Source organism: Methylobacterium sp. UNC300MFChir4.1 (assembly GCF_900110155.1).
GTDB lineage: Bacteria > Pseudomonadota > Alphaproteobacteria > Rhizobiales > Beijerinckiaceae > Methylobacterium.
The window spans coordinates 57,672-167,837 of sequence record NZ_FOCS01000012.1; the positions used below are offsets into that span (position 1 = coordinate 57,672).

At 71.9% G+C, this 110,166-nt stretch carries 107 protein-coding genes (1 of these 107 cut by a window edge); 48 read left to right on the forward strand and 59 right to left on the reverse strand.

Annotated features, from left to right (window positions below):
* The first annotated feature begins 271 nt into the window (after positions 1–271).
* The 6 genes from pstS to phoB all read left to right on the forward strand — a co-directional run bounded on the left by pstS (position 272) and on the right by phoB (position 5,774).
* Positions 272–1,312, forward strand: coding sequence for a phosphate ABC transporter substrate-binding protein PstS (gene pstS, locus BMY19_RS17140; RefSeq protein WP_020094138.1), 1,041 nt, complete (start codon positions 272–274; stop codon positions 1,310–1,312).
* A gap of 85 nt (positions 1,313–1,397) precedes the next feature.
* On the forward strand, positions 1,398–2,375 hold the full coding sequence (gene pstC / locus BMY19_RS17145) for a phosphate ABC transporter permease subunit PstC (protein WP_026605081.1): 978 nt from the start codon (positions 1,398–1,400) through the stop codon (positions 2,373–2,375).
* Between the two features lie 12 nt (positions 2,376–2,387).
* Complete coding sequence (pstA, locus tag BMY19_RS17150) at positions 2,388–3,278, forward strand: phosphate ABC transporter permease PstA (RefSeq protein WP_100252396.1); 891 nt, start codon at positions 2,388–2,390, stop codon at positions 3,276–3,278.
* Positions 3,279–3,300: 22 nt separating this feature from the next.
* Entirely contained in the window at positions 3,301–4,116 is an 816-nt protein-coding gene (gene pstB / locus BMY19_RS17155; protein WP_020094141.1) for a phosphate ABC transporter ATP-binding protein PstB, read from the forward strand.
* Between the two features lie 120 nt (positions 4,117–4,236).
* Positions 4,237–4,956, forward strand: coding sequence for a phosphate signaling complex protein PhoU (phoU, locus tag BMY19_RS17160; RefSeq protein ID WP_020094142.1), 720 nt, complete (start codon positions 4,237–4,239; stop codon positions 4,954–4,956).
* 122 nt (positions 4,957–5,078) lie between these two features.
* Positions 5,079–5,774 carry a phosphate regulon transcriptional regulator PhoB gene (phoB, locus tag BMY19_RS17165; protein ID WP_042671704.1) on the forward strand — a complete coding sequence of 232 codons (696 nt, stop codon included), beginning with the start codon at positions 5,079–5,081 and terminating at the stop codon, positions 5,772–5,774.
* A 179-nt stretch (positions 5,775–5,953) separates the two neighbouring features.
* Here the strand turns inward: phoB and BMY19_RS17170 are convergent, their stop codons facing one another.
* Positions 5,954–8,122, reverse strand: coding sequence for a protein-disulfide reductase DsbD family protein (locus BMY19_RS17170; protein WP_170862985.1), 2,169 nt, complete (start codon positions 8,120–8,122; stop codon positions 5,954–5,956).
* Between the two features lie 137 nt (positions 8,123–8,259).
* Positions 8,260–10,098 carry an aminopeptidase P family protein gene (locus BMY19_RS17175; protein WP_100252397.1) on the reverse strand — a complete coding sequence of 613 codons (1,839 nt, stop codon included), beginning with the start codon at positions 10,096–10,098 and terminating at the stop codon, positions 8,260–8,262.
* Between the two features lie 138 nt (positions 10,099–10,236).
* On the opposite strand from BMY19_RS17175, the gene BMY19_RS17180 reads away from it, so the two are divergent.
* On the forward strand, positions 10,237–10,491 hold the full coding sequence (locus tag BMY19_RS17180; RefSeq protein WP_056534027.1) for a hypothetical protein: 255 nt from the start codon (positions 10,237–10,239) through the stop codon (positions 10,489–10,491).
* Here the strand turns inward: BMY19_RS17180 and BMY19_RS17185 are convergent, their stop codons facing one another.
* Positions 10,492–10,680, reverse strand: coding sequence for a ribosome modulation factor (locus BMY19_RS17185; RefSeq protein ID WP_091979170.1), 189 nt, complete (start codon positions 10,678–10,680; stop codon positions 10,492–10,494). It lies immediately after the preceding gene.
* 50 nt (positions 10,681–10,730) lie between these two features.
* Positions 10,731–11,651 carry a 50S ribosomal protein L11 methyltransferase gene (locus tag BMY19_RS17190; protein ID WP_091681114.1) on the reverse strand — a complete coding sequence of 307 codons (921 nt, stop codon included), beginning with the start codon at positions 11,649–11,651 and terminating at the stop codon, positions 10,731–10,733.
* Between the two features lie 291 nt (positions 11,652–11,942).
* Here BMY19_RS17190 and BMY19_RS30930 point away from each other — a divergent pair, with 291 nt between their 5' ends.
* The 4 genes from BMY19_RS30930 (at position 11,943) to modB (ending at position 14,072) form a co-directional block, all read left to right on the forward strand.
* On the forward strand, positions 11,943–12,086 hold the full coding sequence (locus BMY19_RS30930) for a hypothetical protein (RefSeq protein WP_170862986.1): 144 nt from the start codon (positions 11,943–11,945) through the stop codon (positions 12,084–12,086).
* Between the two features lie 213 nt (positions 12,087–12,299).
* Positions 12,300–12,440 (forward strand): hypothetical protein, encoded by a 141-nt coding sequence (locus tag BMY19_RS17195; protein ID WP_234082796.1) that lies wholly within the window; start codon positions 12,300–12,302, stop codon positions 12,438–12,440.
* Positions 12,441–12,548: 108 nt separating this feature from the next.
* Positions 12,549–13,364, forward strand: a complete 816-nt coding sequence (gene modA, locus BMY19_RS17200; protein ID WP_100252398.1) for a molybdate ABC transporter substrate-binding protein — start codon at positions 12,549–12,551, stop codon at positions 13,362–13,364.
* Positions 13,365–13,379: 15 nt separating this feature from the next.
* Entirely contained in the window at positions 13,380–14,072 is a 693-nt protein-coding gene (modB, locus tag BMY19_RS17205) for a molybdate ABC transporter permease subunit (protein WP_100252399.1), read from the forward strand.
* A gap of 30 nt (positions 14,073–14,102) precedes the next feature.
* Here modB and BMY19_RS17210 read toward each other — a convergent pair whose 3' ends face one another.
* Positions 14,103–14,759, reverse strand: coding sequence for a glutathione S-transferase (locus BMY19_RS17210; RefSeq protein WP_100252400.1), 657 nt, complete (start codon positions 14,757–14,759; stop codon positions 14,103–14,105).
* A gap of 62 nt (positions 14,760–14,821) precedes the next feature.
* Here BMY19_RS17210 and modC point away from each other — a divergent pair, with 62 nt between their 5' ends.
* The 3 genes from modC (at position 14,822) to BMY19_RS17225 (ending at position 18,178) form a co-directional block, all read left to right on the forward strand.
* On the forward strand, positions 14,822–15,925 hold the full coding sequence (modC, locus tag BMY19_RS17215) for a molybdenum ABC transporter ATP-binding protein (RefSeq protein ID WP_100252401.1): 1,104 nt from the start codon (positions 14,822–14,824) through the stop codon (positions 15,923–15,925).
* 178 nt (positions 15,926–16,103) lie between these two features.
* On the forward strand, positions 16,104–16,544 hold the full coding sequence (locus BMY19_RS17220) for a TadE family protein (protein ID WP_234082799.1): 441 nt from the start codon (positions 16,104–16,106) through the stop codon (positions 16,542–16,544).
* Positions 16,541–18,178, forward strand: coding sequence for a TadG family pilus assembly protein (locus BMY19_RS17225; RefSeq protein WP_100252402.1), 1,638 nt, complete (start codon positions 16,541–16,543; stop codon positions 18,176–18,178). The genes BMY19_RS17220 and BMY19_RS17225 overlap by 4 nt, the downstream gene beginning before the upstream one ends.
* 49 nt (positions 18,179–18,227) lie before the next feature.
* On the opposite strand, the gene BMY19_RS17230 is transcribed toward BMY19_RS17225, so the two are convergent.
* From BMY19_RS17230 to BMY19_RS17255, 6 genes are all read right to left on the reverse strand, one after another.
* Positions 18,228–18,818, reverse strand: coding sequence for a PAS domain-containing protein (locus tag BMY19_RS17230; RefSeq protein WP_100252403.1), 591 nt, complete (start codon positions 18,816–18,818; stop codon positions 18,228–18,230).
* Between the two features lie 470 nt (positions 18,819–19,288).
* Positions 19,289–20,449, reverse strand: a complete 1,161-nt coding sequence (locus BMY19_RS17235) for a M20 aminoacylase family protein (protein WP_100252404.1) — start codon at positions 20,447–20,449, stop codon at positions 19,289–19,291.
* Positions 20,446–21,726 (reverse strand): GNAT family N-acetyltransferase, encoded by a 1,281-nt coding sequence (locus BMY19_RS17240; RefSeq protein ID WP_100252405.1) that lies wholly within the window; start codon positions 21,724–21,726, stop codon positions 20,446–20,448. Before BMY19_RS17240 ends, BMY19_RS17235 begins: the two co-directional genes overlap by 4 nt.
* 177 nt (positions 21,727–21,903) lie before the next feature.
* Positions 21,904–22,338, reverse strand: a complete 435-nt coding sequence (locus tag BMY19_RS17245; protein ID WP_100252406.1) for a lysozyme inhibitor LprI family protein — start codon at positions 22,336–22,338, stop codon at positions 21,904–21,906.
* A 42-nt stretch (positions 22,339–22,380) separates the two neighbouring features.
* On the reverse strand, positions 22,381–23,130 hold the full coding sequence (locus tag BMY19_RS17250; RefSeq protein ID WP_100252407.1) for a glycerophosphodiester phosphodiesterase family protein: 750 nt from the start codon (positions 23,128–23,130) through the stop codon (positions 22,381–22,383).
* Between the two features lie 2 nt (positions 23,131–23,132).
* A complete protein-coding gene (locus tag BMY19_RS17255) occupies positions 23,133–23,606 on the reverse strand; it encodes a RidA family protein (protein WP_020094162.1) in 474 nt (157 codons plus the stop codon).
* Between the two features lie 327 nt (positions 23,607–23,933).
* On the opposite strand from BMY19_RS17255, the gene BMY19_RS17260 reads away from it, so the two are divergent.
* The 4 genes from BMY19_RS17260 (at position 23,934) to BMY19_RS17275 (ending at position 29,014) form a co-directional block, all read left to right on the forward strand.
* On the forward strand, positions 23,934–25,124 hold the full coding sequence (locus tag BMY19_RS17260) for an aspartate aminotransferase family protein (protein ID WP_100252455.1): 1,191 nt from the start codon (positions 23,934–23,936) through the stop codon (positions 25,122–25,124).
* Between the two features lie 168 nt (positions 25,125–25,292).
* Complete coding sequence (gene argF / locus BMY19_RS17265) at positions 25,293–26,273, forward strand: ornithine carbamoyltransferase (RefSeq protein WP_100252408.1); 981 nt, start codon at positions 25,293–25,295, stop codon at positions 26,271–26,273.
* 277 nt (positions 26,274–26,550) lie between these two features.
* A complete protein-coding gene (locus BMY19_RS17270; RefSeq protein ID WP_100252409.1) occupies positions 26,551–27,588 on the forward strand; it encodes an Hsp33 family molecular chaperone in 1,038 nt (345 codons plus the stop codon).
* A gap of 169 nt (positions 27,589–27,757) precedes the next feature.
* Positions 27,758–29,014 carry a hypothetical protein gene (locus BMY19_RS17275; RefSeq protein ID WP_100252410.1) on the forward strand — a complete coding sequence of 419 codons (1,257 nt, stop codon included), beginning with the start codon at positions 27,758–27,760 and terminating at the stop codon, positions 29,012–29,014.
* Between the two features lie 91 nt (positions 29,015–29,105).
* On the opposite strand, the gene speG is transcribed toward BMY19_RS17275, so the two are convergent.
* The 3 genes from speG to apaG are packed head-to-tail and all read right to left on the reverse strand — an operon-like array spanning position 29,106 to position 31,267.
* A complete protein-coding gene (gene speG, locus BMY19_RS17280; protein ID WP_026605087.1) occupies positions 29,106–29,657 on the reverse strand; it encodes a spermidine N1-acetyltransferase in 552 nt (183 codons plus the stop codon).
* Between the two features lie 14 nt (positions 29,658–29,671).
* Entirely contained in the window at positions 29,672–30,841 is a 1,170-nt protein-coding gene (argE, locus tag BMY19_RS17285) for an acetylornithine deacetylase (protein ID WP_100252411.1), read from the reverse strand.
* Between the two features lie 33 nt (positions 30,842–30,874).
* Positions 30,875–31,267 (reverse strand): Co2+/Mg2+ efflux protein ApaG, encoded by a 393-nt coding sequence (gene apaG, locus BMY19_RS17290; protein WP_012319280.1) that lies wholly within the window; start codon positions 31,265–31,267, stop codon positions 30,875–30,877.
* A gap of 256 nt (positions 31,268–31,523) precedes the next feature.
* Between apaG and BMY19_RS17295 the strand changes: the two genes are divergently transcribed.
* The gene (locus BMY19_RS17295) at positions 31,524–32,648 is read left to right on the forward strand and encodes a 2'-deoxycytidine 5'-triphosphate deaminase (RefSeq protein ID WP_100252412.1); all 1,125 of its coding nucleotides are present in this window, start codon (positions 31,524–31,526) and stop codon (positions 32,646–32,648) included.
* A gap of 35 nt (positions 32,649–32,683) precedes the next feature.
* Positions 32,684–33,145: an Lrp/AsnC family transcriptional regulator gene (locus BMY19_RS17300; protein ID WP_012319278.1), complete on the forward strand. Its 462-nt coding sequence runs from the start codon at positions 32,684–32,686 to the stop codon at positions 33,143–33,145.
* 22 nt (positions 33,146–33,167) lie between these two features.
* Here BMY19_RS17300 and BMY19_RS17305 read toward each other — a convergent pair whose 3' ends face one another.
* The 7 genes from BMY19_RS17305 to BMY19_RS17335 form a co-directional block, all read right to left on the reverse strand.
* Entirely contained in the window at positions 33,168–33,689 is a 522-nt protein-coding gene (locus tag BMY19_RS17305; RefSeq protein WP_100252413.1) for a cysteine dioxygenase family protein, read from the reverse strand.
* Positions 33,690–33,877: 188 nt separating this feature from the next.
* Positions 33,878–34,603, reverse strand: a complete 726-nt coding sequence (gene pgl / locus BMY19_RS17310) for a 6-phosphogluconolactonase (protein WP_100252414.1) — start codon at positions 34,601–34,603, stop codon at positions 33,878–33,880.
* Between the two features lie 55 nt (positions 34,604–34,658).
* Entirely contained in the window at positions 34,659–35,636 is a 978-nt protein-coding gene (gene gnd / locus BMY19_RS17315) for a phosphogluconate dehydrogenase (NAD(+)-dependent, decarboxylating) (protein ID WP_100252415.1), read from the reverse strand.
* A 131-nt stretch (positions 35,637–35,767) separates the two neighbouring features.
* Positions 35,768–38,617: a bifunctional transaldolase/phosoglucose isomerase gene (locus BMY19_RS17320; protein ID WP_100252416.1), complete on the reverse strand. Its 2,850-nt coding sequence runs from the start codon at positions 38,615–38,617 to the stop codon at positions 35,768–35,770.
* A gap of 83 nt (positions 38,618–38,700) precedes the next feature.
* Positions 38,701–40,776 (reverse strand): transketolase, encoded by a 2,076-nt coding sequence (tkt, locus tag BMY19_RS17325; protein WP_091681140.1) that lies wholly within the window; start codon positions 40,774–40,776, stop codon positions 38,701–38,703.
* Positions 40,773–42,662 (reverse strand): glycoside hydrolase family 15 protein, encoded by a 1,890-nt coding sequence (locus BMY19_RS17330; RefSeq protein WP_100252417.1) that lies wholly within the window; start codon positions 42,660–42,662, stop codon positions 40,773–40,775. The genes tkt and BMY19_RS17330 overlap by 4 nt, the downstream gene beginning before the upstream one ends.
* A 108-nt stretch (positions 42,663–42,770) precedes the next feature.
* The gene (locus BMY19_RS17335) at positions 42,771–43,370 is read right to left on the reverse strand and encodes a hypothetical protein (protein WP_091681144.1); all 600 of its coding nucleotides are present in this window, start codon (positions 43,368–43,370) and stop codon (positions 42,771–42,773) included.
* Positions 43,371–43,591: 221 nt separating this feature from the next.
* On the opposite strand from BMY19_RS17335, the gene BMY19_RS17340 reads away from it, so the two are divergent.
* The 8 genes from BMY19_RS17340 (at position 43,592) to cysG (ending at position 55,311) form a co-directional block, all read left to right on the forward strand.
* Complete coding sequence (locus BMY19_RS17340) at positions 43,592–44,179, forward strand: ANTAR domain-containing response regulator (RefSeq protein WP_026605088.1); 588 nt, start codon at positions 43,592–43,594, stop codon at positions 44,177–44,179.
* Positions 44,176–45,174, forward strand: a complete 999-nt coding sequence (locus tag BMY19_RS17345) for a CmpA/NrtA family ABC transporter substrate-binding protein (protein WP_100252418.1) — start codon at positions 44,176–44,178, stop codon at positions 45,172–45,174. The genes BMY19_RS17340 and BMY19_RS17345 overlap by 4 nt, the downstream gene beginning before the upstream one ends.
* A 127-nt stretch (positions 45,175–45,301) precedes the next feature.
* A complete protein-coding gene (locus BMY19_RS17350) occupies positions 45,302–45,481 on the forward strand; it encodes a hypothetical protein (protein ID WP_020094181.1) in 180 nt (59 codons plus the stop codon).
* Positions 45,482–46,047: 566 nt separating this feature from the next.
* Positions 46,048–47,301, forward strand: a complete 1,254-nt coding sequence (locus BMY19_RS17355) for an NAD(P)/FAD-dependent oxidoreductase (RefSeq protein WP_244534941.1) — start codon at positions 46,048–46,050, stop codon at positions 47,299–47,301.
* 10 nt (positions 47,302–47,311) lie between these two features.
* Positions 47,312–49,129: a NirA family protein gene (locus BMY19_RS17360; RefSeq protein WP_100252420.1), complete on the forward strand. Its 1,818-nt coding sequence runs from the start codon at positions 47,312–47,314 to the stop codon at positions 49,127–49,129.
* Positions 49,126–50,730: a sulfite reductase subunit alpha gene (locus tag BMY19_RS17365; RefSeq protein WP_020094184.1), complete on the forward strand. Its 1,605-nt coding sequence runs from the start codon at positions 49,126–49,128 to the stop codon at positions 50,728–50,730. Before BMY19_RS17360 ends, BMY19_RS17365 begins: the two co-directional genes overlap by 4 nt.
* A gap of 210 nt (positions 50,731–50,940) precedes the next feature.
* Entirely contained in the window at positions 50,941–53,637 is a 2,697-nt protein-coding gene (locus BMY19_RS17370) for a nitrate reductase (RefSeq protein WP_100252421.1), read from the forward strand.
* Between the two features lie 201 nt (positions 53,638–53,838).
* A complete protein-coding gene (cysG, locus tag BMY19_RS17375) occupies positions 53,839–55,311 on the forward strand; it encodes a siroheme synthase CysG (protein ID WP_091681147.1) in 1,473 nt (490 codons plus the stop codon).
* Positions 55,312–55,378: 67 nt separating this feature from the next.
* On the opposite strand, the gene nudC is transcribed toward cysG, so the two are convergent.
* From nudC to BMY19_RS17400, 5 genes are all read right to left on the reverse strand, one after another.
* Positions 55,379–56,281 carry an NAD(+) diphosphatase gene (gene nudC, locus BMY19_RS17380; RefSeq protein ID WP_100252422.1) on the reverse strand — a complete coding sequence of 301 codons (903 nt, stop codon included), beginning with the start codon at positions 56,279–56,281 and terminating at the stop codon, positions 55,379–55,381.
* 7 nt (positions 56,282–56,288) lie between these two features.
* The gene (locus BMY19_RS17385; protein WP_020094188.1) at positions 56,289–56,708 is read right to left on the reverse strand and encodes an HIT domain-containing protein; all 420 of its coding nucleotides are present in this window, start codon (positions 56,706–56,708) and stop codon (positions 56,289–56,291) included.
* A 77-nt stretch (positions 56,709–56,785) separates the two neighbouring features.
* Positions 56,786–57,391 carry a hypothetical protein gene (locus tag BMY19_RS17390; RefSeq protein ID WP_020094189.1) on the reverse strand — a complete coding sequence of 202 codons (606 nt, stop codon included), beginning with the start codon at positions 57,389–57,391 and terminating at the stop codon, positions 56,786–56,788.
* A 133-nt stretch (positions 57,392–57,524) separates the two neighbouring features.
* On the reverse strand, positions 57,525–58,388 hold the full coding sequence (locus tag BMY19_RS17395; protein ID WP_020094190.1) for a universal stress protein: 864 nt from the start codon (positions 58,386–58,388) through the stop codon (positions 57,525–57,527).
* Between the two features lie 27 nt (positions 58,389–58,415).
* Positions 58,416–59,564, reverse strand: a complete 1,149-nt coding sequence (locus BMY19_RS17400; protein WP_100252456.1) for an acyltransferase family protein — start codon at positions 59,562–59,564, stop codon at positions 58,416–58,418.
* 322 nt (positions 59,565–59,886) lie between these two features.
* On the opposite strand from BMY19_RS17400, the gene BMY19_RS17405 reads away from it, so the two are divergent.
* A complete protein-coding gene (locus tag BMY19_RS17405; RefSeq protein WP_020094192.1) occupies positions 59,887–60,588 on the forward strand; it encodes a DUF4142 domain-containing protein in 702 nt (233 codons plus the stop codon).
* A 219-nt stretch (positions 60,589–60,807) separates the two neighbouring features.
* Here BMY19_RS17405 and BMY19_RS17410 read toward each other — a convergent pair whose 3' ends face one another.
* The 3 genes from BMY19_RS17410 to BMY19_RS17420 all read right to left on the reverse strand — a co-directional run bounded on the left by BMY19_RS17410 (position 60,808) and on the right by BMY19_RS17420 (position 62,889).
* Positions 60,808–61,473, reverse strand: a complete 666-nt coding sequence (locus BMY19_RS17410; RefSeq protein WP_020094193.1) for a carbonic anhydrase — start codon at positions 61,471–61,473, stop codon at positions 60,808–60,810.
* 44 nt (positions 61,474–61,517) lie between these two features.
* Positions 61,518–62,033: an NUDIX hydrolase gene (locus BMY19_RS17415; RefSeq protein WP_020094194.1), complete on the reverse strand. Its 516-nt coding sequence runs from the start codon at positions 62,031–62,033 to the stop codon at positions 61,518–61,520.
* Positions 62,034–62,145: 112 nt separating this feature from the next.
* On the reverse strand, positions 62,146–62,889 hold the full coding sequence (locus BMY19_RS17420; RefSeq protein ID WP_100252423.1) for a DUF429 domain-containing protein: 744 nt from the start codon (positions 62,887–62,889) through the stop codon (positions 62,146–62,148).
* A 113-nt stretch (positions 62,890–63,002) separates the two neighbouring features.
* On the opposite strand from BMY19_RS17420, the gene BMY19_RS17425 reads away from it, so the two are divergent.
* Positions 63,003–63,884 carry an HpcH/HpaI aldolase/citrate lyase family protein gene (locus BMY19_RS17425; protein ID WP_100252424.1) on the forward strand — a complete coding sequence of 294 codons (882 nt, stop codon included), beginning with the start codon at positions 63,003–63,005 and terminating at the stop codon, positions 63,882–63,884.
* Positions 63,881–64,351 (forward strand): dUTP diphosphatase, encoded by a 471-nt coding sequence (gene dut / locus BMY19_RS17430; protein ID WP_091927060.1) that lies wholly within the window; start codon positions 63,881–63,883, stop codon positions 64,349–64,351. The genes BMY19_RS17425 and dut overlap by 4 nt, the downstream gene beginning before the upstream one ends.
* 157 nt (positions 64,352–64,508) lie before the next feature.
* On the opposite strand, the gene BMY19_RS17435 is transcribed toward dut, so the two are convergent.
* On the reverse strand, positions 64,509–65,384 hold the full coding sequence (locus BMY19_RS17435) for an ATP-binding protein (RefSeq protein ID WP_100252425.1): 876 nt from the start codon (positions 65,382–65,384) through the stop codon (positions 64,509–64,511).
* A gap of 167 nt (positions 65,385–65,551) precedes the next feature.
* On the opposite strand from BMY19_RS17435, the gene BMY19_RS17440 reads away from it, so the two are divergent.
* The 5 genes from BMY19_RS17440 (at position 65,552) to BMY19_RS17460 (ending at position 69,313) form a co-directional block, all read left to right on the forward strand.
* Positions 65,552–65,995 carry an OsmC family protein gene (locus BMY19_RS17440; protein WP_056533937.1) on the forward strand — a complete coding sequence of 148 codons (444 nt, stop codon included), beginning with the start codon at positions 65,552–65,554 and terminating at the stop codon, positions 65,993–65,995.
* A 97-nt stretch (positions 65,996–66,092) separates the two neighbouring features.
* Positions 66,093–66,458, forward strand: coding sequence for a YybH family protein (locus tag BMY19_RS17445; protein WP_100252426.1), 366 nt, complete (start codon positions 66,093–66,095; stop codon positions 66,456–66,458).
* Positions 66,459–66,558: 100 nt separating this feature from the next.
* Positions 66,559–67,905 (forward strand): serine--tRNA ligase, encoded by a 1,347-nt coding sequence (gene serS / locus BMY19_RS17450; protein ID WP_100252457.1) that lies wholly within the window; start codon positions 66,559–66,561, stop codon positions 67,903–67,905.
* On the forward strand, positions 67,905–68,669 hold the full coding sequence (gene surE, locus BMY19_RS17455) for a 5'/3'-nucleotidase SurE (protein WP_100252427.1): 765 nt from the start codon (positions 67,905–67,907) through the stop codon (positions 68,667–68,669). Before serS ends, surE begins: the two co-directional genes overlap by 1 nt.
* Entirely contained in the window at positions 68,666–69,313 is a 648-nt protein-coding gene (locus BMY19_RS17460) for a protein-L-isoaspartate O-methyltransferase family protein (RefSeq protein WP_100252428.1), read from the forward strand. The genes surE and BMY19_RS17460 overlap by 4 nt, the downstream gene beginning before the upstream one ends.
* 104 nt (positions 69,314–69,417) lie before the next feature.
* On the opposite strand, the gene BMY19_RS17465 is transcribed toward BMY19_RS17460, so the two are convergent.
* The 6 genes from BMY19_RS17465 to BMY19_RS17490 form a co-directional block, all read right to left on the reverse strand.
* Positions 69,418–70,296 (reverse strand): phytoene/squalene synthase family protein, encoded by an 879-nt coding sequence (locus BMY19_RS17465; protein WP_100252429.1) that lies wholly within the window; start codon positions 70,294–70,296, stop codon positions 69,418–69,420.
* On the reverse strand, positions 70,296–70,694 hold the full coding sequence (locus BMY19_RS17470; RefSeq protein WP_100252430.1) for an Mth938-like domain-containing protein: 399 nt from the start codon (positions 70,692–70,694) through the stop codon (positions 70,296–70,298). Before BMY19_RS17470 ends, BMY19_RS17465 begins: the two co-directional genes overlap by 1 nt.
* 13 nt (positions 70,695–70,707) lie before the next feature.
* On the reverse strand, positions 70,708–71,649 hold the full coding sequence (gene secF, locus BMY19_RS17475; protein ID WP_012319245.1) for a protein translocase subunit SecF: 942 nt from the start codon (positions 71,647–71,649) through the stop codon (positions 70,708–70,710).
* Between the two features lie 122 nt (positions 71,650–71,771).
* On the reverse strand, positions 71,772–73,376 hold the full coding sequence (gene secD / locus BMY19_RS17480) for a protein translocase subunit SecD (protein WP_091927054.1): 1,605 nt from the start codon (positions 73,374–73,376) through the stop codon (positions 71,772–71,774).
* Positions 73,377–73,432: 56 nt separating this feature from the next.
* The gene (gene yajC / locus BMY19_RS17485; protein ID WP_020094208.1) at positions 73,433–73,765 is read right to left on the reverse strand and encodes a preprotein translocase subunit YajC; all 333 of its coding nucleotides are present in this window, start codon (positions 73,763–73,765) and stop codon (positions 73,433–73,435) included.
* A 131-nt stretch (positions 73,766–73,896) separates the two neighbouring features.
* Positions 73,897–74,778: an alpha/beta fold hydrolase gene (locus BMY19_RS17490; protein ID WP_100252431.1), complete on the reverse strand. Its 882-nt coding sequence runs from the start codon at positions 74,776–74,778 to the stop codon at positions 73,897–73,899.
* Positions 74,779–74,904: 126 nt separating this feature from the next.
* Here BMY19_RS17490 and BMY19_RS17495 point away from each other — a divergent pair, with 126 nt between their 5' ends.
* Positions 74,905–75,297 (forward strand): YidB family protein, encoded by a 393-nt coding sequence (locus BMY19_RS17495; RefSeq protein WP_056533926.1) that lies wholly within the window; start codon positions 74,905–74,907, stop codon positions 75,295–75,297.
* A gap of 439 nt (positions 75,298–75,736) precedes the next feature.
* On the opposite strand, the gene BMY19_RS17505 is transcribed toward BMY19_RS17495, so the two are convergent.
* Positions 75,737–76,494 (reverse strand): IS5 family transposase gene (locus BMY19_RS17505; RefSeq protein WP_210186924.1). Its coding sequence is split into 2 segments (ribosomal slippage): positions 75,737–76,170 and positions 76,170–76,494, totalling 759 coding nucleotides; the frame shifts between segments, so codons are not numbered across the junction.
* A gap of 106 nt (positions 76,495–76,600) precedes the next feature.
* Here BMY19_RS17505 and BMY19_RS17510 point away from each other — a divergent pair.
* Positions 76,601–76,942 (forward strand): YidB family protein, encoded by a 342-nt coding sequence (locus tag BMY19_RS17510; protein WP_020094212.1) that lies wholly within the window; start codon positions 76,601–76,603, stop codon positions 76,940–76,942.
* 140 nt (positions 76,943–77,082) lie between these two features.
* On the opposite strand, the gene BMY19_RS17515 is transcribed toward BMY19_RS17510, so the two are convergent.
* On the reverse strand, positions 77,083–78,576 hold the full coding sequence (locus tag BMY19_RS17515; RefSeq protein WP_100252432.1) for a peptidoglycan DD-metalloendopeptidase family protein: 1,494 nt from the start codon (positions 78,574–78,576) through the stop codon (positions 77,083–77,085).
* A 191-nt stretch (positions 78,577–78,767) separates the two neighbouring features.
* Here BMY19_RS17515 and BMY19_RS17520 point away from each other — a divergent pair, with 191 nt between their 5' ends.
* The gene (locus BMY19_RS17520; protein ID WP_100252433.1) at positions 78,768–79,307 is read left to right on the forward strand and encodes a GNAT family N-acetyltransferase; all 540 of its coding nucleotides are present in this window, start codon (positions 78,768–78,770) and stop codon (positions 79,305–79,307) included.
* A 111-nt stretch (positions 79,308–79,418) separates the two neighbouring features.
* Here the strand turns inward: BMY19_RS17520 and BMY19_RS17525 are convergent, their stop codons facing one another.
* From BMY19_RS17525 to BMY19_RS17545, 5 genes are all read right to left on the reverse strand, one after another.
* On the reverse strand, positions 79,419–80,696 hold the full coding sequence (locus BMY19_RS17525; protein WP_020094215.1) for a porin: 1,278 nt from the start codon (positions 80,694–80,696) through the stop codon (positions 79,419–79,421).
* A gap of 223 nt (positions 80,697–80,919) precedes the next feature.
* The gene (rlmJ, locus tag BMY19_RS17530; protein ID WP_100252434.1) at positions 80,920–81,768 is read right to left on the reverse strand and encodes a 23S rRNA (adenine(2030)-N(6))-methyltransferase RlmJ; all 849 of its coding nucleotides are present in this window, start codon (positions 81,766–81,768) and stop codon (positions 80,920–80,922) included.
* A gap of 66 nt (positions 81,769–81,834) precedes the next feature.
* On the reverse strand, positions 81,835–82,509 hold the full coding sequence (locus tag BMY19_RS17535) for a ribonuclease T2 family protein (RefSeq protein WP_100252435.1): 675 nt from the start codon (positions 82,507–82,509) through the stop codon (positions 81,835–81,837).
* A gap of 2 nt (positions 82,510–82,511) precedes the next feature.
* Positions 82,512–82,973 (reverse strand): hypothetical protein, encoded by a 462-nt coding sequence (locus tag BMY19_RS17540; RefSeq protein WP_020094218.1) that lies wholly within the window; start codon positions 82,971–82,973, stop codon positions 82,512–82,514.
* A 203-nt stretch (positions 82,974–83,176) separates the two neighbouring features.
* Positions 83,177–84,172 carry an extensin-like domain-containing protein gene (locus tag BMY19_RS17545; RefSeq protein WP_100252459.1) on the reverse strand — a complete coding sequence of 332 codons (996 nt, stop codon included), beginning with the start codon at positions 84,170–84,172 and terminating at the stop codon, positions 83,177–83,179.
* Positions 84,173–84,283: 111 nt separating this feature from the next.
* Here BMY19_RS17545 and BMY19_RS17550 point away from each other — a divergent pair, with 111 nt between their 5' ends.
* Entirely contained in the window at positions 84,284–85,516 is a 1,233-nt protein-coding gene (locus BMY19_RS17550) for an amidase (protein ID WP_091979102.1), read from the forward strand.
* Positions 85,517–85,558: 42 nt separating this feature from the next.
* On the opposite strand, the gene BMY19_RS17555 is transcribed toward BMY19_RS17550, so the two are convergent.
* Together BMY19_RS17555 and BMY19_RS17565 are read right to left on the reverse strand one after the other, a co-directional pair.
* Positions 85,559–86,704: an AI-2E family transporter gene (locus BMY19_RS17555; protein ID WP_020094221.1), complete on the reverse strand. Its 1,146-nt coding sequence runs from the start codon at positions 86,702–86,704 to the stop codon at positions 85,559–85,561.
* Between the two features lie 348 nt (positions 86,705–87,052).
* Entirely contained in the window at positions 87,053–87,520 is a 468-nt protein-coding gene (locus tag BMY19_RS17565) for a molybdenum cofactor biosynthesis protein MoaE (protein ID WP_020094223.1), read from the reverse strand.
* 167 nt (positions 87,521–87,687) lie between these two features.
* On the opposite strand from BMY19_RS17565, the gene BMY19_RS17570 reads away from it, so the two are divergent.
* A complete protein-coding gene (locus tag BMY19_RS17570) occupies positions 87,688–88,707 on the forward strand; it encodes a gamma carbonic anhydrase family protein (protein ID WP_100252437.1) in 1,020 nt (339 codons plus the stop codon).
* Positions 88,708–88,717: 10 nt separating this feature from the next.
* On the opposite strand, the gene BMY19_RS17575 is transcribed toward BMY19_RS17570, so the two are convergent.
* The 10 genes from BMY19_RS17575 to BMY19_RS17620 form a co-directional block, all read right to left on the reverse strand.
* On the reverse strand, positions 88,718–89,446 hold the full coding sequence (locus BMY19_RS17575; RefSeq protein ID WP_100252460.1) for an amino acid ABC transporter ATP-binding protein: 729 nt from the start codon (positions 89,444–89,446) through the stop codon (positions 88,718–88,720).
* Positions 89,447–89,598: 152 nt separating this feature from the next.
* On the reverse strand, positions 89,599–90,291 hold the full coding sequence (locus tag BMY19_RS17580; RefSeq protein WP_100252438.1) for an amino acid ABC transporter permease: 693 nt from the start codon (positions 90,289–90,291) through the stop codon (positions 89,599–89,601).
* A 56-nt stretch (positions 90,292–90,347) separates the two neighbouring features.
* Positions 90,348–91,070 (reverse strand): amino acid ABC transporter permease, encoded by a 723-nt coding sequence (locus BMY19_RS17585; RefSeq protein ID WP_100252439.1) that lies wholly within the window; start codon positions 91,068–91,070, stop codon positions 90,348–90,350.
* A gap of 89 nt (positions 91,071–91,159) precedes the next feature.
* The gene (locus BMY19_RS17590; RefSeq protein WP_100252440.1) at positions 91,160–92,083 is read right to left on the reverse strand and encodes an amino acid ABC transporter substrate-binding protein; all 924 of its coding nucleotides are present in this window, start codon (positions 92,081–92,083) and stop codon (positions 91,160–91,162) included.
* A gap of 391 nt (positions 92,084–92,474) precedes the next feature.
* Positions 92,475–93,596 (reverse strand): branched-chain amino acid ABC transporter substrate-binding protein, encoded by a 1,122-nt coding sequence (locus BMY19_RS17595; protein ID WP_020094229.1) that lies wholly within the window; start codon positions 93,594–93,596, stop codon positions 92,475–92,477.
* 49 nt (positions 93,597–93,645) lie between these two features.
* Entirely contained in the window at positions 93,646–94,014 is a 369-nt protein-coding gene (locus BMY19_RS17600) for a DUF6867 family protein (RefSeq protein ID WP_026605095.1), read from the reverse strand.
* A 172-nt stretch (positions 94,015–94,186) separates the two neighbouring features.
* A complete protein-coding gene (locus tag BMY19_RS17605; RefSeq protein WP_100252441.1) occupies positions 94,187–94,984 on the reverse strand; it encodes an ABC transporter ATP-binding protein in 798 nt (265 codons plus the stop codon).
* Positions 94,981–95,871 carry an ABC transporter ATP-binding protein gene (locus tag BMY19_RS17610; RefSeq protein WP_100252442.1) on the reverse strand — a complete coding sequence of 297 codons (891 nt, stop codon included), beginning with the start codon at positions 95,869–95,871 and terminating at the stop codon, positions 94,981–94,983. The genes BMY19_RS17605 and BMY19_RS17610 overlap by 4 nt, the downstream gene beginning before the upstream one ends.
* Positions 95,871–97,265 carry a high-affinity branched-chain amino acid ABC transporter permease LivM gene (livM, locus tag BMY19_RS17615; protein ID WP_020094233.1) on the reverse strand — a complete coding sequence of 465 codons (1,395 nt, stop codon included), beginning with the start codon at positions 97,263–97,265 and terminating at the stop codon, positions 95,871–95,873. Before livM ends, BMY19_RS17610 begins: the two co-directional genes overlap by 1 nt.
* A complete protein-coding gene (locus BMY19_RS17620; RefSeq protein WP_100252443.1) occupies positions 97,265–98,182 on the reverse strand; it encodes a branched-chain amino acid ABC transporter permease in 918 nt (305 codons plus the stop codon). Before BMY19_RS17620 ends, livM begins: the two co-directional genes overlap by 1 nt.
* A gap of 242 nt (positions 98,183–98,424) precedes the next feature.
* Between BMY19_RS17620 and BMY19_RS17625 the strand changes: the two genes are divergently transcribed.
* From BMY19_RS17625 to BMY19_RS17645, 5 genes are all read left to right on the forward strand, one after another.
* Positions 98,425–99,705: a dicarboxylate/amino acid:cation symporter gene (locus BMY19_RS17625; RefSeq protein WP_100252444.1), complete on the forward strand. Its 1,281-nt coding sequence runs from the start codon at positions 98,425–98,427 to the stop codon at positions 99,703–99,705.
* Positions 99,706–99,829: 124 nt separating this feature from the next.
* Positions 99,830–100,735 (forward strand): amino acid ABC transporter substrate-binding protein, encoded by a 906-nt coding sequence (locus tag BMY19_RS17630; RefSeq protein WP_100252445.1) that lies wholly within the window; start codon positions 99,830–99,832, stop codon positions 100,733–100,735.
* A 111-nt stretch (positions 100,736–100,846) separates the two neighbouring features.
* Positions 100,847–101,521: a DUF1007 family protein gene (locus tag BMY19_RS17635; RefSeq protein ID WP_100252446.1), complete on the forward strand. Its 675-nt coding sequence runs from the start codon at positions 100,847–100,849 to the stop codon at positions 101,519–101,521.
* On the forward strand, positions 101,512–102,504 hold the full coding sequence (locus BMY19_RS17640) for a nickel/cobalt transporter (protein ID WP_100252447.1): 993 nt from the start codon (positions 101,512–101,514) through the stop codon (positions 102,502–102,504). The genes BMY19_RS17635 and BMY19_RS17640 overlap by 10 nt, the downstream gene beginning before the upstream one ends.
* A 61-nt stretch (positions 102,505–102,565) precedes the next feature.
* Positions 102,566–103,282, forward strand: coding sequence for a hypothetical protein (locus BMY19_RS17645; RefSeq protein ID WP_100252448.1), 717 nt, complete (start codon positions 102,566–102,568; stop codon positions 103,280–103,282).
* On the opposite strand, the gene BMY19_RS17650 is transcribed toward BMY19_RS17645, so the two are convergent.
* Both BMY19_RS17650 and BMY19_RS17655 read right to left on the reverse strand, forming a co-directional pair.
* Positions 103,283–103,870, reverse strand: coding sequence for a histidine phosphatase family protein (locus tag BMY19_RS17650; RefSeq protein WP_020094240.1), 588 nt, complete (start codon positions 103,868–103,870; stop codon positions 103,283–103,285).
* A 44-nt stretch (positions 103,871–103,914) separates the two neighbouring features.
* On the reverse strand, positions 103,915–104,310 hold the full coding sequence (locus BMY19_RS17655) for a VOC family protein (RefSeq protein ID WP_020094241.1): 396 nt from the start codon (positions 104,308–104,310) through the stop codon (positions 103,915–103,917).
* A gap of 398 nt (positions 104,311–104,708) precedes the next feature.
* Between BMY19_RS17655 and BMY19_RS17660 the strand changes: the two genes are divergently transcribed.
* Positions 104,709–106,400 (forward strand): methyl-accepting chemotaxis protein, encoded by a 1,692-nt coding sequence (locus tag BMY19_RS17660; RefSeq protein ID WP_100252449.1) that lies wholly within the window; start codon positions 104,709–104,711, stop codon positions 106,398–106,400.
* A gap of 6 nt (positions 106,401–106,406) precedes the next feature.
* On the opposite strand, the gene recF is transcribed toward BMY19_RS17660, so the two are convergent.
* The gene (gene recF / locus BMY19_RS17665; protein WP_091681201.1) at positions 106,407–107,561 is read right to left on the reverse strand and encodes a DNA replication/repair protein RecF; all 1,155 of its coding nucleotides are present in this window, start codon (positions 107,559–107,561) and stop codon (positions 106,407–106,409) included.
* 221 nt (positions 107,562–107,782) lie between these two features.
* A complete protein-coding gene (dnaN, locus tag BMY19_RS17670) occupies positions 107,783–108,904 on the reverse strand; it encodes a DNA polymerase III subunit beta (protein WP_100252450.1) in 1,122 nt (373 codons plus the stop codon).
* A gap of 218 nt (positions 108,905–109,122) precedes the next feature.
* On the opposite strand from dnaN, the gene BMY19_RS17675 reads away from it, so the two are divergent.
* Positions 109,123–110,166, forward strand: partial view of an MFS transporter gene (locus BMY19_RS17675; protein WP_100252451.1) — the 5' portion only. It continues 291 nt past the right edge of the window; only the first 1,044 of its 1,335 coding nucleotides appear in the window; it begins with the start codon at positions 109,123–109,125; its stop codon lies off the right edge, out of view.

Consider the following 110,166-nt stretch of genomic DNA (forward strand, 5'->3'; position numbering starts at 1 on the left):
CGTCCTTCTGCTGCCGGCTGCCGCTCCTGGCGGAGAGGAACGCGCGAGAGGCCGGAACCGTGCCGCGCCCGGCCGACGTGCGGTGTCGTCCCCCGTGTCGTCCCCCCGTCATCCCCCGTGTCATCCCGGTGTCATCTACTTGTCGTAACCGCCCGGCCATCGGGCGGCCGGCGCTGGGTCTCTTCGGAAGATCGGCCGCAGGGCTCTGCCGCGGGCACGGGCCCGCCGGCGGGGCAGCGCAGGCTCTAGCCCGACGGCAACGGAGATTCCTTTGAGACCCTTCGCTTACGCGCTCGCCGTCGGCCTCGCGACGGTTCAGCTGGCGTCCGCGGCGCTCGCCGCCGATATCACCGGCGCCGGCGCCACCTTCCCGTTCCCGGTCTACTCGAAGTGGGCCGAGGCCTATCGCAAGGAGACCGGCTCGGGCCTCAACTACCAGTCGATCGGCTCCGGCGGCGGCATCAAGCAGATCCAGGCCAAGACGGTCGATTTCGGCGCCACCGACGCGCCCCTGAAGCCCGAGCAGCTGGCCAAGGACGGCCTCGTCCAGTTCCCGACCGTGATGGGCGGCGTCGTGCCGGTGGTGAACATCCCCGGGATCGAGCCCGGCAAGCTGAAGCTCACCGGCGACGTGCTGGCCGACATCTACGCCGGCAAGATCGCGAAGTGGAGCGATCCGCGCATCGCCAAGCTCAATGACGGGCTGAAGCTGCCCGACGCCAACATCACCCCGGTCTACCGCTCCGACGCGTCGGGCACGACCAACATCTTCACCACCTACCTGTCCCAGGTCTCCGAGCCCTGGAAGAAGGAGTACGGCGCGGCCACGACGATCTCCTGGCCGGTCGGTCAGGGCGGCAAGGGCAACGAGGGCGTGACCGCCACCGTCAAGCAGGTTCCGAACGCCATCGGCTACGTCGAGTCGGCCTACGCCAAGCAGAACAAGCTCTCCTACGCCCTGCTGCAGAACAAGGCCGGCCAGTACCCGCAGCCCGACGACAAGGCGTTCCAGGCCGCGGCGGCGAGCGCCGACTGGAAGGCGACCCCGGGCTTCGGCATCTCGCTGACCAACCAGCCGGGCGAGGCGGCGTGGCCGATCACGGCGGCGACCTTCATCCTGGTCCACAAGGACGCCGCCGACCCGGCCAAGTCCGCCGCCGTGCTCAAGTTCTTCGACTGGGCCTACAAGAACGGCGACACGCTCGCCACCGACCTCGACTACGTCCCGCTGCCGGACAACGTCGTCGAACTGATCCACCAGGAGTGGAAGGACGTGAAGGGCAAGGACGGCAAGCCTGTCCTCAACATGTGAGCGTGACGGGGAGGGGGTGAGAACCTCCTCCCTCGCTTCCGGGAACGCACCGCGCTACCACGCCCCCCTTCGCAGAGAACCGCGGATGCCCGCTTTGACCGAATCGATCGCCCTCGGCCGAACCCGTTCCGCGACCGCGCGGAAGGCGCCGAGCCGGAGCCTCGACACGCTGTTCCGGACCTGCTCGTACGGCGCGGCCCTGCTGGTGCTGCTCGTGCTCGCCGGCATCCTCGGCTCGATCCTGTACGGCGGCTGGCCCGCCTTCCGCGAGTTCGGCTTCGGCTTCCTGACCTCCAGCGCCTGGAACGTCGGGACCGAGCAGTACGGCGCCCTGGTCGCGGTGATCGGGACCGTCGCCTCCGCCTTCCTGGCCCTGCTGATCGGCGTGCCCGTCTCGCTGGGCATCGCGGTCTACCTCACCCAGCTCTGCCCGGGCTGGGCCCGCAAGCCGGTCGCCATGACGATCGAGCTGCTCGCGGCCGTGCCGAGCATCATCTACGGCATGTGGGGCCTGTTCGTGTTCGCGCCGCTCCTGGCGCGCTACGTCCAGATCCCGGTCTCGAACCTCGTGGAGGGCATGCCGATCGTCGGCACGCTGTTCTACGCCCGGGTGCCGTCGGGCGTCGGCGTCTTCACCGCCGGGATCATCCTGGCGATCATGATCGTGCCGTTCATCGCCTCGATCGCCCGGGACATGCTCGACCAGATCCCGACCGTGCTGCGCGAGAGCGCCTACGGCATCGGCTGCACCACCTGGGAGGTCGTGCGCCACGTGCTGGTGCCGCAGGCGGCCGTCTCGATCATCGGCGCGATCATGCTGGGCCTCGGACGGGCGCTCGGCGAGACGATGGCGGTGACCTTCGTGGTCGGCAACGCCAACCGGCTCTCGGCCTCGATCTTCGACCCCAGCTCGACCATCGCGTCGCGCATCGCCAACGAGTTCAACGAGGCGGACGGCCTCCAGCTGAACGCGCTGATGGCTCTGGGCTGCATCCTGTTCGTGATCACCTTCGTGGTGCTCATCATCGCCCGGCTGCTGACGCGCCGCGTCCAGGCCGCCTGAGGAGCACGCGCGATGGTTTCCTCCAGCACGATCGCCGCCGCTGCCCAGCGCCGCCCTGGCCGCGTCCGCCAGGGACGCCGCGTCGCCGACCGGACCCTGCGCGTCGCCTGCACCGCCGCCACCGTGGTGGGTGCCCTGGTCCTCGGCTCGATCCTGGTGATGCTGATCGTCCAGGGCGTGCGCGGCTTCACGCCGACCCTGTTCACCAACCCGACCCCGGGCCCCGGCTCCGAGGGCGGCGGCATCGCCAACGCCATCCTGGGCAGCGTCGTGCTGACCGGGATCGGCATCCTGATCGCCACGCCGGTCGGCGTCATGGCCGGGACCTTCCTGGCCGAGTACGGGCGCGGCTCGAAGCTGGCCGCCCTGATCCGCTTCCTCAACGACGTCCTGCTCTCGGCGCCGTCGATCCTGATCGGCCTGTTCGTCTACACGCTGATGGTCCGGCCGATGGGCACCTACTCGGGCTGGGCCGGCGGCGTGGCGCTGGCGATCATCGCCGTGCCGGTGATCGTGCGCACCACCGAGGACATGCTGCGCCTCGTGCCCGGCACCCTGCGGGAGGCCGGCGCGGCGCTCGGCGCGCCGCCCTCGACGGTGATCATGAGCGTGACCTGGCGGGCGGCCTCGGCCGGCATCGTCACCGGCATCATCCTGGCTCTCGCCCGCATCGCCGGCGAGACCGCGCCGCTGCTGTTCACCGCGCTCAACAACAATTCCTGGTTCTCGGCCAACCTGATGGGCGGCGTCGCGAACCTGCCGGTGATGATCTACCAGTTCGCCCTCTCGCCCTACCCGAACTGGCAGGGCCTGGCCTGGGCGGGCGCGCTCCTGATCACCACCACCATCCTGGCGCTGTCGATCATCGCGCGCCTCGTGATCAAGCCGCAGGCCTCGCGCTGAGCCCCCTTTCGAGGACACGACGATGAACGCCGCCTCCGCGATCCCCACGGTCGAGCTGAACCGCAACCGCGCCGAAGAGGGCGGCCCCGTGCGGATCGCCGTCAAGGACCTGAACTTCTACTACGGCAGCTTCCACGGGCTGAAGGACGTCAACCTCAACTTCCACGACCGGCAGGTGACGGCGCTGATCGGCCCTTCCGGCTGCGGCAAGTCCACCCTGCTGCGCTGCTTCAACCGGATCTACAGCCTCTACCCGGAGCAGCGCGCGGAGGGCGAGATCCTGCTCGACGGCGAGAACATCCTCAGCCCCTCCGTCGACCTGAACGAGCTGCGCTCGCGCATCGGCATGGTGTTCCAGAAGCCGACGCCGTTCCCGATGTCGATCTACGACAACGTGGCCTTCGGCCTGCGCCTCTACGAGAAGCTGCCGAAATCCGAGCTCGACGGCCGGATCGAGGAATCCCTGCGCAAGGCCGCCCTCTGGGACGAGGTGAAGGACAAGCTCCGGCAGCCCGGGACCGGCCTGTCGGGCGGCCAGCAGCAGCGCCTGTGCATCGCCCGGACGGTGGCGCAGAAGCCGGAGGTGATCCTGTTCGACGAGCCGACCTCGGCGCTCGACCCGATCTCGACCGGCCGCATCGAGGAGCTGATCGAGCAGCTGCGCGACGAGTTCACCATCGTGATCGTCACCCACAACATGCAGCAGGCGGCGCGCATCTCGCAGTTCACCGCCTTCATGTATCTGGGGCAGCTCGTCGAGTTCGGTCCGACCAACCGGATGTTCATGAACCCGACGGAACGCCGCACGCAGGACTACATTACCGGCCGCTTCGGCTAGTCTGCGGCTAGTCTGCCGGGCCGCTCCGGTCCCGGGACCGCCGCTCGCGTCTCCGGCGCGCCGGCGGGTCCCGCAAGCCTCCCGGAGGGCCGTCCCCGGGACCCCATCGAAGGATCCGCCATGCCCGGCCATATCGTCACCTCCTACGACACCGACCTGGAGAACCTGCGTCGCTCGATCTCGGAGATGGGCGGCGTCGCCGAGAAGATGACCGCGGAGGCGACCGACGCCCTCGTGCGCCGGGACGACACGCTCGCCCAGGCGGTGATCCTCGCCGACAAGCGCCTCGACGCGCTGCAGCGGGACATCGAGGAGCGCGCCGTGCTGCTGATCGCCCGGCGCCAGCCCCTGGCGATCGACCTGCGCGAGACCATCTCGGCGATCCGCGTCTCCGGCGATCTGGAGCGGATCGGCGACCTCGCCAAGAACGTCGCCAAGCGCGTGGTGGCGATTTCCGACCAGGCGCCGGCCCAGAAGATCGTGCTCGGCGTGCGCCACATGAGCGACCTCGCCGAGGGTCAGCTGAAGGACGTGCTCGACGCCTACGGGAGCCGCGACGTCCAGGCGGCCCACGACGTCTGGGAGCGCGACGGCGAGATCGACGCCCTGTACAATTCCCTGTTCCGCGAGCTCCTGACCTACATGATGGAGGATCCGCGCAACATCTCGTTCTGCACGCATCTCCTGTTCTGCGCGAAGAACGTCGAGCGCATCGGCGACCACACCACCAACATCGCCGAGACGATCCACTACCTCGCCACGGGCGAGACGCTGGCGGGTGACCGGCCGAAGAACGACGCGTCGAACTACGCGACCGTGGACGGCGTGCAGGCGCCGTGAGGCGCCGACCCCGGCGCCTTCCTGTGGGCGCGGCCGGGGTCACTCTCCGTGCGGGTTGAGGCGGGGCGGCGCCTCCTGCACCATCCGGGGACCGCCCGCAGAACGAGTCTTCGAACGTGAGCATGCAAGTCCTGATCGTCGAGGACGAGGAGGCCCTGAGCACGCTGCTGCGCTACAACCTGGAGGCCGAGGGCTTCCTGGTGGATTCGGCGGCGCGCGGCGACGACGCCGAGCTGCTCCTCGCGGAGCGGATCCCGGACCTCGTCCTGCTCGACTGGATGCTGCCCGGCCTCTCGGGGATCGAGCTGTGCCGCCGGATCCGGGCGCGCCGGGAGACCGAGCGCCTGCCGGTGATCATGCTCACCGCCCGCGGCGAGGAGGGCGACCGCGTCCGCGGGCTCGGCACGGGCGCCGACGACTACATCGTCAAGCCATTCTCGGTCCCGGAGCTGCTCGCCCGGATCCGCGCGCTCCTGCGCCGGGCCAAGCCCGCCCACGTCTCGGACCGGCTGGCGGCCGGCGACCTGGAACTCGACCGCACCGGCCACCGCGTCCGCCGCGGCGGCGAGGAGCTGCATCTGGGCCCCACGGAGTTCCGGCTCCTGGAATTCCTGATGCTGGCGCCGGGCCGGGTCTTCTCCCGCGAGCAGCTCCTCGACGGGGTGTGGGGCCACGACGTCTACATCGACGAGCGCACCGTCGACGTCCATGTCGGGCGGCTGCGCAAGGCGCTGAACGGCCCGCGCCAGACCGACCCGATCCGCACGGTCCGGGGCTCGGGCTACGCCTTCGACGAGACCTTCTCGCTGGAGGCCTGAGGCGGCCTCACGGGCCGTCCGGATAGGACTTCGCTCCGGCGCACCGTCATCGCGAGCGCAGCGAAGCGACCCAGGGCGGCGGGACGCCTGTGAGCGCGGCGCTGCTGGGTTGCTTCGCTCCGCTCGCAAAGACGGTGGGACGGGCCCGCGAAGATTCGCGCGTCCCGGTCTCCAGGGACTCAGCGCGCCAGCGCCGCGCTCCGGCCCGAGGCGGCCGGCACCGCCTCCAGCGCCGCCAGGACCGTCCCCTCGGTGAGGATCTGCGGCAGCACCTGGGGCTCTCCCGTCCCGGTATAGAGCAGGTAGAGCGGGACGCCGCTGCGCCCGTGCTTCTCCAGGAGGCGGGTGATCTCGGGGTTCTGGTTGGTCCAGTCGCCCTTCATGTAGGTCACGCCGCGCTCGGCCATCGCGGCCCGCACGGCCTTGGTGTTGAGCGAGGTCGCCTCGTTGACCGCGCAGGTGATGCACCACGCGGCGGTCATGTCCACGAAGACGGGGCGGTGCGCGTCGACCAGGGCGTCGAGGCGCGCCTGCGTGAACGGCTCGATCCCGTCGGCGGCGGCCTGCGCGGCCGGCGCGGCGCGGTCCCGGGGCAGGGTGACGGCGAGGGCCCCGACGGCGATCAGCGCCAGCGCCGCGGCGGCCTGCGCGACCCGGCCGGCCCGCGGCGGGGCGGCGCGGCCGTGCTCCCAGGCCCAGGCGGCGAAGCCCACGAGGACGAGGCCGATCAGCGCCGCCAGCAGCCCGCGCGGGTCGACCTGCTGCGCCAGCACCCAGATCAGCCACGCAACGGTGGCGTAGACCGGGAAGGCCAGCACCTGCTTGAGGGTCTCCATCCAGGCGCCCGGCCGCGGCAGCGCCCGCAGGGCCGGCGGCCAGAGGGTCAGGAGCAGGAAGGGCAGGGCGAGGCCGAGGCCGAGGCTCGCGAAGACGGCGAGCGCCACGCCGGCGCTCTGGGTCAGCGCGAAGCCCACCGCCGAGCCCATGAACGGCGCCGTGCAGGGCGTCGCCACCAGGGTCGCGAGCACGCCGGTGAAGAACGAGCCGCTCAGGCCGCCGCGCCGGGTGAGGCCGTCGCCGAGGCCGGCGAGCCGGCCGCCGACATGGACCGCGCCCGAGAGGCTCAGGCCCATCGCGAACAGCAGGTAGGCGAGCCCCGCCACGATGGCGGGCGACTGGAGCTGGAACCCCCAGCCGATCGCGGCCCCGCCGCTCTTCAGGCCGATCAACGCGGCGGCGAGCGCCAGGAAGCTCGCCAGGACGCCGGCCGTGTAGGCGAGGCCGTGGAGCCGCAGCCGGGCCGGCCCCTCGCCCGCGTGCCGCACGAGGCCGAGCACCTTGATCGACAGGACCGGGAAGACGCAGGGCATCAGGTTGAGGATCAGGCCGCCGAGGAAGGCGAAGGCCGCGGCGGTCGCCAGCGTCAGCGCGTCGAAGTCGGCGGCGGCCGGCGCGGTCGCGGGCGGCGCGGTCGCGGCCGGCGCCGCGGCGGCCGGGAGCACCGGCTCGTCGCCGTACGCGAAGGCGAGCCGGCGGGTCCCGGCGGCGTCGACCGCCTCGACCGTCAGGACGCCGGGCAGCGCGGCGGGCACCGGGTCGGTCGGGCTGCTCCGGGCGAGGGTCAGGTGCAGGCCGGTCCCGTCGACGCTCATCACCTGCGCGGCGGCGTTGTCGATCGCCGTCTCGGCGTAGGGGAAGTACGCGGCGTTCCGGACCGCCTCGGGCTTGAGGCCGGCCGCGGCGAAATCGAGGCGCAGGGTGTCGCCCTGGCTCGACAGGCTCAGGGGCCAGAGCGCCGGCACGGGGAGCGCAGCGCGGGCGCGCGCGAACAGCGCGGCGTTGGCCGGGTCCGGCTCGGCGTTGCCGACCGGCAGGGTCAGGGCGAGATCGGCCGAGCCGGGCACGCACTCGGTCTCGCAGACGAGGTAAGTCAGCTTGGCCTGGATCCGCACCGGGTCGGCCGGGTCGAGGCTCGGCGGCGGCGTCACCGGGACGAGGAGCGTGACCTCGCCCTCGTAGCCGTAGTTCATGAGGGTCGCGATCGGGATGCGCTCCGGCGCCGGCCACCGGATCGCGCCGGCGTTGAAGCCGGCCGGCAGGGTCCAGGTCACCTCCGGGGGCAGGCCGGAATCGCCCGGGTTGCGCCAGTAGACGTGCCAGCCGGGCTTGACCTGCATCCGCACCGCCAGCGTGAAGGGCTGCGCGCCGGCGACCGCGGCGGGCTCGGCCACGAGGCTCGCGCGCACGAGATCCGCGGGCGTGCGGAAGCCCTGCGGGAACCCCTGCGCCGCGGCGGCCGAGAAACTCGCGGCGACGGCCAGGATCAGGAGGGCGAGGCGGCGGATCATGCTGTCCCTTCGCGCGCGGGGCGGTCGCGGTTTCACGCGCGGCGTGTCGGGCTCGGCGCGGGCGTTTCCATGGCGTCCGGTCTTACCATGGCGTCGGGTCTTACCACGGACCGCGTTCGGGATCCCCTGCGGCCGGCTCACCCCTCGAGCGGCGCCGTCGCCCGCTCGAGCCAGTCGCGCGTCGCGGTGTCGAGCCCGGGCGCCAGGGTCTCGCGGACCCTCGCATGATAGGCGTCGATCCAGGCCCGCTCCCCGGGTTCGAGCAGGTCCGGCCGGATCAGCCGGCGGTCGTAGGGAGCGAGCGTCAGCGTCTCGAAGCCGAGCATCGGGCGCTCCCCGCCCGCGATCGCGCGGGCCTCGACCAGGACGAGGTTCTCGATCCGGATGCCGTAGGCGCCGCGGGCGTAGTAGCCCGGCTCGTTCGACAGGATCATGCCGGGCTCGAGCGCCACCGTGCCGGTCTTGGCGATCCGCTGCGGCCCCTCGTGCACCGACAGGAAGGCGCCGACGCCGTGACCGGTGCCGTGGTCGAAGTCGAGGCCCGCCTGCCAGAGCGGTGCCCGCGCGAAGGCGTCGATCTGGGCGCCGGTCGTGCCGACCGGGAACACCGCCCGGGCGATGGCGACGTGCCCCTTCAGCACCCGCGTGAACCGGTCGCGCATCTCCGGGCTCGGCGCACCGACCGCGACCGTCCGGGTGATGTCGGTGGTGCCGTCCGGGTACTGCGCTCCCGAATCGATCAGGAACAGCTCGCCCGACTGGACCGCCCGGTCCGTGGCGCGGCTCACCCGGTAGTGGACGATCGCGCCGTTCGGTCCGGAACCCGAGATCGTGGGGAACGAGACCTCGCGCAGGTCGCCGCCGGCGGCCCGGAAATCCTCCAGGGCCTCGACGGCGGCGATCTCGGTGAGGCCGCCGGCCACGGCCGCACCGTCGAGCCAGGCGAGGAAGCGCGCGACACTCGCCCCGTCCCGGACATGGGCGGCGCGGGCGCCCGCGATCTCGGCGGCGTTCTTGACCGCCTTCATGCCGGTGATCGGGTCCTTGCCGACATCGGCCGTGCCGCCGGCAGCCTCGATCTTCTCCTTCAGGGCGACGGCGCCGGTCGCGGCGTCGAGGCGGACGCGCGCGCCCGCCAGGGATGCCAGCCCGTCGTCCAGGTCCGCCCGCGGCAGGATCTCGGCGATCGGCGCGAGTTCCGCCCGCAGGGCCGGATCGACGTTCGGAGAGACGAGGTACAGCCGGGCCCGTCCCTCGCGCGGCAGGATGGCGTAACCCAGCGCCAGGGGCGTGTGGGCGACGTCGGACCCGCGCAGGTTGAAGGCCCAGGCCAGGTTGTGCGGGTCGGAGATCACCAGGGCATCGCAGCCGCCCTCGGCGAGCGCCGCCCGGATCCGGGCGAGCTTGTCGGCGGCCCCCTCGCCGCACAGCGCGTCGGGATGGACCACCACCGGACCGGCCGGCGGCCGCGGCCGACCGGCCCAGACCGCGTCGACGAGGTTCGGCACCGCCCGCACGGTCCCGCCGGCGCGGGTCACGGCCCGCTCCAGGCGCGCCAGACCGTCCGGGGTGTGCAGCCAGGGATCGTAGCCGAGCACCTGATCCCGCCGCAGGTTGGCCCCGACCCAGGCCTCCGGCGTCGATTCGGCGAGCGGCACCACCGTGACGAGGCCGGTATCGACCTGCTCGGGCGCCTGCAGGGTGTAGCGCCCGTCGACGACCAGCGCCGCGGACTCCATCAGGATCACGGCCGTGCCGGCCGAGCCGGTGAAGCCCGTGAGCCAGGCCAGCCGCTCGGCGTCGGCGGGAACGTATTCCGACTGGTGCTCGTCGGCCCGCGGCACGACGAAGCCGTCGAGTCCGGTCTCACGCAGCGCCGCCCGGAGGGCCTCGATCCGCTCGGCGCCCTTCCGGTGGCTCGGGTCGTCGAAGCTCTGGAAGCGCTGGCGCTGTCGGGACGGACGGGTCTCGGTCATGTGGCGAGCCTAGCGCCCGCCGCTCCCGCGTCGCAACACCCTGTTGTCATGAGAAAGAGGTTGGTCGGAGGTCGGTTGCGGTGCTTAAAGATCGTTAGCAATCTTATCACGCCGCGGATTCTCGCTTATTACTCAGACATGCCACGCCGCGTTTACTACCGGATCAGCGACAGACCCGACGGCCGCTTCGACGCCGTCGTGACGATCGAGCCCGACACGGTCGTCCGCCGCGACGGCTTCGATTCGCTCGCCGAACTCGAAGAGTGGATCGACGGCCTGCGCGCGCTGATGGCGGCGCTCGGCGCGCCGGTGTCGCAGGCGGACGCACCGGGGTCGCCGGCCGAGACCGCGGGCGCGCCTGACCGGCCGGGCCGGCTGCGCACCGCGCGCTGATCAGCCGTTCGTGATCGGCAGGTCCGGCGCCCGGTCCGCGGGTGCCCCATCGTAGCCCTCGATCCAAGCCCGGCGCGCGGGCGAGTCGGCCGGATAGGGGCAGGCATCCTTGGGCCGCCCCTGCGCCCGGGCGCGAGCGCCCTCGGCGATGGGGTCAGCGGGCGGATCGTGGAGCGACGTCTGGCTCATGGCCGGACAACACGCCGGCGCGCGTGGAGTTCGGGGCGATGCCGCGCGGGTCAGCGCCGCGGACGCTGCGCCGCGCCGCCGCGCGTCAGGACCAGGGCGACCCACCCCTCGATCACGCCGCGCCGCACGAGGGAGAAGCCCTGGAGACGGTAGGCGGAGAGCACGCCCGGCACGTCGCGCTCGATCAGGCCGGACAGGACCAACACACCCTCGGTGGCGACGACCCGCGCCAGGGTCGGCGCCAGGAGCCTGAGTGGCCGGGCCAGGATGTTGGCGAAGACGAGATCGAAATGGCGCGGCCGGTCGGCGAGGCGGTGGCGGACCCCGGGCCCCTCGTAGAGCTTGAGATAGGGGCCGAGCCCGTTGGCGCGGGCGTTCTCGCGGGCCGTGCGTACGGCCTCCGCGTCGAGGTCGCCGGCCACCACAGGCTGCCGCAGGGCCTTGGCGGCCGCGAAGGCGAGGATCCCGGTTCCCGTGCCGACATCGAGGACGTGGACCGGGCGCCGGCGCTTGAGTTCCGAGACCAGGGCGCGGAGGCAGCCCAGCGTCGTTCCGTGATGCCCGGTCCCGAAGGCAAGGGCGGCCTCGATCTCGATGGCCAGATCGTTGCCCCGGACCGAGTCGCGGTCGTGCGAGCCGTGCACGAGGAAGCGGCCGGCCCGGACCGGCTTCAGGCCCTCCAGCGACGCGCGCACCCAGTCCTGCTGGTCGATCGTGCGGAACTCCGCCGCGTCGGCCGCGTCGCCGATGACCGGGCGGATCAGCTCGCGGACGTACTCCTCGTCGGGCGCGTCCGCGAAGTAGGCCTCAAGCCGCCACGTGCGCCCGTCCTCGTCCTCGAAGGCCGCCACCGCGGTCTCCGTGGGATCGAACATCTCGCCGAGGAGGTCGGTCATCGCGCGGGCCGAGCGTTCGTCGGTCAGCAGACGCAGGACGTGGGACGGGCGATGGGGCGGCAGGCCTTCGAGCATGGTGCCCGGCTGTAACGCCGGGGCGCGCCGCAGCCCAGGGGCTGGCGCGAAAAAATCCGGGCCCGGCAAGGGTGAGGCCGCGGGGCAGGGCGGCGGAGCGGACCGGCGACTCCGCCCGTTGTTGCCGGACGGTCACAAGCGCCAATACTTATCTTCTGCGCGACTCAAACCAGTGTCCACAGCCATCACGTGTGCTTAAACAATCTCGGCTTACCCAAGGCCGGACCCTCAACTCGGGCGCGCCGCACTTCCCGGAGCGGCGCGCCTGTTTTGACAGACGATCGTGCTGCCATGACCGCGCCTCTCCTCATCAGCATCGCCTTCGCGGCCGTGACCGCGGGCACCGCCACGCTCTGGGCCTTGCTGGTCGCGAACGGCATGAACGGCATGCCGGAGGCGCGCCCGACCGAGCGGCACGACATCCGGACCTGGTGACGGCGCGACACCGATTCGCGCGAGCGGGCGCCCAGGAATGAGGCAGGCTGTTCGCGCGTTAACCAAATGATGTACGGCAGCTGCGGAACTGGCCGACTTGCGCGGCGTTTTTGCCGGCTTTTTACGTGAATCACGATTGAGCAGGGTGCGTACAGCGTGACCAAGTCCCGGCGTTCCGGCCCCCGCGGGCCCGTGGTCGTCAACGGTGCGGCCGTGCCTGCCCGACCACGCGAGCGGATCTTCGGCGGTCCCGCACCGGACGGGCCGCTCCCGGGCCATCTCCTCGTCCTGCTGAGCCGCCTCCACCGGGCCGAAGCCGAGCCCAAGGACCGGCCGGAGGCCAAGCTCGGCTGACGCGCGGTCACCCGGGTCGGCCGGGCCTTGGCCGACCGCCCGCGCGCGCCTATGATCCCCGTCGTTCCCCGCCGTATATAGCGGGTCGCGACCGGAGAGATCTGCGTGATGCCCCTGCCTCGACGGATCCTGGTCGCCTGCGCGCTCGCGGCGCTGGTTCTCGCGCCGACCGACAGGGCCGCGCGGGCGGACGAGCCGGTCGTCGTGTTCGCGGCCGCGAGCCTCAAGAACGCCCTCGACGACGCCGCGGCAGCCTGGACGAAGGCGACCGGCAAGACCGCGCGGATCTCCTACGCCGGCTCGAACGCCCTCGCGAAGCAGATCGAGGCGGGGGCGCCGGCGGACCTGTTCATCTCGGCCGACCTCGCGTGGATGGATTACGTCGACCGGGCCGGGCTGCTGAAGGCCGGCTCGCGGATCGACTTCCTGCGCAACGCCCTGGTGCTGATCGCCCCGGGGCCGAAGGACAGCGCCGCGGATCCGCAGGTGGCCCTGGCGCCGAACCTCGGCACCACGCTGACGCGGATCCTCGGCGGCGGGCGGCTGGCGATGGCGACGATCGACGCCGTTCCCGCCGGCAAGTACGGCAAGGCCGCCCTGGAGAAGCTCGGCGCCTGGGACGCCGTGAAGGGGCAGGTCGCCCAGGCCGAGAACGTGCGCGCCGCCCTCCTGCTGGTCGCCCGGGGCGAGGCGCCGCTCGGCATCGTCTACGCCACCGACGCGGCCGCGGACCCGAGCGTCCACGTTGTGGCGACCTTCCCGGCCGACAGCCACCCGCCGATCGTCTATCCGGCGGCGGTGACCCGGGAGTCGCGCAACCCGGATGCCGGGACGCTGCTCGGCTACCTGCGCGGCCCGGAGGCCCGGGGCTCCTTCGAGCGCCAGGGCTTCACGGTGGTCGCGCAGCCCGGCGCCAGCCAGTAGCGGCGCGCCGCCCCCTTGCTCGGGCTCACGCCGGACGAGTGGACCGCCGTCGGCCTGAGCCTGCGGGTGGCGACGATGGCGACGCTCGCGAGCCTCGTGCCCGGCCTCGCCGTGGCGTGGCTGCTGGCGCGGCGCCGGTTTCCCGGCCGCGCCCTGCTGGACGGGCTGGTCCACCTGCCGCTGATCCTGCCCCCGGTCGTGACCGGCTACCTGCTGCTGCTGGCCTTCGGCCGGCGCGGCCCGCTCGGCGCGCCCCTCGCCGAGATCGGCGTGGTCTTCTCCTTCCGCTGGACCGGGGCAGCGCTGGCCTGCGCGGTGATGGGCTTCCCGCTCATGGTGCGGGCGATGCGGCTGTCGATCGAGGCCGTGGACCGGCGCCTGGAGCAGGCGGCCGGGACGCTGGGCGCGAACCCCTTCGCGGTGTTCCTGACGATCACGCTGCCCCTCAGCCTGCCCGGGTGCCTCGCGGGCGCCGTGCTGGCCTTCGCCAAGGCGATGGGGGAGTTCGGCGCGACCATCACGTTCGTCTCGAACATCCCGGGCGAGACCCAGACCCTGCCGTCGGCGATCTACACGCTGACGCAGGTTCCGGGCGGGGAGGGGCCGGCCCTGCGCCTCACCCTGATCTCGATCGCGCTGTCGGTCGCGGCGCTGCTGGTGTCGGAATTCCTGGCGCGGCGGGCCGGTCGGCGCCTGGGGGCGGGCTGAATGGCGACCGATCCGGGGCGGGACGCCCGCTCAGGCATACGCGTAGGGCCCGCCCTGCTGCAGCGCCCTCTGGTAGGCCGGACGGGCATGGATGCGCGCGAGCCAGTCCGCGACGCGCGGGCCCGCGCCCGTGCCGCGCGCCGCGAAGGCCTCCAGCGGGAAGCTCATCAGGATGTCGGCCGCGGTGAAATCGGCGCCGCAGAAATACGGGCGGCCGGCGAGTTCCGTCTCCCAGAAGGCCGCGTGCCGGCGCAGGTCCGGATCGACGAAGCCCCGCAGCACCGTGTCGGCGATCCGCCGGACGAGGGGCCGCAGCGGCCAGGGACTGCCCGGCGCCAGCCGCCCGAAGACCAGCTTCAGCAGCAGCGGCGGCATCGCCGAACCCTCGGCGTAGTGCGACCAGTAGACGTAGCGCCGCCGCTCCTCCGTCCCGGGCCCGGGCACCAGCCGCGCGCCGGCCAGATCCGTCACGTAGGCGACGATCGCGCCGGTCTCGGCGACCACCGTCCCGCCGTCGGTGATCACCGGCGCCTTGCCCAGCGGGTGGACGGCCAGGAGTTCGGCGGGCGCGCGCAGGGTCCGCGGATCGCGGGCGTGGCGGATCACGCGGTAGGGCAGCTCCAGTTCCTCCAGCAGCCAGAGCACGCGCTGCGAGCGGCTGTTCTCGAGGTGGTGGACCGTGATCATCGCGGGCAAGTCCGGGCCGGCGCCGGGACGCGCCGGGGCTCCTGTTACGCGAGTCTGTCCGCGTGAGCATCCAGGTCGACGTCCAGCTCCGGCGCGGCACCTTCGCGCTCGCGGCCGCCTTCGAGGCCGGGCCGGGGCTGACCGCCCTGTTCGGGCGCTCGGGCTCGGGGAAGACCACGCTGATCGACCTGATCGCCGGCCTCGCGCGGCCGGACCGGGGCCGGATCGTCGTCGGCGGCACCCCGTGGGTCGACACCGCGTCCGGCCTGGTGCTGCCGTCGCACCGGCGCCAGGTCGGCGTGGTGTTCCAGGACGCGCGGCTGTTCCCGCATCTCAGCGTCCGGACCAATCTCGGCTACGGCCGGGTCTTCGCGCGGCGCCGCGCCGACCCGGCGGCCTTCGCGGCCGTGACCGACCTGCTCGGCATCGACCATCTCCTCGACCGGCGGCCCGCCGGTCTCTCGGGCGGCGAGCGCCAGCGGGTGGCGATCGGCCGAGCGCTGCTGGCGAGGCCGCGCCTCCTGCTGATGGACGAGCCCCTCGCGGCCCTGGACGAGGCCCGCAAGGCCGAGATCCTTCCCTACATCGAGCGCCTGCGCGACGAGGCCGGCGTGCCGATCCTCTACGTCAGCCACGCCGTCTCCGAGGTGGCCCGGCTCGCCAACACGGTGATCGTGCTGGAGGCCGGGCGGGTGGCCGCCGCCGGCCCCGCGGAGACGATCCTGCGCCGCGCCGATCTCGTGCCGATCCACGAGGCCGAGGCCGGCGCGCTCCTCGACATGGTCGTCGAGGCCCTCGACGCCGCCACCGGGCTCACGCGCCTGACGGGCGCCGCCGGGAGCCTGCTGGTGCCGGGCCTGTCGCGCCCGGCCGGGACGCGGCTGCGGGTGCGCATCCCCGCCCGCGACGTGCTCGTCGCCACCGAGCCTCCCCGCGGCCTCAGCGCCCGCAACGTGCTGGCCGGCCGGATCTGCGGCTTGACGGCCGCGGGCGCCGAGACGGCGGTGGAGATCGACTGCAACGGCGCCCGTCTCGTGGCGCGCGTGACCGGCGCGGCCGTCCGCGAACTCGGCCTCGCCCCGGGGCGCGAGGTCCACGCCATCGTCAAGAGCGCGTCCTTCGATCCGGCGGGGATCGGCCTGCTGCGGCCGCCGCGGGAAATCTGAGACCGCGACACGGCTCGGCGCGACGAGCCGGTCGAGCCCGGGAGGCGCACCCGGGGCGCGAACCACTCGCTTTGGTTGTAAAATTGAGCATTAAAACAACCATTAGTTAGAACATCGCCGCCACGATGGATCGTGCAGTGGTCGTGCTGCGCGAGTCGCGGAGGGCGATGCGATGGGCATGCGGCGCTTGCGCCGGCGGAGCGCGCCGAACGGGTGGACCTGCCGGCGCGGCAGTTCCGCGGTGGAGTTCGCCCTCGTGGCACCCGTGCTGTTCCTGCTCTTCGCCGGGATCGCGGTGTTCGGGATCTGCCTCGGCGCCGCACACAATCTCCGCCAGATCGCCGCCGAGGCGGCCCGCGCCTCCGTGGCCGGCGTCACGGATGCCGAGCGCGCGAACCTCGCCCAGTCCATGGTGAACCGGAGCCTGAGCGCCGGCGCGATGTTCCGGCCGGGCAGCATCGTCGTGCAGGTCGGGCCGGATCCCAGCGACGCGACGGTGTACACGGTCACCGTCACCCTCGACGCCAACACGCTCGGCATCAACGCCTTCGCGCGCCTGCTGCCGATGCTCCCGACCGTGCTGCGCAGCACCGTCAGCGTCCGGAAGGGCGGCCTGTGATCGGCCGGGGCGGGCGCCTGCATCGCTTCAGGGCCGCACGCGGCGGCAACGTCGCGATTCTGGTGGCGCTCGGCAGCGCGATGCTGATGGGGGCGGGCGCGGTCGGGATCGATCTCGGCCTGGTCTTCCAGGCGCGGCGCAAGGCGCAGGGGGCGGTGGACATCGCCGCCATGCTGGCGGCCGTCGATCCGAGCCAGGCCGACACGGTCGCCCGCCGCTCCCTCGGCGACAACGGCTACGGCGCGGCGACCGCCACGGTCGCGCCCGGCAGCTACGACGCGAGCACCAAGGGCGTCGCCCCGGGCGGCCGGTTCAGCGCCGGCGGCAGCCCGGCGAACGCGGTGCGGGTCGGCCTCGCGACCTCGGTCCCGGTGACCTTCGGCCGGGCGATCGGCCTGCCCGCCGCGGTGCCGCTGCGGGTGACCGGCACCGCCGCGAGCGCGCAATTCGCCGCCTTCACGATCGGGTCCGGCACGCTGAAGCTCGACGGCGGCATCGCCAACGCCCTGCTCGGCGCGCTGCTCGGCGCCAAGCTGTCGCTCAGCGTCAGCGACTACGATGCCCTGGCCAGCGCCCGCGTCGACGGGCTGCGCGTCCTCGACGCCCTCGGGGCGAGCCTCAACATGCAGGCCGCGAACTACACCGACATCGTTCAGGCGAATGCCAGCGTCGGTCAGATGCTGATGGCGCTCCGGGTCGCCGCGGCGGACAACGGCAGCGCGGTGTCGGCCCTGTCGGGGATCCTCAACGCCCTGCCGAATGCCGGAAACCTCGTCGCGATCGGCCAAGTGGACGGGCTCGGCGACGCCGCCGCGCTGGCGCCGCCGCGGGGCTTCGCCGGCCCCTCGCTCAACGTGCTGAACCTGCTGGGCGCGGCCGCCTCCCTGGCGAACGGCCAGAATCAGGTGGCGATCGATCTCGGAGCCACGGTGCCCGGCCTGCTCTCGACCCGCCTGACCCTGGCGATCGGAGAGCGCAAGCGCAGCTCCGGCTGGGTCCGGCCGGGCAGCCGGAACGCCACCGTGCAGACGGCGCAGACCCGGCTGCTGATCGAGACCACCGTCACGGCGCTCGGGCTCGGAACCATCACCCTGCCGGTCTACGCGGAGGTGGCACCGGCGCAGGCGACCCTGCGGTCGCTCAGCTGCGCCGGGTCCGGCGGACGCAAGGTCACCCTCGACGCGCAGACGGGACTGGCGACGCTGGCGATCGCGCAGGTGCCGCGCACCGCGATCAACGGGGGCAGCGCGAGCCCCGACCTGTCGCAGCCCGCGCCCCTGGTCACGGTGCTCGGGATCACCGTCTCCGGGCGCGCCCTGGCGACGCTCGGCACCGGGTCGCAGACCCTCGTGTTCTCGGACGCGGACATCGCCAACCACACGGTGCGCACGGTCGCCTCGGGCAACCTGACCCAGTCGCTCACCGGCAGCCTGCTGCGCAATCTCGTGCTGAGCGTCGGCGACGTCGGCGTGCCGCCGCTGATCCAGTCGACCCTGACGACCGCCCTGGGCACCGTGACGCCGGGTGTCGACCTCGTGCTCGACACCGTCCTGCGCAGCCTCGGCCTGCGTCTGGGCTACGCCGACCTCGAGGTCGACGGCACCCTCTGCAACCAGGCCGTGCTGGTGCAGTGAGCCGGGCCGGACGGCCCGGCAGAGCCCCGACAGGACGCGGCAGCCCCGCTCAGTGGCCGCCGCGGCGCGCACCAGTCGTGGAGGCCTTGGCGATGCGCCGTCCGAGGTGCAGCAGCAGCATGTCGATCAGGAGTTGAAGCTCGGAATCCGCCACCCCCTCCAGGGCGTCGCGGCATTCGAGAGCGCGGTCGACCGCCTGGGTGAGCGCGTCCGCGGGCTCGGGCATCGCGCGCGTCGCCGACGGCTCGTCGGTCACGTCGATGATGACACCGTGCCCGAGGCGCCGGCTCGAGGCGCCCGGCGGGATCCGGCCGCGATCGAGGATCCGGCGGACCTGCCCCGAGGGCGACAGCGTCCGGTACTCGGCCACGAACAGGCCGCCGCGCTCGCGCAGAGCCTTGAACTGCCGCACCACGGCCGGCCGATCCTCGGGATGGACGCAGGCCTTGGCGACCGAGAGCGGGAGGGGGCGCCCGGCGAGCCCGGCATCCCCCGCCAGCACCTCGGCGGCGCCGGCATCGAGGACGCACCGCTCGGCGCGCGGCGACCACGACCACGCGCCGATGATCCCGGAGGCGTCGAGGGCGGACGAGAGGTCGACCGGCCGAGGGCGGGGGCCCTGGATTGCGTCGGCCATCATGGGCGAACTCCGGTTCCAGCGCGCACCGTGCCCGCCTTCGTCGGAGACATACAACCGCTGATGGAATTAATGAGCAGTTAACTCAACTCGATAGCCCGTGAAGCATCAACGGCATTCCCCTGCGCGGACGGCGGAATCCCGATCGTCGGGCCGCCGGGCCGCGCCGATCGGGGCCGGGATCGACCCGCTCAGGTTGCAATCGCGGTCGCGCCTCAGCCGAGCTGCGTGAGCAGCGTGAAGGCGCCGAAAATCAGGACCGCCCCCACCGAGGCGGCGAGCAGGATGAGCGCCGCGCGCGATTCCCGCATCTCCGGTGACATGGCGCCCTCCCTTCGCGGCCCGCGTTGGCTCGCGGGCGAGTTCCGTCAGGATTCGCACCGGCCGGCCGCGCTGTCGACGGCCGGACGGGCTCGCGCGGCGACATCGCCCGCCATCCGGAAAGTCCCGGAGGGCGGGGACGGCGCCCGGCGTCATGCCGCGGTGCGGCGCTCGACCATCCGCGCCAGGAAGGCGCTGCCGATCGGGATGATCGAGTCGTCGAAGTTGTAGCCGGCATTGTGCAGGCCGGGCCCCGGATTGGCGCCGAGCCAGACATAGGCGCCGGGGACCGCCATGGTCATGTCGGCGAAGTCCTCGCTGCCCATCTTGGGCACGACGTTCGACTCGACCTTGTCGGCGCCCAGGAGCTCGGTGGCGACCTCCGTGGCGGCGGCCGCCTGCGCGGGGGCGTTCTCCAGGACGGAGAACACGTCCTGCAGGTCGACCGTGACCTCGGCGCCGTAGGCCGCGCCGAAGCCGGCCGCCAGCTCGCGCATGCGGGTTCCGGCGAGCGCCCGGATCTCCTTGTCGAAGGTGCGGATCGTGCCGGCGAGATGGGCCGTCTCGGGGATCACGTTGTAGGCGGAGCCCGCCTCGATCCGGGTGATCGACAGGACGATGGACTTCAGCGGGTCGGCGTTGCGCGACACGATCGACTGGAGCGCCTGGGCGAGGCCGGTGGCGATGATGATCGGGTCGACGCCCCGGTGCGGCTGGGCGGCGTGGATGCCCTTGCCGCGGATGTGGATGTCGAAGAAGTCCGCCGCCGCCATGATCGGCCCCGGCCGAAGCTTGATCATGCCGTGGCCGCCGCCGGGCTGGTTGTGCAGGCCGTAGATCTCGTCGCAGGGGAAGCGCTCGAACAGGCCGTCCTTCAGCATGGCCCGGGCGCCGCCGCGGCCCTCCTCGGCCGGCTGGAACACGAACACCGCGGTGCCGTCGAAATCGCGGGTCTCGGCGAGGTAGCGCGCCGCGCCGACCAGCATGGTCGTGTGCCCGTCATGGCCGCAGGCGTGCATCTTGCCCGCGTAGGTCGAGCGATAGGGAAGGTTGGTCTCCTCCTCGATGGGCAGCGCGTCCATGTCGGCGCGCAGCCCGATGCGCTTGCCGTTGTCGGTGCGGCCCTTGAGCAGGCCCACCACCCCGGTGCCGCCGACGCCGCGATGCACCTCGCAGCCGAACGTCTCGAGGAGGTCGGCCACGATGCCGGCAGTGCGCACCTCCTCGAAGCCGAGCTCCGGATGGGCGTGCAGGTCGCGGCGCAGGGCCGTCAGCTCGTCGGCGTAGGTCTGGATGCGGTCGATCGGGCTCATGACTCGGCACTCTCGGGGGGGGACGTGTTGGGAGAGGGTTCGGACGGCGGCGCGCCGTCGCGGGCGTCGCCCGCGTCCGCGCGCCGGAACGGCGTCAGCGTGTCGAGAACGTCGACCGCCTCGGCGACGTGGGCGCGCTCCCGCTGCAAGTAATCGGCCACCGCGCGGCGCAGCGCCGGGTCGGCGATGTCGTGGGCCGAGTGCATCAGGACCGGCCGGTAGCCGCGGGCGAGCTTGTGCTCGCCCTGGGCACCCGCCTCGACCCGCTTCAGGCCCCGGGCGATCGCGAAGTCGATCGCCTGATAGTAGCAGATCTCGAAATGCAGGAAGGGGTGGTCCTCGATGCAGCCCCAGTTGCGCCCGTAGAGCGCGGTATCGCCGATGAGGTTGATCGCCCCCGCGATGTAGGCGTCCCCGCGCTTCGCCATCACGAGGAGCACCCGGTCGGCCATGCGCTCGGACAGGAGCGAGAAGAACCGGCGGTTGAGGTAGGGCCGCCCCCACTTCCGCGAGCCCGTGTCCATGTAGAAGGCGTAGAACGCGTCCCAGTGGGCCTCGGTGATGGCCGCGCCGGTCAGGTGCTCCACGGTGATGCCCGGCGCCAGGGCGTCGCGGCGCTCCTTGCGGATGGTCTTGCGCTTGCGGGAGGCGAGGGCGGACAGGAAGTCGTCGAAGGTCGCGTAGCCGTCGTTCTGCCAGTGGAACTGCTGGTCGGTGCGCTGCAGGAAGCCGGCCGCGCCGGCCCGCTCCCACTCCGGCTCGCGCATGAAGGTGACGTGGATCGAGGAGGCCTTGGTCTCGCCCCGCAGGGCCCGCAGGCCCGCGACGAGGCCGGCCGTGGCCTCATCGGGATCGGCCCCCGGGGCGATCAGGAAGCGCGGCCCGGTCACCGGCGTGAACGGCACGCTGACCTGGAGCTTGGGGTAGTAGGCGCCGCCGGCCCGCTCGTAGGCGTCGGCCCAGCCGTGGTCGAAGACGTACTCGCCCTGGCTGTGCGATTTCAGGTAGCAGGGCGCGACGCCGAGGCGGACGCCGTCGCGCTCGACCGAGACGTGGAGCGGCAGCCAGCCGGTCCTGCGCGAGACGCAGCCCGAATCCTCCAGCGCCGACAGGAAAGCGTGCGACAGGAAGGGGTTGTGGGTCTCGTCGCCCGCCGCCAGGGTCTCGGGCGAGAAGGCGCAGGCATCCCATTCCGCCGCGCCGATCTCCTTCAATCCGGGAAGCGCCCGCACGGTCAGTGCGGCGGTCTCCGGCGTCGGCCCGGGTGCTTGCTTCATGGGCCGGACTCTAGCCCCTGACCGGCCGGGGGCAAGCGGGCGGATGCGCGCGGCGACCATGGCAGCGTTGTCAGACGGCCGCCGACGTCACCCGCCCCGCGCTTTCGCGCGGCCTCCAGGACGGCGCGCGGCGACGCGCGCGCGCTCCGAACCGGACGGCGCCGTCGTGGCCCGCGCTCACTCGCCGAGGCGGCCGACGCACGACACGTCGTCCGCCTTGCAGTCGAGGTATCCCTTCAGGACCTTGATCCGCGCGTCGGTCAGCCCCTTCAGGCAGCCGTTGTACTCCATCGCGTAGGCCGAGCCCCCGTCGAGGCCCATGGTCTCGAGGAAGCAGGTCGCGTCCCGGTACGACAGCCAGGCCTTCTGGGCGCCCCGCAGGGCGTCCTTCGTCTTCGGGCCGATCTTCTTCATCAGCTGCCCGTAGACGGCGTTCAGCGCCGTGTCGGCGGCCCGGTAATCGGCAGCCGCGCAGGCGTTGAGATCCGCCTGGGTCGTGCCCGCGCACGGGTCGGCCGCCGGAGCGGGCGCCGGGCAGAGCAGGGTCGCGGCGAGGGCGAGGCCCCCGCAGAGCCGCGCGAAGCGGGCGCGCGCGTCACTCGAAGCGGTCATGGCGATCTTGGTCGGACAGAATCGGACAGGGCGTAGGAAAATTTACGGGACGAAGCCCTCGAACACCATCTGGTCCGCGTGCGCGGCCGCGCGGGCGCGCTGCTCCGCATTCCGGACCGTCCAGGTCATGACGGGGACCTGACCGAGCAGCCGGCAGAGGTAGGTCGGCGCGCAGGGCAGGTCGTCCACCCGCCAGGACAGGAAGTCGGGCCGCGTCTCGGCGAGGTGCAGCAGGTCGGAGAGGGACCGGCGGAGCGAGGGGGTCAGCGCCGCGTAGACCGGGTCGTCCTGCGTCGTCTCCGCCACGATGCCCCGCGGGATCGCGGCGGGGCAGAGGTCGCGCAGGGCCGCGACCACCTGCGGGTCGAAGGATTTCAGCGCCACCGGCCCGTCATAGGCGGCGGCCACTTCGGCGGCGCGGGTCGCGAGCCGCAGGTCGCCGTCGTAGCGGGACTTCACCTCGATCACCACCGGCACCGCCCCGGCCACCGCCGCCAGGAAGGCCGGCAGCGTCGGGATCGTCTCCGCGGACCCGGCGACGGCGAGCGTCCCGAGTTCGGCGGCCGACCGGTCGGCCAGAGCCGCGCTCGCCCCGGTCAGGCGCCCGAGCGCGGCGTCGTGGAAGACCATCGCCTCGCCGTCGGCGCTGAGCTGGACATCGCACTCGATGGCGAAGCCGCCCGCGACGGCCGCCCGGGCCGCCGCCAGCGTGTTCTCCGGCCGGCCCGCCGCGCGGTCGTGCAGGCCGCGATGGGCGATCGGCCGCGCGGTGAGCCAGTCGGGGGCGGCCACAGTCAGCGGACCTCGAACATCGCCTCGACCTCGACGGCGGCGTCGAGGGGCAGCTCGGCCACGCCGACGGTGGAGCGCGCGTGGCGCCCGCGGTCGGCGAGGAGCTCGACCATCAGGTCGGAAGCACCGTTCATCACCCCAGCCACGGCCGAGAAGCCCGGCGCCGCGTTGATGAAGCCGCCGAGCCGCACGCACTGGACCACCGCGCGGTCGAGGTCGCCCACCGCGGCCTCGAGCTGGGCGAGCACGTTGAGGGCGCAGAGGCGCGCGGCCGCCTTGCCGGCCTCGGCCGAGACGTTGCCGCCGACCTTGCCCTTGTGCTCGGCCGCGATGGCGCCGTCCGCGCCGAAGCAGACCTGGCCGGAGATCACCACGAGGTTGCCGGCGCGCACGAACGGCACGTAATTGGCGACCGGCGCCGCCGCCTTCGGCAGCGTCAGGCCCAGCGCCGCCAGGCGTTCCTTGATCGAGCTCATCGGGTTCTCCCAGGTTCCTGCGAATCCGCGGGAGCAGGAGCACGGCCGCCCCCCGCGGCGCAAGGGCCGCCGCCGCGAAGGCCGGGATCGCGGCCCCGCGATTCTCCGGTGATCCGGGACGGGCCCGCCGCAGATTCGCCGTCAGGATCGGCTCTATCGGTGCCGCGCGCAGGGCTGCCCGTCGGGCCCGCCGGGCACTGAAACGTTGACAGGCGCCGGCTCTTTCATAGTAATCGCGCGCGTGCCGCCCAGGACTGAGGCGGCACTTTCATTTGGAGCCGGCTCAACGCTCGCTCCGGGATCCTGCGTGAAACGGAGATGGGACCCGTGACGTCAGCCCTTCTGCCGACCTACGTCCGCGCGCCGCTCGCTTTCGAGCGCGGCGAGGGCGCCTGGCTCGTGACGGAGGGTGGGGAGCGATATCTCGACTTCGGCGCCGGCATCGCGGTGAACGGCCTCGGCCACGCGCACCCGCACCTCGTCGGCGCGCTGACCGAGCAGGCGGGCAAGATCTGGCACACCTCGAACCTGTTCCAGATCCCGGGCGGCGAGCGCCTCGGGCAGCGCCTCGTCGACGCGACCTTCGCGGACGTGGTGTTCTTCTGCAACTCGGGCGCCGAGGCGAACGAGGCGGCGATCAAGATCGCCCGCAAGTACCACGCGGCCGGCGGGCAGCCGGAGCGCTACCGGATCGTCACCTTCGCGGGCGCCTTCCACGGGCGGACGCTGGCGACGCTCGCGGCTGGCGGCCAGCAGAAGTACATCGAGGGCTTCGGGCCGAAGGTCGAGGGCTTCGACCAGGTCCCGGCCGGCGACTGGGCGGCGCTGGAGGCGGTGATCGGGCCGGAGACGGCGGCGCTGATGATCGAGCCGATCCAGGGCGAGTGCGGCGTGCGGGAGATCCCCCACGCGGACCTGCGCCGGCTGCGCGAGATCTGCGACGCCAACGGCCTCCTGCTGATCATGGACGAGGTCCAGACCGGCGTCGGCCGCACCGGGCGGCTGTTCGCGCACGAATGGTCCGGCATCACCCCGGACATCATGAGCGTGGCCAAGGGCATCGGCGGCGGCTTCCCGCTGGGCGCCTGCCTCGCGACCCGCGAGGCCGCGCGCGGCATGACGGCCGGCACGCACGGCACCACCTTCGGCGGCAACCCGCTCGCCATGGCGGTGGGCAACGCCGTGCTGGACGTCGTGCTGGAGGAGGGCTTCCTCGCGCGCGTCGCCCGCTCCGGCCTGCTGCTCAAGCAGAAGCTCGCGGCCCTGCGCGACCGCCACCCGCACGTCATCCAGGAGATCCGCGGCGAGGGGCTGATGCTCGGCCTCAAGCTCGGCGTGCCGAACACCGACTTCGCCGCCGCCGCGCGGGACGCGCACCTGCTGGTGATCCCGGCGGGCGACAACATCGTCCGCCTGCTGCCGCCGCTGACCATCGGCGAGGCCGAGATCGACGAGGCGGTCCGCCGCCTGGACGCGGCGGCGTCCGGCTTCGAGGCCGTGCGCGGCGCGGCCGAGTAGGATCGATCCGCGCGATTGAGAACACCGCCCCCCGGACCCCGGAGGGCGGCCCGAAGCATTTCCGGGCGCGGTCGATCCCGCCGCGCGTGACGGAGATGCCCCTGCCAGGAGGTAGAGTGCGGTTCATGATCAGGTGATCGGTGAGCAGACTCTAGTGATTGTGACGCGATGAAAGCCCAATTTGACGGCCGGGCACAGGCCCCGGCCAGGCACCTGAACGGTGCCGGCCCTCGTCATTTCCTCGACCTCAAGGATTTCTCCGGTGCGGAGCTGCGCCGGGTCCTCGATGCCAGCGCCGCCATCAAGGCGCGCCGCCGCAAGGGCGAGCTGGCGGCCGAACGCCCGCTCACCGGCAAGACCCTCGCCATGGTGTTCGACCGGCCCTCGACCCGCACCCGTGTCTCCTTCGACGTGGCGATGCGCGAGCTCGGCGGCGAGACCCTGATGCTCACCGGCTCCGAGATGCAGCTCGGCCGCGGCGAGACCATCGGCGACACCGCGCAGGTGCTCTCGCGCTTCGTCGACGCGATCATGATCCGTATCCTCGACCACGGTCAGATGCTGGAGCTGGCCGAGTACGCCACCGTCCCGGTGATCAACGCCCTGACCAAGGTCTCCCACCCGTGCCAGATCATGGCCGACGTGCTGACCTTCGAGGAGCATCGCGGGCCGATCCGCGGCCGCAAGGTCGCGTGGTCGGGCGACGCGAACAACGTGCTGGCGAGCTGGGTCCACGCCGCCGCCCGGTTCGACTTCACGCTCAACGTCGCGAGCCCGCCGGAGCTCGCGCCGCCGCCGGCGCTCCTCGCCTGGGCGCAGCAGGAGGGCGCCGACGTCCACGTCACCACCGACGCCTTCGCGGCCGTCGACGGCGTCGATGCCGTGGTCACCGATTGCTGGGTGTCGATGGGCGACGACGACGAGGCGCACCGCCACAACCTGCTCAGCCCCTATCAGGTCAACGACAAGCTGATGGCGGCGGCGAATCCGGGCGCGATCTTCATGCACTGCCTCCCGGCCCACCGCGGCGAGGAGGTGACGGCCGAGGTGATGGACGGCCCGCGCTCCGTGGTGTTCGACGAGGCCGAGAACCGCCTGCACGCGCAGAAGGGCATCCTGGCCTGGTGCCTCGGCGCCAGCGGGCTCTGATCCCGCACTCATACTGTCCGGCCTCGCGCTCGCGGGGTCGGCGCACCATATAGGCGTGAGCGGGCGGCCCGTGCTGCCCGTCTCCCCATCACGGCCGCCGGAAGGCGGCATCCCGGCGACGAACGGAGCGCGCTGCGCCGCCGCTCCCGCTCCGGGCTGGACGGGGTGAGGGATCCGATCGCTCCGCCAAGGTCATCGCCTCACGCCGCCCGGCCCCCGGGAGGACGGATCCCCGCTTTGCCGGCACGCGCCGCCGGACGCATCGATCGGAGAGGGCATGACCTCAGGAACGCAGTCGCACCCCCAGTCGCCATCCCAGCCCCAGAATGCCGGCAACGGCCATGCCGGCGCGGACGACGCCGTCCTGCCCTTCGCCGTCGAGGCGCTGGACGTCCGCGGCCGAGTCGTCCGGCTCGGCCCGGCCGTCGACACGATCCTGCGCCGTCACGGCTACCCGGACCCGGTGGCGCGCCTCCTCGGCGAGGCCGCGGCGCTGACGGTGCTGCTCGGCTCCTCCCTCAAGTTCGAGGGCCGGTTCCAGCTCCAGACCAAGACCGACGGTCCGGTCGCGATGATCGTGGTCGATTTCGAGGCCCCGGACCGGCTGCGCGCCACCGCGCGGTTCGAGCCGGAGCGGGTCGCGGCCCTCGGGACCGGCCCGCTCAAGGATGCCGAGCTGATCGGCACCGGGCATCTCGCCATGACCATCGACCAGGGCACCGCCGCGAGCCGCTACCAGGGCGTCGTCGCCCTCGAGGGCCAGAGCCTGGAGGAGGCCGCGCACCAGTATTTCCGCCAGTCGGAGCAGATCCCCACGCAGGTGCGCCTCGCCGTGGCCGAGGCCGTGGAGGAGGGGGCCGGGCGCTGGCGGGCCGGAGGGCTGCTCGTGCAGTTCCTGCCCCAGTCGGTCGACCGGGCGCGCCTCGCCGACCTGCCCCCGGGCGATATCCCGGAGGGCCACGCGCACCTCTCGGGGGACGCGCCGGAGGACGATGCCTGGGTCGAGGCCCGCTCGCTGGTCGCGACCATAGAGGACCACGAGCTGGTCGATCCGAACGTGTCGAGCGAGCGGCTGCTCTACCGGCTGTTCCACGAGAGCGGGGTGCGGGTGTTCGACCGCCAGCCCGTCCAGGAGACCTGCCGCTGCTCGCGGGAGCGGGTGATGGGCATGATCCGCTCGTTCACGCCGCAGGAGCGGCACGAGATGGTGGCGGATGACGGGCGCATCGTCATCACCTGCGAGTTCTGCTCCCGGCGCTACGACCTCGATCCCCAGGAGGTCGAGGCCGAGATCGCCGGACAGCCCGGCCAGTAGAGCGCAGGACAGCGGGCCTGCGGACCAGCATGCCCGCGTCTACGGCCAAGCTTTTCCGCGCGAAACGCACGAAGATCGGTATTCGTTGCGTAAATTTTTGGGCCCTCCAGGCTGAACCGTTTCGCGACCTTTGACGTTGCGTCGCAGATTCAACATTGGAGGGTACGCCATGCGGAAATTATCGATCGGATTGGCCGCGCTGCTGATCAGCACCTCGGCCTACGCCCAGCAGGGTGGCGCCGATCGCGGCGCCGGGATGGGCGGTCGCGGCGGTCAGGGTGGCGCCGAGTCCGGCATGAAGGCCGGTGGCGGCGAGCGCGGCGGCATGCAGGGCGGCGCCCAGGGTGACATGAAGGGCGGCCGCCAGGCGGCGTCCGAGCGCTCCGGTGCCGAGGCAGGCCGGTCCGCGCAGGGCCGCGAGGCCGGCGGCGAGGGCCGCACGGGCCAGGATCGCATGGCTCAGGACAAGGACCGGGCCGGCGCCGAGCAGGGCGACCGTCGCGGTGATCGCGCCGACCGCGACGAGCGCGGGGTTCGCGACGGCGCGCGTGCCGATCGCGGTGACCGCCGCGGTGACCGCCGCGCCGACCGGACCGATTTCCGCGGCCGGACCGACGTGAGCCGGACGGATGTCCGGTCCGAGCGGGTCGAGGGCGGCTTCCGCCGCGAGGGCCGCTACGTGTTCATCGGCGGCCGCCGGGTCGTGTACGGCTCGCCGGAGTATCGCCGCCTGATCGTCACCGAGAACCGCGGCCCGCGCGCGCGCTACGTCGTGATCCGCGGCCAGCGCGTGCTCTACGGTTCGCCCGAGTACCGCCGTCTGGTCAGCGTCCGCGAGACCGGCCCGCGCGAGCGCTACGTCGTCATTCGCGGCCAGCGCGTGGTGTACGGCTCCCCCGAGTACCGCCGCCTCGTCTCCGTCCAGGAGGACCGCTTCGTGACGATCCGCGGCCAGCGGGTGCGCTACGGCTCCGCCGAGTACCGGCGCCTGAGCGGCGGCGGTGCGGTCAGCGCGAGCTTCCGCTCCGAGCAGCGCGCCGGCGCGCGCTTCGACAACCGCGGCGAGCGCGACGGCATCCGCAACGCGTCGCGGAACGAGGGCCGCAACGCAGGCCGGATGGACCGGAACGACCGCGGCCAGGATCGCGGGATGGACAAGGCCTCCCGTCAGCAGGAAGGCAAGAACGACGGCATGCGCAACAGCGACATGCGCGGCGGCCAGCAGGACGGCATCCGCAACGCGTCCGATCGCGGCGGCCAGCAGGGCGGCATGAAGGCCGGCGCCGAGGGCGGCCGGACGGGCGGCGCGGAGCGCGGCGGCATGAGCGGCAATGCGGGCGGCAACGCGGGCGGCAACGGCGCCATGGGCGGCGCCCAGGGTGCCGGCCGGGCCGGCGGCCAGACGGGCGGTGCCGGCCGCAACTGAGCGGCGTGAGCGCGGGGGCGGGGCCGACGGGCTCCGCCCCCGCGTCGTTTCGAGCTCGTCCGTCGCCCGTCGGCGGCGGGCGAGACCCGGTTCACACCTTCAGGACGGGCTCGGCGATGTCGCCGCCTCCGCCGCGGGCTCTCAGGTAGTCCGGCTGGAACAGGCACATCCGCACGGCGTCGCGGTAGCGCCCGTTGACGAAGAACTCGTCCTTCAGCACGCCCTCGGGGTGGAAGCCGCAGCGCTCGTAGATCCGCACGGCCCGGGCGTTGTCCCGGTCGACGTGCAGGTAGAGCTTGTGGATGTTGAGCACGCTGAACGCGTAATCCATGGCGATCCGGGTGGCCTGCCACGCGTAGCCGCGGCCCTGGAAGCTCGGGTGGATCGCGATCTGGAACTCGCAGCGCCGGTGCAGGTGGTTGATCTCGACGAGCTCGATCAGCCCGGCCGGCTCGCCGCTCGGATCGGCCACGATGAAGCGCCGCTCGGTCTGGTTGTGGATGTTGCGCTCGTAGAGCTGCTGCAGCTCGGCGAAGGACTCGTAGGCCTCCTCGAACCAGTAGCGCATGATGCTGTCGTTGTTGTTGAGCTGGTGGACGAAGCGCAGGTCCTCCCGCTCCAGCGGACGCAGCTTGATGGTGATACCGGTCACCGCATTCATGACGCACTGGCCTCGATCAGCTCGCGCAGGAAGTGCTCACCCTGGCCCAGGGCGTCGAGGGTGATGAACTCGTCGGGCTGGTGCGCCTGGGCGATGTCGCCGGGGCCGCAGACCACCGTCGGGAGACCCGCCGCCTGGAAGCGCCCGGCCTCGGTGGCGTAGGGGACCGCGACGGTGTGGTTGCGTCCGGCGAGGCGCAGGCAGAGGCGCTCGGCCGCCGAGCCCGGCTCCGGGGCGAGGCCGGGGATGTCGACCTCCTCCAGCGTCTCGATCCGCCCGAACGCGCCGTAGCGGTTGAGGCGCTCGCGGGTGACCCACTCGACCTCGGCCGCGAAGAGCCGCGGGATCTCGGCCGGGTCGAGATCCGGCAGGCCGCGATACTCCCAGAGGAAGCGGCACTCCTTGGCGAGGATGTTGCGGGCGGTGCCACCCTGGATCGTCCCGACATGGACCGTGGTCGAGGCCGGGTCGAACCGCCCGGACGGGTCGCCGCGCTCGATCATCAGGTCGGCGATCCGGTTGAGGCCGGCGACGAGGTCGCAGGCGGCCGACACGGCGTTCGCGCCGAGGGCGGGGCGGGCGGAATGGGCCTCGTGGCCGTGGACCGTGGTGAGGCAGGTGACGATGCTCTTGTGGGCGTCCGCCACCTCCATCCCGGTGGGCTCGCCGACGATCACCGCGGCCGGCCGCGGCAGGCCGTCGCCGAACCGCGCGATCCCGTCCATCGAGCCGAGGCAGGTCGTCTCCTCGTCGTAGGAGAGCAGGATGTGGATCGGCCGCTTCAGGCCGGCGGCGAGCATGTCGGGCACGAGCGCCAGGGCCAGCGCGTCGAAGCCCTTCATGTCGACCGCGCCCCGTCCGTAGGCACGGCCGTCGGCGACGCGCAGGGTGAACGGGTCGCCGGTCCAGGCTTGGCCCACCACCGGCACCACGTCGGTGTGTCCGGACAGGACGGTGCCGCCGTCGACCATCGGGCCGACCGTGGCGAGGATCGCGGCCTTGTCGCCCGCCGCGTTCGGGAGGCGCAGGTACGGGACGTCCCAGCCGTCGAGATAGGCGCAGACGGCGTCGATCAGGGCGAGGTTGGACTTGTCGCTCTCCGTGTCGAAGGACACGAGGCGGGCGAGCATGTCGAGCGGGCTCAGCCGCTCGCCGGTCGCGGACATGGATTCCTCCGGGGCGAGGCCCCGGCCGGGACCTCAGTGCAGGCTGCGGCGGACGTGCGGGCTGTCGAGGGAGAAGGCGGGGATCTCGGCCTCGAAGCTCTCGCCGGCCACCGTCGCCATGGTGTAGCTGCCGGCCATCAACCCGTCGGGCGTGTTGAGCGGACAGCCGCTGGTGTAGCAGAAGGACTCGCCCGGCTCCAGCACCGGCTGCTTACCGACCACGCCGGTGCCGCGCACTTCCTGGCAGGCCCCGTGCCCGTCGATGATCCGCCAGTGGCGCGAGCGCAGCTGGACCTGCTCGCTGCCGTTGTTCACGATCTCGACCGTGTAGGCGAAGAAGTACCGGCTCTCGGTCGGCGAGGACTCCTCCTCGACGAAACGAGACTGGACCGTCACACTTATTCCCCGCGTCTCGGCCTTGTACATCGCCCTAATTGGCCCTTCTTCGGACGGTACGACTCGCGGAAGCCGAATGGAACGCGCTTCCCGGCCGGTGGTAGTGGGCGGCGGAATCGCCGTCAATTGCGGCGGACTACCTCGCGCGGCGCGGCGGGCCGCCGGTCGCGGCGCCGGCCTCACGAGGCCTCCGGACGCGGTTAAGCCCGCGTTAGCGGGTCCAGGCGGACAACGCTGCTCGGCGTGACGCGGACCGGCCGGGGCGCGCGAGGGAGTCAGGGGCGCGATGAACGCGGGCGCAGCGACGGGAGCCGCCGAGACGAGCGCGGACGGCCGATCCGGCATCCTGCCGGCCCAGGCGATCGCCGCCCTCGCGCAGGCGGGCGGCATCCGGAATGCGAGCCCCTTCGCGGCCGATCAGATCCAGCCCGCGAGCCTCGACCTGCGCCTGGGCGCCAGGGCCTACCGGGTGCGGACGAGCTTCCTGCCCGGCTCGGGACGGACGGTCCAGGCCTGCGTCGACCGGCTGTCGCTGCACGCCGTGGATCTGCGCCCGGGCGCCGTCCTGGAGACGGGCTGCGTCTACATCGCGGAGCTCCAGGAGAGCCTCGCCCTGCCGGCCGATCTCGCGGCGGCCGCGAACCCGAAGAGCTCGACCGGGCGCATCGACGTCTTCACCCGCGTGATCACCGACCGGGGCGAGGCCTTCGATCAGGTCGAGCCCGGCTACGACGGGCCGCTCTACGCGGAGATCTCGCCGCGGACCTTCCCGGTCCTCGTGCGCAGCGGCTCGCGGCTGTCGCAGATCCGCTTCCGCCGCGGGGCGCCGCGGCTGACCGAGGCCGAGCTCGGCCTGCTGCACGCCCGCTCGGCCCTGGTCGACGCCGGCAGCCCGTCCTTCCAGGGCGGCGTCGCGGTCTCGGTCGACCTCGCCGGCTTCGACGGCCTCGTCGGCTACCGGGCCAAGCGCCACACCGGCCTCGTCGACGTCGACGCCCCCGGCCGCCACCGGGCCGCGGATTTCTGGGAACCCCTCGCCGCCGACGGATCGGGCAGCCTGATCCTCGATCCCGGCCAGTTCTACATCCTGGCCTCCAAGGAGGCCGTGCAGGTCCCGCCGGACCACGCCGCCGAGATGGTGCCGTTCGATCCCCTCGTGGGCGAGTTCCGCGTCCACTACGCGGGCTTCTTCGACCCGGGCTTCGGCTATGCCGGGGCCGGCGGGGCGGGCGCGCGGGCCGTGCTGGAGGTCCGCTCCCGCGACGTGCCCTTCCTTCTGGAGGACGGGCAGATCGTCGGCCGCCTCGTCTACGAGCGGATGCTCGACCTGCCGGAGACGCTCTACGGGGCGGGGGCCGGCTCGAACTACCAGGCCCAGGGGCTCAAGCTCTCGAAGCACTTCGCCCTGTAGTCCGGCCCGGACGCGCCGACGGGAGCATCGATCGCATGGACGCCGTGGACCGGAAGATCCTCGATCTCCTCCAGCAGGACGCGACGCTCCCGGTGGCCGAACTCGCCGAGCAGGTCGGCATCAGCGCGGCGCCGTGCTGGCGGCGGGTGAAGAAGCTGGAGGCCTCCGGGGTGATCCGCCGCCGGGTCGCCCTGGTGGACCGCCGCAAGGTCAACGTCCCCACCACGGTGTTCGTGGCCGTGAAGGCGCCGCGCCACGCCGCAGACTGGTCGGACGCGTTCCGGCGGGTGGTCGCCGGCTTCCCGGAGATCGTCGAGGCGTGGCGCCTGACCGGCGAGATCGACTACCTGCTGCGGATCGTGGTGCCCGATATCGAGGCCTACGACGCGGTCTACCAGCGCCTCATCGCCAAGCTCGACTTCTCGAACCTGTCCTCCTCCATCGCCATGGAGGAGATGAAGTACACGACCGCCGTCCCGACGATCTACGTGGCGTGACCCGACCGCGCCGCGGCGGGGCTCAGCCCGCCGCCACCGCGTAGGTGCGGTGGATCGACGAGTCCTGCGCCCGGTGATCGTAGCCGTAGACGTGGATCGAGACGGCCGCCTCCGGCCCGTCATTGGCGATCCGGTGCAGGTTCGGCCCCGTGGGCATCATGCAGGCGACGAAGCCGGGCTCGCGGACGGCGTCCATGGTCGCCACCGCGTGGGTCTCGCTGATCGGGCGATACCACGTCTCCCGGAGGCTGCCGCGCAGCAGGCCGAAGCAGCACGAGCAGTGGTGGTCATGGACCGGCGTGACCGTGCCGGGCGCCCAGACCATCGCCCAGACGCTGATCGCCTCGGTGCCGAACAGGAGGTTCCGGCTCAGGCCGGGCCCCCGGCCGACCAGCCGCGACGGGTCGAGCAGATCCGGCTGGGCCAGCAGGCGCACCAGGGTCGCCCGGGCCGAGGCCAGATAGGCCTCCGGCGAGCGGCTCGCGGAGCGCGCGAGGTTCGCCAGCATCGCCTCGACGTCGGTCGGGGTGGTGGTCTGCGGCATCGGCGGGTCTCCTTCGGTGCCCTTTCACGAGGCTGCACGAAGGATACCCAGAGGCTGGCGATGACGGGTTGCGTTCTCGAGCGTCATCACGTGCGACGTGGCAATGCCATTGCTCGGGGACGCCCGAGTAAGAAATGGTGTTGCGCGCGCCCGATCATTCCCGCGCGGCTGACGCCGGCGCGGCGGGTTCAGCCGGCCGCGGCCTCGTCGAGCAGCCACGCCACGGCGCCCGCGCTGGTCACGCGGCCGGCCGGCAGGGTCTGGCCGGCGGCCAGCCGGGCCAGCGGGGCCCGCTTGCCGGCCCCGGTGACGAGGAACAGCACGTGCCGGGACGACGCCAGCGCCGGCAGCGTCAGGCTGATCCGCGGAACGAACGGCTCCAGGCCGGCCTCGGGCACGGCGACGACGAGCCGCCGGGTCTCGTCGACGGCGGGCTTGCCGGGAAACAGCGAGGCGGTGTGCCCGTCCTCGCCGAGGCCGAGCAGCACGAGGTCGAACAGCGGGCGGGCCGGATCGAGGCGCTCGGCCCCGTAGAAGTCGAGGAGCGTCCGCTCGTAGGCGCGGGCGCCCGCCTCCGGGCCCGCGTCCGACGGGATGAAGTGGAGATGCGTCGGCGGGATCCGGGACCCGTGCCCGAACGCCTCCCGGACCATCCGGACATTGCTGCGCGGATCGTCCCACGGCACGGCGCGGTCATCGCCGAAGAACCAGTGGATCCGCTCCCACGGCACCCGGGCCGCGTAGTCCGGCCCGGCGAGCAGGCCGTACAGCACCTTGGGCGTCGAGCCGCCCGAGAGGCAGAGCGCGATCCGGTCGGACCGGCTCTCGCCGCAGGCCACGATGATCCGCTCGGCCGCCTCGCGGGCGACCGCCTCCGGATCCTTCAGGACGTGGGTTCCGACGGGAAGACTCATGGGTTCGGGCCCTGCGGCTTCGGGGGTCGGACAGGTCGGCCGGCGGGCGTCCCGCTCAGCCCTTCGGCTCCTGGTGGCCGCCGAAGCCCTTGCGCATCGCCGAGAGCAGCTTGTCGGCGTAGCTCGCGTGCTCGCGGGAGCGGAAGCGGCGGTAGAGCGCGGCGGAGAGCACCGTCGCCGGGACGCCCTCCTCGACGGCGGCGTTGATGGTCCAGCGGCCCTCGCCCGAATCCTCGACGTAGCCGGAGAAGTCGGTGAGCTGCTCGTCGCCCGCGAGTGCCTGGGCGGTCAGGTCGAGCAGCCAGGACGAGACGACGCTGCCGCGGCGCCAGACCTCGGCGATGTCGCCCATGTTGAGATCGAAGCGGCGCTCGGCCGGCAGGTCGGACGCGTTGGCGTGGCGGAGGATGTCGAAGCCCTCCGCGTAGGCCTGCATCAGGCCGTACTCGATGCCGTTATGGACCATCTTGACGAAGTGGCCGGCGCCGGTCGGGCCCGCGTGAATGTAGCCCTGCTCGGCGCGGGGGTCGCGCCCCTCGCGGTTCGGCGTCTTCGGGATGTCGCCGATGCCGGGCGCCAGGGTCTTGAAGATCGGGTCGAGGCGGTCGACGGCTTCCTTGTCCCCGCCGATCATCATGCAGTAGCCGCGCTCCAGGCCCCAGACGCCGCCCGAAGTGCCGACATCCACGTAGTGCAGGCCCTTCTCCTTCAGGACGGCCCCGCGGCGGACATCGTCGCCGTAGAAGGAGTTGCCGCCGTCGATGATGCAGTCGTCCGCCTGCATCAGCCCCGAGAGCGCCTGGACGGTCTGCTCGGTGATCGCCCCGGCCGGCAGCATCACCCAGGCCGCGCGCGGCACCTCGAGCTTCAAGACCAGGTCCTCCAGGCTCGACGCGCCGACCGCGCCGGCCTCGACCAGGGCGGCGACGGCCGCCGGGTTCTGGTCGAACACCACGGCTGTGTGCCCGTCGCGCAGGAGACGCCGGACGATGTTGCCGCCCATCCGGCCGAGGCCGATCATGCCGAGTTGCATTGCTGCCCTTCCTTACCGATTGCCCCCGCGCGGCGAGGGTCAGGCCCCTACGGCTTCACCGTCGTCACAGGCGATCCGCCGCGGCGGACCGGCGGCGGGCCGGGAAGCCCCCCGCCGGCGGTCCGGGACGGCTAGACGACCGCCATCTTCAGGGCCGCCGCGACCCGGACGAGGCCGGCCTTCGTGTCGCCGCCCTTGAGGTGGACGCGCAGCGCCCGCCGGCCGCGCTCGGCGAGGACGGCGAAGTCGCCCCGCGCCTGCGCCGCGACGACGGTGCTGAACCCGAGCTTCCGGCCCGGGATCGGCAGGTCCTCGGCAGCGTCCGCGGTGATCTGCAGGAACACGCCGGTGTCCGGGCCGCCCTTGTAGGCCTGGCCGGTCGAGTGGAGGAACCGCGGCCCGAACTCCAGGCAGGTCGCGACCTTGCGGGCGTCGCGCACGGCGATCCGCGGCTCCTGCAGGATCGCGGCGGACTCGGCGTCGCGCGGGACGTAGGCCAGGAGCCCCAGGTAATCGCCGTCCTTCAGGCGGCCGATCTGCGCCTTGATCGCGGCCTCGAGCCCCTCGGCGGCCGGCTTGAGGGCGTCGGCGTTCCGCGGATCGGCGTAGAGCGCGACCCAGTCGTCCTCGTAGAGCGGCGTCTCGGCGGGGAGGGCGCCCTTCGCCTCGGCCTCGGCGAACAGCTTCTTCGTCTCGACCTTGCTGGCCTCGACGTCGGGCTGGTCGAACGGGTTGATCCCGATCACCGCGCCGGCCACCGCGGTCGCCATCTCCAGGCGGTAGAATTCCTGCGGCAGCTGCTCGATCGAGTCGAGGGTGATGCGGGCGATCGGGTGGCCGTCCCGCTCCAGGGCGCGCAGGGCCTCGTCCTGCGCGGCCTCGGCGTTGCCGTCGAGGCGCAGGTAGACGAAGAACCGGTCGTGGCCGTAGACGGCCGGGACGCCGACCGGCTCGCCGTCCACCGGCACGAGGCCCTTGCCCTGCTTGCCGGTCGATTCCGCGATCAGCTGCTCGGCCCAGGCGCCGAAGCTCGCGATCGCCGGCGAGGCGACGATCGTCACCTTGTCGCGGCCGGCGAGCGCCACGGCGCCGATGGCCGTGCCCAGCAGGACGCCCGGGTTCACGGCCGGCGGCACGGCCGGGCCGCAGGAGCGGACCATGATGCGGGCGGTCTCGAGGAGCGCCTTCACGTCGAGGCCCATGGCGGCGGCCGGCACGAGGCCGAAGGCCGAGAGCACCGAGTAGCGCCCGCCGATCTGCTTCACGCCGTAGAAGATCTTTTTGAACCCATCCGCCTTGGCGGCGCGCTCCATGTCGGAGCCCGGATCGGTCACGGCCACGAAGTGGTCGCCGGCCTTCTCGCCGAGCACGTCCTTCGCGCGGGCCAGGAAGTAGTCGCGGAAGACGTTCGGCTCCAGGGTCGAGCCGGACTTGGACGCGACGATGAACAGCGTCCGGGCCAGGTCGATGCTCGCCTCCAGGGCGCGCACCTGATCCGGGTGGGTCGAGTCGAGGATCTGGAGCTTCGGGAACCCCTCGCGCTGGCCGTAGGTCAGGCTCAGGACCTCCGGGCCGAGGCTCGACCCGCCCATGCCCAGCACCACGGCGTCGGTGAAGCCCTGCGCCTTCACCCAGTCGGAGAAGGCGGCGTAGTCGGCGGCCTTCTCGAGCTCCTCCTCGACGATGTGCAGCCAGCCGAGCCAGTTCGCCTCGTCGTGGCCGGACCAGACCGAGGCGTCGCCCGCCCAGAGCCGGCGGATCGACCCGCTGGCGCGCCAGGATTCGACGGCCTTCTTGGCCTCGGCCGCCAGGGTGTCGTCCATGGCGAGGCTCTGCCCGTCCAGACGGTGCCCCAGCAGCGCGACGCGCTTGCCGGCGACGGCGCCCAGCAGGTTGTCGGCGGCGTCGATGAAGAGCTGCACGCCCTCCTTCACCAGCTGCTCGGCGACCGCCTCGATGTCGATCCCGGCCCGGGCGAGGCGGTTCATCACCGCCTCGGCGCCGGGCACGTCCTCCTCGATCGTGGCCCGCACGACGCCGTGGTCGCGGAACGCGTCCATGGTGGCCGGCGGCATCGTGTTGACGGTGTTCGGCCCGATCAGCTCCTCGACGTAGAGGACGTCGGAATAGGCCTTGTTCTTCACGCCCGTGGAGGCCCAGAGCAGCCGCTGCGCCTTGGCGCCCTTCTCGGCCAGGGCGGTCCACTTGGATTCGGCGAAGATCGTCTTGTAGCGCTGGTAGGCGAGCTTGGCGTTGGCGATCGCCACCTTGCCCTTCAGCTGCTCCAGGGCGAACTTCTCGTCCGGGTCGTTGGCCTGCGCGATCTTCTCGTCGAGGAGCTTGTCGACCAGGACGTCGATGCGGCTGATGAAGAAGCTCGCCACGCTGGCGATCCGCGAGACGTCGTGGCCGGCCTTCGCGCGCGCGTCGAGACCGTCGATGAAGGCGCGCGCCACGGCCTCGTAGGCCTCCTGCGAGAACAGCAGGGTGACGTTGATCGAGATGCCCTCGCTCGTCAGCTGCTGGATCGCCGGGATCCCCTCCGGGGTGGCCGGCACCTTGACCATCAGGTTGTCGCGGGAGACCGCCTTGTGCAGGCGGCGCGCCTCGGCCAGCGTCGCCTCGGTGTCGAGGGCGAGGTAGGGCGAGACCTCCAGGCTGACGTAGCCGTCGGCGCCGTCGCTCGCCTCGTAGACCGGGCGGAGCACGTCGGCGGCCGCCTGGATGTCGGCGATGGCGAGCCCCTCGTAGAGGTCGATGACGCGGCTGTCGCCGGTCGCCTGCACGGCCTTCAGGCTGTCGTCGTACTCGTCCGAGTGGCCGATCGCCTTCTCGAAGATCGACGGGTTGGAGGTGACGCCCCGCAGGCCGTCGCGCTCCACGAGCTGCTTCAGCTCGCCCTTCTCGATGAATCCGCGGGCCACGAAGTCGAGCCAGACCGCTTGATCCTGTTCGTCGTGCAGGGCCTTGAGCGCGTTCATGTCGGTTCCTCGCCTCGCGTACCGCGTACTCTCGCCCGAACGCACCCTCCCGCCCGGACCGGGCGGGAGAGCAGGCCCCCGGGCTACTTCCTGTGCTTGGCCACCTGCGCCTTCGCGGCGTCCAGGACCTTCTCGGGGGTAAAACCGAACTTGGTCTGGAGATCCTTGATCGGCGCCGAGGCGCCGAAGGTGTGCATGCCGATGATCGCGCCCTCGGAACCGGCGTAGCGGTCCCAGCCGATGACGCTGCCCTGCTCGACGGCCACCCGGGCCTTGACGGCGGGGGGCAGCACCGAGTCGCGGTAGGCCTCGTCCTGGCGCTCGAACAGGTCCCAGGACGGCATCGACACGACCCGGGCCTTCACCCCCTCGGCCTTCAGGGCCTCGTAGGCACCGACGCAGAGCTGCACCTCGGAGCCCGAGGCGAGCAGGATCACGTCGGGCGTGCCCTCGCTGTCGGCCAGCACGTAGCCGCCCTTGGCGGTGCCGGAGGCGGCCCCGTACTTCGCGCGGTCGAGGGTCGGCAGCGGCTGGCGCGAGAGGGCGAGAACCGCCGGCTGGTTCTTCAGCGTGAAGATCACCCGGTAGGCCTCGGCGACCTCGTTGGCGTCGGCCGGGCGCAGGGTCACGAGGCCCGGGATGCAGCGCAGCGACAGGAGCTGCTCCACCGGCTGGTGGGTCGGCCCGTCCTCGCCCACGCCGATCGAGTCGTGGGTGAAGATGTGGAAGACCGGCAGCTCCATGAGCGAGGCGAGCCGGATCGGCGGGCGCATGTAGTCGGCGAAGACCAGGAAGGTCGCGCCGTAGGCCCGCAGCCCGGAGAGGCCGAGCCCGTTCACGATCGAGCCCATGGCGTGCTCGCGGACGCCGAAATGCAGGTTGCGGCCGCCCGGCGAGAACGGGCCGAACGAGCCCGCGCCCTCGAAGGTCAGGTTGGACTTGTTGGACGGCGCCAGATCGGCCGAGCCGCCGAGAAGGAACGGCACGTGCTGGGCGATGGCGTTCAGCACCTTGCCGGAGGATTCGCGGGTGGCGAGGCCCTTGGCGTCCGGCTCGAAGACCGGGATGTCCTTGTCCCAGCCCTCCGGCAGGCGGCCTTCCAGGAAGGCGTTCAGGTCCTCGGCGTGGGCGGCGTCCGCCTCCTTCGCCTTGGCGAGCAGGCCCTGCCACGAATCGTAGAGGCCGGCGCCGCGCTTGCCGATGCCGTTGCGGAAGTTCTCCTGCACGCCGTCCGGCACGAGGAACTGCGCGTCCTCCGGCCAGCCGTAGGCGCGCTTGGCGCCCTTCACCTCGTCCTCGCCGAGCGCGTCGGAGTGGGCCTTGGAGGTGCCCTGCTTCTTCGGGGCGCCGTAGCCGATCACCGACTTGACGATGATGAGCGTCGGGCGGTCGTTGGTGGCCAGGAAGGTCTCGATCGAGCCCGCCAGCGCGTGCACGTCGTTGGCGTCGGCGACGCGCAGCACCTGCCAGCCGTAGGCCAGGAAGCGGGTCGCGACCTCCTCGCCGAAGGCCAGCTCCGTGTGGCCCTCGATGGTGACGGTGTTGTCGTCGTAGATCCAGCAGAGGTTGGCGAGCCGCAGGTGGCCGGCGAGCGAGGCGGCCTCCGAGGCGACGCCCTCCATCAGGTCGCCGTCCGAGCAGACGGCGTAGACGTTGTAGTCGAACAGCGGCAGGTTCGGCCGGTTCAGGTGCTGGCCGAGGAAGCGGCTGCCCATGGCCATGCCGACCGAGTTGGCGACGCCCTGGCCGAGCGGGCCCGTGGTGGTCTCGACGCCGGTGGTGAAGTGGTATTCCGGGTGGCCCGGGGTCCGGCTGTCGAGCTGCCGGAACTTCTTGATGTCCTCCAGCGACACCGCCGGGGCATTGCCGCCGTCGCTCTCGGCGACGCCCGCGAGGTGCAGCAGCCCGTAGAGCAGCATCGAGGCGTGGCCGCAGGACAGCACGAACCGGTCGCGGTTCGGCCAGTGCGGGTGCGCCGGGTCGTAGCGCAGGTAGCGGTTCCACAGCGTGTAGGCGACCGGCGCCAGCGCCATGGGCGCGCCGGCATGGCCCGAATTGGCCTTCTGCACCGCGTCGATGGCGAGCGTCCGGATCGTGTTGATGCTGAGCGTATCGATCTCAGCGAGGGCCGCCTTGGCGGGAGTGTCAGCACCGCTCATGATGTCGCGTCTTCCAGTTCGCCTCGCGCGGTCCGCTTCGCGGCTTCGCGCTGCCGTAGGACGGCGGGAGGAGCTCCGTTGGCCTTACCACCCTGCCGATCCGCCGGCCCTTCGCCGCGCGTATAGCTGAGGAGCGTGTTGACGAGGGCGACGTGGGTGAACGCCTGAGGGAAGTTACCCACAAGACGCTTGGCTTGCACGTCGTATTCCTCGCTGACGAGGCCGAGATCGGTGCAGATGCCGATCAGGCGCTCGATCAGTGCCCCGGCCTCGTCGCGCCGCCCCAGGCCGATGAGGTTGTCCACGTACCAGAAGGTGCAGGGCAGGAAAGCCCCCTCGGAGCCGGTCAGCCCGTCGGTGGTCTGCCCCTCGGTCTCGTAGCGGAGGATGAAGCCGTCCCGCATCAGCCCCTTGCCGATCGCCTCCACGGTGCCGACCACCCGGGGATCGTGCTGCGGCAGGAAGCCGGTATGGGCGATGAGCAGGAGGCTCGCGTCCAGGGCCTTCGCGCCGTAGGACTGGACGAAGCTGTTGAGGGCAGGGTCGAAGCCCTTCTCGCAGACCTCGGCGTGGATCTCGTCCTTGACGGCGCGCCAGCGCTCGGCCTGCTCCTGCGTGGCGCCGTTCTCGTGCATCTCGTGCATGCGCAGCGCCCGGTCGAACGCCACCCAGGCCATGACCTTCGAGTGCGTGAAGTGGCGACGCCCGCCGCGCACCTCCCAGATCCCCTCGTCGGGCTCGCGCCACGCGGTCTCCAGGTGGTTCAGGATCGCGAGGCCGACCCGCAGGCCGTCCTTGCTCACCGGCAGGCCGCGGGCATGGGCCTGGTAGAGCGCGTCGAACAGCTCGCCGTAGACGTCGAGCTGGAACTGGCTGGCGGCGGCGTTGCCGATGCGGACGGGCCGCGAGTTCTCGTAGCCCGGCAGCCAGTCCAGCTCGATCTCGGGCAGCAGCCGCTCGCCGGCGATGCCGTAGAGGATGTGCGCCTGCTCGGGATTGCCCGCCACGGCCCGCAGCAGCCAGCCCAGCCAGTCGCGCGCCTCGTCGATGTAGCCCCCGTCCATCAGGGCGATCAGCGTCAGCGTCGAGTCGCGCAGCCAGCAGAACCGGTAATCCCAGTTGCGGATCCCGCCGAGCCCCTCCGGCAGGGAGGCCGTGGGCGCCGCCACGATGCCGCCGGTGGGCTCGTAGATCAGCGCCTTGAGGGTCAGGAGGGAGCGCTGGAGCATCCGGTCCCAGCCCGTGCCGCCGGCGCAGCGCGACGACCATTCGCGCCAGTGCTGGTCGGTGGCCTCGAGGACCTTGCGCGGCTCGATCGGGGGCGGGTCCTCCTCGTGGGAGGGACCGTAGCTCAGGACGAACCGGTGCTTGTCACCGGCATGGACGGTGAACTCGGACACCGTCGTCTGCGCGTCCGATCCCTTGAGATGGACGTCGGTGCGCAGCACGACCTTGTGCGGGCCCGAGACGGCGCGCAGGTCGCCCAGCTCCGAGCGGGACACCCAGGGCACGGCCGAGCCGTAATCGAACCGGACCGCCATCTCCATCCGCATGGCGACGCGCCCGTGCACGCCCTCGACGAGCCGCACCAGATGGGACCCGTCGCCGACCGGCATGAAATCCGTGACCAGGACCTCGCCCTGCCGCGTGGTGTGGCGGGTCTCCAGCACGAGGCTGCCCGGCCGATAGGACCAGCGCGTCTCGACGTGCTCGGCCTCGGGGAAGATCTTCCAGAAGCCGTGCGCCTCGGTTCCCAGTAGGCTGGTGAACAGGGCGGCCGCGTCGAAGCGCGGCCAGCACAACCAGTCGACGCTGCCCTGACGGCTGATCAACGCCGCGCTCCGGCAATCCCCGACGAGCGCGTAATCCTCGATGCGTGCAGCCATCCGGCCCCGGCCCCGGTCCGCGGCCGGCAGTCCGGGCCGTCCGCTGCGACGCACCTAGGACGTCCGGTCACGAGATCCAGAGGTCGGGGTACCCGCTGCCCGACGCGGTCAGCGCAGGCAGTCGGCCACCGCCAGGGCCACCGTGCCCTGGACCACCCTCGCGCTGCTGCGCACGAGATTCGCCGCGTCGCCGACGGCCCGCGCGGCCGGAACCAGGGTCTCCACCACCGAGGCCGCGAAGGGCATGGCCTGCGACGGGAGCAGGGCGTCCTCGGCCTCATCGGCCGCCCCGCGGGCGGGCGCCATGGGATCGGTGTTGCTGCGGGGCGTCTCGGGGCAGCGCCGGCCGGGGCAGGCGCGCCGGCCCGCGGCCGCGACGTGGGCGTTCGCCCGTGCGGCCACGGCCGGACGGGCGGGCAGGGACCCCGTCCGCGCGATCACGGCGTCGAGCGGGTACTGCTCGGCGAACGCGATCACGGCGGGCGGGCGGCCCGGCGCCGCGACGGCGGCGATCGGCGCGAAATCCGTGGGTCCGGGCGCGGCGGACACGCCCGCTTCGACCCGGGCGCCGGGCTGCCCCGGCTTCGAGGTCGGGCAGTAGAGCGAGGCCACGCCCAGGATTGCCACGACGGCCAGCGTCGGCAGGAAGGGCATGGACACGCGGCCGTGGGCGGCGGCCGTCAGGGCGGGCTGATCTGGCCTGCGCATCCGAATCACCGATCTCCTTGACCGCCGCGAGGCCTGTACAGTGCGGCCAGCATTGCGGCGGAAGCTGGACCGTTTCTTTGCGCAGCGGTTACTGGTGCCGCAAGGTGGGATTCCGCGGAAACGGGCGCCGCGGGCCCAGCACGGGCACGGGCCTTGCTTAGCTCGCGGCGGCCCGCGCCGGGCCGGCCTCGAGAAGAAGACCCGCCCCGTACCGGGCCACGATGACTGAAACCAATCTCACCGTCGCCGTGATCGACCCGAGCCGCGCCCGCGCGGCCATCCTGGAAGAGGGCCTGCGCGCCGCCGGGATCGGGCGCGTGGTCGTGATTCCCGACACCGCCGACCTCATGGAGCGCGTCGCCGCGCTCAAGCCCGACGTGGTGGTGATCCATCTGGAGAGCCCGAGCCGGGACATCCTGGAGCAGATGTCGGGTGTCTCCCGGCAGGTCGAGCGGCCCGTGGCGATGTTCGTCGACCGCTCGGACTCGACCATGATGCAGGCCGCCGTCGATGCCGGGATCTCCGCCTACGTGGTGGACGGGCTGCGGGCGGAACGGATCAAGTCGATCCTCGACATCGCGATCCTGCGCTTCAACGCCTTCGCGCGCCTCCAGCGCGAGCTGACGGAGGCGCGGGGCGAACTCGCCGATCGCAAGCTGATCGAGCGGGCGAAGGGCATCCTGATGACCATGAAGGGTCTCTCCGAGGACGAGGCGTACAAGCAGCTGCGCCGCAAGGCCATGAACGAGAAGCGCAAGATCGCCGACATCGCCCGGGCGATCGTCACCACCGCGGACCTGCTCGGATGAGGCTCCAGCTCGGCTACGTTCCGCTCTGCGACGCGGCGCCCCTGATCGCGGCCCACGAACTCGGCTTCGCCCGGGCCGAGGGGCTCGACCTCGACCTCACCGCCGAGCCCTCGTGGGCGACGCTGCGCGACCGGCTGGCGCTGGGCCATCTCGACGGCGCGCACATGCTGGCGCCGCTGGCGCTGGCGAGCCGGCTCGCCCTGTCGGGGCCGCCCTCCGACCTGATCGTGCCGCTCCAGCTCAGCACCGACGGCAACGCCGTCACGCTGTCCAACACGCTCTGGGGCGCGATGGACCCGGCCAGCGAGGCCCTGGCGGATGTCGCCCGCGCCTTCGCGGGCGTGGCGGAGGCCCGGCACCGCGCCGGCACCCCGCTGACCCTCGGCACGGTGCATCCCTTCTCGTGCCACAGTTACCAAGTGCGGCTGTTCGCCGAGGCCGGCGGCCTCGACGCGGCGGCGTTCCGCACCGTCGTGGTCCCGCCGCAGCACTGCGTGGAGGCGCTGGCGCGCGGTCTGGTCGACGGGTTCTGCGCGGGCGCGCCCTGGAACGACGTGGCGGTCGCGGCCGGCCACGGGCGTGTGGCCGTCCACGGCAGCGCCCTTGCGCCGAACGCGACCGAGAAGGTGCTGGCCGTCTCCGCGCGGCTCGACGGCGCGATCCTGCCGCTGGTGCGGGCGGTCGCCCGGGCCGGACGCTGGTGCGCGGATCCGGAGAACCGGACCGAACTGATCCATCGCCTCGCCCGCCGGACCTATCTCGACCTCGATCCCGCCCTGGTCGGCCGGGCCTTCGGCGATCCGGACCCGTCCGCCGGGCCCGGCACGCGCATCCGCTTCGGCGCGGCGGTCGAGGAGCCGCGCGCCGCGCAGGCCCGGTGGCTGCTGGAGCAGATGCGGGCGTCGCAGCAGGTGCCCGCGCAGTTCGACATCGCGGCGGCGATCGCGACCGTCTACAGGGCGGATCTGTACCGGGCGGCGATCGCGGATCTCTGACGACGGCGACACTTCGCGCGGTTCGTCACCGGCCCGCGGAATCGCGGCGAACAGCGGCGGAACGCGGGGCACGCTCGCCCGTTGTGCTTGAGCCATGCCCGGATGCCGCAAACTCGAAACTGGATCGTTGATCTCGCATCCGCGCGGGCGGGTCGAGCTTCGACGCTACGTCACGCGGGGCGGCCGCGTGCCCCGCGCCTGCAACGACAACCGTCGGGCGGGATCGCACCACGCCTGGTACTGGGTCCTGGCCGCCGGCGCGATGCCGACGCTGGGGCTCCTGGCGATGCTGTCGACACTCCTGTGACGGACCGCGACATCGATGCGGGCGCGTTCCAGGCGCCGGCATTGCGCGCCTGCGATTCTACAAGTCGAAAATCGGTGCGACTCGCGGCGATATAGTCGCGAGAACTGACGTAATATGTTCATCATAATCCGAAGCTGCGCGTTGCCGGTCAGCCCATCGGGGCCGACGCGGCGATCGCGTGCGCGCGGTAGCCCCCCGTCGACGCGCCTCCGGAAATTTCCCGACCTTCCTGTCGCTGCCGGAAAGCCCGGTCCGCCCGTGATCGCTTTTGCGACGGGTCGCACAGTTTTTGTGCAGTGCCGAAGCCGCCGAATCGTCCCGGCCGCCCCAACGATCCTGCGGGTCCGCGCGGCGCTCGCGGACCGCGCGGTGTCTGGCACGGAACCTGCAAACCTCCCCCTGTCCGTCAACGGCGACGGACAGCGCCGTCAGCGAGGCCGCTGATCCGGTTCTCCCTGGGGCTGAAGCCTGCCGGGAGACGACCGGCAGCGGCTTTTTCGTGGGCGGTCCGCCAACGACCCTGCACTCGAGGTTCCAGACGCGATCGAGCGATGGCGACATCCCCCATGGACACACGCGGACACGACGCGGGCGCCGGGAACGGCCCGCCGCGCGAGAGGCTGGTCGTCGTCGGCAACGGCATGGCCTCGCTGCGCTTCCTGGAGCGGCTCACCGAGGCCGCGCCCGGCCGCTACGACATCACCTGCATCGGGGCCGAGCCCACGGCCGCCTACAACCGGGTCCTGCTCTCCTCGCTGCTCGGCGGCGAGGTCGACGAGGCGGCCTGCGCCTTCCGGGGCCTCGACTGGTACGCGGATCACGGCATCCGCCTGATCACCGGCGCGCCGGCGACGCGGATCGACCGCGAGAACGGGCTCGTCATCGTGGGCGAGACCCACGTCGTGCCCTTCGACAGGCTGGTCCTCGCGGTCGGCTCCCTGCCGATCCGCCTGCCGAAGCCCGGCATGGACCTCCCGGGCGTCATCACCTTCCGCGACCTCGCCGACGTGGCGGCGATCCGCCGTGCAGCCGTGCAGCACGCGAAGGCGATCGTCATCGGCGGCGGCCTCCTGGGCCTCGAGGCGGCGGTCGGGCTCGCGCGGCTCGGCGTCGAGACCACGCTGCTCCACGTCATGGACCGGCTGATGGAGCGCCAGCTCGATCACCACGCCGCCGGGCTGGTGAAGCGCGCCATGGAGGCGCGGGGCGTGCGCGTCATCCTCAAGGCCGACACCGCCCGGATCGAGGGCGCGTCCCGGGTCGAGCGCCTCGTGCTGGCGGACGGCACCGCGCTCCCGGCCGACCTCGTGGTGATGTCGGTGGGCGTGCGCCCCTCGGTGGCGCTGGCGCAGGAAGCGGGGCTGGCGATCGGCCGGGGCATCACGGTCGACGACCGGATGACCACCTCGGACCCGCGGATCTTCGCGCTCGGCGAGTGCGCCGAGCACCGCGGCCAGATCTACGGTTTGGTCGAGCCCGCCTACGAGCACGCCGACACGCTCGCCCGCCACCTCTCGGGCGAGCCGGCCGAGTACCGGGGCACGGCCCTGTCCACGAGCCTGAAGGTTTCGGGCCTGCCGGTCTTCTCGGCCGGGATCGTGGACACGCCCGACGACGCGGAGGCGATCGTGCTCTCCGACCCTGGCGCCGGCCTCTACCGCAAGCTGCTGGTGCGCGGCGGCCGGCTGATCGGCGCGGTGTTCGTCGGCGACATCGCCGAGCAGGGCGCCTGCAAGGGGCTGATCCGCTCCGGCGACCCGATCGAGAACGTGGACGACTTGATGTTCGGGCGCCCCGCGCCCGAGCCCCTGGCTGCTTGAGGAGGCGCGGATGTCCGAGACCACCACCCAGACCGCCGCGGGCGCGTTCGAGGCCGAGCAGAAGCGCTACCTCGAGGGCTTCGCCTCCGGCATCGCCGCCGTCCGCCTGACCGGCGGCCTCGCCGCGGGCGGGGCGGGGGCGGCCGCGCCGCCGGCCGAGCCGACGGGCCCGGACGCGATCCACATCAAGGCGCAGGACCGGACCGTCAAGGACGGCGGCAAGCTCTGCGACCAGGAGAAATGGAAGCGCGCCGAGAACCCGTTCGACGGCCACAACCGCCTCATCCGGGAAGCCGCCGCCGGCAAGCAGCCGAAGCCCGAGGACAATTTCCGCTGGCGCTACCACGGGATGTTCTGGGTGGCGCCGAACCAGGTCTCGTACATGTGCCGGCTGCGGATCCCGAACGGGATCCTGCACCACTGGCAGTTCGCGGGCGTCGCCGACCTCGCCGACCAGCACGGCGGCGGCTACGTCCACGTGACCACCCGGGCGAACCTGCAGGTGCGGGAGATCGATCCCGAGCACGCCCAGCCCTTCCTCGACGGGCTCACCGATATCGGTCTCACGGCCCGGGGGGCGGGCGCCGACAACATCCGCAACGTCACCGGCTCCTCGACCGCCGGCATCGACGTCCAGGAGCTTCTGGACACGCGCCCGCTCGCCAAGTCCTGGCACAACTGGATCCTGAACGACCGCTCGCTCTACGGCCTGCCGCGCAAGTTCAACGTCGCCTTCGACGGCAGCGGCGTGATGCCGACGCTCGAGGAGACCAACGACATCGGCTTCCAGGCCGTGGAAGTGCTGGACGGCGCCGCCGTGCCGCCCGGCATCTACATGCGCCTCGTGCTCGGCGGCATCTCGGGCCACCGGGACCTCGCCCGCGACACCGGCATCGTGCTGAAGCCGGAGGACTGCAACGCCGTCGCCGACGCGATCATCCGGGTGTTCATCGAGAACGGCGACCGGACGAACCGCAACAAGAGCCGGATGAAGTACGTCCTCGACGCCTGGGGCTTCGACAAGTACCTCGCGGCCGTCGAGGACAAGCTCGGCCGCAAGCTCGACCGGGTCGCCCCGGAGCACGTCGCGCCGCGGAAGGCCACCGACCGGTTCGCCCATGTCGGCGTCCACGCCCAGAAGCAGCCCGGCCTCAACTGGATCGGCGTGGTCCTGCCGGTCGGCAAGATGACCAGCGATCAGGTCCGGGCGCTCGCCAAGATCGCCGCCGAGTGCGGCGACGGCCAGATCCGCCTCACCGTCTGGCAGAACTTCATCTTCTCCGGGGTTCCGGACGCGAAGGTCGCCGAGGTTGAGCAGCGGGTGCTCGATCTCGGCCTCACCACCAAGGCGGCGGGCATCCGCTCCGGTCTCGTGGCCTGCACGGGGGCGAAGGGCTGCAAGTTCGCGGCCTCCGACACCAAGGGCCACGCGCTGATCATCGCCGACCACGTCGAGACGGCCCTGCCGAACCTCGACGTGCCGGTGAACGTCCACCTCACCGGCTGCCATCACAGCTGCGCCCAGCACTACATCGGCGATATCGGGCTGATCGGCGCCAAGGTCCTCGTCTCGGAGGAGGGCGACACCGTCGAGGGCTACGACGTCGTGGTCGGCGGCGGTTTCGCCGAGAACCCGAAGATCGGCACCGAGATCTGGAAGGCCGTGAAGGCCGAGGATGCGCCCGCCCGCGTCGAGGCGCTGCTGCGCGCCTACCTCGCCCTCCGCCAGGGCCCCGAGGAGAGCTTCCAGGCCTTCACCAGCCGCACCGGCGCGGAGGCGCTCCGCGACGCCGCCGAGGACCAGCCCGCCCTGAAGGCCGCCGCATGACCCAGCACGTCTCGCCCCCCCTCGTCCTGATCCCCGAGACCGCGCCCTTCAACGAGGACCAGCGCGCCTGGCTCTCGGGCTACTTCGCGGCCCTGCTCGGCCCCGCCGTCGCGGGCGCGACGGCGCTCGCGCCCGGCGAGGGCCCCGCCACGGGCCCCAAACTCGCCGACAACGACGACGCCCCCTGGCACGACCCGTCCGTGCCGATCGCCGACCGGATGGCGATGGCCAAGGACCGGCCCGAACCGCAGAAGCTGATGGCCGCCATGGCCCAGCAGGATTGCGGCCAGTGCGGCTACAACTGCGCCGACTACGCCAACGCCATCTTCCTCAAGAACGAGGCGCGCCTGAACCTTTGCCAGCCCGGAGGCAAAGAGACCCTGCGCATGCTCAAGAAGCTGGACGAGGAGTTCGGCGCCGCAGGCGGCGTCCCCGCGGCGCCGAAGGCGGAGGACGACGTCCCGAAGGCGGCGGCCGATCTCGGCCCGCTCGGCTACTGCCGCGAGAACCCGGTCGAGGCGCTGTTCCTGTCCCGTCGACGCCTCAACGATCCGGGCGGCGAGAAGGAGACGTGGCACATCGAGATCGGGCTCGACGGCACGCCGATCCAGTACGAGGTCGGCGACTCGCTGGGCCTGTTCCCCGCCAACGCCCCGGCACTGGTGGATGCCGTGATCGCGGAACTCGGCGCCCGGCCCGAGCGGGTGATCGGGGAAAGGACCCTGCGCGAGCACCTGCTGATCAACTACGCGCTCGGCGCGGCGCCCGACAATCTGTACCAGCTCCTGTCGCTGCTCACCTCGGGCGCAGCGCGCAAGAAGGCGCAGGCGCTCGCCTCCGGCGAGGATCCGGACGGCGACGCCGCCTATCTCGACGTGCTCGGCGCACTCCACAAGTTCCCGGGCGCGCGGCCCGACGCCGAGGTCTTCCTGGAGGCCTTGGACGAGTTGCAGCCGCGGCTCTACTCGATCTCGTCCTCGCCCAAGATGGATGTCGGCCGCGTGTCGCTGACCGTGGACGCGGTGCGCTACAACCACCGCTCGCGGCTGCGGCTGGGCGTGGCCTCGACGCACCTCGGTGAGCGCCTTCCGGAGCAGACCAGGGTGAAGGTCTACCTCCAGAAGGCGCACGGCTTCGGCCTGCCGGCCGACCTGTCGAAGGACGTGATCATGTGCGGCCCCGGCACCGGCATCGCGCCGTTCCGGGCCTTCCTGCGCGAGCGCGCCGCCACGCGGGCGCCGGGCCGCAACTGGCTGTTCTACGGCCACCAGCGGCAGGCCTCGGACTTCTTCTACAAGGACGAGCTGAACAGCCTGAAGGACGACAAGGTGCTCACCCGCCTGTCCCTGGCTTGGTCGCGGGACGGGACGGAGAAGACCTACGTCCAGGACCGGATGCGCGAGAACGGCGCCGAGCTGTGGAAGTGGCTCGAGGGCGGCGCGCATTTCTACGTCTGCGGCGACGCCAAGCGCATGGCCAAGGACGTCGAGCGGGCGATCATCGACGTGGCGGCGCAGTTCGGCGGCAAGAGCCCCGAGGACGCGGTGGCCTATCTCGCCGCGCTCAAGAAGGCCGGGCGGTATCAGGCCGACGTGTACTGAACCGCAACTTGCTCTCCTCCCCTGGCGACCCCGGGCTTGCCCGGGATCGCTCGAGCTTGTGGGGAGGAGCCGGAGGTGGGGGTGGCGCAGGACGGGGCTCGGGCGGTGCCTTCTGCACCACCCCCACCCCTAACTCCTCCCCACAGGGGGGGAGGGGAACGGCGGCGCGAAGCTTGCTCCCGCCCAGGACGACCCTGCGAGGATTCAGCCATGACCCAGCCAGTGGCGGCGCCGACGGTGCGGACCACCTGCCCCTATTGCGGGGTCGGGTGCGGCGTGCTCGCGACCCCGGACGGGCAGGGCGGCGCCACCATCGCGGGCGATTCCGAGCACCCGGCCAATTTCGGCCGCCTGTGCTCGAAGGGCTCGGCGCTGGGCGAGACCCTGTCGCTCGAGAACCGCCTGCTCCACCCGCAGGTCGACGGCGCCCAAGTCTCGTGGGATGCCGCGCTCGACACGGTCGCGGGCAAGCTCCGCGCGGTGGCGGACGAGCACGGGCCGGACGCGATCGCCTTCTACCTCTCGGGCCAGCTCCTCACCGAGGATTACTACGTCGCCAACAAGCTCGCGAAGGGCTTCATCGGCACGCCGCACGTGGACACCAACTCGCGCCTCTGCATGTCGAGCGCGGTCGCGGCCCACCGCCGGGCCTTCGGCTCCGACACGGTCCCGGGCTGCTACGAGGATCTCGACGAGGCCGACCTGATCGTGCTGGTCGGCTCCAACACCGCGTGGTGCCACCCGGTCCTGTTCCGCCGCATGGCCGACGCCAAGGAGCGCCGCGGCACCAAGTTCGTGGTCATCGACCCGCGCCGGACCCAGACCGCGCAGGAATGCGACCTGTTCCTCGGCATCCGGCCGGGCACCGACACCGCCCTGTTCTCGGGCCTGCTGGTCTACCTGTCGGACAACGGTTTCCGCGACCGCGCCTTCATCGATTCCCACACCGCCGGCCTCGACGGCGCCCTCGACCGCGCCCGCCAGATCGCGCCGGACCTCGCGGCTGTCGCCGCCGTCACCGGCGTGACCGAGGCCGACATCGCGGCCTTCTACGCCCTGTTCGCCGGCACCCGCCGGGTGGTCACGGCCTTCTCGCAGGGGGTGAACCAGTCGGCGCAGGGGACCGACAAGGGCAACAGCATCATCAACTGCCACCTCGTCACCGGCCGGATCGGCGAGACCGGGATGGGGCCGTTCTCGCTGACCGGCCAGCCGAACGCCATGGGCGGGCGCGAGGTCGGGGGGCTCGCCAACATGCTGGCCGCCCACATGCACTTCACCCCCGAGGAGGTGGACCGGGTGCGCCGCTACTGGGGCGCCCCGCGGATCATCACCGGCGAGGGGATGAAGGCGGTGGCCCTGTTCGAGGCGATCGGCCGGGGCAAGATCAAGGCGCTGTGGGTGATGGGCACCAACCCGCTGGTCTCGATGCCGCGGGCCGACGCGATCCGAGACTCGCTCGCCGGCCTCGACCTCTACGTGGTGTCCGAGGCGGTGGCGGATTCCGACACCGCGCGGGGGCGGGCCAAGACCACCGTGCTTCTCCCCGCCCAGGCCTGGGGCGAGAAGGACGGCACGGTCACCAATTCCGAGCGCCGGATCTCGCGCCAGCGCCGCTTCCTCGCGAGCCCCGGCGAGGCCAGGCCGGACTGGGCGGCGCTGGCGGATGTCGGGCGCCGCCTCGGCCACGGCCGGGCCTTCGCGTTCGATTCCGCCGCCGCGATCTTCCGCGAGCATGCCGGGCTCTCGGCCTACGAGAACAACGGCACCCGCGATTTCGACCTCGGCGCGCTCGCGGACATCGGCGACGCCGCCTACGAGGCGGCCCTGCCGGTGCAGTGGCCGATCCCGAAGCGCTCCGGCTTCCGGGGCGCCCAACAGGGGAAGGCGAGGCTGTTCGGCGACGGCCGGTTCTACACCTTCGACCGGCGCGCCCGCTTCGTCGCGGTGCAGCCGCCGGCCCTCGCGCTCGCGGCCTCGGCGGCGTTCCCGCTCATGCTCAACACCGGCAGGGTCCGCGACCACTGGCACACGATGACGCGCACCGGGAAGAGCCAGCGGCTCTCCGCGCACCGGGCCGTGCCGTTCGTCGAGGTCCATCCGGACGACGCGGCGGTCCACGGCCTCGCGGAGGGCGACATCGCCCGGCTCACGACCGCGCACGGCGCGGCCGAGCTGGAGGTGACGGTCACCGACACGGTGGTGCCGGGCAGCCTGTTCATGCCGATGCACTGGGGCGGCGCCTTCGCGTCGCGGGCCCGGGTCGGCGCGCTGGTGCGGGGCATGACCGACCCGGTGTCGGGTCAGCCCGAGCTCAAGGCGACCCCCGCGGCGGTCGAGTCCGTCGGCTACCGCGCCCGCGGCTTCCTGCTGACGCGCCGACAGGTGGCGCTGCCCGAGGGCTGGTGGTGGGCGCGCGCCGCGATCACCGGCGGCTGGGGCGCGCAGTTCGCCACCGCCGACAGCTCCCGCGCCGTGGCGCTGATGGTGCGCGGGCTGATCCAGAGCGAGGCGCTGCCGGGCGGCGAGCTGGCGGAATACGCCGACCACGCCCGCGACCGCTACCGCTGCGCGGTCTACGACGGCGACCGCCTCGTCGCCTGCCTCGCCTACGCCCCCGCCGCCGAGCGGCCGGACTGGGAGGCCGCCAAGGTCCTGTTCGCCGCCGAGGCGCCCGACGCCGCCGAGCGGCGGGCGCTGCTCTCGGGCCGCGCGGCGACCGCCTCGGCGGGTCCGGTGGTCTGCGCCTGTCACGGCGTCGGCGCGGACATTATCGCCGCGACCATCGCCGGAGGCGCCGGCTCCGTGGAGGCGGTGGGTGCCGCCTGCAAGGCCGGGACGAATTGCGGCTCGTGCATACCGGAGATCCGCAAGATGCTGGCCGGGCAGACCGCATGCGCCGCGTGATTTTCTGATACACTCGCCGGCGAGGATGGATCGGCTTCTCCTGTCAGATCACCTCATCCTGAGGTGCCCGCATCGGCGGTCCTCGAAGAAGAGCTCCAGGGATCGCGGCCGACTGGAGCCTCCTTCGAGGCCTCCGCTCCGGCACCCGAGGATGAGGGGGCAGTCGGGACCGGCCGGATCAGGACGATTCAGGACAGGCCCGTGACCGAGACCCCCCTGCGCGCAGCCCGCGCCCCCCGCGAGACCAAGGCTGCCGGCCTGGAGCCGCTGGCGGTGCTGCCCGTCTTCGTCCCCCTGCGCGGCAAGCGGGTGGTGCTCGCCGGCTCGTCCGGCGGCGCCCCCTGGAAGGTGAAGGTGCTGGCCGCCGCCGGCGCCCATGTCGACGTCTACGCGCCCGAGCCCGGCGAGGAGCTGCGCGCCGTGCCGGGCGAGATCGTCGACGGGCAGGTGGTCCTGCACGAACGCCCCTGGAGCCCGGACGATCTCTGGGGCGCGGCCTTCTGCATCGGCGCGATGGAGGACGAGGCCGAGTGCGTCGCCTTCGTGGCGGCCGCCCGCGGCGCCGGCGCCATCGTCAACGCGGTGGACCGGCCACACCTCTGCGACGTGAAGTTCGGCGCCATCGTCAACCGCTCGCCGCTCGTGGTCGGCATCTCGACCGAGGGCGCGGCCCCGGTCTTCGGGCAGACCGTGCGCGCCCGGATCGAGGCGATGCTGCCCCGCGGGTTCAGTCGCTGGGTCGCGGCCGCCCGCGACTGGCGCGACGGCGTCACGGCCCGCTTCCACGGCTTCGCCGACCGGCGGTTCTTCTGGGAGCGCTTCACCGACCGGGCCTTCGCGGAGCCCGACCGGGCGCCGTCGGACCGGGATCTCGCCGAGCTGCTCGGCGAGACCGAGACCGCCCCGAAGGGCGGCGCCGTGACGCTGGTCGGGGCCGGCCCCGGCGACGCGGAGCTGCTCACGCTCAAGGCGCTGCGGGCGCTGCGCAACGCCGACGTCATCCTCTACGACGACCTCGTCGCGCCCGAGATCCTGGACTACGCCCGCCGCGAGGCCCGCACCATGCTGGTGGGCAAGACCGGCCACGGCCCGTCCTGCCGCCAGGACGACATCAACGCGCTGATGGTGCAGCTTGCCCGCTCCGGCAAGCAGGTGGTGCGGTTGAAATCCGGCGACCCGCTGGTCTTCGGCCGGGCCGGCGAGGAGATCGAGGCCTGCCGGGCCGCCGGCATCCCGGTGACCGTGGTGCCGGGCGTCTCGGCCGCGCAGGGTGCGGCGGCGTCCCTCGGCCTGTCCCTGACCCATCGCGACGCCGCGCGCCGGCTCCAGTTCGTCACCGGCCACGACCGCCGCGGGGCGCTGCCGGACGACCTGAACTGGGGCGCTCTCGCCGATCCGAGCGTCACCACGGTCGTCTACATGCCGAAGCGGACCCTGCGGGCCTTGCTGGCGCGCGCCGTGGAGGAGGGGCTGGCGCCCACGACGCCGGCGCTGCTGGTGTTCAACGCCACCCGCCCGAACCAGCAGGCCCTGCGCGGCACGGCCGCCGACCTCGCCGACCGGGTCGAGGCGGCGGGCCTCGACGGGCCGGCGCTGCTGATGGTGGGCGAGGCCTTCTCGGAGATGCGTGGCGCGCTGCCGGCCCAGGCGGAGCAGGCCCGCGTGGCGGTCTGAGGCCGATGACGCGGGCGCGGCGGGGGAGCTGCAGATCAGCGGCTCCGGCGCGTCCGGCTGATCCGGATCAGGTCTCGCCGGCCACGAAGGCGCGCATCAGGTAGTTGGCAATCGCCATGGGCGGCGGCGCCAGGATCCCCTCGGGATGCGTTCCCGCCAGCATGGCCGCGACGTCGGCCCGGCTGAACCAGCGCGCATCCTCCAGCTCGCTGGGATCGGTCACGATAACCTCGTCGAGCGCCTCGGCGGCGCAGCCCATCATCAGCGACGACGGGAACGGCCAGGGCTGCGACGTCCGGTAGGTGACAGCGCCGACGCGGATCTGCGTCTCCTCGAACACCTCGCGGCGCACCGCGTCCTCGATCGTCTCGCCGGGCTCCAGGAAGCCCGCGAGGCAGGAATACATGTGCGGGCGGAAATGCGGACCCCGGCCGAGCAGGCAGGTGTCTCCCCGGCGCACCAGCATGATCACCACCGGATCGACCCGGGGGAAATGGTGGGCGCTGCAACTCGGGCATTCCCGGCGGAAGCCGCCGGCCTTCGAGACTGTGGCGGTGCCGCAATTGGCGCAGAAGCCGTGGCGGGCGTGCCAGTCGAGCATGGACTTGGCCACGGCGAGCAGGCCGAGCTCCTCGGCCTCCACGGCGGAGTCGGTGGCGATCGACCTCAGGTCGAGGGTACGGGTCGGCCCCTCGGAGAAGCGCTCCGCGGCCTCGGCCGGCGCGGCGGCGGCGAAGACGGGCTGCCCGTCCCGGTGCCCGAGGAAGATGCGCATCTCGCCGGCGAGGTCCGCCGCCTCCGCGACCGCGATCAGCGCGGTCTCCCCGCGCAGCACGATCCGGTCGCCGCAGATCAGCACGAGGCGAGCTTCGGGCGTGTCGAAGGCGGGCACCGCCTCCTCGGGCTGCTCGGCCGAGTGCCGGTCGAGGCGGTTTCGGACGAAGCCGAGGGTGTCGCGGGGATCGGTCATGCGAGGGTCAGGCCGCGGAGAAGAGGGCGCCGGCGCGCTCGAGGAGCTGGGCGCGGGCGTGGGGCGGGTAGGGCTTGCGGGTCTCGAACCCCCAGACCGGCCCCGGCCAGGCGGGATCCGACCGGAAGCGGCCGACCACGTGGACGTGGAGCTGCGACACCACGTTGCCCAGGGCGCCGACATTCACCTTGTCGGGCTTGGACAGGGCCTGCATCACCCCCGTGGTGAGGCGGATCTCCTTCCAGAGCGCCGCGGCATCGGTCTCGGAGAGGTCGGTGATCTCGGTGAGGTTCGGGCGGCGCGGCACTAGGATCAGCCACGGGAACCGGGCATCGTCCATCAGCAGCACGCGGCACAGGGCGAGGTCGCCCACTTCTGCGGTGTCAGCCGACAGGCGCGGGTCGAGGGTGAAGGCGGGCTCGGTCATCGCCGACCGGTGTAGCGCAGCTTCCGCGTCGGCGCGCGGGTTTGCTGCGCCGTTGGTGACGCAGCGGCCCGATCGGCTCAGAGACCCGGCACGACGCCCTGGCGGCCCACCGCGATCGTCCCCGCCATCAGCCCGCCGTCCTCGTCCGGGCGCGCGAAGATCGTCACGGCGGCGCCCCGCTGGAGCATCGCCTTCTCACCAGGCGAGAACTGCGTCACCGGCGTGTCGTCGGGGATCGCGAAGGACGATTGGCCGCCGTTATAGGCGAGGGTCAGACGCATTGGCGCGCCCCGCTGCACGTCGGCCACCCAGCCGGCGGTGAGGCGCGCGCCCTGCGCGGTGTCCCAGGTCTGGCTGCCGGCCTCGAACCCGCGCTCGGACGGAGAGTACAGGGTCACGGCGGTCGCCTGCCGCGGCTCGGAATCGGACGCACCGAGGACGCTGACGTAGCTCTCCGGCTTGATCGCCCGCAGGCTGGCGCCGTTCACCGCGTAGATGCGGGTCCGGGGGCCCATCCGCACGGCCAGGGTGCTGCCGCTGGTGCGGCGGATCTCCACGCGCTCCGAATCGGCCTGGACCACGGTGCCGCGGAACCGGACGGTCGCCGGCTCAGCGCGTGCGGCGGGGATGGTCGCGATCGCCAGAAGGCCGGCGAGGAAGAGACGTCTGACGGGGCTCTTCACGGGGCTCCTTTCCGAGCGTGTGGACAATGGGCGTGCCGTCCGGCCGCGGGACCTGAACGCCGGTCACCGGGCAGGGTTCCCGGCGCCGAAGGACATGCGGTGCCGCAATCCGTCGGCCGGGCTCGCGGAGCGCTCAATGCGCCATCAGCACCGGCATGTCGGCGTGGGCGAGAACGTGGCTGGTGACGCCGCCGAAGATCATCTGGCGCAGGCGGCTCTGGGTATATGCGCCCTTGATGAGAAGATCGCAGCCGAACGCCTTCGCCTCCGCCAGAAAGGTCTCGCCGGGCACGCGCCGGCCGGCCGGCAGGGCCCGGTGCGACGCGTCCACACCCTCGCAGGCCAGGGCCTGGGCGAGGTCCTGCGCGGTCGGGCCCGGCACCATGCCACCCTCGACGCTGAGCACGAGCACCCGCTCGGCCCGCCGCAGGAACGGCATCGCGAAAGCCACCGCCCGGGCGGTTTCGGTCGACCCGTTCCAGGCGATGACCACGGCGTCACCGAGGCTGGCCGGTGCCGTAGGCGGCGCCAGCAGGATCGGGCGGCCGCTCTCGAACAGGGCCGTCTCGAACGTGGTCATGCGCGGGGCGTTGTCGGTGGTGCCGGGACGCCCGACCACCGTTGCCGAGAACAGCCGCGCGTACTGCCCGAGGAACGCGTCGCCGGTGGGGACGTCCTGTCGCCAGCGGTAGCGCGGTCCGGCATCCGGCACCCGGTCCGGTATGCAGAGCCCGTCGCGGGCGTGCCGCGGGATGCCGGCGCCGTCCATGAAGGCCACGAAGCGGCCGCCCGCCTCCTCGGCCTCGGCCCGGTCGGCCTCCTCGTCGCGCAGCCACGTCATGCCGCCGACCATGTCGACCGGCACGTACTCGGCCAGCGCCGGGCGCAGGGACACGCCCTCGATCAGACTGCCGAAGCGCGTGGCCGCCAGCCGGGTCGTCTCGAAGACGGAGGGCAGGGCGTCGTGCATCGCGACGGGAACGAGCAGGGTCTTCATGCTGGCCTTCTCCTCGGGCAGGCGAGGCTAATCCTCCCGGCCGCGCGGTGGAACCGGGGCCGGCACGGCGCGCACACGGTTTTGCGGCGCGCCCGGATCGAGCCGCCTCCGGAGGGCCCGGGTCAGGGGCCGCTCGACGAGGCGGTGGACCACGAGCGCGGCCGCGGCGCTGCCCGCGAGCATCAGCGCCATGCTGGCCAAGGGATGCAGGGCGGGGGCAAGGCCGAGCCGGAGCAGCGCCTCGCGCACGAGGCGCAGCGCGAACGGGTGCACGAGGTAGAGGGCGTAGGATGCGTCGCCGAGCGCGACGAGCCCGCGCACGGGGGACGGCAGCCGCGCGACCGCGGCCGCGTCGCGGGGTGGCCCGAGGGCGGCCGCCACCAGCAGGACGGCCGGCCCGCCGACGAGGAGCGGGCGCAGGAACCCGTCGGCCTCGCCGAGACCCGCGAGCACCCGCGCGGCCAGGATCAGCCCCAGCACGCCCAGCACCGCGAGCCCGACCCGCAGGGGGAGGGCCGGCCGGAACCCCGCGCCCCAGGCGAAGGCGAGACCGGCGCCGGCGGCGAATTCGAGTACGATCGGATCCGACCAGAAGCGCAGCGGCACCGGCAGGCCCGGCACGAGGGCGCCGACCGCCACGAGGACGGCCAAGCTCCCGCACAGCCACGCGACGGCGCCGCGCCGCCCGAAGCCGAGACCGGCGGCGAAGAGTGCGTAGAAGGCCGCCTCGTAGTTCAGGGTCCAGCCGAGGCCGTAGAGCGGCTGGACGGTGCCGTCGGGGCGGGCCGCCGGCCAGAACAGGAAGCTCGCCGCGAGGGCGACCGGGTCGCGCACCAGCGCGGCGGCCTCGCCCAGGAGGTCCGGCCGCGCGAGCGCCAGGACGAGGTAGAGCAGGCTCACCAGCCAGTAGAGGGGCACCACCCGGGCGACCCGGTGGGCGAGGAAGCGGGCGCGGCCGCCCGACCGGCCCGCGAGCCGGCCGCCGGCATGGACGATGACGAAGCCGGAGATCACGAAGAACAGGTCGACCCCGCCCCACCAGGGCAGCAGCGTCGCGGGATCGAGCGCCGGGCCGGCGCCCCGGTCAGCGAGGAGGCCCGCCTCGTGCCGCGCGTGGTGCCATGCCACCATGAGGGCGGCGGCGGCGCGGAGGATCTGGACGGCGACGACGATCACGGGCTGCCCGCGCGCGTCGCGCTTCGAGCCCTGCCCGGAGGTGCGGCCGGAAGGACCCACCCGCCGAGGCCACCGTCCCGGACGAGCGCGATCGGCATCCTGCGGGATCCACCGAGAGGGCACGCGCGCCGGATTAGATCCGCTCGGGAACCGTATTGTCCGATGCGAAAACGGCAGGAACCATAAGCCGATAGCCTCGTTGACGGACCAATTCGCGAACCCGCCGGCTCCGAGTTGCCTGCGACGTCGTCTGCCGAGGCGTCCGTGCTGCACATGCGGCGTCCTTCCGCGGTTCGCGTGCCCATCTCGAACAGAGGTCCCGATGCTGAAGAACTACGCTGCCGCGTCCGCGCTCGTCCTGGCGCTGTCGACCCCGGCCATGGCCCAGAGCGCCAACGACTTCCGCATGCAGTCGATGCAGGCGAACGCCTTCGAGATCCAGTCCTCGCAGATCGCCCTGTCCAAGTCGCGCAACCCGCGCATCCGCTCCTACGCCCAGGAGGTGCTCCGTGACCACCGCGCCGCCAACGTCGCCCTGGCCGGCGGCCAGATGAACGGCGTCGCCGGCGATCCGGGCCTCGGTGGCCTGGTCACCGCCCCGATCGCGGTGGCGGGCAGCGCCGTGGGCGCCGGCGTCGGCGCGGCGACCGGCGTGGTCGGCGGCACCCTGGCGGGCGGCCCGGTCGGCGGCCTCGAGGGCGCGGGTGCTGGCGCGGCGCGCGGCGCCGCCGCGGGTGGCCAGATCGGCCGCGGCGACGTGATGGCGACCGGCGCCTCGACGATCGTCCCGCCGAACCCGGAGCAGCAGGCGATGCTGGCCCAGCTCTCGGCCGCCCCGGCCGGCGCCCGCTTCGACCGCCTGTACGCGTCGCAGCAGATCCAGGCCCATCAGATGACCATCGCGATGACCCAGGCCTACGCTCAGGGCGGCCCGAACCCGGCCCTGCGCAACTACGCCCAGCAGGCCCTGCCGGCCCTGCAGATGCACCTGCAGCAGGCCGAGCGTCTCCCGGGCGCCATGTAAGCGGCACAGACTTCGGCGGCCCGGCCTCGGCCGGGCCGAACGAGAAGGCGGCGGGCGCGAGCCCGCCGCCTTTCTCATGTCGATGGCTGTTCGAGCCAGGATGATCGCCGGCCGACCGCGGCGAACGACCTTCGCGGACGCGCCGCGCCGGCGCGTCCCAGCATCATCGGATCCGGGACCGGCCGACCGGTCCCGAATCTCAGCGCCCGCGCCGTTCGCTCACTCGCACGCGATGGCGGCGACGGAACGGACCGACTGGCCGGTCGTGTCGATCGGCGGCTTGAACTCGCCGGACTGCGGATCGCGCACCAGCAGGGAGCCGCTGGCCACGCCGAAATGCGCGCCGTGGATTTCGAGGCGGCCGTCGTCGACCCGCTCCTTCACGAACGGGAAGGTCAGCAGGTTCTCCATGCTCTGGACGACCACGGCATGTTCCAGCTTGGTCAGGTAGTTCGGCGCGGCGGGATCGCCGGCCTTGTCCTCGGCCTGACCCACGAGCGAGACCCACTTGCCGATGAAGTCGCCGGGCGAGAGCGGCTTCGCCTTGTTGGCCCAGGCCTTGATGCCGCCGCAGGTGGCATGCCCGAGGACGACGATGTGCTTCACCTCCAGGGCCTGGACGGCGAATTCCAGGGCCGCCGAGGTGCCGTGATACTGGCCGTCCGGCTGGTAGACCGGCACGAGGTTGGCGACGTTGCGGATCGTGAACAGCTCGCCCGGGCCGGCATTGAAGATCGCGCTGGGCGAGACCCGGCTGTCGCAGCAGCTGATGACCAGGATCTCCGGATTCTGCGTCGAGGCGAGCTGCGCGAAGCGCCGACGCTCGGTCGGGAAGCGGTCGAGGAGGAAGGACCGGTAGCCTTCGGTCAGGTAGACGGGGAACATAAAGTCGTCTCCAGTTAGACAAATCCGCGACAGCGGGAGTGAAATCAAAGTCCTCGCCAAGCAAGAACGCGCGGCTGGGCCGGAATAGTCCCGCGCGCGAGGTCCGACGCCAGATCCGCGAGACCGGCCGGCTCGACGTGCTCACCGCTAGCGCGCAACTCGTCGAGCGGCCACCAGCGCGTCCCGATCAGCGGGTTGTCCTCGGTCTCGGCGAGCCGGCTCGTGTCGACCCGGTCGTCGGGCAGGCGGACGAGGAAGTAGCGCTCCCGGGCGTCCCGTGCCTGACGGAATAGGTGGAACGGGCCGTCGCAGGCCGCGACCTGCGGGCCGATCGCGGCGTCGCCCCGGCCGATCTCCTCCTCGAGTTCCCGCCGGCAGGCGGTGACGTGGTCCTCGCCGGGCTCAAGGCCGCCGCCGGGCATGAACCAGAACCGGAGCGGCGCCCCGTCCGGCCCCCTCGCGTGGACCGACGTGTAGGCGATGAGCAGGATCCGGTCCCGCGGATCGAGGACGATCGCGCGGGCGATGTGTCGGACGGGCAGGGGGTTCGCGGCGCTCATGCAGCCAGAGCTAGAGCGCGCGCCGGGGACGGACACCGGCCGCGCGCGCGCCTGCGTGCAAAACAGCACGTTGCGGTCGCCGACGCGCCCGGCGGAGGTGCGGGGCGCCGGTTCAGGACGGCGGGCGGGGCGCCGGTGCCCAGATCACGACGGGGAGCCCGAAGGCGTCGCGCTCGGGCGGATCCGGCAGCGGCACGGCCTGTCCGAGGCTTATGTCGCGGGCCACCACGAGGGCGGCCAGCGCGTCGAGATGGTCGTCCTCCGGAACGCCCTTGACCCGGGACCCGATCAGCGCGTCCGGCAGGCCCGCCGCTGCGAGGAGCGCCCGCCGGAGGTCCAGCCCCTCGCGGGCGCGCCTGCCCTTCTTGGGCAGGCCGAGCGGCCGGCCGCCGTTGAGGGCGTGGAAGGCCACCTCGGGATGCACCTCGTAGACCCGCGCGCGCGCCTCCGGGCGCTCCCGCAGGAGCGTGTCGACCGCGCGGACGTAGCGGAAGATGTTGTAGCCCTGGATCGACGGCGCGAAGGGCGGGTCGCTCGCGGCCCGCGAGGCGGCCTTCGCGGCGGCGTAGTCGGGGGCGTAGACCGCGCTCCGCGGCGGCATCGGGAACACCGAGGCCCGCGCCGGCCCGAGCCGGGCGCGCGCGGCCCGGTCGGCGCCGCGGCCGCCGCCGGTGATCCGGTCGGGCAGCCCGATCGGCACGTCGATCCCGACGATGCCGGGCCGCTCCGGCGCGTCGAGGAGCGCGGCGACGTCCGGGAACAGGGCGCAGCGGTGCCGGTCGGGGTCGTCCAGGTCGAGGAGCGCGCCCGCCCAGGCGCCGCGGCAGCCGTCCAGTCCCGCGATCCAGCGCGCCATGCCATTCCCCCGCCGCGGTGCGTGCGGCCGCCGTTCCGACCCGCGTTCTTGCCGGGATGCGCGCGGAAAGCTATCCGCGTCGCCGAGGGCGCCGCCGGCCCGGGAGAAGCGTGATGAGCGAGATCCGTCCCCGTCGCAGCGTGCTGGCGATGCCGGGCTCCAACGCCCGAGCGCTGGAGAAGGCGCGGTCGCTCCCCGCCGACGTGATCCTGATCGACCTCGAGGACGGCACCGCCCCCGCCGCGAAGGCGGCGGCCCGCGCCCAGGTCGCCACCGCGGTCGCCGCGCGGGGCTTCGGCCCGCGCGAGGTCGTGGTCCGCATCAACCCGCCGGAGACCGAGGACGGCGAGGCCGACCTCGTGGCGCTCGCGCCGGCCGCCCCGGACGCGATCCTAGTGCCGAAGGTCCGGACCTCCGACGCGCTGATCGCCGTGGGCTCCCGCCTGCGCCGCCTCGGCGCGCCCCTGGCGACGCGGGTCTGGGCGATGATCGAGACGCCGATGGCGGTGGTGAACGCCGCCGAGATCGCGGGCGCGGCCCGGGACGTGGACGGCCGGCTCGGCGCCCTGGTGATCGGCCCGAACGACTTGCTGAAGGCGTCGCGGATCCGGCCGCCGGGGCGGGCCGCCCTGCTGCCCTGGCTGATGAACGTCCTGGCCGCCGCCCGGGCCTACGAGATCGAGGCGATCGACGGCGTGTTCACCGACCTCAAGGACGCGACCGGGTTCGAGGCCGAGTGCGCGCAGGGCCGCGACCTCGGCTTCGACGGCAAGATGCTGATCCACCCGAGCCAGATCGGCCCGGCCAACGCCGCCTTCGGGCCGGATGCCGAGGAGATCGCGCAGGCCCGCCGGCTGATGGACGTGTTCGACGCGCCGGAGAACCGCGAGCGCGGGGTCATCGCGGTAGACGGCAAGATGGTCGAGCGCCTCCACGTCGAGGCCGCCCGGCGGACGCTCGCCATGGCCGAGGCGATCGCGCGGATGACCGCGTGAGCGACCTGCCGGAGGTCGGGCTGCGGCTGCTCGACCCGCGCCTGCCGGGCTGGGGCTTCCCGCGCTGGGGTTCGTCGGCCGCGGCCGGCCTCGACCTGCACGCCTGCCTCGACGCGCCCCTGGACCTACAGCCTCGGGGGAAGGCGGTCCTGATCCCGGCGGGGTTCAGCGTGCTGATCCGCGATCCCGCCTGGTGCGGGCTGATCTTCCCGCGCTCGGGCCGCGGACACCGGGACGGTCTGGTGCTCGGCAACGGCACCGGCGTGATCGACGCGGATTACGAGGGTCCGCTGCTGGTCTCCGCCTGGAATCGCGACGCATCCGAGCCCGTGCGGATCGAGCCGGGCGAGCGGATCGCGCAGCTCGTCTTCACGCGGATCACGCGGCCGGCGCTGACTGTGCTGGAGGGCGCGCCCGGCCCCGGCTCGGAGCGGGGCGCGGGCGGGTTCGGGTCGAGCGGGCGCTAGCGCGCCCTCCGTCATCACGAGCGGAGCGAAGCGACCCAGGGCAGCGCGACATTGCCAGGCGTGGCGCTGCCTGGATTGCTTCGCTCCGCTCGCAAAGACGGCGGGGCCGACGCCATCAGCCAGGGCGCGGATGACGACGAGAGCTCGGCGCCGCCCCTCAGTCCAGCGTCTTGCCGAGCCGCCCGGCCAGGTCCTGGATGAACTGGAACGCGGTCCGGCCCGAGCGCGAGCCGCGGGTGGTGGCCCATTCCAGGGAGTCGGCGCGCAGCTGGTCCGGCGCCACGGCGAGGCCGTAGCGGTCGGCGTAGGCGCGGATCATCGCCAGGTACTCGTCCTGGCTGCACTTGTGGAAACCGAGCCAGAGGCCGAACCGGTCCGAGAGCGAGACCTTCTCCTCCACCGCCTCGCCGGGGTTGATGGCGGTCGAGCGCTCGTTCTCCACCATGTCGCGGGCGAGCAGGTGGCGGCGGTTCGATGTGGCGTAGAACAGCACGTTCCCCGGCCGCCCCTCGATGCCGCCGTCGAGCGCCGTCTTGAGCGACTTGTACGAGGTGTCGTCGGCGTCGAAGGAGAGGTCGTCGCAGTAGACGAGCCAGCGGTGCGGGTCCGGCCGCAGCAGGGCCATCAGGTCGGGCAGCGCCTCGATGTCCTCGCGGTGGATCTCGACGAGCTTCATCGGCAGGCTGCCGGCGGGCCGGCGGGCGTTGATCTCGGCGTGGGCCGCCTTGACCAGCGAGGACTTGCCCATGCCGCGGGCGCCCCACAGCAGGGCGTTGTTGGCCGGCAGGCCGCCGGCGAAGCGCTCGGTGTTCTCCACCAGGGTGTCGCGCGCCCGGTCGATGCCGGTGAGCAGGCCCATCTCCACCCGGGCCACCTGCGGCACCGGGGTCAGCCGGCGCTCGGGCCCCCACAGGAACGCGTCGGCAGCGCTCGGGTCGAAGGCTGGCGGGACGGCGGGCGCGGTCCGCTCCAGCGCGGTGGCGATGCGCTCCAGGAGCGGCATCAGGGTGTCGAGGGTGGCGGGGCTCGTCATCGGATCGGGGGGTTCGCGTGCGGGTCGGTCAGGCGGCCGGTTCTACGGGGAAGAACTGGGGAAATCATCCGTGTCCGGACGCATGGCGCGGTCCTCCCGAACGCGAACCGGGATCGAGCGTTGGTATACCCGGCCGGTCGCGCCGAAACGTCCTCCGGGGAGTATCGATGGAAGCGGAACCGACGATCCGGATCACCCAGGTCGCGGATTACGTCTTCACGGTCGATTTCAGCGCGGCCCTGCCGGCGCTGCGCACCGACGAGGCGCCCCCGATCGGCGGCGGGACCGGGCCGTTCCCCGAGCAGCTCCTGATCTCCGGCGTCGCGAACTGCCTCTGCGCCAGCCTCGTCTTCGCTCTGGGCAAGTTCCGCCAGGACGCGCGCGGCGTCGCGGCCGAGGCGTCCTGCCGGGTGGAGCGCAACGCCGAAGGGCGGCTGCGCGTCACTGGGATCGGCGTCCACATCCAGCTCGGCGCCGCCGCCGCCGACATGCCGCGGATCGATCGGGTGCTGGAGCAGTTCGAGCGGTTCTGCACCGTCTCGGAGAGCGTGAAGGCCGGGATTCCGGTCGCCGTGTCGGTGGCCGACCGCCACGGCACGCGCCTGAAATGACGCGCGTCGGGGAAAGATCGGTCGCCCGGCGCATTGCCGCAGCACCGAACGGCCGCGATGGCCGCAATGGCCGCAATGCCTGGAGTGAGGAGACGCCATGACGGACCAGACGCGAGAGCCCGCCCGCGCCCCCGAGGCGCTCGCCGCCCTGTTCAATCAGCGCGCCAATGCCGGCGACGTCGAGGGCCTCGTCGCCCTCTACGAGCCCGACGCTGTGCTGGCGGCGGGTCGCATCGTCGCCACGGGCCACGCCGAGATCCGGACCTTCTACGCCGACCTGCTGGCGCGCAAATCCGACTTCCCGGCGCCGGAAACGCCGCCGCCGCTGCGCAACGGCGCGCTGGCCATGACCTTCGCGCGGCTGCCCAACGGCGCATTCTCGGTGGAGGTCGCCCGCGAGCAGGCGGACGGCACGTGGCTCTGGGCGATCGACCAGCTGAAGCTCGCGCCGCCGAAGGGCTGACGGCCGGCTCGGACGCTCCCGCGCGCTTGTCCCACCGGACGCGATGCGGCAAAGCGGGACCCGCGCGCTCGACGCCGCGCAGAAGACCCGAGCCGACTCGATGCACGACATCCGCGCCATCCGGGAGAACCCGGACGCCTTCGACCGTGACCTCCAGCGCCGGGGCCTCGCGCCGCTCTCGGCCGAGCTGATCGCCCTCGACGAGGCGCGGAAATCGTCGGTCTCGGCCGCGCAGGCCAACCAAGAGCGGCGCAACGCGCTGGCCAAGGAGATCGGCGGCGCCAAGAAGGCCAAGGACGAGGAGCGCGCCGCCGCCCTGATGGCCGAGGTCGCGGCCCTGAAGGGCGCCGAGCCGCAGCTGAAGGCGGCGCAGGACGCGGCCGACAAGACCCTGGCAGACCGCCTCGCCGCGATCCCGAACCGGCCGAAGTCCGACGTGCCGGAGGGCGCGGACGAGCACGGCAACGTCCTCTATCGCAGCCACGCCGCGACCCGCGAGCGGCTGACCGAGGGCAAGGAGCATTTCGAGCTCGGCGAGGCCGCAGGCCTGATGGATTTCGAGGCGGCGGCCAAGCTGTCCGGCTCGCGCTTCGTAGTGCTGAAGGGCCAGCTCGCGCGGCTGGAGCGGGCGCTCGGCCAGTTCATGCTCGACCTGCACACGCAGGAGCACGGCTACCTGGAGGTGGCGCCGCCGGTGCTGGTGCGCGACGCCGCCATGTTCGGCACCGCGCAATTGCCGAAGTTCGAGGACGATCAGTTCTCGGTCTTCAAGGGCCTCGATTACATAAAGTCGCTGCAGGGCCAGGCGGGCACGGACTCGGCGCCGGTCAGCGACGAGCATTTCTGGCTCGTCCCCACCGCCGAGGTGCCGCTGACGAACCTCGTGCGCGAGGCGATCCTGCGCGAGGAGGAGCTCCCCCTGCGCTTCACCGCCCTGACGCCCTGCTTCCGGGCCGAGGCCGGGGCGGCGGGGCGCGACACCCGCGGCATGCTGCGCCAGCACCAGTTCAGCAAGGTTGAGCTGGTCTCGATCACGACGCCGGAGGAATCCGCCAACGAGCACGAGCGGATGCTGACCAGCGCCGAGGCGGTCCTGAAGAAGCTGGATCTGCCCTACCGGGTGATGACGCTCTGCACCGGCGACATGGGCTTCGCCAGCCAGAAGACCTACGACATCGAGGTCTGGGTGCCGGGCCAGCGCACCCACCGCGAGATCTCGTCCTGCTCGGTCTGCGGCGACTTCCAGGCGCGGCGGATGAACGCCCGCTACCGGGGCAAGGACGGCAAGCCGGCCTATGTCCACACGCTCAACGGCTCGGGCGTCGCGGTCGGCCGCGCGCTCATCGCCGTGATGGAGAACTACCAGAACCCGGACGGGAGCATCACCATCCCGTCGGTGCTCCACCCCTACATGGGCGGGCTCAACCGGATCGAGGGCACCCGCTGATGCGCATCCTGGTCACCAACGACGACGGCATCCACGCGCCGGGGCTCAGTACCCTGGAGGAAATCGCCCGGGAGATCTCGGACGACGTCTGGGTCGTGGCACCGGAGAGCGACCAGTCCGGCGTGTCGCACTCGCTCTCGCTCAACGATCCGCTGCGTCTGCGGCAGGTCTCGGAGCAGCGCTTCGCCGTGAAGGGCACGCCGTCGGACTGCGTGATCCTGGGCGTGCGCCACATCCTGGGCGATCACGGGCCGGACCTCGTCCTGTCGGGGGTCAACCGCGGCCAGAACGTCGCCGAGGACGTGACCTATTCGGGCACGATCGCGGCCGCCATGGAGGGGACGATCCTCGGCATCCGCTCCATCGCCATGAGCCAGGCCTACGGCGCCGGCGGGCGCGGCGCGCTCAAGTGGGACTGCGCCCGGACGCACGGCGCGAAGGTCGTCCGCAAGATCCTGGAGACCGGGATCGAACCCGGCATCCTGATCAACGTGAACTTCCCGGACTGCGAACCGGCCGACGTGCAAGGCGTCGCGGTGGCGGCGCAGGGCTTCCGCAACCAGGCGCTGCTGTCGATCGACGCGCGTGTCGACGGGCGCGGCAACCCGTATTTCTGGCTGGCCTTCGCCAAGGCCCGGTTCGAGCCGGGCCACGGCTCGGATCTCAAGGCCATCGCCGAGAAGCGGATCTCGGTGACGCCCCTGCGCCTCGACCTCACCGACGAGCCGACGCTGACGCGCTTCGCGCAGGCCTTCGCCGAGTGATCGATCTGGGCAGCCTGGAGGAGGCTGCCGGCAACGCGGCCTTCGTGATGGCGCTCCGGGGTCGCGGCCTGCGGGACACCGGGGTGCTGCGGGCCATGGAGCAGGTCCCGCGGGACACCTTCGCGCCGCCGCCGCATCGGGAGCACGCGCGGCGCGACATCGCGCTGCCGCTGTCGTGCGGCGCCTCGATGACGGCGCCGTCTACGGTGGCGCTGATGCTGGCGCAGCTGCGGCTCGAGCCCGGCCAGCGCGTCCTGGAGATCGGCACCGGCTCGGGCTACGTGACCGCGCTGCTCGCCCAGCTGGGCGCCGGGGCGGTGCTCAGCCTGGAGCGCTACACATCGCTGGCCGGGGCGGCGACGCGGCGGCTCGCGGCCCTGTCCGAGGTGCATGTCGTCCGGGCGGACGGGCTGGGCCCGGACCTGCCGGACGGCGGCTTCGACCGGATCCTCGTCCACGGCAGCGTTCCCGCGATCCCATCGCACTGGCGCGCGGCCCTAGAACCGGGCGGACGGCTGGTGACGGGCCTGCGCGGCGACGGCGGCTGCCGGGTGGCGGTGCTGGCGACGCCGGAGGCCGAGCCGGAGCTCGGCGCGCCGGTGCGCCTGTCAGCCCTGGTGCCGGGACTGGCGCAGGTACTCTGACAACCCTCCGTCATCGCGGGCGCAGCGAAGCGACCCGTGGCCGCGCGCCCTCCGCAGGCGTGGCGCCGCTGGATTGCTTCGCCCCGCTCGCAAAGACGCCGCCGCTATCCGACGCGCCGCGCCGCCCACCACAGGCGCCACAGCCGGCGCCAGCGCGGCAGCTCGACGGGCGTGTTGAGCGGGTCGTAGGAGGCCCGCTCCATGGCGGCGAGGTAGGGCTCCACCAGGGCCGTGGGCAGGAAGGCGGCGCCCGCCGAGGGCGCGATGGTCGGGCGGGCCGCCTCGAAGGCCTTCAGGTGCTGCCGGGCGAGGGCGCGCAGGTCGGCGCAGGCCCGGCGCAGGCCCGGACCGCCGCGGCCCGTCACGATATCCTCGCGGGTGACGCCGTAGCGGCCGAGGATGTCGGCCGGTAGGTAGACCTGCCCCGCGCGGGCGTGCCAGGGCAGGGCGCGCAGGAGCCCGGTGATGCCGTACGCCACGCCGGCATGCCCGGCCGCGCCCGCGCCGCCCGGTTCGGTGCCGTTGCCGATCACGAGGCTCGCCAGCCGGAACAGCGCCGAGGCGGTCTCGCCGCAATAGCCCTCGAGGTCGTTCACCCGGGGCATCGGATCCTCGTAGAGGTCGAAGACGCGGGCGTCGATCAGGTCGACGAAGGGCTGGCGCCCGAGGCGGTTCGCCCGGATCGCCTCCTCCAGGGCGGCCGCCACCGGGTTGGCGCGCACGTCGCCGCGCGCCTCGCCCTGCAGGGCGTCGCGCCACCATTGCAGGCGGATCTCGCCGGCCATCGGGTTCGAGACGGCCTCGCGCACCCGCGCGATGGTCAACGAGAAGGCGTAGAGGGCGAAGAGGTGCGGGCGGGCGGCGGCCGGGGCGAACAGGGTCGCGTAGTAGCGGTCCGGGTCGCCGGCCCGCACGAGGCCCTCGCAGTGGGACTGCGCGAAGGCGAGCCCGGTCTCGGCGGTCTGGCCGTCGACCTCCGGCATCAGGCCACCGCGATCAGCGCGGCGGCGACCTTGCGGTTCTCGGCCACCAGGATGTTGTAGGTCCGCGCCGCGGCCCCGGTCTGCATCACGTCGAGGCCGACGCCGAGATCCTTCAGCCAGCCCCGGAGCGCGGGATCGATCGCCGCGATGTCGAGGCCGGTCCCGACGAGCAGCAGCTCGATGCCGTCGGCCTCGGCCTGGACCGGGCGCAGGGCCGTGCGGTCGATGGCCCGCGGCTCCGTCACCTCCCAGGCGCGGACTCCCGAGGGCAGCAGCAGGATCGAGCCGCGATGCGACATCCCGGCGAAGCGGAAGCCGCCGTTGCCGTAGGTGTCGATGATGTGCCGCCCCGGCACGAAGCCGGAGTCGAAGTTCTTCGGACTTGGCTGATCGGCCATCTGGGAAAAGGGATTACTCCGCCGGTTGCGGGACGCCGGACCGCTCCGAGGCCGCGCGGGCGCCCGAGAGCATCAGGCCCAGATAGATCAACACCGGCGTCGAGACGAAGATCGCCGAGTAGGTGCAGATCAGGACGCCGCAGAGCATCACCACCGCGAAGCCCTTGATCGCCTCGCCGCCGAACAGCACCAGCGCCAGCAGCGACAGCGCGGACGAGATCGACGTCATCACCGTGCGCGACATGGTCGAGTTGATCGACAGGTTGAGCAGGTCGACGGTCGGAATGGTCTTGTAGCGGCGCATGAGCTCGCGGGTCCGGTCGAACACCACCACGGTCTCGTTCAGCGAGTAACCGACGATCGTCAGGATCGCGGCGATCGAGGTCATGTTGAACTCGATCCGGCTGATGATGAACACGCCGACGGTCAGAACGATGTCGTGGAGGGTGCCCACGATGGCGCCGAGCGCCAGCTCCCGCTCGAACCGGAACCAGAGGTAGAGCAGCACCGCCACGACGGAGAGCACGACGCCGAGCGTGCCGGACTGGACGAGCTCGCCGGAGACGCGCGGACCGACGGTCTCGGTGCGGCGGAAATCGTAATCCTTGTCGAAGGCAGCGTGCGCCTTGTTCATCACCGCGGTCTGGCCCTGCTCGCCGGGCTGGAGCGGCAGGCGGACCAGCACGGTGCCCTGGTTGCCGAGCTCCTGCACCTCCGGCTCGCCGAAGCCGAAGCCCGCGGCCGTGTGCCGGATCGACGCCACGTCCGCGGTGCCGGACTTCGCCTGCAGCTCCACCAGGGTGCCGCCCTTGAAGTCGATGCCGAAATTCAGGCCGATCGTCAGGAACAGCGCCACGGTCGCGAGCGACAGCACCGCCGAGAGCGGGAAGGTGAAGCGCCGGAATCGCATGAAGTCGAAATGCGATTCATCGGGCCAGAGGCGGAGCAGGCGCATGGTCGGTTCTCTATTCGCGGACATCGCGATGGAGGACGGTCGAGGCGCGGGTCCCCTCTCCCGTGCGGGACAGGGGGGTCACGTCGCGCCGCCCGCGCTCCTTCGATGGCCTCCCAGACTAATCAGAACGGCAGGGTCTTCGGCCGGAACGTATTGTACCACACCGCGATCATCATCCGGGTCAGCGTCACCGCGGTGATGACCGTGGTGAGGATGCCGAGGATGAAGACCACGGCGAAGCCCTTCACCGGGCCCGAGCCGAGGAAGAACAGGATCAGGGCGGCGATCGCCATGGTCGAGTTCGAGTCGATGATGGTGGCGAAGGCCCGGTCGAAGCCCGCCTGCAGCGCCGAGATCAGCGAGCGGCCGGCCCGCTGCTCCTCGCGCATGCGCTCGTAGATCAGCACGTTCGAATCCACCGCGGTGCCGATGGTGAGCACGATGCCGGCGATGCCCGGGAGCGTCATGGTCGCCTCCAGCACCGACATCAGGCCGAGGATCAGCCCGACGTGGACGATGAGGGCGATGTTGGCGATGAAGCCAAAGGTCCCGTAGGTCGCGAACATGAAGGTCACGACGAGGGCCGCCGCCACCAGGGTCGCGAGCTTGCCGGCCTCGATGGAGTCGCGGCCGAGGCCCGGGCCGACGACGCGGCGCTCGACCACGGTGAACTTCGCGGGCAGCGCGCCGGCGCGCAGCAGGACCGCCAGATCGTTGGCCTGCTGCACGGTGAAGTTGCCGGTGATCTGACCCGAGCCGCCGGTGATCGCCGAGCGGATCACCGGGGCCGACACGACCTCGTTGTCGAGCACGATCGCCATGCGCCGGCCGATATTCTCCGAGGTCGCCTGTCCGAAGCGCTGCGCGCCGCGCAGGTTGAACTTGAAGCTCACCATCGGCTCGTGGGACTGCTGGTCGAAGGACGGCTGCGCGTCGGTCAGCTCGCCGCCGTCGGCCATGACCCGGCGCTCCACCGGGACCTTGGCGCCCTTCTCGTCCTTGGAGGGCAGCATGTCGACGTCGCCCGAGGGGCTGTCGGCGAGCATGCGGAACTCGAGCTTGGCGGTGGAGCCGAGCAGCTTCTCGAGCCGCTCCGGGTTCTGCTCGCCGGGCACCTGGATCAGGATCCGGTCCGCGCCCTGCTGCTGGATCGAAGGCTCGGTGGTTCCGGTCGAGTCGAGGCGGCGCCGGATGACCTCGATGCCCTGGCTCACGGCCCGGCGGGTGCGGTCGGTGATGCCGGCATCGGTGAGAGTCAGGCGGATCACCCCGCCCGGCTGCTCGGCGATGTCCAGGGTGCGGGCCGCCGTCTGGCCGATCGAGGTGGTGATCGGCTGCGACAGCTCCTGGAGCTTCGGCAGGACCTTGGCCCGGGCGGCGGAGTCGTCGATCTTCACCTGCACGCCGCGCGGCAGCAGGCCGATGCCGCCGTCGGCGCGGACGTTCTCCTGCTGGAGCACGCGGCGCACGTCGTCGCGCAGGGCCTTCGCCTGCGAGGCGATCAGCTCGTTCTGGTCCACCTCGAGCAGCAGCTGCGAGCCGCCCTGCAGGTCGAGGCCGAGCACGATCGCGCGCGTCGGAACCACCCAGCTGGGGAACCAGGGGGGCAGGCTGGCGACGAAGCTCTTGCGCTGCTCGGGCGAGAAGAAGCTCGGCACGGCGAGCATCAGCCCCACCAGGATCAGGCCCAGTGTCGCGATGATCTTCGCACGGGAGAAGCGCAGCATCGGCCGTCTTTTTCTCTTTTGGGCCGGCGCGCGGCGCCGGCCGGTTCAACCGGGAATCAGGCGGCCTTCACCGTGCCCTTGGCGCGGACCTCGGAGATCATCGACCGGACCACCCGCACGCGCACGTTCGGGGCGATCTCGACCTCGATCTCGGCCTGGTCGTCCGAAGCCTTGGTCACGCGGCCGACGAGGCCGCCGTTGGTGACGACCGTGTCGTCCCGGCGCACGGACTTGAGCAGCGCTTGGTGGTCCTTGACCCGCTTCTGCTGCGGTCGCAGGATCAGGAAGTACATGATCACGAAGATCAGGACGAACGGGACCACCTGAAAGGCGATCTCCGCTCCGCCAGCGGCCGCACCGGCCCCTTGCGCGAAGGCGGGGGTGATCAACGAGCGTCTCCTGCGAATGGCGCGCAGGCCTGCCGCCGGATGTGGCGCCCGCAGACCTGTCGAAAAGCGCGCGGACTATAGCCAGGGGCTTCCCGAAAGCAACGCCGAACCGCCGGGCATCGTCGGCGCGCTCACAGCAGGGCGCGGATGGCCGCCGCGAAGGCGTCCGGCGCCTCCTGGGGAAAGTTGTGACCGACCCCCGCGACGATCTCACGCCGGTACGGGCCGGTGAAACGGCGGGCGTCGGTATCCGTGGCGGGCGGCGGCCCGACGCCGTCATCGGCGCCGAGCAGCACGATCGACGGCACGGCGATCGCCGGCTGGGCCGCCAGCCGCCCCTCGATCGCCACCAGCGCCGGATCGCTCGAAACGAGGCCGAAGCGGTGGCGGTAGGAATGCACCACCACGTCGACGAAGTCGGGATTGTCGAAGGCGCGGGCGGTCCGCGCGAATGTCTCCGCGTCGAAGGCCCAGGTCGGCGACCAGAGCTGCCAGAGCAGGCGGCAGAAGGCGTCCCTGTTCTCCGCGAGGCCGGCGCGGCCGCGCTCGCCGTGGAGATAGTACTGGTACCAGAGGCGGTGCTCGGTTTCCGGCGCGGCCGGCCGCCCGGCGGCCGGGATGTTCTGGATGTTGTAGCCGACGCCGCAGCTGACGAGGCCCCGAGCCCGGTCCGGCCAGAGCGCCGCCACCACGCAGGCCGCCCGGCCGCCCCAATCGTAGCCGGCGAGCACGGCGCTCCCGACGCCGAGGGCGTCGAGGAAGGCGAGCAGGTCGGCCCCGAGCGCCGCCTGCTCGCCACAGCGCGGCGTGGCGGCATCCAGGAAGCGCGTCGGCCCATAGCCGCGCAGGTACGGCACGAGACAGCGCACACCGTCGGCGGCGAGCTGCGCGGCCGCGGCGGCGCAGGCGTGGACGTCGTAGGGGAAGCCGTGGAGCAGCACCGCCGTCGGCCCGTCGGCCGGGCCGGACTCGAGATAGGCGACCTCCAGGACGCCGGCCCGCACGCGCTTCATCGATGGCTCCCGGGTTCGCGACGCCGGGATCCTAGCCGGTTCGCCGCGCAATTGCCGCACGCGCTTGCCGTCGCCGGTTCGCGCCCGACTTCACCCTGCGACGAAGAAGCGCGACGGTGGAGAACCATGGGCCTGCTCGACGGTGCGAAGACCCTGATCGGCGATGTGGTTGCGGCGGCCGACCGGGCCCTCGAGGAGACCGGCAGCGGCAAGCTCGCCCTGTCGCTGGCGAAGTTCTATCCCGGCGGCCTCCCGGCCTTCCTCGACCGCCTGCGGGAGACCGGGCACAGGGAGGCGGTGGCATCCTGGCTCGGCTCGGGCGCGCGGCAGACGGTGCCGGAGAGCGCCATCGCGGCCTGCCTGCCGCAGGGCGTGACCGAGCGCCTCGCGTACGATCTCGGCGTTCCGGAGGCGCGGGTCCCCACAGTGCTGGCGGAGTTCCTGCCCGCGGCGGTCGCCGACCAGAGCGAGAACGGCACGCTGAAGCCGCAGCCGAATTTCAGCACCCAGGTCCGCTGATCGCTCACCTCACGGGGCGGCGCACTTCATCTGCGGCGGCGCGGTCGCGCAGCTCAGGTGGCAGCTCTGCCTGGCGAAGCAGAACCACGACAGTTCGCCGCTCTTCAGGCAGGAGCCGCCACAATGGCGGTACGTACCATAGAGCGGCCGAACGAAGACGGCATCCGCTAGAGGGCGCTCTTGAGCAAAGCGCTCCTGCACCGGACGCGTCGCTTCCGCGTCCGGCAGGGCCGCGGAGACGGACGCGACCGCGAGCACGCATGACAGCGCCAGGGATCTCATGAGAGCCGACCGCGGACCGATGTCCCGGCCGGCATTCCGGACCGAAAGCCGATCGCTGTCGACTAAATTGCGGTTCACACCGGCGCGTCGCGGACCACCGGCCTCTCCCGCTTCGCGAAGATTGCTCTAGGTAGGGGACTCATTCTAGGTCGCGGACTCATAAAGCTCGCAGCCAGACCCGCACGGCTGCGAGCTTGACGCTGGCGAGGAAGTTGTCGGGATCCTTGTCGTAACGGGTGGCGACGGCCCGGAAGTGCTTGATCTTGCTGAAGAAGCGCTCGACCAAGTTGCGGTACTTGTACAGGAACGGGCTGAACGCCGGCACTCGCTTGCGGTTGGGCATCGGCTTCACATTCGCCCACGCGCCCTGCTCAGCCATCCGAGTGCGAAGCGCGTCGCTGTCATAGGCTCGATCCCCCAGCAGGATCTGGCCCGTGCCCAGACCGCCCAGCATGTCGGCCGCCGCGCGCCCATCGTGCGCTTGACCCGCGGTGATCTTGAGCGCCACCGGACGGCCGTCAGCATCCACCAGCGCGTGGATCTTGCTCGTCAGGCCGCCGCGCGAGCGACCCATGCCACCGGATCGGCCATCTTTTTTTGGGCGCAGGCGGCATGCTGGTGAACCCGCACGCTGGTCGCGTCGATCATCTGCAGGTCACCGTCGTAAGCCTTTGACACCGCATCCAAAAGCCGATCCCAGATGCCACGCTTGCGCCAGCGCCGAAAACGGTTGCCGCAGGTCGTATGTGGGCCGTAGCGCGCCGGGATGTCGGCCCAGGGCGCGCCCGTGCGCAGCCGCCAGAAGATCCCATTCAGCACCCGCCGATCATCCACGCGCTCCTTGCCGCGCACGTCCGTCGGCAACAGCGGCTCGATCACCGCCCACTCCGCATCCGTCAGATCAAACCGCGCCATCAAGGCCCTCCTGCTCAGAGGGCTAACGACGCCGCGGTTCAACCGTGCCAGCCGTTATGGGTTCGCGACCTAGACTCCCGCCACTGACCATTCGACGGGGGTCCACATGAGTCTGCTCAACACTCTCGGCGGCTCGCTGGGGCAGATCGCGCTGAAGGCACTGCCGGGCGTGATCCAGCAGGTGCTGCCCGGCGGACTGAACGCGCTGCTCGATCAACTCCGGCGCTCCGGCTACGAGAGCCAGGTCAATTCCTGGCTCGGCCGCGGCCCGAACGAGCCGATCACGGCCGAGGACCTGCGCAAGGTGCTCGACAACGAGCAGGTGCGCCAGATGGCGGAGAAGCTCGGCGTTCCGATGGACCAGCTGTTCCCGACCCTGGCGCAGGCTCTGCCCGAGACCGTCGACCGTCACAGCCCCGAGGGGACGCTGCAGGCGCCGAAGGCTTAGGACAGCCGGCGCGGGTCGCGAGCCGGGGCGGCCTGACGGCGGACGACGACGCGAAACGGCGGCCCCGTCCGGGACCGCCGCCGCGTCCTACCGACTCGTTCGGTCCCGCGCGGGCCGGCCTCGGCCCCGCGCGGTCCGTCTCAGTTGCTGGCGAGCTGGGACATCGGATCCACGGGCGCGCCGCCCTTGCGGATCTCGAAGTGCAGCTGCGGCGAGGTCACGTTTCCGGAGGCGCCGGACTTCGCGATGGTCTGTCCGCGCTTGACCTTCTCGCCGGGCTTCACGTCGATCTCGCCGTTATGGGCGTAGGCCGAGACGTAGCCGTTGGCGTGGCGCACGAGGACCAGCTTGCCGTAGCCCTTCACGTCGGAGCCGGCATAGGCGACCGTGCCCTCCTCGGCGGCCTTGACCGGAGTACCCTCCGGCACGGCGATGTTGATGCCCTCGTTGCCGGAGGTGCCGTAGCCGGAGATCACCCGGCCCTTGGCGGGCCAGCGGAAGTTCTCCGTCGCTTCGGCCACCGAGCCGGTGGCGGCGGGCTCGGGCTTGGCCGGCGCGGCAGCGACCGGGGCCGCCTTCGGCGCCTCCTTGGCGGCGACCTTCTCAACCTTCTCGGCGGCAGCGGCCTCCTTTGCGGCCTTCTGGGCTGCCTCCTTGGCGGCCTTCGCCTCGGCCAGCTTCTGGGCGGCCTCCGCCTTCGCGGCGGCCTTCGCCTCGGCCTTGGCCTCCTGAGCCTTCGCCTCGGCCTTCGCCTTGGCCTCGGCCTTCGGATCCGCCTTCTTCTCGTCGGCCTTCTTCTCGTCCGCCTTGGCGACCTGTCCCGGGCGCACGTGCTTCGGCTTCTCGCCCTCCTTCAGGGCAACATCCTTGCGGGTCTTGGCGTCGGCGGCCTTGCGGGCAGCGGCGTCGCGGGCGAGCGCCTCCTTGCGCTCCGCCTCCTTCTCGGCGGCGGCGGCCTTCTGCGCGGCCTCCTTGGCGGCCTTCGCCTCGGCCAGCTTCTGGGCGGCCTCCTTGGCGGCTTCCTTGGCCTCCTCGCGCTTGGTCGCGATCTTGTTCTCGACCTGCTTGGCGTCCTCGTGCTTCTCCTCGACGGCCCGGGCCGGCCGGGCGGTCATCGGGGACGCGGCGGGGTTCAGCCCGGAGGCGTTGTAGACCGGGATCACGATCTGGCGGCCGGGCGTGATCTGGTTCGCGTTGCTCAGGCCGTTGGCGGCCAGGATCGCCGAAGCGGGCACGCCGAAGCGGGTCGACATCTGGTTCAGGCTGTCGTTGCGCGACACGGTGATCTGCGTGCCACCCTCGGCGCTCCAGCCGACCTTGCCGGTCGATGCGACGCGGGTCGCGGGGGCGGCGGCGTTGGTCTGAACCGGCGTCGCGGCGGCGGACGGCCGCGCGGCGGCGGGGGCGCCGAGCGCCTCCGACTGGATGCGGCCCGTCCGAACCGGCGGGACGGACTTGAGGCTCCCGTCCGGCAGGCTGCCGGTCGCGGAGGGTTCCGAGTCGAACGGGTTCGAGAACGGGTTCGTCAGACGCGACGCGTCCGACGAACAGGCGGCAGCCGCACCGCCGATGATGCCGATGAGCGCGACGCGCGACAGCGTCCGCAACATCTGACCCGTACCGCGCACCCGCATCGACGCACCCGTTTGCCTGACGCAACCTGATGCGCCAATGAAGACGGATTCAGGTTAAGCAACCGTTCCCGTTCTGGCGGTCTGCGACCCTGGAGCGAAGGTAGGTGCAAGGTTTTCGCGCGGCCCAGAGGATGATTCCCGCTCGCGGGGTCGTCCCTTTTCGTAACCGGCCGGCACCCCACATCGCATCCATGTTTACCATCCGCGGCGCGCGCGACACCCTGGCCGACCTGCCGGCGCTCGAGACGGCGCGCCTCGCGATCGCCGCCCTCCGGCCTGCCGACGCGCCGGACGTCCGCGCGCTCACCGACGATCCGGCCATCACCGCGGCGGTGGATTTCCTGCCGACGCCGTTCACCCTGCAGGATGCCGAGGACCTGATTCGCAGCTGCGCCCGGGGGCGGGACTGCTTCCTCGGCGCCTGGACGCGGGACGGCGCGCCCGATCCGCCCGGGCGCGCGCTCGTCGGCGTCTTCGGCACGCACCTGCGCGGCGCCGGCACGATCGAGATCGGGTACTGGGTCGGCGGCGCCGCCCGCGGGCGCGGCTACGCCTACGAGGCCGTGTCGGCGATCCTCGGGCTCCTCGGCGGGCGCTTCCCGGCGCGCGTCGTCGTGGCGGAGTGCCGCCCCGCCAACGTCGCCTCCTGGGGCCTTCTGGAGAAGCTCGGCTTCCGCGACACCGGCGAGGAAGGGCACCGGCCGGGCCGGCGTCTGCTCAGGCGAGCCTAACTCCGGGAGGGCGTGCCGGGCCGGGACCGATGGCGCGCGGCCACGAAAAAGCCCCCGGCCTGAGGCCGGGGGCTCGCTGACAGGCGTCCTGAGCCGGACCGGACGGTCCGATCAGAAGGTGATGCCGGTCTCGACCATGTAGCGGTCCTGCGAGGTGCGGTTGCCGGTGCGGCCGAAGCCGGTGCCGAGCGTGCCTTCCGCGAGGTTGCCGCGGGTGATCCCGCCGAGCTCGACGTGGGCGTACTCCACCCGGAAGAAGTAGCGGTCGAAGGTGAAGGTCGGCGTGACGGTCACCGAGAAGGCGTTGCTGCCGGCGCCGAAGCCCAGCAGGTTGGTGCCGCCCGACCCGCGGACGCCCGTCTGCTCGGTGTACTCGACGCGGCCGGCCAGGGCGAAGTTGTCGGTGAAGGAGTAGGCCGCCAGCAGCGCCCCGCCGTAGGTCGAGGCCGAGTTGGCGATCCCGACGCGCAGGTCACGCTCGACGTTGGTGAACTGGAAGTACGGCGAGATGATCCACGGGCCGTTCGCGTAGGTGTAGTTGATGTTGAAGATGCCGCTGTTCTGCTGGAGGTTCGGCGTCGCGAACTGGTAGCGCGGGCTGCGGTCGAGGGCGTTGGTCCGGCCGAGGTTCAGACCGCCGTTGACGCCGATCGTGTTGTAGTCGTCGAGCTTGTAGGCGACGTTGCCGGTGAACCACGAGATCTCGTTGGAGAAGAACCCGTCCGTGCCGGCGACCGACACCGAGAGCGGCCCGCTGCTGTAGTTGACCTGCACGCCCTGGTTGATGAAGTTCTCCTGCACGAACAGGAGGCCGCGGTTGATATTCAGGTTCTGGTAGGTGAACAGCAGCTCGGTGCCGATCATGGTGAACATCCGGCCGCCCTGGACCGACCATTCATCGTTGATCTGGATCTTGCCATAGGCGACCGGGACCGGGCCGAACAGGAGGTCGGTCTGGGTGAAGGTGCTGAGGGTGGGGAAGCCGAGCTGCGGGATCGAGTAGCCGCCGGCCTGGATGTAGAACTGGAACGCGCCCTCGGGCTTCTGGATGATGCCCTGCACGTTCGAGAAGTCGAACCGGGCCGCGCGGTCGCGGTCGTTGGGCGCCGCCGGGGTCGAGAACGACGCGAACGGGTTCGACTGGGTGTAGCCGTAGCCGGTGATGGCGCCGCCCACGTAGAGGTCGCCGAGCGGTCCGGCCGAGAAGCAGCTCGGATTCGGGTTGGCCTTGATCACGCCGCCGTAGGCCGGGCCGAGGAGCGTGGCCTTGCAGGGCTCGGCGGGGGGCGCGACCGGAACCGGCGCCGGAGCCGACAGGTCGGCCGCGAGGATGCTGGTCGAGGACAGCAGCACGGTGGCCAAGCCGGCCAGGGTGGATCGCTTCAGCATGGTGTCGCAGCTCGTTCGGGTTCGTCGACGGCCAAGCTGACATCGCGGGGCGATTGACACAAAATCAAACATAGAGCAGTTGCATATTTTTTGGGCAGTTCCGTATCGCTGATCACGTTCGATGCGGAAATGTGACTTTGCCGCCACAATTGTATCGGAACCCCGGCCTTTTCCTTCCGCGCAGGCCCGGAGGTCTTCCGCGCGGCGCCCCAATTCTACCGAGTCAGGCGGCCGGGCCGATCGGATCGCAGCGAAACCCTCCGAAGTCCTGCCGGGCCAGACGTTCTGCGAGCGCCGGCAGGAACAGCATCGCCTCATCGGCGAGGCGCCAGGGCGGGTTGACGACGATCAGGCCGCTGCCGGTCAGCCGCGTCGAGTCGTCCGGCCGGTCGATCAGCAGGTCGAGGCGCAGGGCGGGGCGGGGCAGGGCGGCCCCGAGATCGCGGACCATCCGGTCGAGGGCCGCGACGTCCTTGATCGGGTACCAAGCCAGGAACAGGCCGGTCGGCCATTTCGCCACCGCGCGGGCGAGATGGGCGCCGAGGCGCTCGATCTCGCCGGGCACCTCGTAGGGCGGGTCGATCAGTACGAGGCCGCGCCGCTCCGGCGGCGGGATCTGCGCGTTGATCGCGGTCCAGCCGTCGAGGTTCATCACCTTGGTGCGGGGATCGCGGGCGTAGCGGTCCTGCAGGGTCGCGGCGTCCGCCGGGTGCAGCTCGACGAACACGCCCTTGTCGCCGGGGCGGAGCGCCTCGCGGATCACGGCCGGCGAGCCCGGATAGGCGGTGGTGCCGTGTCGAGCGCGCACCGCCGCCACCGCGGCCCGGTAGGGCTCCAGCAGCGCTTCCACCTCCGGCGCGAAGGGCGCCGCCATCCGGCCCCAGCCGTCCCGCCACTCTCCGGTCCGGGCCGCCTCATCGGCCTCGAGATCGTAGACGCCGAGGCCCGCGAAGGCGTCCAGCGCCCGGAACGGCTTGTCCTTGAGGCGCAGGTGGTCGAGCACCCGCGCCAGGACGAGGTGCTTGAGGACGTCGGCGTGGTTGCCGGCGTGGAAGGCGTGCCGATAGTTCATGGCAGCGCGCTGAAGCCGATCCCGGGCGCCGGGTCCAGGGGCCGGCGTGCGAAAGGCGGAAAAAACTCAGCGCGCGGCGTCGAGGCTCACCTCGGGCGCCCGGCAATTGCCGCGGGCGACCTCGGGGCAGGGGGTGAAGCCGCGCAGGTCCTTGCCGAAGCAGATCCGGACCTCCTGCAGCTGCCCGCGGGTGCAGGTGACCGCCATCATGTCGGGGCGCAGGCCGCGATTGGCCGCCACGAACTGCCGGGCGATCTCGATCGGCGCGAGGGTCTGCGGCGGGGAGCCGCCCTTGAGCCCGTCGGGGATCGTCACCGCGAGCCGCGCCGCGCGGGCGGCCGCGAAATAGGCGGCGGGATCGAGGCCCGAGCAGGTGCCGTGCTTGCGCCACTCGTACCGCGCGAGGCCCTCGCTCGGGTAGACCTGCCCGGCGACCTCCATGGCCTGCCGGGTCGGCGCGCGGTTCACCGCCGAGCAGTTCTGCGGATAGCCGCTCGCGTATTGCGGCCACAGGCCGTGGACGACGAAGCCCAGGCCGCGCCCGGGGGCGCACTGGACGTCGTCCCGGCGGGCGCCCGGCCCCGCGCAGTAGGTCGGCGACCACGACAGGGCGAGGACGTAGAAGTCGAAGTCGCCGGGCGCGCCGCGCCGGGCGAAGCCGCCGTAATCCTGGGCGGCGGCCGGGGCGGCGGCCGACCCGGCGAGGAGCAGGCCCACGAGGCCGGCGGCGCGCCCGCGCATGGTCAGGGACGCGCCATCCGGCAGGCGGTGGCGTAGGCGTAGGAGAGGTCCCGGTCGAGACCGTGGATGCAGAACTCGACGCCCCAGGTCGCGCCGATGATCCCGAGGCTCTCGCGCACCGAGTAGTCGACCTTGCGGCGGACCCCGTCGGAGGTGGTCACGGTCGCGGTGCAGAACCGGCGCGGATAGGTGTCGAGGCCCCAGGGCCGCCACGCGGTGCGCTCGATCGTGTCGAAGGACAGGATCGTCATCGACGAGTTCCAGAACTTCGCCTCCTTCTCGGCGAAGTTGGTCGAGACCCGCTCCAGCACCGACGGGTCCTGGCAGCCCGGGATCTGCGCGTCGAACGGGAAGATCCGCTCCTCGGCGGGCTCGATGTCCTCCCGGGCCGACCGGGCGAGCGCCGGCTGGGCCAGGGCGAGAAGGGCCAGCCCGAGGGCGAAGCCGTGAAGAACCGGGCGCATGGCGCGTGCCTCGACGGATGTGCGATCCTGCATCCGCGAACGATGGCTTCGCCGCGCCGCCAGTCAAGCTCCGGCAGTCCCGCGCCGGCGCTTTGCCGGCCTGTGCGGCGCGGCCGCTACAGTCACCGGTCGGGGCGCGGCGCGGGATCGGCGCCCGGCCGGATCCGGCGCCCGGCGCGAGCCCCGCGGGTCGCGCCCGCCTCTCAGTAGATCGGCTCTGCGCTCGGCGGCGCGCCGAGCTGCAGCGGCTCGTCGTACTCCTGCGCGGGCTCGTCGTGGGCGGCGGCGACCCGCGGTGCCGGCCGCACGGGCGCCGTCGCGGTGTAGGCCGAGTCCGCGGCCGGACGGTCGAGGGGCCGGGCGGGCGCACGGGCGACCTGGGTCGCGCTCCCGGCCTTCGACATCGGCGACACGCCGTAGGGATCGTCCTCCTCGACGTCCACCGGCGCCTGAGGGCCGGCGGGCTGGCGCTGCGGCGGGATCGGACGGCTCAGCGGCCGCTCGGCCCCGGTGCCGAGCTGCGGCGTGAACTTGATCAGCGGCTTGCAGATCCGGCGCAGACCGCGCGGGTCGTGCCGTGCGAGATCGACGTGGATGTGATCGTAGTGGAACACGTTCGAGCCGGGCGCCAGCACGGTGGTGAAGCGCTGGCAGGCGCCCAGGAAGATCTCGCGCAGGAAGCCCTGCTCGGCCTCCGTGCCGCGCCAGCCGCCCTTGACGGTGATCACGTGGCCGTCGGCGAGCTTGATCGACATGACGTCGATCGCGTTCCCGAAACCGTGCTCGGAGAGCTTGGCGCCGGGCTGGTTGTTGCGGCCGCGGCAGGAATAGGAGCCGGCGTTGATCTCGGCCACCGGCACGCCGAAGTAGAGGTTGGCGGCCGGCTGGATCGTGTCGGCGAGCCACGCCTCGGCCTCGGCCAGCGCCGGGCAGCCCAGCGTCATCCGCTGCTTCAGCAGGACGGAGCCGCCGCCGAGCCGCGTCACCCGGAAGGGCTGCTGCATGCCGCACGGCCCCGGGCCATCCATCGCCGCGATGGGCGTGATGTACTCCGAGGGCTCGACGAGCTTCTTGGCCAGGCAGACCTGCTCCGCCTGATCGCGCCACGGTTCACGTCGCTCGAAATGATTGATCGAGCACGCGGTGAGGCCCGCACCGAACAGCGCAAGGGCCGAGAACAGGGATACGCCACGCCACATGACCCGGACGATGCGCACGGTCGCGTAAAGCGTTCGTCAACGGCGTTTCGGGAATGCCGTCGGCTGTGGCGTCTCGGTTGACAGCGCCACGGACCGCGGACTGAATGCATTATGCTCTCGCTTCTCGACCTCCGCGCCCGCATCGAAGCCGGCACCCTGACGCCCGCGGGCGCGATCGACCTGTGCCGCGCCGCGATCGCCGCGCGGGAGCCGGACCTCCGCGCGCTGGTCACCCTCGACGCGGCGCCCGCGATCCCCGAGGCCGGGCCGCTCGCCGGCATCGCGGTCGGCGTGAAGGACATCATCGACAGCGCGGGCCTGCCGACCCAGATGGGCTCGCCGATCTACGCGGGCTGGAAGCCCCGGGGCGACGCCGCGGTCGTGAGCCGGCTGAAGCAGCTCGGCGCCGTCGCCCTCGCCAAGACCACCACCACGGCCTTCGCCAGCAGCGATCCGACCGAGACGGTCAACCCGCACGATCCCGGCCACACGCCGGGGGGCTCCTCGGCGGGCTCGGCCGCCGCCGTCGGCGCCGGGATGCTGCCGCTGGCCCTGGGCACGCAGACGGCGGGCTCGGTGATCCGGCCCGCGAGCTTCTGCGGCTGCGCGGCGGTGAAGCCGTCGTTCCGGCTGATCCCCACGGTCGGCGTGAAGACCTACTCGTGGGCCCTCGACACGGTCGGGCTGTTCGCCGCCGGGGTCGCGGACGTCGCCCACGCCCTCGCGCTCGTCACCGGGCGGCTGGAGATCGAGCGGGCGGAGGGGGGCTCGGCGCCGCGCATCGCCGTGGTGCGGCAGGATTTCGCCGGCACCCCCGAGCCGGAGGCCGAGGCGGCGCTCACCCGCGCCCGGCAGGCGGCCGAGCGGTCCGGGGCGCGGGTGAGCGACCTCGCCCTGCCGACCGAGCTGGCGCAGGCCTGGGAACGCCACCGCCTCATCCAGAACTACGAGGGTCGGCTGGCGCTGGCCTGGGAGTACGACACGCAGGCCGACGCGCTGCCGCCGCGCACCCGCGCCCATCTCGATGACGGGGCGACGATCAGCCCGGCCCAGTACGATGACGGGCGCCGCCACGGCCATCACGCCCGCCGGGTGCTGAAGGGCCTCTTCGCCGATTACGACGCGATCCTGACCTTCTCGGCGCCGGGCCCGGCGCCCGCGACCCTGGCCTCGACGGGCGACCCGCGCTTCAACCAGCTGTGGACGCTGATGGGCGTGCCCTGCGTGAACGTGCCGGTGCCCGGCCACCGCCTGCCGGTGGGCGTCCAGGTGATCGGCCGCTTCGGCGACGACGGCCGGGCCCTGGCGGTCGCCCGGATGATCGAGGCCGCGCTGCGCGGCTGACCGGCCGCCCGCGCCCGTCGACGGCGCGGGCGCCCGGGGCGCTCAGCTGCTCGGCTGCTCGTGGAGCGTGTCCTCCACGTAGAGCTGCTCCAGCAGGACCTTGATCACCGCCATCAGCGGCAGGGCGAGGGCGATGCCCCAGAGCCCGAAGATCACGCCCAGGATCAGCTGGCCGGCGAAGATCGTGGCCGGCGGGATGTCGAGCGCCCGCTTCTGGATGAACGGCGTCAGGCCGTAGCTCTCCAGGCACTGGACCGCGAGATAGACGCCGATCGCGCCGATCACCGCCTTCGTGCCCGAGGCCAGGGCGGCCAGGACGATGACGAGGCCCGCCACCAGCGGCCCGACCGTGGGCACGAAGGCGAGCAGGCCCGCCTGCAGGCCGAGGATCAGCGCGCCGCCGATGCCCAGGAAGGCGAGGCCGGCCCAGGTGCACAGGAAGATCACCGCCATGATAATCAGCTGGCCGAACAGCCAGTGGCGGAGGGTCTCGCCGGCCCCGTCGAGGACCTGGCTGGCCCGCCAGCGCTTCGCCGGCGGCACGAACCGGACGACCCCGTCCCGGTAGGCCTTCGGGTCGGCCGCGAAGGCGAGCCCCAGGAAGGCGATCACCAGCACGTTGCCGAGGGCGTCGAACAGGCCCAGGATCACCGCCGCGGCCGGCCCCAGGACGCTGCCGGCATCCGACACCATCGAGCTGCCGCCCTTCAGCAGGCCGTTGGCGAGGCCGCCGAGCCCCCCCTCTCTCTGGCCCGCATCCGTCGAGCCGTCCTTGCCACCGCCCTGCGGCGCGAGGCTCGGCACGTCGATGCCCCGCTCCGACAGCCAGCCCGTGACGGTTCCGGCCTGATCCTTGATCGTCGTCCCGAGGTCGCGGCCCTGCTGGACGATGGTGGCGCCGCCGTAGCTCCCGAAGCCGATCACCGCGGCGGCGACCGCGAGGCTGGCGATGGACAGCCGCAATCCTCGCCGGAGGGGCAGGACGCGGCCGAGCCCGCGGGTCAGGCCGTCGAGGAACACGCCGAGGAGCACCCCGGCGAAGATCAAGAGGAGCGTGCCGGCCGACATCCAGGCCAGGGCCAGCGCCACCACGAAGCACACCACGGCGATCCCCGAGGCCGCCAGCGGTGCGGCCCCGCGCCAGGGCCCGACGGGACCGTCCAGTTCCTGAAGGCTGCTGTCCGACATCGTCGCTCCTAAACCGCGGGCTCACGAACGCCGCGGGCTCTCATGGGTCAAGTCCGCCGGCCGGCTTCTGTGCAATCCGGGGTGGGGATGCGCGTCCGCGCGTCGTCCGCGCGTCGTCCGCGCAAGTCGCCGGACCGCAGGCTCCGGCCGCCGGGAGCCGCACTGTCGGCACCGACGGCGACCGACAGGGTCCGCCTCTCGGCCCGGGCCGGCCCGTCGACACCGGCCATCGGCCCGGCGGCGTGGTCCGTCCCGGACTCGCGCGTCGGTGCCGCGGGCGCGGCCCCGATCATCGCGCCGATCGTCGAGCGCCCTGGGGCAGCCTGAGCGCGACCCCGGGCACGGCCATCAGGCCCAGCGGCCGGCCGCGGCCTCGTCGTGGGCCGCCGCCTCGACCCAGCCGCCGGTCGTGCCGTCGGCGAGGTGCTCCCGCTTCCAGAACGGGGCGCGGGTCTTGAGGTAGTCCATCAGGAAGTCCGCGGCCTCGAACGCCGCGACCCGGTGGCTCGCGGCGGTAACCACCAGCACGATGCCGTCGCCCGGACGGACCAAGCCGTGCCGGTGGATCACCCGCAGGGCCTGGAGCGGCCAGCGCGCCATCGCCTCGTCGGCGACGCGCCGGATCTCGGCCTCGGCCATGCCGGGGTAGTGCTCCAGCTCGAGGGCGGTCAGCCGCCCGCCCTCGTCGCGGCACAGGCCGGTGAAGGTCACGACGGCGCCGGCCCGGCCGCCCAGCGCGGCGCTCAGGCCGGCGATCTCGGCCGCGGTGTCGAAGGGCTCGGCCTGGATGCCGACGCTCGGGACGGGGGCGCTCATGGCCCGATCCATAGGAGTCCCCGGCTTCGCGGACCAGCCCCGTCCCTGTCACACCCGGTCCCGCCTCTATATGACACGGTCCGTCGCGCCCTGCCGGCCCGGCGCGCGGCCCGCCATCGTCCGGATGTCCCCGCGCGCTCCGGACGGCGCTGGAGAAGGATACCCGCGTGACCCCCGACCTGATCCTGCCCTACGACGGCGAGCAGCCGGACTTCGTCAGTCGCCCCGTCTGGTGCGGTCGCGGCAGCACGGTGATCGGCGCCGCCCGGATCGGCGCGCAGGCCTGGATCGGCGACGAGGCGGTGATTCGCGCGGACGGCCAGACCGTCACCCTCGGCGACCGCTTCTGGCTCGGCCACCGCTCGACGGTGCACATCGCCACCGCGACGCACGGCACCCGGTGCGGCGACCGGGTCACGGTCGGGCGCAACAGCGTGGTCCACGCCTGCACGCTCGGCTCCGACGTCGTCGTCGAGGACGACGTGGTGATCCTCGACGGCGCCGAGGTCGGCGACGGCGCGGTCCTCGAGGCCGGCGCGACGGTCTTCCCCCGGGCGACGCTGCCCGGCGGCTTCGCCTACGCGGGCAGCCCGGCCCGCCCCAGCCGCGCGATCGGATCCGACGAGGTCGCCGAGCGGGCCGAGCGGTTGCGCGAGCGGATGGGCGACGGGCCCGCGCTCCCGGCCGGGGAGGCGCTGGAGGTCGAGGACAGCGTCTTCGTGGCGCGCACCGCCCGCCTGCGCGGGCGGGTGAGCCTCGGCGCCGGCGCGAGCGTGCTGTTCTGCTGCGACCTCAACGCGGAAGTCGGACCGATCGTGGTCGGCGCGGACACCAACATCCAGGACAACACGGTGATCCGCACCCGGGCGGACGGGGTGGTGATCGGGCGAGACACGACCATCGCCCACAATGTCCGGATCGCCGATTGCCGGATCGGGGCGCGGGCGCTGATCGGCATCGGCGCGACGATCGCGGCCGGCACCCTCATCGCCGACGACGTCATGCTGGCGGCCGGGGCCACCACCGATCCCGGGCAGATCCTGGAGGCCGGCTACCTCTGGGGCGGCCGCCCCGCCCGCATCCTGGGGCCCCTCGACGCCGAGAAGCGGGCGATGATGATCCGCATCGTCGAGGGCTACTGCCGGCACGGCCGGGAATACCGGGCCGCGCAGGAGGCGCTGGCCTGACGGCCCGCCGTCAGTGCTGCAGGATCTTCGACAGGAAGGTCTGCGCGCGCTCGGAGCGGGGGCTGCCGAAGAACTCGTCCTTCCGGGCGTCCTCGACGATCTCGCCGCGGTCCATGAAGATCACCCGGTCGGCGACCTTGCGGGCGAAGCCCATCTCGTGGGTCACGACCATCATGGTCATGCCCTCCTTGGCGAGCTCCACCATCACGTCGAGCACCTCGCCGACCATCTCGGGGTCCAGCGCCGAGGTCGGCTCGTCGAACAGCATCACCACCGGGTTCATGGCGAGCGCCCGGGCGATGGCCACGCGCTGCTGCTGACCGCCCGAGAGCTGCCCCGGGAACTTGTTCGCGTGGGCGCCCAGACCGACGCGGGCGAGCAGGTCGAGGCCGCGCTTCTTCGCGTCCTCGGCGCCGCGGCCGAGCACCTTGCGCTGGGCGATGGTGAGGTTGTCGGTGATCGACAGGTGCGGGAACAGCTCGAAGTGCTGGAACACCATGCCGACCCGCGAGCGGAGCTTCGGCAGGTTGGTGGCCCTGTCGGCGACCTTCGTGCCGGCCACCGTGATCTGGCCCTTCTGGAAGGGCTCCAGGGCGTTGACGCACTTGATCAGGGTCGACTTGCCCGAGCCCGAGGGGCCGCAGACGACCACGACCTCGCCCTTGGCGACCTGGGTGCTGCAGTTCGTCAGCACCTGGAAGTCGCCGTACCATTTGCTGATGTTGTCGATGGCGATCATCGTCTCGCCGGGGGCCACTGCCTGGGCGCCGGAGATCAGGCTGCCCGGCTGCAGGCCGGCATCCTTCGGCGCGTGGCTGGCATCGGCGACGGGTTCGGCGGCGGTGGGGGCCGGCATCGGGGACGAGGTCATGACACGGTCTCCAGTGTCGGTCAGCGGATGATGGCCACGCGGCGCTGCAGGCGGCGCACGAGGTACGAGGCCGAGAAGCAGATCGCAAAATAGACCACGGCGGCGAAGACATACATCTCGACGAGACGGCCGTCGCGCTGGGCGACCTTCGAGGCGGCGCCCATGAAGTCGGTGAGCGAGAGCACGTAGACCAGCGACGTGTCCTGGAACAGGATGATGGTCTGGGTCAGCAGCAGCGGCAGCATGTTGCGGAAGGCCTGGGGCAGGATCACGTTGCCCATGGTCTGCCAGTAGTTCATCCCGAGGGCCTGGGCGGCGGCCGTCTGACCCTTCGGGATCGACTGGATGCCGGCGCGCATGATCTCCGAGAAGTAGGCCGCCTCGAAGGCCATGAAGGTGATCAGGGCCGACGGGAAGGCGCCGACCTGGATCGGCGTCGAGGATCCGGTCAGGTAGGCGCCGATATACGGCACCAGGAAGTAGAACCAGAAGATCACCAGAACCAGCGGCAGCGAGCGGCAGAGCTCGACGTAGCCCTTGGCGACGTGCCACAGGCCGGGAATGCCCGAGAGCCGCGCCATCGCCAGCAGCGTGCCGATGATGACGCCGCCCACGGCGGCCATGGCGGTGAGCGTCACGGTGAAGACCATGCCCTGACCGAACAGGTAGGGCAGGGACGAGACGATGACGGAGAAGTCGAAATTCGAGAGCATCGGGGCCTGTTACCGGTGGCCGTCGGGCGGGGTGGCGGAGCGGAAGCGGGCGGCCCTCAGCGCTGGCCGGGGATGGCGACCGCCTTCTCCAGGAAGGTCGCCGCCGTGACGACCACGAGGTTGATGATCACGTAGAGGATCGTCGCGGCCGTGAAGGCCTCGAACACCTGGAACGAGAATTCCTGCATCGAGCGGGCCCGGGCGGTCAGTTCCAGCAGGCCGATGGTCAGCGCCACCGACGTGTTCTTGAGATTGTTGAGGAATTCCGAGGTCATCGGCGGCAGGATGATCCGGTAGGCGTTGGGCAGCAGCACGTAGCGGTAGGTCTGATAGGTGGTGAAGCCCATGGCAGTGCCGGCCATGCGCTGGCCCCGCGGCAGCGACTGGATGCCGGCGCGGACCTGCTCGGCCACGCGCGACGCGGTGAAGAAGCCGAGGCAGACCACCGCCGTGTAGAACGGCGCGTCCGGCAATTGCTTGATCGCGTCGCCGATCCGGGTCGGGACCACTTCGGGCAGCACGAAGTACCAGAGGAACATCTGCACCAGCAGCGGCACGTTGCGGAACAGCTCGACATAGGCCGTGCCGATCGCGTTCGCGGGCTTCGACGGCAGGGTGCGCATCACGCCGATCAGGGAGCCCAGGAAGAAGGCGATCACCCAGGAGCAGAGCGCGGTCGTGATCGTCCACATGAGCCCCGAGAGCAGCATGTCGAGATACGTGCCGTTGCCCTCCGGCGAGGCGTCGAAGAAGATCCGCCAGTTCCAGTTGTAGTTCATCGCGCCGCTTCTACTTTGAACTTATAGAGACGCACCGCGGGCCGGAGCCCGCGATGCGCATCATGGCATGAAACCGGACCGAACGGGTCTCAGTAGGCCGCCGGATCGGGGCTCGAGATCGGGGTCGTGAACTGCTTCTTCATCTCCGCGCTCATCGGCAGGTTGAGATTGATGTTGCGCGGCGGGATCGGCTGGGTGAACCACTTCTCGTAGAGGGCCTTGCCCTCGGGGCTCGTGTAGAGCTTGGCGGTGGCGTCGTCCGCGACCTTCTTGAACTCCGTGTCGTCCTTGCGGAGCATGATGCCGTAGGGCTCGGGCTTCGACAGGGCCTCGGTGGAGATCTCGTAGGCGGAGGGGTCCTTCGACGAGGCGGCGAGCGAGGCGAGCAGCACGTCATCCATCACGAAGGCGGCGGCGCGGCCGGTCTCGACCATCAGGAACGCCTCGGCGTGGTCCTTGGCCGGCAGGATCGTCAGGCCGAGCTTGCGCTCCGTGTTGGCCTCGTTGATCTGCTTGATGTTCGTGGTGCCCGAGGTCGACACGACGGTCTTGCCCTTCAGGTCCTCGATCGTGTGCAGGTTGGCCGACTTCTTCGAGACGTAGCGGGTCGCGGTCAGGAAGTGCGAGTTGGTGAACCACACCTGCTTCTCGCGCTCGGCGTTGTTGGTGGTCGAGCCGCACTCGAGGTCGATCGTGCCGTTCGCCATCAGCGGGATGCGGGTGGCGGAGGTGACCGGGTTGAGCTTCACCTCGAGGTTCGGGAGGTTGAGCTTGGCCTTCACGGCGTCGGCGATCTTGTAGCAGATGTCCATCGCGTAGCCGATCGGCTTCTGATCGGCGCCGAGATACGAGAACGGCACGGAGGCGTCGCGGTAGCCGATGACGATGGCGTTGGCGTCCTTCACCTTCTTGAGGGTGCCGGTCAGCTCCTGCGCCCGGACGCTCATCGGAGCGAGGGCGAGGGTCAGGCCCAGCGCCGCGGCGGCGCCGCGGCGAGCGATATCAGACTGCATCGGTACGGAACTCCTGGATCGGGCCGAACGACATCGGCCGGCGGCGGGGTACGCGGGCCCGCCCGCTCGGGCGACGCCTTTGCAATGATGGTGCCGGGAGAAAGCGCGAGGCGCCGCGCGAGCCTGCGGCTGAGTACGGACAAGTTGCGGCCAAGCCTCTGCGCACGTCCGCAGATGCGGTCCCTGCCGTCCTCATGGCCTCCTCCCAAGCGCTGAGCCGGCCTCACGCTCGCGCCGGCGGCATCATGCACACTTCTTAGGCGTACGCACGCGGTGCGGAGGACGGATCCGCCCGGAAAGCTGACGAATCCACGGTATAGAAAACGACGACGCCGCCCCCCGCGGTATCGGGAGGCGGCGTCGGACTGAAATCCCGGTTCGTGACCGCGGCTTACTTCGTCAGCTCATTGCCGCTGTAGTCGATCTTGCCGTCGGGTCCCTTCTTCCACTCGTACATGACGTAGTCGGGCCGGGTGATGTCGCCCTTCTTGTCGTAGGCGATCGGCCCGACCACCGTGTCCACCGGCTTGCCCTGGTGCAGCCATTCGGCGAGCTTCTTCCCGTCGCTGGAGCCGGTCTCGGCCATCGCCTTCGCGAGGACCTGCACGGCCGCGTAGGAGTAGAGCGTGTAGCCCTCGGGATCGATGTTCTTGGCCTTGAAGGCCGCCAGCGCCGCTTTGGCGTTCGGGTTCTTCCGGGCGTCCGGCGGGAAGGTGGTCAGCGTGCCCTCGGCCGCGGGACCGGCGATCGCCACCAGCTCGCGGTCGACCATGCCGTCGCCGCCCATCATCGGCGCCTTCAGGCCCTGATCGCGCATCTGGCGCAGGATCAGCCCGGCCTCGGTGTAGTAGCCGCCGAAATAGACGACGTCGACGTTGGCGGACTTCAGCTTGGAGACGAGCGCCGAGTAGTCCTTCTCGCCCGGGTTGATGCCCTCGGACATGACCTCCTTGCCGCCCTTGGCCTTGAACGCCTTCAGCGTCTCGTCGGCCAGCCCCTTGCCGTAGGGGGTCTTGTCGTGGACGAAGGCGACCTTCTTGCCCTTGAAGTGATCGGCCAGGTAGTTGCCGGCGACGGCACCCTGCTGGTCGTCGCGGCCGCAGGTGCGGAACGTGTTCCACATCCCGCGCTCGGTGAACTTCACGTTCGTGGAGGCCGGCGTGACCTGGATGATGCCGGCGTCCAGGTAGACGTCGGAGGCCGGGATCGACACGCCGGAATTGTAGTCGCCGACGACCATCTTCACGCCGTCGCTGGCGAACTTGTTGGCCACCGAGACGCCCTGCTTCGGGTCGGAGGCGTCGTCGCCGACCGTGACGGTCAGCGTCGTGCCCTTCAGCGTGCCGGCCTTGTTGAGGTCCTCGACCGCCTGGCTCGCGCCGTTCTTGAGCTGCGCGCCGATGGCGGCGCTGTTGCCGGTGATCGGCGCGGCGACGCCGAGCTTGACCTCGGCGGCCTGCGCGGCCGCCGCCATGGCGCCGAGGGCGAGCCCGGCCAGCAGAATCGATCTCATCGCGTACTTCCCCTAAGTGTCAGGACCGCACGTGCGGATCCGGCCGCACTCATCGGACCTCGCCGGCCGCGGGCGCCCGTGCGCGCCATGTCAGCGGTGAGGTCTTCTCGTAGAGCCAGCGGTACTGGCTCGTCATCTGGCGCGTCCGCGTGTAGCGGAAGCCCGCAGCGCCGATGATCATGACGATGACCGCGTCGACCGCATAGTAGTGCAGCGACAGCAGGGTGCCCGAAAACAGGGCGTAGTGAATGAAGCGCACGGCGGCTGCCACCAGAAGCAGCGCCAGGGCGCATTGCCAGAACGGCCGCCAGCCCCGGGCGATGCCGCGGGCGGCCATCCATCCGGCCCACCCGCCCATCACGACGGTCACCAGCAGGAACAGCCAGGCCGACGGCTCCTCGTACAGGATCCCCTGCAGCATGCTCATGTGATGTCCGGTCGATTGCTTCGGTTAACGCGCCCCTCGCCGTCATCGCGAGCGCAGCGAGGTGACCTGGGGCAGCGCAGCCTCGAAAGGTGGGGCGCCGCCCTGGATTGCTTCGCTCCGCTCGCAAAGACGGGGATGCCAATGGCATCAACCGAGAACGGCATCATGCCCCGACCGGGCCGGCATGGCCCCCCTCCAGGTAGGCGGCCTGGACGTTCGGATCGTCGAGCAGCGCCCGACCCGTCCCGCTCATCGTGACCCGACCGTTGACTAGCACGTAGCCGCGATGGGCGAGCTTGAGGGCGTGGTAGGCATTCTGCTCGACGAGGAAGATCGTCATGCCGTCGGTCCGGTTCAGCTCCCGGATCGCGTCGAAGATGCCCTTCACCACGAGCGGCGCGAGGCCGAGCGACGGCTCGTCGAGCAGCAGCAGCCGCGGCCGGCTCATCAGCGCCCGGGCGATGGCCAGCATCTGCTGCTCGCCGCCCGACATGGTGCCGGCGCGCTGGTTGAGGCGCTCCTTGACCCGCGGGAACAGGGTGCAGACCTTCTCCAGATCCTCGGCGAAGAAGCGCCCGTCATGGAGCGCAGCGCCCATCTGGAGGTTCTCGTAGACGGTCATGCGCGGGAAGACCCGGCGCCCCTCCGGCGACTGGGCGATGCCGAGCCGGGCGATGGCGTGGGTCGGCAACCGGGTGATGTCGCGGCCATCGTAGGTGATCGTCCCCGAGCGCGCCTGGGGGCTGCCGAAGATCGTCATCATCAGGGTCGACTTGCCGGCGCCGTTGGCGCCGATCAGCGTGACGATCTCGCCCTCGGCCACGTCGAGATCGACCCCGCGCAGGGCCGCGACGCTGCCGTAATAGGTCGAGACGTCGCGCACCGCGAGGAGCGGCGGCTTCCGTCCCGCCTGGATCGCCCGCGTCTCCTCGACGAGGACGTTGATGCCGGCGACGCTCATGCCGAGGCTCCCGTGTGCGCCGCGTCCCCGTGCGGCACGGTGATCCCGACCTCGGCCTCCACGGCCTCGACCTCCTCGTCCTCGACGCCGAGATAGGCGGCGATCACCTTCGGGTCGGCCCGCACATCGCCGGGGGAGCCGTCGGCGATCTTCACGCCGTAATCGAGCACGACCACGTGGTCGGAGATCTCCATCACCACCGACATGTCGTGCTCGATCAGCAGCACCGAGGTGTCGTGCTCGTCGCGGATGTGGCGCAGGAGGCCGTTCAGCTCGGCCGATTCCCGCGGGTTGAGGCCGGCCGCCGGCTCGTCGAGGCAGAGCAGCACCGGGTCGGTGCACATCGCCCGGGCGATCTCCAGGCGCCGCTGCGCGCCGTAGGGCAGGGCGCCCGCCGGATCATCCGCCCGCTTCATCAGGTCGATGCGCTCGAGCCAGGCCTTGGCCCGCTCGATCGCCGCGGCCTGCGCGTCCCGGTAGGTCTTGAGGCCGAGCAGCCCGAGGATCGTGTAGCCCGAGGCCCGCATCAGCGGCGCGTGCTGGGCGACGAGCAGATTCTCCAGGACGGTCATGCCCTGGAACAGGCGGATGTTCTGGAAGGTGCGGGCGACCCGCGCAGTGCGGTTCACCTTGTGGTTCGGAAGCCGCTCCAGCAGGTGCGCCGTGCCGTCGGCGTGCGCCAGCGTCAGCATGCCCTCGGTGGGCTTGTAGAAGCCGGTGATGCAGTTGAACACCGTGGTCTTGCCGGCCCCGTTCGGGCCGATCAGCGCGGTGATGTCGCCGCGGCGCGCCTCGAAGGACAGGTCGGAGACGGCGGTGAGCCCGCCGAACCGCATGGTCAGGTGCTCGACCGTGAGCACCGGCGGGGGGAGGGGGGACGTCGCCATCAGCCGTGCCCCTCGCTGACATGGGCGCCCGAGACCGCGCGCCGCTGGCCGAGCGACACGGACGGCATCCGCTCCGAGATCAGGCCGCGCGGCCGCCAGACCATCATGGCGACCATGGCGAGCCCGAACAGCAGCAGCCGGTACTCGCTGGGGTCGAAGCCCTCGCCGAACACGGCCTTCAGGAACCCGAGATTGCGCAGCATCTCCGGCCCGCCGACCATCGCCACCGCGGCGATCGCGACGCCGACCTGGCTGCCCATGCCGCCGAGGACGACGATCGCCAGGATGATGGCGCTCTCCAAGAAGTTGAAGCTCTCCGGGCTGATGAAGCCCTGGCGCACGGCGAAGAACGAGCCGGCGAAGCCCCCGAAGGCCGCGCCCAGCGCGAAGGCCGTGAGCTTCGTGGCGGTGGTGTCGATGCCGAGCGAGCGGCAGGCGATCTCGTCCTCGCGCAGGGCCTCCCAGGCCCGCCCGATCGGCAGGCGGCGCAGGCGCAGGGTGACGAAGTTGGTGATCAGGGCCAGCCCGAGGATCAGGTAGTACAGGAAGATCAGCCGGTGCATCGAGTCGTACGGGATGCCGAAGGTGGCGGCGAACCCGCCCTCGCCCGCCGTGAACGGGATGCCGAAGAAGGTCGCCCGCGGGATCGACGAGATGCCGGCCCCGCCGCCGGTGACGTCGGTCCAGTTGATCAGGACCAGGCGGATGATCTCGCCGAAGGCCAGGGTGACGATGGCGAGGTAGTCGCCGCGCAGCCGCAGCACCGGGAAGCCGAGGATCATGCCCCACAGGCCGGCGAACAGGCCCGCCAGCGGCAGGCAGACCCAGAACGACAGGCCGAAGGTCGTCGACAGCAGCGCGTAGGAATAGGCCCCGACCGCGTAGAAGGCGACGTAGCCGAGGTCGAGCAGGCCCGCGAGGCCGACCACGATGTTCAGGCCCCAGCCGAGCATGACGTAGGTCAGGATCAGGATGCCGAGGTCGATCCAGTAGCGGGCCGAGGACAGGCCGCCGGTCGCCAGCGCGGAGATCATCGGCAGGGTCAGCGCGACGAAGATGAACAGCCAGAGACCGACCTTCGAGGTCTTCTGGCCCGCGTCGGGCTCGCCGTGCACCGCCTCGGTGGCCTGGGCCGGGGAAGGGGTCAGCGCCCGCCGCGCGTCGCGGCGCAGCAGCACGAGGCGCTGGACGAGGCGCAGCACGAAGATCGCCGCGCAGAGCGCCGCCACCAGCCCCCAGCGCGGCACGAGCACCAGCTCGCTCCCGGGCCCGGGATCGGTCCGGTAGGCGATGATCGGGACGCAGAGGCCGAAGGTGACGAGGGCGTAGAGGGCGGCGTCGCGCAGGATGCCGGCCATCGCGGAGCCGGGGAGAGCGTTCTGCGAGGCGGCCATCAGACTTTCTCGACCTCGGGCCGGCCCAGGATGCCCGACGGCATGAAGATCAGCACGATCGCCAGGATCGAGAAGGCGGCGACGTCCTTGTACTCGATGGAGAAATAGGCCGACCAGAAGGTCTCGATCAGGCCGATGATCAGGCCGCCGAGCACGGCGCCGGGCAGCGAGCCGATGCCGCCGAGCACCGCCGCCGTGAACGCCTTCACGCCGGGCACGAACCCGTCCGAGAAGGACACGACGCCGTAGTACATGAGGTAGAGGACGCCCGCGACGGCCGCGAGCGCGGCGCCGAGCATGAAGGTCAGCGAGATCGTGCGGTCCACGTCGATGCCGAGCAGCGCCGCCATCTTGCGGTCCTGCTCGCAGGCGCGCTGCGCCCGGCCGAAGGGCGTGCGCTGCACGAGGTACCAGAAGCCGGTGAGCAGCACGGCGGTCACCGCCATGATCAGCACCTGCTTCCAGGCCAGGAACACCGCGTAGCCGTCGCGCTCGAACAGCGTGATGCCGCCCGACAGCATCGGCGGGGTCGGCTTGTTGCGCGCGCCCTGCACGACCTGCACGAAGTTTGACAGGAAGATCGAGACTCCGATCGCCGAGATCAGCGGCGCGAGGCGGAACGAGCCGCGCAGCGGCCGGTAGGCCACCCGCTCGATCGCCCAGCCCCACAGGGCGGTCAGCACCATGGCGACCACCAGCACCACCAGGAAGGCCAGCGCGATGGAGCTGACCCCGAGCCAGACCGTCAGCAGCAGGAAGGTGATGAGCGCGATGAAGCAGGAGACCATGAAGACGTCGCCGTGGGCGAAGTTCACCATGCCGATGATGCCGAACACCATCGTGTAGCCGATCGCGATCAGGCCGTAGATCGAGCCGAGCGTCAGCCCGTTGATGAGCTGCTGTACGAAGACGTCCATGAACTCTCGCGCGCAGGTTGCTTGGGCCGCCTACGGAGAGCGCAGGCAGCTTGGCGGGGCAAGTCTCGTACCGCAGCCGTAGCACACCGGCCACCGGTTTCATCGCCGCCCGAGCGTCGCGTGAAAACAGTCGACCACGCCAGTAACGCCCCCTGGCCGGGCTTGCGTGTGGCGCAGTTCCTGCGACACGTTAACGAATTGCAATGCTCGATCATCCCGGGCCCAGGCGAGGAGCAGTACCGATGGCAGGGTCGCGACTCACGACGATGATCTTCATCGGCATGCTCCTCGGCATCGCCGTGGGCTACGCCTGCAGCATCACCTGGCCCGATCCGCAGACCGCCAAGGAGATCGCCGGCTACATCGCGCTGGTCTCCGACGTGTTCCTCCGCCTGATCAAGATGATCATCGCGCCGCTGGTCTTCTCCACGCTGGTCGTCGGCATCGCCCATCTCGGGGATACCGCCTCTGTCGGCCGGGTCGGCGGTAAGGCGCTGCTCTGGTTCGTCGGCGCCTCGTTCTGCTCTCTGATGCTCGGCCTCGTCATGGTCAACCTGATGCAGCCCGGCCACAACCTGAACCTGCCGCTGCCCGATGCCGGGGCCGGCACCGGGCTCAAGGCGGCCTCGCTCTCGCTCAAGGAGTTCGTGACGCACCTCGTGCCGAAGAGCGCTGTCGAGGCGATGGCCAACAACGAGATCCTGCAGATCGTGGTCTTCTCGATCTTCTTCGGCGTGGGCCTCGCCGCCCTCGGCGAGAAGGGCCGCCTGCTCGCGCAGGGCATCGAGGGCATCGCCGACGTCATGCTCAAGGTGACGGGCTACGTGATGATGTTCGCCCCCGTGGCGGTATTCGCCGCCATCGCGGCGACGATCACCACGCAGGGCATCGGCGTGCTCGTGACCTACGGCAAGTTCCTCGTGGAGTTCTACATCAGCCTCGGCGTGCTCTGGACGCTGCTGATGGGCGTCGGCTTCCTGCTGCTCGGGGGCGGCGGCATCATGCGCCTGTTCAACCTGATCAAGGAGCCCTTCGTGCTGGCCTTCTCGACGGCGTCGAGCGAGGCCGCCTACCCCAAGATGCTCTCGAACCTGGAGAAGTTCGGGGTGCCGAACCGGATCACCTCGTTCGTGCTGCCGATGGGCTACTCGTTCAATCTCGACGGCTCGATGATGTACTGCACCTTCGCGGTGATGTTCATCGCGCAGGCCTACAACATCCCGCTGAGCTGGGGCCAGCAGCTCACGATGCTTCTCCTGCTGATGGTGACCTCGAAGGGCATGGCCGGCGTGCCGCGCGCCTCGCTGGTGGTGATCTCGGCGACGCTGTCGCACTTCAACATCCCGGAGGCCGGGCTGCTGCTGATCATCGGGATCGACCAGTTCCTCGACATGGGCCGGTCGGCCACCAACGTGCTCGGCAACAGCGTCGCCACCGTGGCGGTCGCCAAGTGGGAGGGCCAGCTCAGCACCACCGACCAGCGCCTCGACCATGTCGGCACGGTGGCCTCGCCCGCGGAGTAGGGGCCGGTCCGGGGAAATCTGCGCGCGCCGCGATGGCGGGCGCAGGACGGCCGCTCTGATGAGCGCTCTCACGGGTGCCCTGAATCGCGGCGTGGCTTGTTCGGTGCCCTTCGGAGGCGGAGTGATGACGATGCGGCTCGTCGCGGTTCTGGCGCTGGCGCTGGCGGCGACGCCCGCCTCCGCCGTCGAGGTGCTCACCGGGACACTCAGGAGCGTCGCCGAGCGCGGAGAGATCGTCCTCGGCTACCGGGAGAGCTCGGTGCCGTTCTCCTTCGTGGAGGGCAAGCAGTCGGACGGGAGCCCCCGACCGATCGGCTACGCCATCGACCTCTGCGGCGAGATCGCGGACGACATCCAGGCGGCGATCGGCCGGCCGGTGAAGATCCGCTACGCACCGGTCACGGCCGAGAGCCGCATCGAGGCGGTGACCTCCGGCAAGATCGACCTCGAATGCGGCTCGACCACCGCCAATGCCGAGCGCCGCAAGCAGGTCGCCTTCTCGCCGGTGGACTACATCAGCGCGACGCAGCTGCTGGTGAAGCGCGGATCGGGCATCGCCTCCTACCGGGATCTCGGCGGGAAGACCGTGGTGGTCACGGCCGGCACCACCAACGAGAAGGCCGTGCGCGACCAGTTCGCCCGCCTGAAGATCGACGCGCAGGTGGTGACGGCGCCCGACCACGCCGCCTCCTACGCGATGGTCAAGGCCGGCAAGGCCGACGCCTTCGCCACCGACGACGTGCTTCTCTACGGGCTGATCGCCACGGACGCGAAGGACGGGGCGAACTACACGGTGCTGCCCGACAAGCTCTCCTACGAGCCCTACGGCATCATGTTCCGCAAGGACGATCCGGAATTCGCCGGCCTCGTGCAGCAGACCTTCACGCGGCTCGCCGAGTCGCGGGCACTGCGCTGGACCTACGAGCGCTGGTTCCTCAAGCGCCTGCCCAACGGCGAACGCCTCGACATCCCGATGTCGAACGACCTGCGGGTCAGCTTCCAGCTGATGGGCCTCGACGGGGGCGAGTGACCGGCGCGGGGACAGGCGCGACGACCGGACGGCGCCTCGCTTTCGCCCAACCGGCACGCGAGGAAGACGCGGCCTGATCGCTTCCCTCCCGCCGCGAGCGTGCCACCGTCCATGCTGATCGCCGCGCCCTGCCCGAAACCGCTCGCCCTGGCGCTGGCCGCCGCCCTCGGCTGCGCCGCCTCGGCGGCCTCCGCCCACCCGCACGTCTGGGTGACCGCCAAGGCGCAGCTCGTCTACGCGGACGGCAAGCTCGTCGGCGTCCGCGACACGTGGAGCTTCGATCCCGAGTACACGGCCTTCGTCACGCAGGGCCTCGACACCAACAAGGACGGCAAGCCCAGCCCGGAGGAACTCGCCGGGCTCGCCGCCGAGAACACCGCCAACCTCGCCGAGTTCGGCTACTTCACGAAGCTGAAGGTCGGCGGCAAGGAGCAGGCCTTCGGCGATCCGAAGGAGCCGGCGGCGCACATGGACGACCGGGCGCTGGTCATGACCTTCCTGCTGCCCCTGAAGACCCCGGTCCAGCAGGGGCGGGGGGTCGCCGCGCTGGAGGTCTACGACCCGACCTACTTCGTCGCCTTCTCGTTCGCCGAGGGCGCGGACGCCGCCACCCTCGCGGGTGCGCCCCAGGGCTGCGCCGCCACGGTCACCCGGCCGAAGACCGAGCAGCCGAAGACGGCCGATGCCGGGTCGCCGGGCATGACCGAGGCCTTCTTCGAGGCGCTCACCGCCGCCTCGACCTACGGGGTGCAGTTCGCCAGCCGGGTTCTCGTGGCATGTCCGTAGGCATCGGGATCGTCGCCCCCGCCGGGGCGGGACGGCTGGGGCTGAGGCTCGGCCTCATGGCCGCGGCCATCGCGCTGGCCGCGCTGCTCGCGGCCGCGATCGCGTGGCTGGTCGCGCCCGGCCTCGCCGCGCCGCCGCCGCGCTCGCCCTTCGGGATCGGCTTCCGCGAGGCCGCGCCGGCCGCCACGGGTCTCGGCGGCGTCATCCTGGCGCTGCAGGCGAGCTTCTCCCGCAGCCTCAACGCCGCGGTGAGCGCGCTGCGGGGCGGCGGCAGCTGGACCCCGCTGATCGGCCTCGCCTTCGCGTACGGCGTGTTCCACGCGGCCGGCCCGGGCCACGGCAAGGCGGTGATCGCCGGCTACATCCTGGCTGGGGAGCGGGCGCTCCGGCGCGGCGCCGCGCTGAGCGTCTGCGCCGCGCTGCTCCAGGCCTGCGTGGCCGGGGCGATCGTCGGCCTCGGCACGCTGGTCCTCAACGCCACGGCGGCGAGCATCACCCGGGCCGGCACCCTGATCGAGACCGTGAGCTTCGCCCTCGTCGCCCTGATCGGGCTGGTCCTGACGTGGCGCAAGGCCGGTCGCCTCGCCAATCTCGGCGCGGGTTGCGGCCCGGGCTGCAGCCACCTGCCGGAACCGCAGGCCCTCGACACCCTCGACACGTGGCGCGAGCGGGCCGGCGTGGTGCTGGCGGCCGGGACACGCCCCTGCGCCGGCGCCGTGCTGGTCCTCGTCTTCGCGGTGTCGCAGGGCGTGCCCGGCGCGGGCGTGCTGGCGGTCCTGGCGATGGCGCTCGGCACCGCGCTGACCACGACGGCCCTGGCCTGCCTCGCGGTCTTCGCCAAGCGGATGGCGCTGCGCCTCGCGGGCGGACGGGGACAGGCCGGCCTCCTGGCGCTCGGTGGCCTCGAACTCGTCGCCGCCGCCTTCGTGCTGGTCCTGGGCGCCGCGATGCTCTCGGGCCTCGCCCCGGGCCTCGGCGGCTGAAGGGCCTCGCCTTCCGGGGCGCGGCGTGCCACGCTGCGCGACCGAGACGGAGCGCGCGCCGATGCATCCCGACTTCGCGACGATCCTGAACTGGCGTCTGCTCGCCGGATCGCATCCCTTCCCCGGGCCAGACGGCGGGACCTGCATCAACGAGGCCGCGATGGTGGCCGCGGGCCTGCCCTACCGGGCGATCCGCTCCAGCGCGGACTGCCCACCCTGCTTCTCGCGGCCGGCCGCCGCCTACGCCCTCGGGCTCAACGACGCCATGCCGGACGAGGTGCGGCCGCAGCTGATGGCCTTCGTCCTGCGCCTGTCGGGCAGCGCCGACACGGCGGAGATCGAGGCCGCCCGCACCCGGCAGCTGGCGCTGGAGAGCGTCCGCCGCATCCTGGCGCCGCTCTGCGCGGTCGCCGGGATGGTCGAGGACGCGGAAGCCTGCTCCGGCGCGCCGGACTGGCCCGCGGCCCTGGCGGCGGCCCGCGCGGCCGCGTGGCGGGGCGGCGCGCGCGCGCAGGCGGCGGCCCAGGCGCGGCGCTGGCGGGAAGGCGCGCTGACCGCGGCGGTGTCCCGCACCGCGACGGCGGCGGAACGCGCCGGCGAGGATGCGCGCTGCGCCGCCGAGGTGGCCGAGGGGGCGGCGCCGTTCCTGACCGGAGCCTGGGCCGAGGCCTGCACGATCCTCGCGGAGGCCCTCGCCATCGGCCGGCAGGCGCCGGAGATCGCCGTCGCCGGCGCCCGTCAGCGCATGGACGCGGCGCGCGCCCGGGTGCCGGCCTGATCAGGCCGCCGCGGGCGCGGCGTCGAGATCGAAGTCGATGGTGCCGCAATTCTCCAGGAACGTGCCGGTGAGGTGGTAGAAGAACGTCCCGTGGCCGACCACCGCGATGGTGGTCTCCGGCCGGGCCCGCAGCCAGTCGCGGAACGCCGCGACCCGGGCGTCGAATAGGGGGCGGGGCTCCACTGGGTAGCCGCCGACCTCGCAGCCCGGCTCCGCGTGCCACCAGACCTCGGGCAGGTGCCCGACATCGAGGTGGGGGAAGTCCGCGGCGATCTCCGAGGCGGCCCGGCCGACATCGCAGCTGCTCTCCTGGCACTCGCGGTGCAGCACCTCGACCAGCACCCGCGGCCGGCTCGGATGCTCGCCGAACAGGATCGCCGCGGTCTCGATGGCGCGGGTCAGGGGCGAGACCACCACGAGATCGAAGGGGATCGGCCGGAGCCGCTCCCGCGCGGCCCGGGCCTGGGCTTGGCCCAGCTCGGTCAGGCGAGCGTCGGGCAGGCCGGGATCGCCGCCCCCGTGCCGGTGGGCCGCGTTGAAGGTCGACTGCCCGTGGCGGATGCAGACGATGCGGGTCTTGTCCTGCATGGATCTCGAAGACGTTCCGGAGAGGGAATGGCGGACCGGACCGGTCAGGCGAAGCGGCCGCCGCGCTGGATGACCTCGATCTTGTAGCCGTCCGGGTCGGTGGCGAAGAAGAACCGCGCGAGCACGTCGTCCCCGTGCTTGAGGGTCTTGACGTCGGTGGCCGTGAAGCCCTCGCGCCGGTGCCGGGCGTGCTCGGCCTCCACGTCGTCGACCACGAAGGCGATGTGCCCGTAGCCGTCGCCGAGATCGTAGGGCTTGTCGCGGCCCTTGTTCACCGTGAGCTCCAGCTCGAACGGCGAATCCGGATCCCGCATGTAGACGAGGGTGAAGTCCGGGAAGTCGAACCGGCCGGACACCGCGAGACCGAAGGCACGGGCATAGTAGTCGCGCGCGCGCTCTTCCTCGAGGACGCGGATCATGGCGTGGACGGGCTTGGACATGCGCGCGGAGTTCCGTGGGCACGCCGGCGGCGTGCAACGCCCACTATGTGGCGCGATCCGCAGCCGCGAAAAGGCCGGTGGCGCGGCGCCGGGGTCGCGCCCCGGGACGTCGGCCACGAGCTGTCGAAGAACCCGGCCTTTATCGACCGATCCCATACTTCATATCCTAGATCAATATCTGATCTTTAAATCGTTCCAAGCAGCGTATTGGAGTCAATATATTGAGAGATACGCTTGTATAAAATGTCGCAAGACTTTTCGAATCACAAACAAAACTGCACAATGATATTTCTCATTGACACAAACGCGCTTCCAACGCTTTATCGACCTCGACGACCAAAGTGAATCCCATGAGATCATGAGGCCGATCATCGATCGAGCGAAGGGATTTCAGGACAGTGATACGCTTATCCAATATCAATATACTTCCAAAGATTGCTGCCGTTATCGCACTGATAAGCGTGATTGTCGGCGGATGTATCTGGTACGCTCAGGCGCGGATGACGGTCATCGACGACCGCTACAGCGAGTTCCTCGCCCGCGAGGCGACGGCGGTGGCGGAGGCACGCAGGCTGAACCGCCTGGTGATCGAGTTGAACTACTGGGTCTACCGGATCATCGCGGAGACCGATCAGGGCCAGATGCAGGCCGCCAACAGCGGCTTCGAGGCCGCGCTGCCCGCGGTGAGGGCGCTCCTTCCGAGCCTCCGATCGCACGCGCCGACCTTCGCCGCGCGCATCGATGAGCAGGCCGCGCGGATCGAGCGCTATCTCAGGGACGTGAGCGAGGTCCGCCGGCTGGGCACTGCCAATCAGAACGAGCAAGCCATCGCGCTGATCCACACGGCGATCGATCCGACGTTCTCCGGCTTGCTGACCGACGGCAACCGGATGGCCGAGGACATCGATACGTACATGCAGAGGGGCTCGGGCGACCTGACCGATCAGACCAACGAGACCCGCCGGACGCTGATGATCGTCAGCGGTCTCGGCATGCTGGCGGGGCTGCTGGCGGCGGTGTTCATCGCCACGGTCGGGATCACGCGGCCGCTCGACCGGCTGGTCAAGGTCCTGCAGCGGATGGCGCAGGGCGAGGTCGAGGCCGAGATCACCGAGGCCGCCCGAAGGGACGAGGTGGGCGCCGTCGGCAAGGCCGTCGAGGGTATCAAGGTCATGGTCGCCCGTAAGGCCGCCGAGGAAGCCGAGATGAAGCGCCGCGCCGACGAGGCGGCAGCGGCCGCGCGCAGGCGGACCATGGTGGAACTCGCGGACGGGTTCGAGCGGGCCGTGGGGAGCATCGTCGGGATGGTCTCGTCCTCGGCCACCGAGTTGCAGGCCACGGCCCAGACCATGACGTCGAGTGCGACCGAGACGGCCAGCCAGTCCACCACGGTGGCGGCCGCCGCCGAGCAGGCCTCCGCCAACGTCCAGACCGTGGCGGCCGCCGCCGAGGAGCTGGGCACCTCCGTGCAGGAGATCGGCCGGCAGGTCCTCGGCTCGGCCAACCTCGCGCAGGCGGCGGTCGGCGAGGCGGACGAGACCCAGCACCTCGTTCAGGCGCTCAGCCAGGCGGCGACGCGCATCGGCGATATGGTCGGGCTCATCGCGAACATCGCCGGCCAGACCAACCTGCTGGCGCTGAACGCCACGATCGAGGCGGCGCGGGCCGGCGAGGCCGGCCGCGGATTCGCGGTCGTCGCCGCCGAGGTCAAGGAGCTGGCCGGCCAGACCGCCCGGGCCACCGAGGAGATCAGCCAGCAGATCGGCCAGATCCAGGGTGTGACCGGCCAGGCGGTCTCGGCCATCGACACGATCGCCGCCCGGATCCGCGAGATCGACGCGGTCGCCGCCACCATCGCGGCGGCGGTCGAGGAGCAGGGCGCGGCCACGCAGGAGATCGTCCGCAACGTCTCGCAGGCGGCGGCCGGCACCGACGAGGTGACGAGCAACATCGCCGGCGTGGCGCGGGCCTCGGAAGAGACCGGCGCCGCGGCAGCCCAGGTTCTGGGAGCAGCCGGCGAGCTGTCGCGCCAGTCCGAGCATCTGGGCGTCGAGGTCTCCCGCTTTCTCGGGTCGGTCCGGGCGGCCTGAGGCCGATCAGCCGCCGACCCGCAGGACCTGCGTCCGGGTGCCGGCCTGCGCGAAGGCGTCCGGGTCCGCGCCGGTCATCCAGACCTGCCCCGGGAGGGCCTCGAGGGCCTCGAACAGGCCGGCCCGGCGGCGGGGATCGAGGTGGGCCGCCACCTCGTCCAGGAGGATCAGCGGGGCGATGCCGCTCATGGCCCGCACCAGCCGCGCGTGGGCGAGGACGAGGCCGATGAGCAGCGCCTTCTGCTCGCCCGTGGACGCCGTCCCGGCCGGCACGTCCTTCGGGCCGTGGCGGACCACGAGGTCGCTGCTCTGCGGCCCGATCAGCGTGCGGCCGGCGGCCCGGTCCCGATTGCGGCCGTTGCGGAGCGCCATGCGGTAGCGGTCCTCGGCCTCGAGGGCCGGCCAGACAGCGACCAGATCGTCGAGGTCGCCCTCGAGGCGGATGGCCGCCCAGGGGAAGGGCTGCGCGTCGTCCCGGGTCTCGGCGATCAGCCGGTCGAGGCGCTCGGCGGTCTCGCGCCGGGCGAGCGCCACGGCGACGCCGAGCTCCGCGACCTCCCGCTCCACCGCGTCGAGCCAGCGGTCGTCGTCGGGCCGCTCTTCCAGCAGGCGGTTGCGCGAGCGCAGGGCCCGCTCCAGCGCGGAGACCCGGGCGCCGTGGGCGGCGTCGACCGCCAGCACGAGACGGTCGAGGAACCGCCGCCGGTCTCCGGCCGCCCCGCGGAACAGGCCGTCGAGGTCGGGGGTCAGCCAGACGACCCGCAGGAACTCGCTGAACGCCACCGGCGAGGCCGCGGTGGCGCCATCGATCCGGCACAGCCGGCTCGCGCGCCCGTCGGGACCCGGCGGCTCGAGCCCGGTGCCGAGCCGGTGCTCGGCGCCGTCGCGGTCGAGGGTGAGCGAGACCGCGAATCCCCCCGGGCCGCCGCTGCGCGCCATGGCGGCGAACTCCGCCCGGCGCAGGCCCCGGCCCGGCACGAACAGCGAGAGCGCCTCGAGCAGGTTGGTCTTGCCCGCGCCGTTCTCCCCGACCAGCGCGACGAAGCGGGCCTCGGGCGTCAGTTCGAGGTCCGCGTGGTTGCGGAAATCGCGGGCGATCAGGCGGGTGACGCGCAGGCTCGACCCGTCGAGCTCGTCCCGCGGATCGCGGATGTCGCTCATCGGTGAACCGAGGGGTGAATCGAGGGGCCGAGACGCGCCGCGCTCAACCGTCCCTTGCTGTCTGACATCCCATCCAACCACCTCGCCCCGAGGCGCCCGCGTCAGCGGGCCGCGCGGGCGGGCTCCAGAAACCACATCGCCGTCCGGGGACCTCCCGCGCGGCCCCCCGCTTCACTCCGGCACCTCGGGACGAGGGCGGGACCGGGATCCGCGCGGCCGCCTCACACCCGCATCGGCATCAGCACGTACAGCGCCGGCGCGCCCTCGCGGTCCTGGATCAGGGTCGGCGAGCCGGGATCCGCGAGCTTGAACAGGGCGGTGTCGCCCTCGAGCTGCGCGGTGATGTCGAGGAGGTAGCGGGCGTTGAAGCCGATATCGAGGCCGGCCGCCTCGTAGTCGACGTCGAGTTCCTCGGTGGCACTACCGGAATCCGGGTTGTTCACCGAGAGCGCGAGGCGCCCTTCGGCGAGCCCGAGCTTCACCGCGCGCCCGCGCTCCGACGAGATCGTCGAGACCCGGTCCACGGCCTTCGCGAAGGCGTCGCGCTCGACGGTCAGCCGCTTGTCGTTGTTGGCCGGGATCACGCGCTGGTAATCCGGGAAGGTGCCGTCGATCAGCTTGGAGATCAGCGTCAGGCCGCCGGCGAAGCGCAGGCGGATCTTCGCGGGCGACAGGTCGACCGAGACGGTCTCGCCGCCGTCGTCGAGGAGCTTCTGAATCTCGGCGACCGCCTTGCGGGGCACGATCACGCCCGGCATGCCGACGCTGCCCTGCGGGGCCGGGATCTCGACGCGGGCGAGCCGGTGGCCGTCCGTTGCCACCGCCCGCATCGCCGGGCCGTTCTCGGTCTCCAGCGTGTGCAGGTAGATGCCGTTCAGGTAGTAGCGGGTCTCCTCGGTGGAGATCGCGAACTGGGTCTTCTCGATCAGCCGCTTCAGGTCGGCGGCGGCGATCTCGAAGCCGTGCGGCATCTCGCCGGCGGCGAGGTCCGGGAAGTCGCCCTCCGGCAGGGCGCCCAGGGCGAAGCGCGAGCGTCCGGACCGGATCGTCATCTGGCCGGACTCGCCGCCGGTCTCCAGGGAGACCTGCGCGCCGTCGGGGAGCTTGCGCACGATGTCGTAGATCACGTGCGCCGGCACGGTCGTGGCGCCCGCATCCGCCACGTCCGCCGGCACGCTCTCGGTCACCTCGATGTCGAGATCCGTCGCCCGGAGCTGGAGACCCGACCCTTCCGCGCGCAGGAGCACGTTCGACAGGATCGGGATCGTGTTGCGGCGCTCGACGACCCGGTGCACGTGGCCGAGCGACCTGAGCAGGGCCGCGCGCTCGACAGTGACTCTCATCGCAATACTCAAGTGATAGGGACGGCGCCGCGGCCGGCGACCGTCGCGGAATATGGCCGTTCAGCTTGGCGAAGGGGACAGGGGAACGCAAGGCCGCCGTCGGTGCACCGCACAGCGACCTCCGCGTCCAGGGCGGATGCCCATGTCCGGAGCGGGGTATCGGCCCCCGGCGGCCCGTGCGAAAGCGCCGCGACCGACCCGGACCCCCCATCCCGATCATGCTGCAGACCATCGACCCCGCGGGCAACACCGCAGACCCCTCGCAGGCCGCCCCGAGCGCTCCCCCGAGTGCTCGGCGGATCCTCGCCGCGAGCTTCGTCGGGACGGCGATCGAGTTCTTCGACTTCTACATCTACGCCACCGCCACCGCCCTGGTGATCGGCCCGGTCTTCTTCCCCGCCGGCGCGCCCGGCGTGCAGCAGCTCAGCGCCTTCGCGACCTTCGCCATCGCGTTCATCGCGCGGCCCGTCGGCGCGGCCCTGTTCGGGCATTTCGGCGACCGGGTCGGCCGCAAGGCGACGCTGGTGGCGTCGCTGCTGATCATGGGCATCTCCACGGTGCTGATCGGCTGCCTGCCGACCTACGCGTCGGTCGGCTGGTGGGCGCCGGCGGCGCTGTGCATCCTGCGCTGCGGGCAGGGGATCGGGTTCGGCGGCGAGTGGGGCGGCGCGGCGCTGCTGGCGGTCGAGAACGCGCCGCCGGGCCGGCGCGCGTGGTACGGCATCTTCCCGCAACTCGGGGCGCCGGTCGGCTTCGTCCTGGCCAATCTCGGCTTCCTCGCCCTCAGCTTCGGCCTGACGCCCGAGAGCTTCCAGGCCTGGGGCTGGCGCCTGCCGTTCCTGGCCTCGGCGGCGCTCGTCGGCGTCGGGCTCTACGTGCGCCTGAAGCTCACCGAGACGCCGGCCTTCAAGGCGGCGCTCAGCCAGGCGCGGCCGGAGCGCGTGCCCTTCGCCACCATGCTGACCCAGCACGGCCACGCCGTCCTGGTCGGTACCTTCGCGATGGTGGCGGTCTACGCGGTCTTCTATCTCTCCACCGTCTTCGCCCTGGGCTACGGCACCGGCACCCTCGGCTACAGCCGGCCGACCTTCCTGCTGTTCGAGTGCATCGCGGTCTGCTTCATGGCGCTCGGCACCGTCGTGTCGGGGGCCGCGGCCGACCGCTTCGGCCGCCGGCCTGTGCTGCTCTCCGGCATGGCCGTGACGTTCCTGCTGGGCTTCCTCATGGGGCCGATGCTGGGCCACGCCGCCGGCACCGGCACC

What these genes read in the sequence shown, in the direction of transcription:
- BMY19_RS17385 (WP_020094188.1), bottom strand. Translation starts at nt 56,708, where the DNA reads ATGACCGAGCCCGCCTTCACCCTCGACCCGCGCCTGTCGGCTGACACC.
- dnaN (WP_100252450.1), bottom strand. Translation starts at nt 108,904, where the DNA reads ATGAGAGTCACTGTCGAGCGCGCGGCCCTGCTCAGGTCGCTCGGCCAC.
- BMY19_RS17255 (WP_020094162.1), bottom strand. Translation starts at nt 23,606, where the DNA reads ATGAGCTCGATCAAGGAACGCCTGGCGGCGCTGGGCCTGACGCTGCCG.
- BMY19_RS17180 (WP_056534027.1), top strand. Translation starts at nt 10,237, where the DNA reads ATGCCACGCCGCGTTTACTACCGGATCAGCGACAGACCCGACGGCCGC.
- serS (WP_100252457.1), top strand. Translation starts at nt 66,559, where the DNA reads ATGCACGACATCCGCGCCATCCGGGAGAACCCGGACGCCTTCGACCGT.
- BMY19_RS17415 (WP_020094194.1), bottom strand. Translation starts at nt 62,033, where the DNA reads ATGAGCGCCGCGAACCCCCTGCCCGTCCGACACATCGCCCGCGCGATC.
- BMY19_RS17185 (WP_091979170.1), bottom strand. Translation starts at nt 10,680, where the DNA reads ATGAGCCAGACGTCGCTCCACGATCCGCCCGCTGACCCCATCGCCGAG.
- BMY19_RS17320 (WP_100252416.1), bottom strand. Translation starts at nt 38,617, where the DNA reads ATGAACGCGCTCAAGGCCCTGCACGACGAACAGGATCAAGCGGTCTGG.
- BMY19_RS17330 (WP_100252417.1), bottom strand. Translation starts at nt 42,662, where the DNA reads ATGGCTGCACGCATCGAGGATTACGCGCTCGTCGGGGATTGCCGGAGC.
- BMY19_RS17420 (WP_100252423.1), bottom strand. Translation starts at nt 62,889, where the DNA reads ATGGCGCGCTGGATCGCGGGACTGGACGGCTGCCGCGGCGCCTGGGCG.
- recF (WP_091681201.1), bottom strand. Translation starts at nt 107,561, where the DNA reads ATGAGCGACATCCGCGATCCGCGGGACGAGCTCGACGGGTCGAGCCTG.
- BMY19_RS17305 (WP_100252413.1), bottom strand. Translation starts at nt 33,689, where the DNA reads ATGCCGCAGACCACCACCCCGACCGACGTCGAGGCGATGCTGGCGAAC.
- BMY19_RS17510 (WP_020094212.1), top strand. Translation starts at nt 76,601, where the DNA reads ATGAGTCTGCTCAACACTCTCGGCGGCTCGCTGGGGCAGATCGCGCTG.
- phoU (WP_020094142.1), top strand. Translation starts at nt 4,237, where the DNA reads ATGCCCGGCCATATCGTCACCTCCTACGACACCGACCTGGAGAACCTG.
- BMY19_RS17620 (WP_100252443.1), bottom strand. Translation starts at nt 98,182, where the DNA reads ATGGACGTCTTCGTACAGCAGCTCATCAACGGGCTGACGCTCGGCTCG.
- BMY19_RS17495 (WP_056533926.1), top strand. Translation starts at nt 74,905, where the DNA reads ATGGGCCTGCTCGACGGTGCGAAGACCCTGATCGGCGATGTGGTTGCG.
- secD (WP_091927054.1), bottom strand. Translation starts at nt 73,376, where the DNA reads ATGCTGCGCTTCTCCCGTGCGAAGATCATCGCGACACTGGGCCTGATC.
- BMY19_RS17190 (WP_091681114.1), bottom strand. Translation starts at nt 11,651, where the DNA reads ATGCTCGAAGGCCTGCCGCCCCATCGCCCGTCCCACGTCCTGCGTCTG.
- BMY19_RS17295 (WP_100252412.1), top strand. Translation starts at nt 31,524, where the DNA reads ATGAACGCGGGCGCAGCGACGGGAGCCGCCGAGACGAGCGCGGACGGC.
- BMY19_RS17300 (WP_012319278.1), top strand. Translation starts at nt 32,684, where the DNA reads ATGGACGCCGTGGACCGGAAGATCCTCGATCTCCTCCAGCAGGACGCG.
- BMY19_RS17655 (WP_020094241.1), bottom strand. Translation starts at nt 104,310, where the DNA reads ATGTCCAAGCCCGTCCACGCCATGATCCGCGTCCTCGAGGAAGAGCGC.
- gnd (WP_100252415.1), bottom strand. Translation starts at nt 35,636, where the DNA reads ATGCAACTCGGCATGATCGGCCTCGGCCGGATGGGCGGCAACATCGTC.
- BMY19_RS17425 (WP_100252424.1), top strand. Translation starts at nt 63,003, where the DNA reads ATGAGCGAGATCCGTCCCCGTCGCAGCGTGCTGGCGATGCCGGGCTCC.
- BMY19_RS17640 (WP_100252447.1), top strand. Translation starts at nt 101,512, where the DNA reads ATGTCCGTAGGCATCGGGATCGTCGCCCCCGCCGGGGCGGGACGGCTG.
- BMY19_RS17355 (WP_244534941.1), top strand. Translation starts at nt 46,048, where the DNA reads ATGGACACACGCGGACACGACGCGGGCGCCGGGAACGGCCCGCCGCGC.
- BMY19_RS17555 (WP_020094221.1), bottom strand. Translation starts at nt 86,704, where the DNA reads ATGTCGGACAGCAGCCTTCAGGAACTGGACGGTCCCGTCGGGCCCTGG.
- BMY19_RS17170 (WP_170862985.1), bottom strand. Translation starts at nt 8,122, where the DNA reads ATGATCCGCCGCCTCGCCCTCCTGATCCTGGCCGTCGCCGCGAGTTTC.
- secF (WP_012319245.1), bottom strand. Translation starts at nt 71,649, where the DNA reads ATGCGCCTGCTCCGCCTCTGGCCCGATGAATCGCATTTCGACTTCATG.
- BMY19_RS17595 (WP_020094229.1), bottom strand. Translation starts at nt 93,596, where the DNA reads ATGAGATCGATTCTGCTGGCCGGGCTCGCCCTCGGCGCCATGGCGGCG.
- BMY19_RS17625 (WP_100252444.1), top strand. Translation starts at nt 98,425, where the DNA reads ATGGCAGGGTCGCGACTCACGACGATGATCTTCATCGGCATGCTCCTC.
- BMY19_RS17575 (WP_100252460.1), bottom strand. Translation starts at nt 89,446, where the DNA reads ATGATCGCCATCGACAACATCAGCAAATGGTACGGCGACTTCCAGGTG.
- rlmJ (WP_100252434.1), bottom strand. Translation starts at nt 81,768, where the DNA reads ATGAACTATCGGCACGCCTTCCACGCCGGCAACCACGCCGACGTCCTC.
- BMY19_RS17435 (WP_100252425.1), bottom strand. Translation starts at nt 65,384, where the DNA reads ATGACGAGCCCCGCCACCCTCGACACCCTGATGCCGCTCCTGGAGCGC.
- BMY19_RS17490 (WP_100252431.1), bottom strand. Translation starts at nt 74,778, where the DNA reads ATGAAGCGCGTGCGGGCCGGCGTCCTGGAGGTCGCCTATCTCGAGTCC.
- BMY19_RS17365 (WP_020094184.1), top strand. Translation starts at nt 49,126, where the DNA reads ATGACCCAGCACGTCTCGCCCCCCCTCGTCCTGATCCCCGAGACCGCG.
- BMY19_RS17405 (WP_020094192.1), top strand. Translation starts at nt 59,887, where the DNA reads ATGCTGAAGAACTACGCTGCCGCGTCCGCGCTCGTCCTGGCGCTGTCG.
- modA (WP_100252398.1), top strand. Translation starts at nt 12,549, where the DNA reads ATGCCCCTGCCTCGACGGATCCTGGTCGCCTGCGCGCTCGCGGCGCTG.
- BMY19_RS17335 (WP_091681144.1), bottom strand. Translation starts at nt 43,370, where the DNA reads ATGCGCAGGCCAGATCAGCCCGCCCTGACGGCCGCCGCCCACGGCCGC.
- pstA (WP_100252396.1), top strand. Translation starts at nt 2,388, where the DNA reads ATGGTTTCCTCCAGCACGATCGCCGCCGCTGCCCAGCGCCGCCCTGGC.
- pstB (WP_020094141.1), top strand. Translation starts at nt 3,301, where the DNA reads ATGAACGCCGCCTCCGCGATCCCCACGGTCGAGCTGAACCGCAACCGC.
- BMY19_RS17175 (WP_100252397.1), bottom strand. Translation starts at nt 10,098, where the DNA reads ATGACCGAGACCCGTCCGTCCCGACAGCGCCAGCGCTTCCAGAGCTTC.
- apaG (WP_012319280.1), bottom strand. Translation starts at nt 31,267, where the DNA reads ATGTACAAGGCCGAGACGCGGGGAATAAGTGTGACGGTCCAGTCTCGT.
- BMY19_RS30930 (WP_170862986.1), top strand. Translation starts at nt 11,943, where the DNA reads ATGACCGCGCCTCTCCTCATCAGCATCGCCTTCGCGGCCGTGACCGCG.
- argF (WP_100252408.1), top strand. Translation starts at nt 25,293, where the DNA reads ATGAAAGCCCAATTTGACGGCCGGGCACAGGCCCCGGCCAGGCACCTG.
- BMY19_RS17230 (WP_100252403.1), bottom strand. Translation starts at nt 18,818, where the DNA reads ATGATGGCCGACGCAATCCAGGGCCCCCGCCCTCGGCCGGTCGACCTC.
- BMY19_RS17550 (WP_091979102.1), top strand. Translation starts at nt 84,284, where the DNA reads ATGCTCTCGCTTCTCGACCTCCGCGCCCGCATCGAAGCCGGCACCCTG.
- BMY19_RS17240 (WP_100252405.1), bottom strand. Translation starts at nt 21,726, where the DNA reads ATGAAGCAAGCACCCGGGCCGACGCCGGAGACCGCCGCACTGACCGTG.
- BMY19_RS17345 (WP_100252418.1), top strand. Translation starts at nt 44,176, where the DNA reads ATGAGGCTCCAGCTCGGCTACGTTCCGCTCTGCGACGCGGCGCCCCTG.
- pgl (WP_100252414.1), bottom strand. Translation starts at nt 34,603, where the DNA reads ATGAGTCTTCCCGTCGGAACCCACGTCCTGAAGGATCCGGAGGCGGTC.
- BMY19_RS17535 (WP_100252435.1), bottom strand. Translation starts at nt 82,509, where the DNA reads ATGCGCGGGCGCGCCGCCGGCCTCGTGGGCCTGCTCCTCGCCGGGTCG.
- BMY19_RS17340 (WP_026605088.1), top strand. Translation starts at nt 43,592, where the DNA reads ATGACTGAAACCAATCTCACCGTCGCCGTGATCGACCCGAGCCGCGCC.
- nudC (WP_100252422.1), bottom strand. Translation starts at nt 56,281, where the DNA reads ATGACCGATCCCCGCGACACCCTCGGCTTCGTCCGAAACCGCCTCGAC.
- BMY19_RS17235 (WP_100252404.1), bottom strand. Translation starts at nt 20,449, where the DNA reads ATGAGCCCGATCGACCGCATCCAGACCTACGCCGACGAGCTGACGGCC.
- BMY19_RS17520 (WP_100252433.1), top strand. Translation starts at nt 78,768, where the DNA reads ATGTTTACCATCCGCGGCGCGCGCGACACCCTGGCCGACCTGCCGGCG.
- BMY19_RS17210 (WP_100252400.1), bottom strand. Translation starts at nt 14,759, where the DNA reads ATGATCACGGTCCACCACCTCGAGAACAGCCGCTCGCAGCGCGTGCTC.
- BMY19_RS17585 (WP_100252439.1), bottom strand. Translation starts at nt 91,070, where the DNA reads ATGAACTACAACTGGAACTGGCGGATCTTCTTCGACGCCTCGCCGGAG.
- BMY19_RS17545 (WP_100252459.1), bottom strand. Translation starts at nt 84,172, where the DNA reads ATGTGGCGTGGCGTATCCCTGTTCTCGGCCCTTGCGCTGTTCGGTGCG.
- BMY19_RS17275 (WP_100252410.1), top strand. Translation starts at nt 27,758, where the DNA reads ATGCGGAAATTATCGATCGGATTGGCCGCGCTGCTGATCAGCACCTCG.
- pstC (WP_026605081.1), top strand. Translation starts at nt 1,398, where the DNA reads ATGCCCGCTTTGACCGAATCGATCGCCCTCGGCCGAACCCGTTCCGCG.
- BMY19_RS17360 (WP_100252420.1), top strand. Translation starts at nt 47,312, where the DNA reads ATGTCCGAGACCACCACCCAGACCGCCGCGGGCGCGTTCGAGGCCGAG.
- tkt (WP_091681140.1), bottom strand. Translation starts at nt 40,776, where the DNA reads ATGAGCGGTGCTGACACTCCCGCCAAGGCGGCCCTCGCTGAGATCGAT.
- surE (WP_100252427.1), top strand. Translation starts at nt 67,905, where the DNA reads ATGCGCATCCTGGTCACCAACGACGACGGCATCCACGCGCCGGGGCTC.
- BMY19_RS17470 (WP_100252430.1), bottom strand. Translation starts at nt 70,694, where the DNA reads ATGGCCGATCAGCCAAGTCCGAAGAACTTCGACTCCGGCTTCGTGCCG.
- BMY19_RS17540 (WP_020094218.1), bottom strand. Translation starts at nt 82,973, where the DNA reads ATGCGCCCGGTTCTTCACGGCTTCGCCCTCGGGCTGGCCCTTCTCGCC.
- BMY19_RS17465 (WP_100252429.1), bottom strand. Translation starts at nt 70,296, where the DNA reads ATGCCGGAGGTCGACGGCCAGACCGCCGAGACCGGGCTCGCCTTCGCG.
- livM (WP_020094233.1), bottom strand. Translation starts at nt 97,265, where the DNA reads ATGGCCGCCTCGCAGAACGCTCTCCCCGGCTCCGCGATGGCCGGCATC.
- BMY19_RS17580 (WP_100252438.1), bottom strand. Translation starts at nt 90,291, where the DNA reads ATGCTCTCGAATTTCGACTTCTCCGTCATCGTCTCGTCCCTGCCCTAC.
- BMY19_RS17565 (WP_020094223.1), bottom strand. Translation starts at nt 87,520, where the DNA reads ATGAGCGCCCCCGTCCCGAGCGTCGGCATCCAGGCCGAGCCCTTCGAC.
- argE (WP_100252411.1), bottom strand. Translation starts at nt 30,841, where the DNA reads ATGTCCGCGACCGGCGAGCGGCTGAGCCCGCTCGACATGCTCGCCCGC.
- BMY19_RS17610 (WP_100252442.1), bottom strand. Translation starts at nt 95,871, where the DNA reads ATGGCGACGTCCCCCCTCCCCCCGCCGGTGCTCACGGTCGAGCACCTG.
- BMY19_RS17590 (WP_100252440.1), bottom strand. Translation starts at nt 92,083, where the DNA reads ATGCAGTCTGATATCGCTCGCCGCGGCGCCGCCGCGGCGCTGGGCCTG.
- BMY19_RS17270 (WP_100252409.1), top strand. Translation starts at nt 26,551, where the DNA reads ATGACCTCAGGAACGCAGTCGCACCCCCAGTCGCCATCCCAGCCCCAG.
- BMY19_RS17395 (WP_020094190.1), bottom strand. Translation starts at nt 58,388, where the DNA reads ATGAAGACCCTGCTCGTTCCCGTCGCGATGCACGACGCCCTGCCCTCC.
- BMY19_RS17605 (WP_100252441.1), bottom strand. Translation starts at nt 94,984, where the DNA reads ATGAGCGTCGCCGGCATCAACGTCCTCGTCGAGGAGACGCGGGCGATC.
- BMY19_RS17650 (WP_020094240.1), bottom strand. Translation starts at nt 103,870, where the DNA reads ATGCAGGACAAGACCCGCATCGTCTGCATCCGCCACGGGCAGTCGACC.
- BMY19_RS17220 (WP_234082799.1), top strand. Translation starts at nt 16,104, where the DNA reads ATGCGGCGCTTGCGCCGGCGGAGCGCGCCGAACGGGTGGACCTGCCGG.
- BMY19_RS17630 (WP_100252445.1), top strand. Translation starts at nt 99,830, where the DNA reads ATGACGATGCGGCTCGTCGCGGTTCTGGCGCTGGCGCTGGCGGCGACG.
- BMY19_RS17245 (WP_100252406.1), bottom strand. Translation starts at nt 22,338, where the DNA reads ATGACCGCTTCGAGTGACGCGCGCGCCCGCTTCGCGCGGCTCTGCGGG.
- BMY19_RS17635 (WP_100252446.1), top strand. Translation starts at nt 100,847, where the DNA reads ATGCTGATCGCCGCGCCCTGCCCGAAACCGCTCGCCCTGGCGCTGGCC.
- phoB (WP_042671704.1), top strand. Translation starts at nt 5,079, where the DNA reads ATGCAAGTCCTGATCGTCGAGGACGAGGAGGCCCTGAGCACGCTGCTG.
- BMY19_RS17410 (WP_020094193.1), bottom strand. Translation starts at nt 61,473, where the DNA reads ATGTTCCCCGTCTACCTGACCGAAGGCTACCGGTCCTTCCTCCTCGAC.
- BMY19_RS17525 (WP_020094215.1), bottom strand. Translation starts at nt 80,696, where the DNA reads ATGCTGAAGCGATCCACCCTGGCCGGCTTGGCCACCGTGCTGCTGTCC.
- BMY19_RS17440 (WP_056533937.1), top strand. Translation starts at nt 65,552, where the DNA reads ATGGAAGCGGAACCGACGATCCGGATCACCCAGGTCGCGGATTACGTC.
- BMY19_RS17445 (WP_100252426.1), top strand. Translation starts at nt 66,093, where the DNA reads ATGACGGACCAGACGCGAGAGCCCGCCCGCGCCCCCGAGGCGCTCGCC.
- BMY19_RS17645 (WP_100252448.1), top strand. Translation starts at nt 102,566, where the DNA reads ATGCATCCCGACTTCGCGACGATCCTGAACTGGCGTCTGCTCGCCGGA.
- BMY19_RS17515 (WP_100252432.1), bottom strand. Translation starts at nt 78,576, where the DNA reads ATGCGGGTGCGCGGTACGGGTCAGATGTTGCGGACGCTGTCGCGCGTC.
- BMY19_RS17370 (WP_100252421.1), top strand. Translation starts at nt 50,941, where the DNA reads ATGACCCAGCCAGTGGCGGCGCCGACGGTGCGGACCACCTGCCCCTAT.